This is a genomic window from Stenotrophomonas chelatiphaga, from assembly GCF_032054965.1.
GTDB lineage: Bacteria > Pseudomonadota > Gammaproteobacteria > Xanthomonadales > Xanthomonadaceae > Stenotrophomonas > Stenotrophomonas chelatiphaga.
Genome location: NZ_DAMBRS010000001.1, coordinates 805664 through 921006 on the forward strand (window position 1 = coordinate 805664; position 115343 = coordinate 921006).

At 67.2% G+C, this 115343-nt stretch carries 85 protein-coding genes and 1 pseudogene (1 of these 86 cut by a window edge); 39 read left to right on the forward strand and 47 right to left on the reverse strand.

Annotated features, from left to right (window positions below; translation table 11 throughout):
* Positions 1-58: 58 nt before the first annotated feature.
* From RTX79_RS03925 to RTX79_RS03960, 8 genes are all read left to right on the forward strand, one after another.
* On the forward strand, positions 59-838 hold the full coding sequence (locus RTX79_RS03925; RefSeq protein WP_057508006.1) for a flagellar brake protein: 780 nt from the start codon (positions 59-61) through the stop codon (positions 836-838).
* Between the two features lie 88 nt (positions 839-926).
* On the forward strand, positions 927-1418 hold the full coding sequence (locus RTX79_RS03930) for a chemotaxis protein CheW (RefSeq protein WP_042611989.1): 492 nt from the start codon (positions 927-929) through the stop codon (positions 1416-1418).
* A gap of 129 nt (positions 1419-1547) precedes the next feature.
* A complete protein-coding gene (locus RTX79_RS03935) occupies positions 1548-1928 on the forward strand; it encodes a hypothetical protein (protein WP_057508005.1) in 381 nt (126 codons plus the stop codon).
* A 96-nt stretch (positions 1929-2024) separates the two neighbouring features.
* Entirely contained in the window at positions 2025-4385 is a 2361-nt protein-coding gene (locus RTX79_RS03940) for a methyl-accepting chemotaxis protein (protein WP_312681986.1), read from the forward strand.
* Between the two features lie 250 nt (positions 4386-4635).
* The gene (locus tag RTX79_RS03945; RefSeq protein ID WP_312681988.1) at positions 4636-6906 is read left to right on the forward strand and encodes a methyl-accepting chemotaxis protein; all 2271 of its coding nucleotides are present in this window, start codon (positions 4636-4638) and stop codon (positions 6904-6906) included.
* Between the two features lie 55 nt (positions 6907-6961).
* Positions 6962-7834: a CheR family methyltransferase gene (locus tag RTX79_RS03950; protein WP_312681990.1), complete on the forward strand. Its 873-nt coding sequence runs from the start codon at positions 6962-6964 to the stop codon at positions 7832-7834.
* Positions 7831-8427, forward strand: a complete 597-nt coding sequence (gene cheD, locus RTX79_RS03955) for a chemoreceptor glutamine deamidase CheD (RefSeq protein WP_312681992.1) — start codon at positions 7831-7833, stop codon at positions 8425-8427. Before RTX79_RS03950 ends, cheD begins: the two co-directional genes overlap by 4 nt.
* On the forward strand, positions 8424-9497 hold the full coding sequence (locus RTX79_RS03960) for a protein-glutamate methylesterase/protein-glutamine glutaminase (protein ID WP_057508001.1): 1074 nt from the start codon (positions 8424-8426) through the stop codon (positions 9495-9497). The genes cheD and RTX79_RS03960 overlap by 4 nt, the downstream gene beginning before the upstream one ends.
* Before the next feature lie 320 nt (positions 9498-9817).
* Here the strand turns inward: RTX79_RS03960 and RTX79_RS03965 are convergent, their stop codons facing one another.
* The 4 genes from RTX79_RS03965 to RTX79_RS03980 form a co-directional block, all read right to left on the reverse strand.
* Positions 9818-10093 carry a hypothetical protein gene (locus RTX79_RS03965; RefSeq protein WP_312681995.1) on the reverse strand — a complete coding sequence of 92 codons (276 nt, stop codon included), beginning with the start codon at positions 10091-10093 and terminating at the stop codon, positions 9818-9820.
* 478 nt (positions 10094-10571) lie between these two features.
* Positions 10572-13163, reverse strand: coding sequence for a bifunctional aconitate hydratase 2/2-methylisocitrate dehydratase (gene acnB, locus RTX79_RS03970; RefSeq protein ID WP_057687520.1), 2592 nt, complete (start codon positions 13161-13163; stop codon positions 10572-10574).
* Positions 13164-13243: 80 nt separating this feature from the next.
* Positions 13244-13642, reverse strand: coding sequence for a type II toxin-antitoxin system VapC family toxin (locus RTX79_RS03975; RefSeq protein WP_309685290.1), 399 nt, complete (start codon positions 13640-13642; stop codon positions 13244-13246).
* Between the two features lie 7 nt (positions 13643-13649).
* Complete coding sequence (locus tag RTX79_RS03980) at positions 13650-13874, reverse strand: AbrB/MazE/SpoVT family DNA-binding domain-containing protein (RefSeq protein ID WP_057687522.1); 225 nt, start codon at positions 13872-13874, stop codon at positions 13650-13652.
* Between the two features lie 231 nt (positions 13875-14105).
* Between RTX79_RS03980 and acnA the strand changes: the two genes are divergently transcribed.
* From acnA to RTX79_RS03995, 3 genes are all read left to right on the forward strand, one after another.
* Positions 14106-16859 (forward strand): aconitate hydratase AcnA, encoded by a 2754-nt coding sequence (gene acnA, locus RTX79_RS03985; protein WP_312682001.1) that lies wholly within the window; start codon positions 14106-14108, stop codon positions 16857-16859.
* Positions 16860-17379: 520 nt separating this feature from the next.
* Positions 17380-17754 carry a type II toxin-antitoxin system Phd/YefM family antitoxin gene (locus tag RTX79_RS03990; RefSeq protein WP_312682002.1) on the forward strand — a complete coding sequence of 125 codons (375 nt, stop codon included), beginning with the start codon at positions 17380-17382 and terminating at the stop codon, positions 17752-17754.
* Positions 17754-18392: an AAA family ATPase gene (locus tag RTX79_RS03995; protein WP_312682003.1), complete on the forward strand. Its 639-nt coding sequence runs from the start codon at positions 17754-17756 to the stop codon at positions 18390-18392. The genes RTX79_RS03990 and RTX79_RS03995 overlap by 1 nt, the downstream gene beginning before the upstream one ends.
* 94 nt (positions 18393-18486) lie before the next feature.
* Here RTX79_RS03995 and RTX79_RS04000 read toward each other — a convergent pair whose 3' ends face one another.
* Positions 18487-20040, reverse strand: coding sequence for a BCCT family transporter (locus RTX79_RS04000; protein WP_312682005.1), 1554 nt, complete (start codon positions 20038-20040; stop codon positions 18487-18489).
* Between the two features lie 172 nt (positions 20041-20212).
* Between RTX79_RS04000 and betI the strand changes: the two genes are divergently transcribed.
* The 5 genes from betI (at position 20213) to RTX79_RS04025 (ending at position 27176) form a co-directional block, all read left to right on the forward strand.
* On the forward strand, positions 20213-20803 hold the full coding sequence (gene betI, locus RTX79_RS04005; protein ID WP_057687531.1) for a transcriptional regulator BetI: 591 nt from the start codon (positions 20213-20215) through the stop codon (positions 20801-20803).
* Positions 20804-20851: 48 nt separating this feature from the next.
* A complete protein-coding gene (gene betB, locus RTX79_RS04010) occupies positions 20852-22324 on the forward strand; it encodes a betaine-aldehyde dehydrogenase (RefSeq protein ID WP_312682007.1) in 1473 nt (490 codons plus the stop codon).
* Positions 22325-22447: 123 nt separating this feature from the next.
* Positions 22448-24127, forward strand: coding sequence for a choline dehydrogenase (gene betA / locus RTX79_RS04015; protein ID WP_312682009.1), 1680 nt, complete (start codon positions 22448-22450; stop codon positions 24125-24127).
* 228 nt (positions 24128-24355) lie between these two features.
* Complete coding sequence (locus tag RTX79_RS04020) at positions 24356-26032, forward strand: long-chain fatty acid--CoA ligase (RefSeq protein WP_309685273.1); 1677 nt, start codon at positions 24356-24358, stop codon at positions 26030-26032.
* A 274-nt stretch (positions 26033-26306) separates the two neighbouring features.
* Complete coding sequence (locus RTX79_RS04025) at positions 26307-27176, forward strand: crotonase/enoyl-CoA hydratase family protein (protein WP_057687527.1); 870 nt, start codon at positions 26307-26309, stop codon at positions 27174-27176.
* Positions 27177-27272: 96 nt separating this feature from the next.
* Here RTX79_RS04025 and RTX79_RS04030 read toward each other — a convergent pair whose 3' ends face one another.
* The 6 genes and pseudogenes from RTX79_RS04030 to RTX79_RS04055 form a co-directional block, all read right to left on the reverse strand.
* Positions 27273-29447: an ATP-binding protein gene (locus tag RTX79_RS04030; protein WP_312682012.1), complete on the reverse strand. Its 2175-nt coding sequence runs from the start codon at positions 29445-29447 to the stop codon at positions 27273-27275.
* A 2-nt stretch (positions 29448-29449) separates the two neighbouring features.
* Entirely contained in the window at positions 29450-30589 is a 1140-nt protein-coding gene (locus RTX79_RS04035) for a two-component system response regulator (protein ID WP_312682216.1), read from the reverse strand.
* A 196-nt stretch (positions 30590-30785) separates the two neighbouring features.
* On the reverse strand, positions 30786-32303 hold the full coding sequence (lysS, locus tag RTX79_RS04040) for a lysine--tRNA ligase (protein ID WP_312682013.1): 1518 nt from the start codon (positions 32301-32303) through the stop codon (positions 30786-30788).
* 126 nt (positions 32304-32429) lie between these two features.
* Positions 32430-33555, reverse strand: a protein-coding gene (prfB, locus tag RTX79_RS04045) for a peptide chain release factor 2 (protein WP_312682014.1) whose coding sequence is annotated in 2 segments (ribosomal slippage) — positions 32430-33479 and positions 33481-33555 — 1125 coding nt in all. Because the reading frame shifts where the segments join, the coding sequence is not laid out codon by codon here.
* Between the two features lie 93 nt (positions 33556-33648).
* Positions 33649-33741, reverse strand: a pseudogene (locus tag RTX79_RS04050) (LytTR family transcriptional regulator); the annotation flags it as partial.
* 28 nt (positions 33742-33769) lie between these two features.
* Positions 33770-36724 (reverse strand): VIT domain-containing protein, encoded by a 2955-nt coding sequence (locus RTX79_RS04055; protein ID WP_312682015.1) that lies wholly within the window; start codon positions 36722-36724, stop codon positions 33770-33772.
* Between the two features lie 99 nt (positions 36725-36823).
* On the opposite strand from RTX79_RS04055, the gene RTX79_RS04060 reads away from it, so the two are divergent.
* On the forward strand, positions 36824-37918 hold the full coding sequence (locus RTX79_RS04060; RefSeq protein ID WP_428695942.1) for a DUF1176 domain-containing protein: 1095 nt from the start codon (positions 36824-36826) through the stop codon (positions 37916-37918).
* Between the two features lie 65 nt (positions 37919-37983).
* Here the strand turns inward: RTX79_RS04060 and recJ are convergent, their stop codons facing one another.
* The 7 genes from recJ to dapB all read right to left on the reverse strand — a co-directional run bounded on the left by recJ (position 37984) and on the right by dapB (position 47164).
* Positions 37984-39723 (reverse strand): single-stranded-DNA-specific exonuclease RecJ, encoded by a 1740-nt coding sequence (gene recJ, locus RTX79_RS04065; protein WP_312682018.1) that lies wholly within the window; start codon positions 39721-39723, stop codon positions 37984-37986.
* Between the two features lie 44 nt (positions 39724-39767).
* Positions 39768-40715: a phosphoglycerate mutase gene (locus RTX79_RS04070; protein ID WP_312682020.1), complete on the reverse strand. Its 948-nt coding sequence runs from the start codon at positions 40713-40715 to the stop codon at positions 39768-39770.
* 3 nt (positions 40716-40718) lie between these two features.
* A complete protein-coding gene (gene greA, locus RTX79_RS04075) occupies positions 40719-41183 on the reverse strand; it encodes a transcription elongation factor GreA (RefSeq protein WP_185000279.1) in 465 nt (154 codons plus the stop codon).
* Between the two features lie 8 nt (positions 41184-41191).
* Positions 41192-44434: a carbamoyl-phosphate synthase large subunit gene (carB, locus tag RTX79_RS04080; RefSeq protein WP_312682023.1), complete on the reverse strand. Its 3243-nt coding sequence runs from the start codon at positions 44432-44434 to the stop codon at positions 41192-41194.
* Positions 44435-44488: 54 nt separating this feature from the next.
* Positions 44489-45043: a hypothetical protein gene (locus RTX79_RS04085; RefSeq protein ID WP_312682025.1), complete on the reverse strand. Its 555-nt coding sequence runs from the start codon at positions 45041-45043 to the stop codon at positions 44489-44491.
* Positions 45043-46173, reverse strand: coding sequence for a glutamine-hydrolyzing carbamoyl-phosphate synthase small subunit (carA, locus tag RTX79_RS04090; RefSeq protein WP_057509127.1), 1131 nt, complete (start codon positions 46171-46173; stop codon positions 45043-45045). Before carA ends, RTX79_RS04085 begins: the two co-directional genes overlap by 1 nt.
* A gap of 268 nt (positions 46174-46441) precedes the next feature.
* Positions 46442-47164 carry a 4-hydroxy-tetrahydrodipicolinate reductase gene (gene dapB / locus RTX79_RS04095; RefSeq protein ID WP_312682030.1) on the reverse strand — a complete coding sequence of 241 codons (723 nt, stop codon included), beginning with the start codon at positions 47162-47164 and terminating at the stop codon, positions 46442-46444.
* A gap of 120 nt (positions 47165-47284) precedes the next feature.
* On the opposite strand from dapB, the gene RTX79_RS04100 reads away from it, so the two are divergent.
* Entirely contained in the window at positions 47285-48046 is a 762-nt protein-coding gene (locus tag RTX79_RS04100) for a 3-oxoacyl-ACP reductase (protein WP_057509129.1), read from the forward strand.
* Positions 48047-48158: 112 nt separating this feature from the next.
* On the opposite strand, the gene RTX79_RS04105 is transcribed toward RTX79_RS04100, so the two are convergent.
* The 3 genes from RTX79_RS04105 to RTX79_RS04115 are packed head-to-tail and all read right to left on the reverse strand — an operon-like array spanning position 48159 to position 50523.
* Positions 48159-48413, reverse strand: a complete 255-nt coding sequence (locus RTX79_RS04105) for a DUF6587 family protein (RefSeq protein ID WP_312682033.1) — start codon at positions 48411-48413, stop codon at positions 48159-48161.
* Positions 48413-50275: a ferrous iron transporter B gene (gene feoB, locus RTX79_RS04110; protein ID WP_312682034.1), complete on the reverse strand. Its 1863-nt coding sequence runs from the start codon at positions 50273-50275 to the stop codon at positions 48413-48415. The genes RTX79_RS04105 and feoB overlap by 1 nt, the downstream gene beginning before the upstream one ends.
* Positions 50272-50523: a FeoA family protein gene (locus tag RTX79_RS04115; protein WP_057509132.1), complete on the reverse strand. Its 252-nt coding sequence runs from the start codon at positions 50521-50523 to the stop codon at positions 50272-50274. The genes feoB and RTX79_RS04115 overlap by 4 nt, the downstream gene beginning before the upstream one ends.
* A 116-nt stretch (positions 50524-50639) precedes the next feature.
* Here RTX79_RS04115 and RTX79_RS04120 point away from each other — a divergent pair, with 116 nt between their 5' ends.
* The 5 genes from RTX79_RS04120 (at position 50640) to yeiP (ending at position 57366) form a co-directional block, all read left to right on the forward strand.
* Positions 50640-51428 (forward strand): enoyl-CoA hydratase-related protein, encoded by a 789-nt coding sequence (locus RTX79_RS04120; RefSeq protein ID WP_309685245.1) that lies wholly within the window; start codon positions 50640-50642, stop codon positions 51426-51428.
* A gap of 237 nt (positions 51429-51665) precedes the next feature.
* A complete protein-coding gene (locus RTX79_RS04125; RefSeq protein WP_312682036.1) occupies positions 51666-52559 on the forward strand; it encodes a hydroxymethylglutaryl-CoA lyase in 894 nt (297 codons plus the stop codon).
* Positions 52556-55111: a sensor domain-containing protein gene (locus RTX79_RS04130; protein WP_312682037.1), complete on the forward strand. Its 2556-nt coding sequence runs from the start codon at positions 52556-52558 to the stop codon at positions 55109-55111. The genes RTX79_RS04125 and RTX79_RS04130 overlap by 4 nt, the downstream gene beginning before the upstream one ends.
* Positions 55112-55979: 868 nt before the next feature.
* On the forward strand, positions 55980-56750 hold the full coding sequence (locus RTX79_RS04135) for an SDR family oxidoreductase (RefSeq protein WP_312682038.1): 771 nt from the start codon (positions 55980-55982) through the stop codon (positions 56748-56750).
* A gap of 49 nt (positions 56751-56799) precedes the next feature.
* Positions 56800-57366: an elongation factor P-like protein YeiP gene (yeiP, locus tag RTX79_RS04140; protein ID WP_057508927.1), complete on the forward strand. Its 567-nt coding sequence runs from the start codon at positions 56800-56802 to the stop codon at positions 57364-57366.
* A 366-nt stretch (positions 57367-57732) separates the two neighbouring features.
* Here yeiP and RTX79_RS04145 read toward each other — a convergent pair whose 3' ends face one another.
* The 4 genes from RTX79_RS04145 to RTX79_RS04160 all read right to left on the reverse strand — a co-directional run bounded on the left by RTX79_RS04145 (position 57733) and on the right by RTX79_RS04160 (position 61818).
* Positions 57733-58194, reverse strand: coding sequence for a hypothetical protein (locus RTX79_RS04145; protein WP_312682040.1), 462 nt, complete (start codon positions 58192-58194; stop codon positions 57733-57735).
* A gap of 81 nt (positions 58195-58275) precedes the next feature.
* Positions 58276-60048, reverse strand: coding sequence for a DUF4105 domain-containing protein (locus RTX79_RS04150; protein WP_428695953.1), 1773 nt, complete (start codon positions 60046-60048; stop codon positions 58276-58278).
* 5 nt (positions 60049-60053) lie between these two features.
* Positions 60054-60368, reverse strand: coding sequence for a DUF2388 domain-containing protein (locus RTX79_RS04155; protein WP_312682042.1), 315 nt, complete (start codon positions 60366-60368; stop codon positions 60054-60056).
* A 61-nt stretch (positions 60369-60429) separates the two neighbouring features.
* Positions 60430-61818: an FAD-binding oxidoreductase gene (locus RTX79_RS04160; protein WP_312682043.1), complete on the reverse strand. Its 1389-nt coding sequence runs from the start codon at positions 61816-61818 to the stop codon at positions 60430-60432.
* A 172-nt stretch (positions 61819-61990) separates the two neighbouring features.
* On the opposite strand from RTX79_RS04160, the gene serA reads away from it, so the two are divergent.
* Positions 61991-63235, forward strand: a complete 1245-nt coding sequence (serA, locus tag RTX79_RS04165; protein ID WP_057508923.1) for a phosphoglycerate dehydrogenase — start codon at positions 61991-61993, stop codon at positions 63233-63235.
* Between the two features lie 69 nt (positions 63236-63304).
* Here serA and RTX79_RS04170 read toward each other — a convergent pair whose 3' ends face one another.
* A complete protein-coding gene (locus RTX79_RS04170) occupies positions 63305-63901 on the reverse strand; it encodes an NUDIX hydrolase (protein WP_312682221.1) in 597 nt (198 codons plus the stop codon).
* Between the two features lie 181 nt (positions 63902-64082).
* On the opposite strand from RTX79_RS04170, the gene RTX79_RS04175 reads away from it, so the two are divergent.
* The 5 genes from RTX79_RS04175 (at position 64083) to mtnC (ending at position 69306) form a co-directional block, all read left to right on the forward strand.
* Positions 64083-65558: an amino acid permease gene (locus RTX79_RS04175; protein WP_312682046.1), complete on the forward strand. Its 1476-nt coding sequence runs from the start codon at positions 64083-64085 to the stop codon at positions 65556-65558.
* A gap of 96 nt (positions 65559-65654) precedes the next feature.
* Complete coding sequence (locus RTX79_RS04180) at positions 65655-67079, forward strand: amino acid permease (RefSeq protein WP_123698756.1); 1425 nt, start codon at positions 65655-65657, stop codon at positions 67077-67079.
* Positions 67080-67319: 240 nt separating this feature from the next.
* Positions 67320-67961: a methylthioribulose 1-phosphate dehydratase gene (locus RTX79_RS04185; protein WP_057508920.1), complete on the forward strand. Its 642-nt coding sequence runs from the start codon at positions 67320-67322 to the stop codon at positions 67959-67961.
* Positions 67962-68049: 88 nt separating this feature from the next.
* Positions 68050-68604: a 1,2-dihydroxy-3-keto-5-methylthiopentene dioxygenase gene (locus RTX79_RS04190; protein WP_312682047.1), complete on the forward strand. Its 555-nt coding sequence runs from the start codon at positions 68050-68052 to the stop codon at positions 68602-68604.
* Between the two features lie 6 nt (positions 68605-68610).
* A complete protein-coding gene (gene mtnC / locus RTX79_RS04195) occupies positions 68611-69306 on the forward strand; it encodes an acireductone synthase (RefSeq protein ID WP_312682048.1) in 696 nt (231 codons plus the stop codon).
* 175 nt (positions 69307-69481) lie between these two features.
* Here the strand turns inward: mtnC and RTX79_RS04200 are convergent, their stop codons facing one another.
* From RTX79_RS04200 to RTX79_RS04225, 6 genes are all read right to left on the reverse strand, one after another.
* Positions 69482-72061: a beta-mannosidase gene (locus RTX79_RS04200; RefSeq protein ID WP_428695954.1), complete on the reverse strand. Its 2580-nt coding sequence runs from the start codon at positions 72059-72061 to the stop codon at positions 69482-69484.
* Between the two features lie 172 nt (positions 72062-72233).
* Entirely contained in the window at positions 72234-73421 is a 1188-nt protein-coding gene (locus RTX79_RS04205; protein ID WP_312682050.1) for an AGE family epimerase/isomerase, read from the reverse strand.
* A complete protein-coding gene (locus RTX79_RS04210) occupies positions 73421-74416 on the reverse strand; it encodes a carbohydrate kinase family protein (protein ID WP_312682051.1) in 996 nt (331 codons plus the stop codon). The genes RTX79_RS04205 and RTX79_RS04210 overlap by 1 nt, the downstream gene beginning before the upstream one ends.
* 5 nt (positions 74417-74421) lie before the next feature.
* Positions 74422-75738, reverse strand: coding sequence for a sugar MFS transporter (locus RTX79_RS04215; protein WP_057508914.1), 1317 nt, complete (start codon positions 75736-75738; stop codon positions 74422-74424).
* Between the two features lie 43 nt (positions 75739-75781).
* On the reverse strand, positions 75782-76837 hold the full coding sequence (locus tag RTX79_RS04220; RefSeq protein ID WP_057508913.1) for a LacI family DNA-binding transcriptional regulator: 1056 nt from the start codon (positions 76835-76837) through the stop codon (positions 75782-75784).
* Positions 76838-76931: 94 nt separating this feature from the next.
* Positions 76932-79328, reverse strand: coding sequence for a GH92 family glycosyl hydrolase (locus RTX79_RS04225; protein ID WP_312682223.1), 2397 nt, complete (start codon positions 79326-79328; stop codon positions 76932-76934).
* A gap of 479 nt (positions 79329-79807) precedes the next feature.
* On the opposite strand from RTX79_RS04225, the gene RTX79_RS04230 reads away from it, so the two are divergent.
* A complete protein-coding gene (locus RTX79_RS04230) occupies positions 79808-82873 on the forward strand; it encodes a TonB-dependent receptor (RefSeq protein ID WP_312682052.1) in 3066 nt (1021 codons plus the stop codon).
* A 163-nt stretch (positions 82874-83036) separates the two neighbouring features.
* Here RTX79_RS04230 and RTX79_RS04235 read toward each other — a convergent pair whose 3' ends face one another.
* On the reverse strand, positions 83037-84629 hold the full coding sequence (locus RTX79_RS04235; RefSeq protein ID WP_312682054.1) for a calcineurin-like phosphoesterase family protein: 1593 nt from the start codon (positions 84627-84629) through the stop codon (positions 83037-83039).
* A gap of 108 nt (positions 84630-84737) precedes the next feature.
* Complete coding sequence (locus tag RTX79_RS04240) at positions 84738-87581, reverse strand: TonB-dependent receptor (protein WP_312682056.1); 2844 nt, start codon at positions 87579-87581, stop codon at positions 84738-84740.
* Between the two features lie 158 nt (positions 87582-87739).
* Here RTX79_RS04240 and RTX79_RS04245 point away from each other — a divergent pair, with 158 nt between their 5' ends.
* Positions 87740-88522: a DeoR/GlpR family DNA-binding transcription regulator gene (locus RTX79_RS04245; protein ID WP_057508909.1), complete on the forward strand. Its 783-nt coding sequence runs from the start codon at positions 87740-87742 to the stop codon at positions 88520-88522.
* Between the two features lie 105 nt (positions 88523-88627).
* Here RTX79_RS04245 and RTX79_RS04250 read toward each other — a convergent pair whose 3' ends face one another.
* Positions 88628-89713, reverse strand: a complete 1086-nt coding sequence (locus RTX79_RS04250; RefSeq protein ID WP_312682058.1) for an amidohydrolase family protein — start codon at positions 89711-89713, stop codon at positions 88628-88630.
* A gap of 158 nt (positions 89714-89871) precedes the next feature.
* Between RTX79_RS04250 and RTX79_RS04255 the strand changes: the two genes are divergently transcribed.
* The 6 genes from RTX79_RS04255 (at position 89872) to RTX79_RS04280 (ending at position 97688) form a co-directional block, all read left to right on the forward strand.
* Positions 89872-91971, forward strand: a complete 2100-nt coding sequence (locus tag RTX79_RS04255) for a glycoside hydrolase family 36 protein (protein WP_312682059.1) — start codon at positions 89872-89874, stop codon at positions 91969-91971.
* Positions 91968-92894, forward strand: a complete 927-nt coding sequence (locus tag RTX79_RS04260) for a DMT family transporter (protein ID WP_312682060.1) — start codon at positions 91968-91970, stop codon at positions 92892-92894. The genes RTX79_RS04255 and RTX79_RS04260 overlap by 4 nt, the downstream gene beginning before the upstream one ends.
* A gap of 10 nt (positions 92895-92904) precedes the next feature.
* On the forward strand, positions 92905-94194 hold the full coding sequence (locus tag RTX79_RS04265; RefSeq protein WP_057508585.1) for a D-tagatose-bisphosphate aldolase, class II, non-catalytic subunit: 1290 nt from the start codon (positions 92905-92907) through the stop codon (positions 94192-94194).
* Positions 94181-95341 carry an SIS domain-containing protein gene (locus RTX79_RS04270; RefSeq protein ID WP_312682063.1) on the forward strand — a complete coding sequence of 387 codons (1161 nt, stop codon included), beginning with the start codon at positions 94181-94183 and terminating at the stop codon, positions 95339-95341. The genes RTX79_RS04265 and RTX79_RS04270 overlap by 14 nt, the downstream gene beginning before the upstream one ends.
* Entirely contained in the window at positions 95338-96273 is a 936-nt protein-coding gene (locus RTX79_RS04275; protein WP_309685194.1) for an N-acetylglucosamine kinase, read from the forward strand. Before RTX79_RS04270 ends, RTX79_RS04275 begins: the two co-directional genes overlap by 4 nt.
* Positions 96274-96539: 266 nt before the next feature.
* Complete coding sequence (locus tag RTX79_RS04280) at positions 96540-97688, forward strand: aldo/keto reductase (protein WP_312682065.1); 1149 nt, start codon at positions 96540-96542, stop codon at positions 97686-97688.
* A 12-nt stretch (positions 97689-97700) separates the two neighbouring features.
* Here the strand turns inward: RTX79_RS04280 and RTX79_RS04285 are convergent, their stop codons facing one another.
* Positions 97701-98435, reverse strand: a complete 735-nt coding sequence (locus tag RTX79_RS04285) for an SDR family oxidoreductase (protein ID WP_312682067.1) — start codon at positions 98433-98435, stop codon at positions 97701-97703.
* A gap of 107 nt (positions 98436-98542) precedes the next feature.
* Here RTX79_RS04285 and RTX79_RS04290 point away from each other — a divergent pair, with 107 nt between their 5' ends.
* Positions 98543-99451, forward strand: a complete 909-nt coding sequence (locus RTX79_RS04290; RefSeq protein ID WP_312682069.1) for a LysR family transcriptional regulator — start codon at positions 98543-98545, stop codon at positions 99449-99451.
* A gap of 14 nt (positions 99452-99465) precedes the next feature.
* Here the strand turns inward: RTX79_RS04290 and RTX79_RS04295 are convergent, their stop codons facing one another.
* From RTX79_RS04295 to ligA, 9 genes are all read right to left on the reverse strand, one after another.
* Positions 99466-99861: a DUF3037 domain-containing protein gene (locus RTX79_RS04295; protein WP_057508592.1), complete on the reverse strand. Its 396-nt coding sequence runs from the start codon at positions 99859-99861 to the stop codon at positions 99466-99468.
* Positions 99839-100615: a HipA family kinase gene (locus tag RTX79_RS04300; protein WP_312682071.1), complete on the reverse strand. Its 777-nt coding sequence runs from the start codon at positions 100613-100615 to the stop codon at positions 99839-99841. Before RTX79_RS04300 ends, RTX79_RS04295 begins: the two co-directional genes overlap by 23 nt.
* A 109-nt stretch (positions 100616-100724) precedes the next feature.
* Positions 100725-103133, reverse strand: coding sequence for a PQQ-binding-like beta-propeller repeat protein (locus tag RTX79_RS04305; RefSeq protein WP_312682073.1), 2409 nt, complete (start codon positions 103131-103133; stop codon positions 100725-100727).
* A 139-nt stretch (positions 103134-103272) separates the two neighbouring features.
* A complete protein-coding gene (gene gyrA / locus RTX79_RS04310; RefSeq protein ID WP_312682075.1) occupies positions 103273-105996 on the reverse strand; it encodes a DNA gyrase subunit A in 2724 nt (907 codons plus the stop codon).
* Positions 105997-106222: 226 nt separating this feature from the next.
* Positions 106223-107284 carry an S-methyl-5-thioribose-1-phosphate isomerase gene (mtnA, locus tag RTX79_RS04315; protein ID WP_312682077.1) on the reverse strand — a complete coding sequence of 354 codons (1062 nt, stop codon included), beginning with the start codon at positions 107282-107284 and terminating at the stop codon, positions 106223-106225.
* 20 nt (positions 107285-107304) lie between these two features.
* A complete protein-coding gene (locus RTX79_RS04320) occupies positions 107305-108000 on the reverse strand; it encodes a DUF3011 domain-containing protein (protein ID WP_428695955.1) in 696 nt (231 codons plus the stop codon).
* Between the two features lie 133 nt (positions 108001-108133).
* Positions 108134-109087 carry an EF-P lysine aminoacylase EpmA gene (gene epmA / locus RTX79_RS04325; protein WP_312682078.1) on the reverse strand — a complete coding sequence of 318 codons (954 nt, stop codon included), beginning with the start codon at positions 109085-109087 and terminating at the stop codon, positions 108134-108136.
* Positions 109084-109566 (reverse strand): GNAT family N-acetyltransferase, encoded by a 483-nt coding sequence (locus RTX79_RS04330; protein ID WP_312682080.1) that lies wholly within the window; start codon positions 109564-109566, stop codon positions 109084-109086. Before RTX79_RS04330 ends, epmA begins: the two co-directional genes overlap by 4 nt.
* A 52-nt stretch (positions 109567-109618) precedes the next feature.
* Positions 109619-112084: an NAD-dependent DNA ligase LigA gene (ligA, locus tag RTX79_RS04335; protein WP_312682082.1), complete on the reverse strand. Its 2466-nt coding sequence runs from the start codon at positions 112082-112084 to the stop codon at positions 109619-109621.
* 130 nt (positions 112085-112214) lie between these two features.
* Here ligA and RTX79_RS04340 point away from each other — a divergent pair, with 130 nt between their 5' ends.
* Positions 112215-113336, forward strand: a complete 1122-nt coding sequence (locus tag RTX79_RS04340) for a pyridoxal phosphate-dependent aminotransferase (RefSeq protein WP_312682084.1) — start codon at positions 112215-112217, stop codon at positions 113334-113336.
* Positions 113337-113390: 54 nt separating this feature from the next.
* On the opposite strand, the gene zipA is transcribed toward RTX79_RS04340, so the two are convergent.
* Both zipA and smc read right to left on the reverse strand, forming a co-directional pair.
* Positions 113391-114128 carry a cell division protein ZipA gene (zipA, locus tag RTX79_RS04345; RefSeq protein ID WP_312682086.1) on the reverse strand — a complete coding sequence of 246 codons (738 nt, stop codon included), beginning with the start codon at positions 114126-114128 and terminating at the stop codon, positions 113391-113393.
* 108 nt (positions 114129-114236) lie between these two features.
* Positions 114237-115343 carry the final stretch of a chromosome segregation protein SMC gene (smc, locus tag RTX79_RS04350; RefSeq protein ID WP_312682087.1) on the reverse strand. The gene runs 2397 nt beyond the window's last position, so the window shows 1107 of its 3504 coding nt (coding positions 2398-3504); its start codon lies off the right edge, out of view — the gene reads right to left on this strand; the stop codon is at positions 114237-114239.

A 115343-nucleotide genomic window follows, 5' to 3' on the forward strand; every position in this document is an offset into this window, starting at 1 on the left:
TGCTGGAATACCACCGTGTCCTACGTCACGGTTTTTCCCGCACTCGAACGCAGAACCGATGTCCGCAGGCAGCCACGATGCAGCACAGGATCACCCCACCGCGCACGACGACAGCGCCGATGAACGCTTCCTGGTGCGAAATCCGCTGCAGATCCGCCAACTGCTCAGGCAGCTGATCGACCAGCGGTCACTGATCAACGCCCACATCGGCGGTCGCGACCAGAGCTTCCCCACCGCGGTGCTGGAACTGGACGAGGACCTGGACCAGCTGCTGCTCGACGGCAGCCCGCAGGAGGCCTCCAACCGTGCCGCCGAAGCGGCCGGCCACCTGCTGTGCTTTGCCCAGCTCGACCGGGTGCTGGTGCGCTTCCGCGTGGACCATATCGAGCGCCTGGACAACGGCCGCCACGTCGCGTTCCGGACCACCCTGCCGGACGAGATGGTGCACCTGCAGCGCCGCGAGATGTACCGCCTGGAGACCCCGATCACCGATTCCCCACAGCTGGTGCTGCCGGCCGCCGACGGTCGCCCGGAACGGCTGGCGATGCGCGTGGTGGACATCAGCGGCGGCGGACTGGCGGTCACCCTGCCCGCGGAGTACGCCGTGTTCGGACTGCAGAAACGCTACGACGCCGAACTGAGCCTGCCCGATGGGCCGGACCTGCAGGTCAGCCTGATCGCCTGCAACGAGCGCCTGCAGAAGCTGCCCAACGGCAGCGAAGTGACGCGCGTGGGACTGCGCTTCGACCGCCTGCCGCGCGGCGGCGACAGCGCCATCCAGCGCTACATCTTCCGCATCGACCGCCAGCGCAGCGCCCGCAAGAACGGCGAGCTGTAACCAGCAGGACAGCGGGATCCTAAAGTCCCGCCCGGATCCGCCGATATCGAGCCTGAGACCGGCAATCACGGCACCCAGGACACCCTCGATGAACGACAAGAACCAGGCCCACGCCGATACCGGCGGCGAGTTCCTCAGCTTCACCCTCGGCGATGAGCACTACGGCGTGGACATCCTCAAGGTGCAGGAGATCCGGGGCTATGACGCGGTCACCCGCGTGCCCGACGCACCCGATTACATCAAGGGCGTGATCAACCTGCGCGGCACCATCGTGCCGGTCATCGACCTGCGCCTGAAGCTGCGCCTGGAGAACGCGCGCTACGACGCCTTCACCGTGATGATCGTGCTGAACGTGGAAGACCGCGTGGTCGGCATCGTGGTGGACAGCGTGTCCGACGTGATCCCGCTGGCCGCCGAGCAGATCCGCCCGACGCCGGAGTTCGGCGCCGCGGTCGATACCCGCTTCATTTCCGGCATCGGCACCCAGGACGACCGGATGCTGATCCTGCTGGACATCGAAACCCTGCTCGACAGCGCCGACATGGGCCAGCCGGCAGTGGCCGAAGAAGCCGCTGCCTGATTGCAGCGGTTCGAAACAAAATCCTTCAGTTCCATCTGCAACGGCCGATAGGGGATTCAAGGACCGCCCGCGACGGAACGCACCAGGCCGGCCACCCGATCCCCATCCCCATTACTGGAGTACCTGTAGATGAAGTCCCTGTTCGCCTTTGCATCGGCCACCCTGCTGGCTGCCACCGCCCTGACCGCCTCCGCCCAGTCGGCCATGATTCCGCCGGAAATGGCCCCGCGCCAGGTCGGCAAGGAAGGCATGGTCTGCGGCAAGGTCGAAAAGGCCCGCTTCGCCGAAGGCTCGGAAGGTTCGCCGACCTTCCTGTACATGGGCGGCGCCTTCCCGCGCCACACCTTCTCGGCCCGCATCGCCGGCGCCAACCGCGGCAAGTTCAGCTTCCCGCTGGAATCGCTGGAAGGCAAGACCGTGTGCGTGATCGGCAAGATCGAGCGCGACGCCTCGCGTGCTGAAATCGAAGTCAGCTCGCCGGCTGGCCTGAAGCTGGCCGACATCAAGTAAGACCGGTTTGTCCTGCCACGCCGGCACGGCCGGCGTGGCTGCTGCACCCGGGCCATGGTGGCCCGGACGCGTCCGCCTTTGGAGAGTGCAACGCCCATGCCCTGGATCAACAACCTCAAACTGATGCCCAAGCTGCTGCTCACCTTCGGTGTGCTGCTGCTGGTGATGCTGCTTCAGGGCATCGTGGCCTACCGTGGCCTGCACTCGCTCAATGACGTGACCACCGACCTGGCCGGCAAGCGGATGGAAAGCATCCGCATGGCAGGCGAAATGCGCGGCATGCTGGGTGAATATCGCAACTCCGCCTACCAGCAGCTGATCCGCGCCAGCGATGACGTCAAGGCCGAAGCACACACCCGCGCCGAAGACCTGCGCAAGCAGCTGGATGCCTCGATCAAAGCCTACCCGGCAACGGTCGACAACCCCCAGCAGAAGGCCCTGTTCGATACCTTCGTCAAGGACTGGAACGGCGCACTCGCCTCCTACGATTCGGTCAGCGAAATGCTGGAACTGCAGCTGCCCGACGACGCCATCGATACGTTCGTCGGTGAGACGCGCACCAAGCACCGCGCTTCGGCCGCTGCACTGGAAACGCTGATCGCCGAAGACAACCGCCTGGCCCGCGCTGCGCGCGAGCAGGCAGAATCCACCTATGCCACCTCCGCCACGCTGATCATCATCGCCCTGCTCGGTGGCGCCGCGCTCGGCTTCGTGCTGGTGTGGCTGTTCGCCCGTGCCCTGGTCGGCAGCGTGCGCGGCGCGGTGAGCGTGGCCAACGAAGTGGCCAGCGGCAAGCTCGACGGCCACATCGACACCTCGCGTTCGGATGAAGTGGGCGACCTGATGCAGGCCATGCAGCGCATGCAGCGCGACCTGCGCGAACGCATCGAACGCGACCAGGCCATCGCCAGCGAGAACCTGCGCATCCGCACCGCGCTGGATTACAGCTCCACCGGTGTGTTCCTCAGCGATGCCAACCAGCAGATCGTCTACGCCAACCGTGCGCTGGCGCAGTCGCTGGTCGAGCATGCCGCCGAAGTGCGCAAGGACCTGCCGGACTTCGACGTCGAAGCGCCGCTGGTCGGCCGCCCGGTCGCCGAACTGGAAGTGGGCGGCAAGGCCGATGCGGCCGTGCTGTCCGAACTGGAGCGCAACGGCGTGGCCCGCCGCGAAGTGCAGTACGGCCAGGCACAGTTCGCCCAGGTCATCTCCACCATCCGCAACGAAGAAGGCGAAACGGTCGGCCACGTGACCGAATGGCGCGACCGCACCCCGGAAGCCGCCGTTGAAGCCGAAGTGGCCCGGGTCATCGCCCGCGCCGCCGCCGGCGACCTCACCGACCGCGTGGACAGCGAAGGCAAGGACGGCTTCTTCCTGCAGCTGGCCAACCAGATCAACGGCCTGCTGGATGCCAACGCATCGAGCATCGACCAGATCTCCCAGCTGCTCAACGCGCTGTCGCGCGGCGACCTGACCGCGCGCATGCACGGCGATTACCAGGGTGTCTTCGCGCAGATGCGAGACGACGCCAATGCGACCGCCGAACAGCTGAGCAGCATCGTCACCCGCATCAAGCATTCCAGCCGCGCCATCAACTCGGCCGCCGGTGAAATCGCCAGCGGCAACAGTGACCTGTCGCGCCGCACCGAGCAGCAGGCGGCGAACCTGGAAGAGACCGCGGCATCGATGGAGGAACTGACCTCCACCGTGCGCCAGAACGCCGAACATGCCCGCCAGGCCAACCAGCTGGCGATCGGCGCGGCCGGCGTGGCCAGCCAGGGTGGCGAGGTGGTCGGCCAGGTGGTCACCACCATGTCGGCCATCCAGACCTCGTCCAAGAAGATCGCCGAGATCATCTCGGTCATCGACGGCATCGCCTTCCAGACCAACATCCTGGCGCTGAACGCTGCGGTGGAAGCCGCACGTGCCGGTGAACAGGGCCGTGGTTTCGCCGTGGTCGCCAGCGAGGTGCGCACGCTGGCACAGCGTTCGGCTGCAGCGGCCAAGGAGATCAAGGGCCTGATCGACGACTCGGTCGGCAAGGTCGCCGATGGTTCGGCACTGGTGCACAAGGCCGGCGCGACCATGGGCGAAATCGTCGCCTCGGTGCAGCGCGTGACCGACATCATGGCCGAGATCTCCGCTGCCTCGCAGGAACAGTCGGCCGGCATCGAGCAGGTCAACCAGACCGTGGTGCAGATGGACGAAACCACCCAGCAGAACGCGGCGCTGGTGGAAGAAGCCACCGCCGCCGCACGCGCCATGGAAGAGCAGGCCGGCCACCTCAGCGAGGCGGTTTCGGTGTTCACCCTGGACGAGGCCGAGCTGCAGCACGACACCCCGGCACCGGCACGTGCGCGTACTGCTGCACCGATTGCCACCCCGTCCGTCCCGCGCCGCCCGGCCAGCCGCCAGCCGGCAACCGAGCTGGCCGATGGAGACTGGCAGGAGTTCTGATTCGTCTGCGTCTTCGGATACGGCCGGGCCTGGTGCCCGGCCTTTTTTTTTGCGCGGTGGCCTACCGCCATCCCGGTAGTGACGGCCGCTGGCCGTCATGCGGCGCACGCTGCCTCCCCCGCCGCTGCGCTCCCCAGGCACGACGTGGCGTTACCGCCTGCATCTTCGGCGCTCAATTGTCCGCCGTCGCGGCCGATAACACGGATGACGCGGCAGATCCGCGCCCCCTTCCCTGTTCTGGTCCCGCTCCATGACGCTCAAGCAACGCTGGCATCGCTACTTCGACAACCTCCCGGTTCGCCGCAAGCTCAACCTGCTCACCGTGCTGATCGCCATCGGCGTCATCGCACTGTCCATCGTCGCTGCGCGCATGCAGTACCTGGACCTGACCGAGACCCGCAAGGAATCGCTGGCGGTGCAGGTGGAACTGGCCGAAGGCGTACTCAGCCATTACCAGAAGCTGGCCGCCAGCGGCGAGCTGACCGAAGAGGCCGCCAAGGCCGCCGCCCTGCAGGCCATCGATGCCATGCGGGCGCAGGACAACGCCTATTACTACAACGTGCTGGACACGAACTATGTGCTGCTGATGCACCCGTTCAAGCCCGAGCGCGTGGGCAGCGTTCAGAAGGACTACACCTCCGTCGACGGCGTGCCGCTGTATTACCTGCAGGTCGGCATGGCGCGCATCGGCGGCGGCTACACCTACTACCAGACCAACAAGCCCGGCGCGGACAAGCCGATCGACAAGGTCACCTACGCGCACATGTTCGCGCCCTGGCAGTGGGTGGTCACCAGCGGTGTCTACATGGACGACGTGCAGGCGCAGGCGTGGACCTTCACCCTGATCATGGCGCTGACCGGCGGCATCGTCGTGCTGGTCGTGCTGGCCCTGAGCTGGGTGATCGGCAGCCGCATCGCCACCCCGCTGCGCAAGGCCACGCTGGTGGCCGAAGGCATCGCCGCCGGCAAGCTGGACAACGCCATCGGCGAACAGCCGCATGACGAACCCGGCCGCCTGCTGCACAGCATGGGCCGCATGCAGGACCAGCTGCACGCGGTGATCGGCGGCCAGCGCGAGATGGCGCGCCGCCACGAAGCCGGCGAGCTGGCCTACCGCATCGACGCAAGCAGCGTGCCCGGCGAATACGGGCAGATGGTGCGTGAAACCAACACGCTGGTCGGCAGCCACGTGCAGACCCTGCATGACGTGCTGGCGGTGGTGCAGCAGTACGCCATCGGCGACCTGCGCGCCGATATCGCCCGTTACCCCGGCGACAAGGCCGCCATCACCACCACCGTGGATGCGGTGAAGGCCAACCTGGGCCGCATCAACGCGGAGATCAAGCGCCTGGCGGCCTCGGCTGCGGCCGGCGACTTCAGCCAGCGCGGCGATGCGGCGTCGTTCGAACACGATTTCCGCGCAATGGTGGAAAACCTCAACGCGATGATGGCCGTCAGCGATGACAACCTCGGCAAGTTGTCCGCGCTGCTGTCGGCCATCGCCGAAGGCAACCTGACCGCGCGCATGCACGGCGAGTTCCAGGGCGTGTTCGCGCGCATGCGTGACGATGCCAACGCCACGGTCATCCAGCTGACCCGGATCGTCGGCCAGATCCAGGGCGCGACCAGCAGCATCACCCTGGCGGCCGGTGAAATCGCCAGCGGCAACAATGACCTGTCGCGTCGTACCGAACAGCAGGCGGCGAACCTGGAAGAAACCGCCGCCTCGATGGAGGAACTGACCTCCACCGTGCGCCAGAACGCCGAGCACGCGCGCCAGGCCAACCAGCTGGCGATCGGTGCGGCCGGCGTGGCCTCGCAGGGGGGCGAGGTGGTCGGCCAGGTGGTCACCACCATGACCTCCATCGAAGCGTCGTCGAAGAAGATCGCCGACATCATCTCGGTGATCGACGGCATCGCGTTCCAGACCAACATCCTGGCGCTGAACGCCGCGGTGGAAGCCGCGCGCGCGGGCGAACAGGGCCGCGGTTTCGCCGTGGTCGCCAGCGAAGTACGCACCCTCGCGCAGCGTTCGGCGGCGGCCGCCAAGGAGATCAAGGGACTGATCGACGCGTCGGTCGAAACGGTCGCCGATGGCTCGGCGCTGGTGCACCAGGCCGGGGCCACCATGGGCGAGATCGTCGCCTCGGTACAGCGCGTGACCGACATCATGGCCGAGATCTCGGCCGCGTCGCAGGAGCAGTCCGCCGGCATCGAACAGGTCAACCAGACCGTGGTGCAGATGGACGAAACCACCCAGCAGAACGCCGCACTGGTGGAAGAAGCCACCGCCGCGGCGCGTGCGATGGAAGAACAGGCAACCCAGCTTGCCGATGCCGTGGCGATCTTCCGCCTGGACAACCAGGTGGACGCCGCCGTACGTGCGGTCGCCGCCCGCGTCGAGCGTCCGGTGATCGTGGCGGCGAGCCCCGCGCGCACCCCGGCACGTGCAGCGGCGCGTCCAGCCCCCACCCCGCGCGTGCTGCAGACGCCGGACGACGGCAACTGGCAGGAATTCTGATCCGCAACGGCGCGGGCACCTCCCCGCGCCTTCGTACCCGCACTGGACACCCCCCGTGACCCTGCCTGCCTCCCCGATCATCCGCACCGACACCCGCGAGTTCGACTTCGCCGACCGCGACTTCCGCCGCGTCTGCGAACTTATCCACCAACGCGCCGGCATCGCTCTGGCACCGGCCAAGCGGGACATGGTGTACGGACGCCTGTCGCGGCGCCTGCGTGCGCTGGGCATGCGCAGTTTCCAGCAGTACCTGGACCACCTGGAAAACGGCGGCGATGACGAGTGGCAGGCCTTCACCAACGCGCTGACCACCAACCTCACCGCGTTCTTCCGCGAGCCGCACCACTTCGAAAAACTGCGCGAGGAGCTCAAGGCACGTGCCGCCACCGCCACCAGCGCCAACCCGCTGCTGTTGTGGTCATGCGCGGCGTCCACCGGTGAAGAGCCCTACTCCATCGCGATCACCGCCTGCGAAGCCTTCGGCACGCTGAAGCCGCCGGTGCGCATCGTTGCCACCGACGTGGATACCCAGGTGCTGGCCACCGCCGCACGCGGGGTCTACGCGATCGACCGCGTGGCGGGATTGGACCCGGACATGAAACGCCGCTACTTCCAGCGCGGCACCGGACCCAACGACGGCCAGTGCCGGGTGGTGCCCGCACTGCGTGAACTGATCGACTATCGCCCGCTCAACCTGCTCGCACCGCGCTTCGACATCGGCGGCCCGTTCACTGCCCTGTTCTGCCGCAACGTGATGATCTATTTCGACAAGCCGACCCAGCGCGACATCCTCGGCCGGCTCGTCCGCCACCTGGCCGACGACGGCATGCTCTACACCGGGCACTCCGAGAACTACCTGCATGCCGCCGACCTGATCCAGCCGTGCGGCCGGACCCTGTACCGTCGCGCACCGGGAGCACCGACGTGAGTGCCGCCCTGCGCGAAGACGATGTCATGCGCTACTACGACAGCCGCTTCAAGGTCACCGCCGCCAAGCTGCTGCCCACCCAGTACCTGGTGGTGCACGATGACACCGCGCTGACCACCATCCTCGGTTCCTGCGTGGCGGCCTGCCTGCGCGACCCGGTGCTGCGCATCGGCGGCATGAACCACTTCCTGCTGCCGGAAGGCAATGTCGGCGACGGCGCGCCCGCGCGCTACGGCAGCTACGCGATGGAACTGCTGATCAACGACCTGCTCAAGCGCGGCGCCAACCGCAAGCGCCTGGAAGCCAAGGTGTTCGGCGGCGCCAACGTGCTGAAGGGCTTCACCAGCAACCCGGTGGGTACGCGCAACGCCGAATTCGTGCGCCAGTACCTGCAGGCCGAGCACATTCCCATCGTCGCCGAGGATCTGTGCGGGATCCATCCGCGCAAGATCTGGTTCTTCGCCGACAGCGGCCGCGTGGTGGTCAACCGCCTGCCGCATGCACACGAAGCCGAAGTGGCCGCGACCGAATCGGCCGTGCGTGCCCGCCTGTCCAAAGCCCCGGTCACCGGCGGCGTGGAGCTGTTCGAATGAGCCTGGAACAACCCTGTCGCGTACTGATCGTGGACGATTCGGCCGTGGTGCGGCAGATCCTCAGCGAGATCCTGGCCAGCGATCCCGGCATCGAAGTGGTCGGCACCGCCGCCGACCCGCTGCTGGCCCGCGAGAAGATCAAACGGCTGGCACCGGACGTGATCACGCTGGACGTGGAAATGCCGCGGATGGATGGCCTGGCCTTCCTGGAAAACCTGATGCGCCTGCATCCGCTGCCGGTGGTGATGATTTCATCGCTGACCGAGCGCGGCGCCGACACCACGCTGCAGGCGCTGGCACTGGGCGCGGTGGATTTCGTGTCGAAGCCGAAACTGGATGTGACGCGCGGCCTGCAGGGCTATGCCGATGAAATCATCGAGAAGGTGAAGACCGCCGCGCGCTCACGCGTGCGCGCACTGGTGCGCGCGCCGGTGGCAGCCAAGGTCACGCTGGCATCGCCGGCCGCACCGATCGCGCCGCGGCCCTCGCAGTTCCGCACCACCGACCGCCTGATCGCCATCGGCGCTTCGGCTGGCGGTACCGAAGCGCTGCGCGTGGTCCTGGAAGGCCTGCCCGCCGATGCGCCCGCCGTGGTGATGACCCAGCACCTGCCAGCGACCTTCAGCACGGCATTCGCCGAGCGCCTGGACCGTCATTCGGCGATGGCCGTGCGCGAAGCCAGCGATGGCGAAGCGGTGCTGCCGGGCCACGCCTACCTGCCACCGGGTGGCAAGCACCTGCGGGTGATCCGCGATGGTGCGCGCTGGCGCTGCCGGATCGACGACGGCCCGCCGGTGAACCGGCACAAGCCGGCGGTGGACGTGCTGTTCCAGTCGGTGGCGCAGAGTGCCGGCGCCAATGCGATCGGGGTGATCCTGACCGGCATGGGCGATGACGGTGCGCGCGGGCTGCTGCAGCTGCGCCAGGCCGGCGCCCCGACGCTGGTGCAGGACGAGGCCACGTCGGTGGTATGGGGCATGCCCGGCGCCGCGTTCAAGCTCGGCGCGGCCGAAGAGCAGCTGCCGCTGGAGAAGATCGCCGAGCGCCTGCTGGCACTGTCGCGCGCATGACCGGGTAGTGACGGCCGCTGGCCGTCAACGTCAACGTCAACGTCAACGTCAAACGCTGCAGGATCGAGGGCGGGGCGGGACGGCAGTGCAGGACACGCCGTGAACCCGTCCGTGGGGGCTCGCTGTTCGCATCCATGCGAACAGACGGTCCTGCACTGCCATCCCGCCCCGCCTTGGACAGGTCCATGGTCACGACCGGGTAGCGGAATGGTAGTGACGGCCGCTGGCCGTCAAACGCGGGCCATCGTCGCTCTGGTGGGTGACGACCGTTGGTCGTCACGCTCCTGCCTTCCGCTGCGCTCGCCGAGCACGGCTCGGCGCTACCGGGTCTCCACGCGCAGTTGCATTCCAAACGCCTGCAGCACGCGCACCAGGGTGGACAACGGCAGGTCGCGCGCGTTGCGGAACTGCCGGCGGAAGGTGGCGTTGCTCATGCCACAACTACGCGCGACACCGCTGATCCCGCGCTGCTCGACCAGCAGCAACAGCGCCGCCACCAGGCAATCGGCATCCACCGGCGTGGCACGCAATCGTGCATTGAGCGCATCCATGACGACCGCATCGTTGCACGGCGGAGCTGCGGATTCGATATCCATCGGTAGACCTCCCATTGCATGAAAGCCGCCCGCGCTTGAGCGCAAGGCGGCGGGCGATGCGGGTTGCCGTACCGGATTACGCTCTCAAAACCGGCGGATCCAAGGATCCCCACACATCACCCGCCATAGGATTGGCAGGGCAATGCATTGTCCGCCACGCCAGAGGGCGCAACAGAGCTGTTTGAGAGCGTTTTCCAGGACGGCAATCCCGGCTGGTGCGATTTCGCCCCAGCACGTCCAGCGTGGACAGTCGACGACGCACCGTACATGGGCCAAGTTGTAATTGAAGTGCGCAATGCACGTCAGCCTCGCGCGAGCCAGCGTAAAGCGTGACGACCCATGGTCATCACCCGCCCGGCCCCACCCAGTTGCCGCTCCCAAGCCCCACCCCAGACAGAAAAACCCCCCTGGCTCACACCAGAGGGGTTTCGGATCTCACGAGCTGCCGACCAAGGTCGGCACTACAAGAACAGAGAGATCAGGCGGCGACCGGCTTGCCGGCTTCCTGATACTCCTCGATCTGATCGAAGTTCATGTAACGGTAGATCTCCGCACCGCTGGCTTCCAGCACGCCCACGTCCGCCATGTACTCTTCCTTGGTCGGAATACGGCCCAGGCGCGAGCAGATCGCCGCCAGCTCCGCCGAACCCAGGTACACGTTCGAGTTGCGGCCCAGGCGGTTCGGGAAGTTGCGGGTCGAGGTCGAGAACACCGTCGCGCCCTCGCGCACCTGCGCCTGGTTGCCCATGCACAGCGAGCAGCCCGGCATTTCCATGCGTGCACCGGCGCTGCCGAAGGTGCCGTAGTGGCCCTCGCGGGTCAGCTCGGAGGCATCCATCTTGGTCGGCGGAGCGACCCACAGCTTGGTCGGGATGTCACGCTTGCCTTCCAGCAGCTTGGCCGCCGCACGGAAGTGACCGATGTTGGTCATGCACGAACCGATGAACACTTCATCGATCTTGGCACCGGCCACCTCGGACAGCATCTTGACGTCATCCGGATCGTTCGGGCACGCCACGATCGGCTCGTGGATGTCGGCCAGGTCGATCTCGATCACCGCCGCGTACTCGGCATCGGCATCCGGTGCCAGCAGCTGCGGATCGGCCAGCCATTCCTTCATCTTGTCGATGCGACGCTGCAGCGAACGCGGATCCTGGTACCCCTCGGCAATCATCCACTGCAGCAGGGTGATGTTGCTGGTCAGGTATTCAATGATCGGCGCCTTGTCCAGGTGCACCGAGCAACCGGCAGCGGAACGCTCGGCCGAGGCATCGGACAGCTCGAACGCCTGTTCCACCTTCAGGTCCGGCAGGCCTTCGATTTCCAGGATGCGACCGGAGAAGATGTTCTTCTTGCCGGCCTTGGCCACGGTCAGCAGGCCGGCCTTGATCGCGTACAGCGGGATCGCGTTGACCAGGTCGCGCAGGGTCACGCCGGGCTGCATCTTGCCCTTGAAGCGCACCAGCACCGATTCCGGCATGTCCAGCGGCATCACGCCGGTGGCAGCAGCGAAGGCCACCAGGCCCGAGCCGGCCGGGAACGAAATACCCACCGGGAAGCGGGTGTGCGAGTCACCGCCGGTGCCGACCGTGTCCGGCAGCAGCATGCGGTTGAGCCAGCTGTGGATCACGCCGTCGCCCGGGCGCAGCGAGATGCCGCCACGGGTGGAGATGAACTCCGGCAGTGTGTGATGGGTCTTGACGTCGACCGGCTTCGGGTAGGCCGCGGTGTGGCAGAACGACTGCATCACCAGGTCGGCCGAGAAGCCCAGGCAGGCCAGGTCCTTCAGTTCGTCACGGGTCATCGGACCGGTGGTGTCCTGCGAACCGACCGAGGTCATCTTCGGTTCGCAGTAGGTCCCCGGGCGCATGCCCTGGCCTTCCGGCAGGCCACAGGCGCGGCCGACCATCTTCTGCGCCAGCGAGAAGCCCTTGCCGGTGTCGGCCGGCTGCACCGGCAGGCGGAACAGGTCGGTGACCGGCATGCCCAACGCTTCGCGCGCCTTGGCGGTCAGGCCACGGCCAACGATCAGCGGAATGCGGCCACCGGCGCGCACTTCGTCGAACAGCACGTCCGACTTGACCTGGAATTCGGCGATCACTTCGCCGTTCTTCAGCGCCTTGCCGTCGTACGGACGCAGCTCGATGACATCGCCGTGCTCCATCTGGGTGACGTCCAGCTCGATCGGCAGCGCGCCGGCATCTTCCATGGTGTTGTAGAAGATCGGGGCGATCTTCGAACCCAGGCAGACACCACCGAAACGCTTGTTCGGGATGAACGGAATGTCTTCGCCGGTGAACCACAGCACGCTGTTGGTGGCCGACTTGCGCGAGGAACCGGTACCGACCACGTCGCCCACGTACGCGACCAGGTGGCCCTTGTCCTTCAGCGACAGGATTTCCTGGATCGGGCCGCGCTTGCCATCTTCTTCCGGCACGAACGCCGCGTCGGGACGCTTGTTCTTCAGCATCGCCAGGGCGTGCAGCGGGATGTCCGGGCGGGTGGTGGCATCCGGTGCCGGCGACAGGTCGTCGGTGTTGGTTTCGCCCGGCACCTTGAACACGGTCAGGGTCATGCTCTGGGCCACTTCCGGACGGCTGGTGAACCATTCGGCGTCGGCCCAGCTCTGCAGCACGGACTGGGCGTTGGCGTTGCCGGCCTTGGCCTTTTCCTGCACATCGTGGAAGGCATCGAACACCAGCAGGGTGTTCTTCAGCGCGGCCGCGGCGATGCTGCCAACGGTGGCGTCATCCAGCAGCTGGACCAGCGGGGCGACGTTGTAACCGCCGAGCATGGTGCCCAGCAGTTCGGTGGCGCGCTCGCGGCTGATCAGCGGGTTCTGCTCGCTGCCGAAGGCGATGGCGGCCAGGTAGGAGGCCTTGACCTTGGCGGCGTCATCGACGCCGGCCGGCACGCGGTGGGTCAGCAGGTCGAGCAGGAACTCGGCTTCGCCGGCGGGCGGGTTCTTCAGCAGTTCAATGACATCGGCCGTCTGCTGCGCGGTCAGCGGCAGGGGCGGGATGCCAAGCGCAGCGCGCTCGGCGACGTGGTGGCGGTAGGCTTCCAACATGACAACTCCCGGGTAATGCGGTGAATAAAACGGTTGGATGAAGCAATGAAAACAGGGCTACGTCGGGGTCACTTCGCGGTTCAGGCCTGCGGCACGATCAGCTTCAGGCCTTTGAAGTAATCCCGGTAAAACGTGTCGTTCCAGGTGATCAGGCCATCGCACTGCAGCAGCGCGTGGGCACCGACCATGAAGCCGTCCAGGCTGCGGCGCTGGTTGCCGCGCTGGCGGTGGCGGCGTTGCATCTCACCGGCGCGCAGGGCCGATTTGGCTTCCAGTGCGTTGAAATGCACGCCCATTTCTTCCAGCGCCTCCAGCACCTCGGCCCCGCCGCGCAGCGCGGCGCAGACTTCGGCCAGGGTCGCCCCGCAGACCACCACGCGGCCGCCCACCAGGCTCTGCCGCAGGCAGGCCTCCACGGCATCGGCCTGCGGGCCGTTGCTGAGCAGTTCGATCAGGACCGGGGAATCAACGGCGATCATGGCCGGCTTACTGCTCGTCACGGACGGCCTTCACAGCCGCATCGGTGGAGTCGAAGCCATCCAGTGCGAACTTGCCGCGGGCGCGCGAGATGGCGTCGTCCACGCTCTTGCGCAGGATGATCCGGCCGCCTTCCAGTTCCACGGTCAGCTGGGTGCCCTTGGTCAGGCCCAGCGCATCGCGGACCGCCTTGGGCAAGGTGATCTGGCCGCGTTCAGCTACGGTGGCTTCCATGGGTAGGCCCTCTTCGGTATGTACGAATTATACATACTTTTCAAAAAGGGGACGGAGGGAATTAAGGCGTTGTGAGCCCGGCGGGGGTCGAAAACGACTTAATTCCCTCCGTCCCCTTTTTGGGAAGTGCTGACATGGGCGCTACATCTGAATGTGTAAGATTTCCAGCTGAGCAAGCAGGCGCGCCCGGTGCGCGGCCGTTGCAAGCCATCAGCAAAGGAGCCATCCGCAATGAGTGATTCGTTCTCCACGCGCAGCCAGCTGGACGTAGGCGGCAAGCGCTACGATTACTTCAGCCTGCCCAAGCTGGGCCAGCGCTTCGATATTTCCCACCTGCCCTATTCGATGAAGATCCTGCTGGAGAACCTGCTCCGGCATGAGGATGGCGGGGTCACCGTGGGCAAGGACCACATCGAAGCGGTAGCGACCTGGGACCCGAAGGCCGAACCGGAAATCGAGATCGCCTTCATGCCCGCGCGCGTGGTGCTGCAGGACTTCACCGGCGTGCCCTGCGTGGTCGACCTGGCGGCGATGCGCGATGCGGTGGTCAAGCTCGGCGGCAGCCCGGAGCAGATCAACCCGCAGATCCCCTCCGAGCTGGTCATCGACCATTCGGTGCAGGTGGACGTGTTCGGCAAGCCCGAAGCGCTGGATCTCAACGGCAAGATCGAATTCCAGCGCAACCAGGAACGCTACGGCTTCCTGCGCTGGGGCCAGAAGGCGTTCGACAACTTCAAGGTGGTGCCGCCCAATACCGGCATCGTCCACCAGGTGAACCTGGAAAACCTGGCCCGCGTGGTGATGGCCGTTGACAAGGACGGTACCCAGGTCGCCTACCCGGATACGGTGTTCGGCACCGACAGCCACACCACCATGATCAACGGTATCGGCGTGCTGGGCTGGGGCGTGGGCGGCATCGAGGCCGAAGCGGCGATGCTCGGCCAGCCCTCGTCGATGCTGATCCCGCAGGTCGTCGGCTTCAAGCTGACCGGCCAGATGCCCGAAGGGGCCACCGCCACCGACCTGGTGCTGACCGTCACCCAGATGCTGCGCAGGCACGGCGTGGTCGGCAAGTTCGTCGAGTTCTTCGGCGAAGGCCTGCAGCACCTGCCGCTGGCCGACCGCGCGACGATCGGCAACATGGCGCCCGAGTATGGCGCGACCTGCGGCATCTTCCCGATCGATCACGAATCGCTGAACTACCTGCGCCTGTCCGGTCGCCCGGAAGAGCAGATCGCGCTGGTGGAAGCCTATGCCAAGGCGCAGGGCCTGTGGCACGACGCCGATACCGCGCACGCCCAGTACAGCGCCACGCTGGAACTGGACATGGGCACGGTCAAGCCGTCGCTGGCCGGCCCCAAGCGACCGCAGGACCGCGTGCTGCTGGAAGACGTGCAGGCCAACTACCGCGAAGCGCTGGTCGGGCTGACCACCAACCGCGACAAGAAGGACGTGGACGTCTCCACCTTCGTCAACGAAGGCGGCGGCACGGCGGTCGGCAACGAACAGCTGGCCAAGGGCCAGGCCGACGTGGAACTGGACGGCAAGGCGTTCCGGCTGAAGGATGGCGCGGTGGTGATCGCGGCCATCACCTCCTGTACCAACACCTCCAATCCGGCGGTGATGATCGGTGCCGGCCTGCTGGCCCGCAATGCCGCCGCGCGCGGTCTCAACCGCCAGCCGTGGGTGAAGACCTCGCTCGGCCCGGGTTCGCGGGTGGTCACCGATTACCTGTCCAAGGCCGGCGTGCTGACCGAACTGGAGAAGCTCGGCTTCTACGTGGTGGGCTATGGCTGCACCACCTGCATCGGCAACTCCGGCCCGCTGCCGGCTGAAGTCAGCGCCGGCATCGCGCTGGGTGACCTGGTGGTGACCTCGGTGTTGTCGGGCAACCGCAACTTCGAAGGCCGGGTGCACCCGGAAGTGAAGATGAACTACCTGGCCAGCCCGCCGCTGGTGGTGGCCTATGCGATCGCCGGCACCACCGACATCGACCTGACGACCGAACCGCTGGGCACCGGCAGCGATGGCCAGCCGGTGTACCTGCGTGACATCTGGCCGAGCAACAAGGAAATCGGCGATGTCATCGCCGCGACCCTGGGGCCGGAGATGTTCAAGCAGAACTACGCCGACGTGTTCAAGGGCGATTCGCGCTGGAACACCATCGCCTCGCCCGATGGCGACCTGTACGAATGGGACGACGGCTCCACCTACATCAAGAATCCGCCCTACTTCGATGGCATGACGATGCAGGTCGGCAGCATCGACGATGTGCACGGGGCACGGGTGATGGGCCTGTTCGGTGATTCGATCACCACCGACCATATCTCCCCGGCCGGCAACATCAAGAAGGAATCGCCTGCGGGCCGCTTCCTGCAGGAGCGCGGCGTGCAGCCGGCGGATTTCAACAGCTACGGCAGCCGTCGTGGCAATGATGACGTGATGGTCCGCGGCACCTTCGCCAACATCCGCATCAAGAACCTGATGTTCGGCGGCGAAGAAGGCGGCAACACGCTGTATTACCCGGCCAGCGGTGGCGAGCCGGAGAAGCTGGCGATCTACGACGCGGCGATCAAGTACAAGGCCGACGGCGTGCCGCTGGTGGTGCTGGCCGGCAAGGAATACGGCACCGGTTCGTCGCGCGACTGGGCCGCCAAGGGCACCTTGCTGCTGGGGGTCAAGGCGGTCATCGCCGAAAGCTTCGAGCGCATCCACCGCTCCAACCTGGTCGGCATGGGCGTGCTGCCGCTGCAGTTCCGCAACGGCGAGAACGCCCAGTCGCTGGGCCTGGACGGATCAGAAGTGTTCGACATCACCGGGCTGAAGGATGGCGCGAGCAAGCGCGCGACGGTGGCGGCGAAGAAAGCCGATGGCACGGTTGTCACGTTCGAGGCGTCGGTGATGCTGCTGACGCCGAAGGAAGTGGAGTATTTCCGCCACGGTGGGTTGCTGCAGTACGTGCTGCGGCAGTTGGCGGGACGCTGAGGGTTCGGGGCCTGCTCGAACGGGCTGGGCCCCCTCGCGGCTGGTGGGCTGGTTTCCGGGGTTGGCGCCGGGTGGGTGGAGGCTGCGGGGGACGGCAAATGCCGCTCCTGCGGGCCTCGTTTCGCGCCATCCATGGCGCTCAACGCCCCCGCAGCCTCCACCCACCCGTCGCCCTGACGGTTTCCGGTGGCCATCAGCCGCGTATGAAAAAGAAAAAAGGCGGTGACGGGCGATGCCCGTCACCGCCTTTGCTTTAGCTCCCGCCCCCACCCTCCGCTGGCGCAGCGATGCCGGCCGGGAGGGCGGTTGAGGCCCTTGCGCAGGACGCTTGGAGCCCCGGATGGGCGGAAAGCAGGCCCCATGGATGGGTTTACGACGTGTCCTGCGCAAGGGCCTCAACCGCCCTCCCTCACAACAAAAAGGCGCCAGCCGGAAAAAGATTAATTCCTATTTTAGACAATTCATATAAATTGGACGAAACAGGAGTAATCTCGGTCCCAGGCACCCTGTGGAGTCCCCCATGCTGCACGCCCCGATCACCTTCGAACCGATCACCGAGCTCACCCGCACCACCGCGTCCTCGGTGAAGGAACACTGGCGCAAGGTCATGCAGGAAGTCCGTGAACAGCGCATGGTCGTGGTCACCAACCACAACGAACCGCAGGCGGTGATCATCTCCGCCGACCAGTACCGCGCCCTGCAGGCCAAGGTCGAAGCGCTGGAACAATCGCTGGATGAACTGCGCAACCAGACCCCCGCCCTGACCGAGCTGCGCAGAGGCTTCGATGAACGCCTGGCCGTGCTGCAGCAGGTCGAGGCCGGCCCACGCGCCCGCGATCTGCTGCGTCGCCCTGCCCGCCTTGGCGGCAAGGTCAAGGCCGGTTCCGGCTACTGATGGCGCGTCCGTTCCTGTACGTGCTCGCCGGGGTCAACGGCGCCGGCAAGAGCTCCATCGGCGGCCACCTGCTGCGAGAGGCAGGACTGGACTGGTTCAATCCGGACACCTACGCCCGTGCACTGGTGCGCCAGCTGGGCGTTGGCCAGGCAGAGGCCAACGGACAGGCCTGGCAGGAAGGCGTCAGTCGCCTGCAGGCCGCCCTGGCAGACGGCAGCAACCACGCCTTCGAAACCACCCTGGGCGGCAATTCCATCACCGCGATGCTGCACGAGGCCGCGCGCAGCCATGACGTGCTGATGTGGTTCTGCGGCCTGTCCAGCCCGGAGCAGCACATCGCGCGGGTGAAGGCGCGGGTGCAGGCCGGTGGCCACCCGATCAACGAAGCCGACATCCGTCGCCGCTGGCCGTTGGCGCAGCAGAACCTGATCGGCCTGATGCCGGTGCTGGCCGCCCTGCAGGTCTATGACAACAGCGCCGAGGCCGCGCCCGGCGAAGCGGTGCCCGACCCGCGCCTTGTGCTGCAGATGGAAGATGGCCGACTGCAATGGCCGTCGGCCGAGGACCTGCAGCAACTACGCCAGACCCCGGACTGGGCCGTGCCGCTGGTGGAAGCCGCGTTGCGATCGGCCTCCTGAAAAAGGGGTCAGAGTCGGGACTCTGAGCCCTGACTCCAGGCGCCGCCGAGCGTGGCTCGGCGCTACCAAAGCAGCACCCCGCCGGTTGCCGGTTTCAGTGCCGGTGCGGTGCGTCCGGGTCGGTGCGCAGGGCGCGCAGCAGGCCCACCATGTAGAACGCCAGGGTGAACGAGAACGGCAGGCCACACAGCACCACCGCGGTCTGCATCGCGCCGAAGTTGCCAGCCAGCAGCAGGCCGATGCTGACCACGGTGATCACCACCGCCCAGAACACCCGCAGCCAGATCGGCGCGTCATGGCCATCTTCGACGCCACCGTCCACGCGCCGCGTGCACAGGTTGGCGATCATCAGCGTGCCCGAGTCCACCGGCGTGAGGAACAGCACGAAGCCGATCAGCACCGCCGCACCGGCCACGTACGGGGCCCACGGCAGGTATTCCAGCAGCTTGAACAGGGTCATCGCCGCGTCGGCCTTGGCGACCTCGCCCAGCACCGCCTGGCCATGGTTGAGCACCAGGTCGATGGCGGTGTTGCCGAAGATCGACAGCCACGCCAGGGTGAAGCCCAGCGGGATCAGCAGCACGCCCAGGATCACCTCGCGGATGGTGCGCCCGCGCGAAATGCGCGCCACGAACAGCCCCACGAACGGCGCCCAGGCGATCCACCAGGCCCAGTAGAACAGCGTCCAGCTGCCCAGCCAGTCGCGGCCGTCCGGCTGGTTGAGGTAGATGTCGAAACTCTTGCGCACGAACGAGGCCAGGTAATCGCCGGTGTTCTGCACCAGCCCATCCAGCAGGTGCAGGGTCGGCCCGGTCACCAGCACGAACAACAGCAGCAGGCACAGCAGGCGCACGTTGAGGTTGGACAACCAGGCGATGCCCTTTTCCACCCCGGCCACCACGCCGATGGTGGCCACCACCATCATCACCAGCACGATCACCACCAGCGTCTGCGGCGTGTCCGGCACCTTGAACAGATAGGTCAGGCCCGACTGCACCACCAGCGCGCCGATGCCCAGGTTGGTCACCATCGACACCAGCGTCGCGAGGATGCCGAACCCGTCAACCATGTCGCCGATCCGGCCATGGATGCGTTCACCAAAGATCGGATACAAGGCCGAACGCAGCGCCAAAGGCAGGTTCCTGCGGTACGCGAAGTAGCCTAAAGCGACCCCCACCAGCGCGTACAGCGCCCAGCCGTGCAGGCCCCAGTGCAGGAAGGTCAGCACCATCGCCTCGCGACTGGCCGCGACAGTGCCGCTCTGCTGTCCCGGCGGGGTCAGGAAATGGTCCAGCGGCTCATAGGCGCCGTAATACAACAGCGCGATGCCGATGCCGGCCGAGAACAGCATCGACACCCAGGGCACGTAGGCGAAGGCCGGGGACTCTTCGTTGTGGCCCAGCCGGATGCTGCCGTAGCGGGAGAACGCCAGCCACAGCACGAAGCCCAGGCAGGCCACGATCAGCAGCATGTACCACCAGCCGAACGCAGCGGACACCTGCGCCTGCGCGACCTGCAACCAGTGCTCGCTGGCCTGCGGGTTGAGCACGGTGAGCAGGCCCAGCACGCCGATGGACAGGGCCGAGCTGAAGAAGACGAAACCGTTCAGTCGCAGCGGCGACGCCGCGGAGGAAGCCTTGGAAGACATTGCGTTGTCTCATTGATCCTGGGGGCGCAGGGTCCGGCCGGATCGAAGGGACCGGGACCAGGGCGTGGGGGACGCGAGCGCATCCTACGCCTTTATTGATTGAACGTTCAATCAATAAAAAGTATAGTGGTCCGCATCACTGGACCTCCCGGTCGCAGTGCATGGAGAGACAATGCCCAAGAAAGGCATCGAACCGGTCCGCCGCGAGCAGCTGATCCGGGCCACCTTCCAGACCATCGACGAGATCGGCCTGGCCGATGCGACGGTGGCCACCATCGCGCGCAAGGCCGGACTGTCCACGGGCATCGTGGCGCACTACTTCGGCGACAAGGACGGCCTGCTCAACGCCGCCATGCGCCAGATCCTGCGTGAACTGAAAACCGCGGTGGCCCGCTTCCGCGACACCTGCGCTGACGATCCGCGCGCGCAGCTGCGGGCCATCGTCGACGGCAACTTCGACGACAGCCAGACCAACGGAACCGCGATGCGCGTGTGGCTGACCTTCTGGGCGGCGAGCATGCACCAGCCGGAACTGGCCCGCCTGCAGCGCGCCAACGACCAGCGCCTGTACTCGAACCTGTGCCACCAGTTCAAACGCGTGCTGCCGGCCGAACAGGCCACCCTGGCCGCGCGGGGGCTGGCCGCCATGGTCGATGGCCTGTGGCTGCGCGGCAGCCTGGTCGGCGGTGACTTCAACGCCGACAACGCGCGCCGCATCGCCTACGCCTACATCGACTTCCAGTTACAGGCAAACGCGCTATAAGCGCTTGAACGCCTGCCTCCCTTCCCCCTTCCCCTTCCAGGAGTTCCCATGTCCACCCTGCCCCTGCAGCAGCTCTACATCCACGGCAAGCTGGTCGACGCCACCAGCGGCAAGACCTTCCAGAGCATCAACCCGGCCACCGGCGAGGTGATCGCCGAGGTGCAGATCGCCAACCAGGCCGACGTCGAACGCGCCGTGGCCAGCGCCGCGGAAGGCCAGAAGGTGTGGGCGGCGATGACCGCGATGGAGCGTTCGCGCATCCTGCGCCGCGCCGTGGACCTCCTGCGCGAACGCAACGATGCGCTGGCGCAGCTGGAAACCCTGGACACCGGCAAGGCGCTCAGCGAGACCACCACGGTGGACATCGTCACCGGTGCGGACGTGCTGGAATACTACGCCGGGCTGGCCACTGCCATCGAAGGCAACCAAGTGCCGCTGCGCGAGTCCAGCTTCTTCTACACCCGCCGTGAACCGCTGGGCGTGGTCGCCGGTATCGGCGCGTGGAACTACCCGGTGCAGATCGCGCTGTGGAAGTCGGCTCCGGCGCTGGCGGCCGGCAATGCGATGGTGTTCAAGCCGTCCGAAGTGACCCCGCTGACCGTGATCGAGCTGGCGAAGATCTACACCGAAGCCGGCGTGCCCGATGGTGTGTTCAACGTGGTGCAGGGCCCGGGCCGTGAAGTGGGCCAATGGCTGACCGAACATCCGGTGATCGAGAAGATCTCCTTCACCGGCGGCGTGGAAACCGGCAAGAAGGTGATGGCATCGGCCGCCTCGTCCTCGCTGAAGGAAGTCACCATGGAACTGGGCGGCAAGTCGCCGCTGGTGATCTGTGACGACGCCCAGCTGGAACGCGCCGCCGACATCGCGGTGATGGCCAACTTCTTCAGCTCCGGCCAGGTGTGCACCAACGGCACCCGCGTGTTCGTGCCGCGCCCCATGCTGGCCGCCTTCGAAGCGGCCGTCGTGGAGCGCGTAAAGCGCATCCGCATCGGCGATCCGCAGGATGCGCAGACCAACTTCGGCCCGATGACCAGCTTCGCCCACATGGACAACGTGCTGCGCCTGATAGAGACCGGCAAGCGCGAAGGTGCCCGCCTGCTGACCGGCGGCGGGCGTGCCACCGACGGTGCGCTGGCCAAGGGCGCCTACGTGCTGCCGACCGTGTTCTCCGACTGCCGCGATGACATGACCATCGTGCGCGAGGAGATCTTCGGGCCGGTGATGAGCATCCTTGCCTACGACGACGAGGAAGAAGTCATCGCCCGCGCCAACGACACCCACTTCGGCCTCGCCGCCGGCGTGGTCAGCAATGACATCGCCCGTGCGCACCGCATCATCCACCGCCTGGAAGCCGGCATCTGCTGGATCAACACCTGGGGTGAATCGCCGGCGGAAATGCCGGTGGGCGGTTACAAGCAGTCCGGCGTGGGTCGCGAGAACGGTATTTCCACCCTCGCCCACTACACCCGCATCAAGTCGGTGCAGGTCGAACTGGGCGACTACGCCAGCATTTTCTGATCCGAGCGCACCGGCCTTGCGGCCGTCGTTCCGGCCGGGCGTGTACCTCCCCCCACGCCCGGCCACCCTACACACCGCCAGCTGGCGCGACCGCGCGCCGCCCGGCCTGCAGGAGCAAAGACCATGAGCACCCTCAACGAATACGACTACATCATCATCGGCGCCGGTTCGGCCGGCAACGTGCTGGCGACCCGCCTCACCGAAGATGCCGACGTCAGCGTGCTGCTGCTGGAGGCCGGCGGACCGGATTACCGCCTGGACTTCCGCACCCAGATGCCGGCCGCGCTGGCCTTCCCGCTGCAGGGCAAGCGCTACAACTGGGCGTACAAGACCGATCCCGAGCCGCATATGAACAACCGGCGGATGGACTGCGGGCGCGGCAAGGGACTGGGCGGGTCCTCGCTGATCAACGGCATGTGCTACATCCGCGGCAACGCGATGGACTATGACAACTGGGCCAGCATGCCGGGCCTGGAAGACTGGACCTACGCCGACTGCCTGCCCTACTTCCGCAAGGCCGAAACCCGCGATATCGGGGGCAACGACTACCACGGCAGCGACGGCCCGCTGCAGGTCACCACGCCCAAGAACGGCAACAACGAACTGTTCGCGGCGATGATCGAAGCCGGCGTGCAGGCCGGCTACCCGCGCACCGACGACCTCAACGGCTACCAGCAGGAAGGCTTCGGCCCGATGGACCGCACCGTGACCCCGCGCGGGCGTCGCTCCAGCACCGCGCGGGGTTACCTGGACCAGGCCCGCGAACGGCCGAACCTGACCATCGTCACCCATGCGCTGACCGACCGGATCCTGTTCGCCGGCAAGCGTGCGGTGGGCGTGGCGTGGCTGCGCAACGATGAACCGCAGAAGGCGCGTGCGCGTCGCGAAGTGCTGCTGTGCGGCGGCGCGATCGCCTCCCCGCAGGTGCTGCAGCGTGCCGGCGTGGGCCCGGCCGACCTGCTGCGCGGGCTCGGCATCGAGGTGGTGCACGACCTGCCCGGCGTCGGCGCCAACCTGCAGGACCATCTGGAAATGTACCTGCAGTACGAATGCAGGAAGCCGGTCTCGCTGGCACCGGCGCTGAAGCTGTACAACCAGCCGGCGATCGGCGCGGAGTGGCTGTTCAACGGCACCGGCATCGGCGCCAGCAACCAGTTCGAAGGCGGCGGTTTCATCCGCAGCAACGAAGAATTCGAGTGGCCGAACCTGCAGTACCACTTCCTGCCGGTGGCGATCAATTACAACGGCTCCAACCCGATCAAGGAACACAGCTTCCAGATGCACGTGGGGTCGATGCGCTCGCCCAGCCGTGGCCGCATCCATGTGCGTTCGACCGATCCGCGCGTGCACCCGAGCATCCTGTTCAACTACATGTCGCACGAACAGGACTGGCGCGAGTTCCGCGATGGCATCCGCATCACCCGTGAGATCTTCGGCCAGCCGGCGCTGTCGCCGTACACCGGCCGCGAGATTTCCCCGGGCAGCCAGTTGCGTACGGATGCGGAGATTGACGCGTTTGTCCGCGAACATGCCGAAACCGCCTACCATCCTTCGTGCTCGAACAAGATGGGCAGTGCCGCCGATCCGATGGCGGTGGTCGACGGCCACGGCCGCGTGCACGGGATGGAAGGCCTGCGCATCATCGATGCGTCGATCATGCCGCAGGTGGTGACCGGCAACCTCAACGCGCCGACCATCATGATGGCCGAGAAGCTGGCCGACGTGCTGCGCGGGCGCGCTCCGCTGCCGCGCAGCACCGCCCCGTACTTCCAGGCCAACGGCGCCCCGGCCCGCAGGAAATAAGGTAGTGACGGCCGCTGGCCGTCATTCCCTGGCCGCCATCCCCTCGGCCGCGACCGTTGATATCACACGCATGACGGCCAGCGGCCGCCACTACCGTGCAGGACACAGGCCCGCCATCGGCGGGCCTCTTCGCGTTTTCCATCCGGGACGGTATGCTGCCAAGGCTGGATCTGACCGATACTGGCTACAGAACCAACTCAAACATCACAGTTTCCTGGAGGGGGAAATATGAGCCTGGAACGTCCCTGGTTGCAGAGTTACCCGCAAGGCGTGCCCGCCGAGATCGACATCAACGAGTTCCACTCGGTCTCCTCCGTCTTCGACGCCTCGGTGGCCAAGTACCGGGATCGCCCCGCCTACTCCAGCTTCGGCAAGGTGCTCACCTATGGCGAGACCGATGCGCTGGTCGAACAGTTCGCAGCGTATCTGCTGGGCGAGCTGCAGCTGAAGAAGGGTGACCGCGTCGCCCTGATGATGCCCAACTGCCTGCAGTACCCGATCGCCACCTTCGGCGTGCTGCGCGCCGGCCTGACCGTGGTCAACGTCAACCCGCTGTACACCGCGCGCGAGCTGAAGCACCAGCTGGTCGATGCCGGGGTCACCGCGCTGGTGGTGGTCGACAACTTCGGCGACACCGTGCAGGCGGTCATCGCCGATACGCAGGTCAAGCACGTCATCACCACCGGGCTGGGCGACCTGCTCGGCGCCAAGGGCGTGGTGGTGAACTTCGTGCTGAAGTACATCAAGAAGATGGTCCCCAACTACACCCTGAAGGGCGCGGTGCGCTTCACCCAGGCGTTGAAGCTGGGCCGCCGCCACGACCTGCCGAAGGTGGAGATCGACCACGACGACATCGCCTTCCTGCAGTACACCGGCGGCACCACCGGGGTGGCCAAGGGCGCGATGCTGACCAACCGCAACCTGGTTGCCAACATGCAGCAGGCCTCGGCCTGGATCGGCGCGTCCGGCATCGAACCGGGCAAAGAGTGGATCATCACCGCGCTGCCGCTGTACCACATCTTCGCATTGACCGCGAACGGCCTGGTCTTCATGAAGTTCGGCGGCTGCAACCACCTGATCACCAATCCGCGCGACATGAAGGGCTTCGTCAAGGAGCTCAAGGGCGTGCGCTTCACCGCCATCACCGGCGTCAACACGCTGTTCAACGGCCTGCTCAACACGCCCGGCTTCGATGAAGTGGATTTCTCCACGTTGAAGGTCACCCTGGGCGGCGGCATGGCGGTACAGCGCTCGGTCGCCGAGCGTTGGAAGAAGACCACCGGCGTCACCCTGGTAGAGGCGTACGGCCTGACCGAAACCTCGCCGGCGGCCTGCATCAACCCGCTGACCCTGGCCGAGTACAACGGCTCGATCGGCCTGCCGATTCCGTCCACCGATGCCTGCATCAAGGACGACAACGGCAAGGTACTGGGCCTGGATGAAGTCGGCGAGCTGTGCATCAAGGGCCCGCAGGTCATGAAGGGCTACTGGCAGCGCCCGGAAGATACCGCCGCGGCGATCGATGCCGATGGCTGGCTGCACACCGGCGACATGGCGAAGATGGATGCGCAGGGGTTCTGCTACATCGTCGACCGCAAGAAGGACATGATCCTGGTGTCGGGCTTCAACGTGTACCCGAACGAAGTGGAAGACGTGATCGCGATGATGCCCGGCGTGCTGGAAGTGGCGGCAGTCGGCGTGCCGGATGAGAAGTCCGGCGAGATCGTGAAGGTGGTGATCGTCAAGAAGGACCCGAACCTCACCGCCGAGCAGGTGAAGGAACACGCGCGGGCCAACCTGACCGGATACAAGCACCCCAAGATCGTCGAGTTCCGCAAGGAACTGCCGAAGACCAACGTGGGCAAGATCCTGCGTCGCGAGCTGCGCGACGCGCCGCCGGCCTGAGGCAGATCCGCGGCCGACGCCGGTAGCGCCGCGCCATGCTGGGCGAGCGCAGCGGCAAAGGCGGCCGATGCGGGGATGACGGCCAGCGGCCGTCACTACCGCCGGGCAGCCCCGTCACACATCACGATGAGCGAAAAGTGAAAAGCCCGGGGCGCAAACGTCCCGGGCTTTTGCAATTGGGGCGACTGGCCCGGTGTAGCATCCCGGCGAGTGGACCCGTTCGGCCCGCCGACCACCGATTTTCCAGCGGGCCCGCCATGCCGAGGAACCTGCCATGAGCACCATTGAAAAGCTGCCCGTCAACCGCCCCTACACCACCATCCGCACCGAGGACAGCGCCGATGGCGCCGCCCATTGGCTGTTCATGCACGCCGATGCCTCCACCGGCATCCGCCCGTGCTGCCGCAAGGACATGCTCGACGAGATGTGGAGCTACATGAGCGCCGTCACGCGGGGGCCTGCCAGCCGCCACGATGGTCGCCTGCGCCACTTCGTGCTGGCCTCCGACGCCACCGCCTACAACCTGGGCGGCGACCTGGACCTGTTCACCCGGCTGATCCGCGAAGGCAACCGCGACCGCCTGCTGGCCTACGCACAGCGCTGCGTGGAGGGGGTGCACCACCTGCATACCGGGTTTGGCGGGGACGTGCGGTCGATCGCGCTGATCCAGGGTGACGCGCTGGGCGGCGGCCTGGAAATGGCCCTGGCCTGCCACACCATCGTCGCCGAAGAAGGGGCGGGCATGGGCCTTCCCGAAGTGCTGTTCGGGCTGTTCCCGGGCATGGGCGCCTACTCGTTCCTGTGCCGCCGCGTGGCGCCGCAGCTGGCCGAAAAGATCATCCTGGATGGACGCATCTACAGCGCCGAAGAAATGCATGCGATGGGCGTGGTCGACGTGCTGGTCCGGAAGGGCGAAGGGCGCCAGGCGGTGGAGGACCTGATCCGCCAGCACCAGCGCATCCCGCAGTCCTACCTGGCGATGAACGCCGCGCGCAACCTGGCCCAGGCGGTCAGCTATGACGAACTGCTGGAAATCACCAAGGTCTGGGTGGATTCGGCCTTGGCACTGGGGGATCGCTCGCTGCGCACGATGGACCGGCTGATCAAGGCACAGACCCGTCGTGCCGGCCTTGACGCGGCCTGAGCATCACCCTCCCCCACGGATCGACCCGAGCGTGCCGGCTGACCGCCGGCACCATCCTGAACGGGCAGCGCCCTGCCCGGCCCCGCCACGCCCACTTCAGCGCGGGTCCGCCTCGTCCACGCCGGGCTGGTTGCGGTGGACGGCGCGTGCATCCAGCGCCAGCCGGCCTTCCTTCAAGGCGCCCGCCAGCACCGACAGGCGCTGGCGCCATTCTGCCTTGAGCTGCCAGTCGGCCATCCGCATCAGCTCACCGGCACGGTTGGCCGCTCGCACCAGCCCCAGGTTGCTGGCCACGCCCTTGATCGCGTGGGCCTGATCGCGGAACTGCACCCAGTTCATCGCCTCGCCTTCGGCGTGGATCCTGCGCATGCAGCTTTCGGCATCGCCCAGGCACTGGCGGATGAATTCCTTCTCGAAGCCCTCGCCCATGCCAAGTGAGGCCAGTTCGTCCAGCACGCCCGAATCCAGCACGCCGTCGGTGCCGCCGGTCAGCGTGCGCACGATCGGCGCGGAGGGTTTGAGATCGCGGTTGGAGGCGATTTCGGCCAGCGTATCGAGCAGCCGCACCGCGACCACCGGCTTGGCCAGGAAGGTGTGCGCACCGGCCTGCTGGCAGCGCTGGATGGCGTCCGGGGTGACATCGGCGCTGAGCACCAGCACCGGCGTGCGCGGCGCGCCACCGGCCTGCATCACCCGCAGCTCCTTCAGCATGTCCAGCCCGCTCATGCCGGGCATGTGCAGGTCGACGATGGCGGCATCGAAATCGCTTTCGGCCATGGCGTCCAGCACCGCTTCGCCACCGTTGACGCATAGCACACGGTGCCCGGCCTTCTGCAGCAGGCGCTGCAGCACCATGCGGTTGGCCTCGTGGTCATCGGCCACCAGGATGCTCATGCTGCGCACCCGCGCGCGATGCCGCAGGAACGGATCGGCGAAGGCGATGACATTGCCGTTGCTGCTGTCCAGCGGGTTGCCGACCAGCGCCGGGGTCATGCCCACGCGCTCCGGCAACGGCGGGGCGAACGGCACTTCGAACCAGAACCGGCTGCCCTGCGGCAGGTTCTCCTGGTAGCCGATCTCACCGCCCATCGCTTCCACCAGGCCCTTGGCGATGGTGGTGCCCAGGCCGGTGCCTTCGTGTCGCCGCGCCATGCTGACATCGGCCTGTTCAAACGCTTCGAACAGCCGCGGACGCATCGGGACAGCCACGCCGATACCGGTGTCGATGATTTCAAAGCGCAGGCGGACGCCACCATCGGCGGCGGCGCTGACCACGTCGATGCGGATCTCCACCTTGCCGTGGTCGGTGAACTTCACCGCATTGCCGGCCAGGTTGAGCAGCACCTGGCGCAGGTGGCCGGTATCGCCGCGCAGCCGGGGCGGCACGGTTTCATCCACGCGCACGCGGTAGTCCAGCCGCTTGGCCTTGGCCTGCGGCAGCAGGATCAGGCCGATGGCCTGCACCACGTCACCCAGCGCGAAGTCCTCGGCGACCACGCGCAGCTTGCCGGCCTCGATCGCCGAAATGTCCAGCACTTCCTCCACCAGCGCCAGCAGGCTGCGCGAGGAGGCCTGGATGGTGTTGAGGCACTCGCGCTGCTCTTCATCCAGCTCGGTGGTGGCCAGTACTTCGGTCATGCCAGCCAACCCGTTCAAGGGCGTGCGGAATTCGTGGCTCATGTTGGCCAGGAAACGGCTCTTGGCCTCGCTGGCACGCCGCGCTTCGGCCATCGCTTCGGTGAGCTGGCGCAGCAGCGTGGAAAAGTACAGCGGCACCGCGGCCAGGCCCAGCCACAACCCGAATGCCAGCCGCGCGTTGTCGACCCAGTAGTCGGTATACAGCGCGGTGCAGCCGAAGCTGATCATCGCCATTGCAACGGCCAGGTACAGGTAGTTGTTGCCGAAGCGCATGCCGTTGCCCACCGTGACCCACATCACCACGATGTAGACCCACGACAGCGGCTCGCCCATCTGGATCATGCCGGCGGCAATCAGGCCATAGTCGGCCAGCATGCCCAGGATGCGCCGCGGATCGGAGCGCTGCGGACGCCACAGCAGCCAGCCGAAGGCCAGCAGGGACAGCCCCAACCCGCTCAGCACGATCGCCAGCACGCCCACGTACTGGTCATGCGGCAGGTCGTTGCGCACCCCCGGCATAAGCACATAGGCCAGGATCAGGCTGATCAGCACGATGCGTACGATCTGCTGCCCGTGCTCGGAATCCTGGCGCTGTGCCAAGCGCTGGCGCAGCCGGGGCAGCAGCGCGCGCATGGTCACAATCCGGGTCGCGCCGAGGCGGTGGAGTGCTCGGCGCAGATCTGCGCCAACTGCTCGCGGCCGCGCAGCAGCGCATCGACCACGCGCGGATCGAACAGCCGGCCACGCTGTGCGTACAGGTAGGCCAGGGTCGCATCGAAGGTCCACGCTTCCTTGTACGGACGCGGCGAAATCAGCGCATCGAAGACGTCGGCCACCGCCACGATGCGGGCCTCCAGCGGGATCGCATCGCCGACCAGCCCATCCGGGTAGCCGCTGCCGTCGTAGCGCTCGTGGTGGCGCAACGCGATCAGTGCACCGATCTGGATGAAACGGTTCTGGCTGCCGCTCAACAGCTCGTGGCCGATGCGCGGGTGGCGACGCATGATCACCAGTTCTTCGTCGGTCAGCTTGCCCGGCTTCAGCAGTACGGCATCGGGAATGGCGATCTTGCCCATGTCATGCAGCGGCGCCGCCATCTCGATCAGCTTGACCTCCTCTTCCGGAAGCCCCAACTGCTCGGCGATCAGCCCGGCCACGCGTGACATGCGCTCCAGGTACGCGCTGGTGCCGGCATCACGGTATTCGATGGCACGTGCGAGCCGTGACAGGGTTTCGCGTTCGCGCTCTTCCACTTCATGCATGCTGGCAAGCAGCCGCTGCTCCAGCGACAACGCCCGCTGTTTCACGTTTTCCGATTGCTGGCGCAGCTGCAGCAGGTTGTAGCAGCGCGCGCGCAGTTCACGCGGGCGGATCGGCTTGACCAGGAAATCGATCACCCCCGCTTCCAGTGCCGCCTGCCGGATCGGCTCGTCGCCGACCACGGTGATCAGGATGACCGGGATGTCGCGGTGCTTGGGCAGGCGGCGGAAACGCCGGGCGAACTCCAGCCCGTCCATCTCCGGCATGCGGTAATCCAGCAGCAGCAGGTCCACCGGCTGCGATTCGCACCAGTTGAGCGCGGCCAGCGGGTCGCCGAAGTCGTGCACGCTCAGTTCCGGCGCGATGTCTTCGATGACATGGCGCAGCATCGTCCGTGCGGACGTCTGGTCGTCGACGATCACAATATTCAACGCTGCTTCTGCCTGCTTGTTCGACCACCCCGGGATCAGGGTTGGCGAGGATAACCTGCCATTCTGTACACCCGCACCCTGCATCTGTCCGATACCTGCCATGCGCTCCCCGGATCTTGATCGCCGTCACATTGTGATGGCGTAAAGGACGAGACCCATCGCCTCCCCCCCGGCAATCGGGTCATTCCGGCCACTCATCGGCCTCGCCGATACCATACTCCAGCACCCGCCCCGGGGGTAGCGGCGGGCCGCCAGCAGAGGCAGCCCGCGCCGCTCCGGATCAGGCTTCCGGACGCATGTACGGGAACAGCAGCACGTCACGGATCGAGCTGCTGCCGGTCAGCAGCATCACCAGGCGGTCGATGCCGATCCCCAGCCCGCCGGTCGGCGCCATGCCGTACTCCAGCGCGCGGATGTAGTCGGCATCGAAATGCATCGCCTCGTCATCGCCCCCGTCCTTGGCTTCGACCTGGGCCTGGAAGCGGGCCGCTTGGTCTTCGGGATCATTCAGCTCGGAGAAGCCGTTGGCCAGTTCCTTGCCGTTGATGAACAGCTCGAAGCGGTCGGTGTAACCGGGGGCATCGTCGTTGGCACGTGCCAGAGGCGACACTTCCACCGGGTGATCGGTGATGAAGGTCGGCTGGATCAGGGTGTGCTCGACGGTGGCTTCGAAGATCTCCAGCAGCAGCTTGCCCCAGCCGTAGGACGGCTTGATGCGGATCTTCAGGCGCTCGCAATGGACAGCCAGCGCATCGCGGTCGGTGCAGTCGGCCAGGCTGATCTCCGGATTGTGGTGGCGCACGGCTTCATCCATGCGCCAGCGACGGAAGGCCGGGGCCAGGTCGATGCGGGCGCCGTCCCATTCCACTTCGGTAGTGCCCAGCACCTGGCGAGCGACATCGCGGATCACCCCTTCGGTCAGGTCCATCACTTCGGTGTACGTGGCATAGGCCTCGTACAGCTCCATCATGGTGAATTCGGGATTGTGGCGGGTGCTGACGCCTTCGTTGCGGAAGTTGCGGTTGATCTCGTAGACGCGCTCCAGGCCGCCCACGACCAGGCGCTTCAGGTACAGCTCCGGCGCCACGCGCAGGTACAGATCCAGGTCCAGCGCGTTGTGGTGGGTGGTGAACGGCTTGGCCGTGGCGCCGCCGGGGATGTAATGCATCATCGGCGTTTCGACTTCCAGGAAGTCGCGGTTGTCCAGCCAGGCGCGCATGGCGCGGATGATCTTGGAGCGCTTGATGAACACCTCGCGCGATTCCGGCGTCACGATCAGGTCGACGTAGCGCTGGCGGTAGCGCTGCTCCACGTCGGCCAGGCCATGCCACTTGTCCGGCAGCGGACGCAGCGACTTGGTCAGCAGGCGGATGCTCTCGGCCTTGACCGACAGTTCGCCGGTGCGGGTACGGGTCAGCCCGCCTTCCACGGCGATGATGTCACCCACGTCCCAGCCCTTGAAGGCGGTGTAGGCATCGCCCAGCACGTTGCCCTGCAGGAACACCTGGATACGGCCGGATTCGTCCTGGATCTGCGCGAAGCTGGCCTTGCCCATGACCCGCTTGGCCATCAGCCGGCCGGCCATCTTCACCCGGCGCTCGTTGGCCTCCAGGGCTTCGGCCGTCCAGCGTTCGGCGTCGGCGAAGTCTGCCTGCAGGCTGCCGGCGAAGTCTTCGCGGCGGAAATCGTTCGGGTAGGCGATGCCCTGGGCCCGCAGCGCGGTCAGTTTGGCGCGACGCTCGGCGATCAGGCTGTTTTCATCGACGGGGGGCTGCGGCGCGGCGGTCTGCTCGTTCATGGGCTTGGTCGGTCGTTGTCTGTGGGGGTGGGTCTTCAGGGAATCGCGCCCGCCGAGGATACGACGGACCGTGGGTGGCTGCGGCTGCAGCCACCAGGCGGGTCACCGTGCAGGCGACCCGCAGGCTCAGGCGTCGCTGCGTTTGGCGCCCGCTTCCAGGCCGGATTTCAGGCTGGCCTCGATGAACTCATCCAGGTCGCCGTCCAGCACTTTCTGCGTATCGGTACGCTCGATGCCAGTGCGCAGGTCCTTGATACGGCTCTGGTCGAGCACGTAGTTGCGGATCTGGCTGCCCCAGCCGATATCGGACTTGGTGGCTTCCAGCGCGTCACGTTCGGTGTTGCGCTTCTGCACTTCCAGCTCGTACAGCTTGGCGGCCAGCATCTTCATCGCGGTGTCGCGGTTCTGGTGCTGGCTGCGGCCGGTCTGGCAGGCAACCACGGTGTTGGTCGGGATGTGGGTGATGCGCACCGCCGACTCGGTCTTGTTGACGTGCTGGCCACCGGCACCGGAGGAACGGTACACGTCGGTGCGCAGGTCGGCCGGGTTGATGTCGATTTCAATGTTGTCATCGACTTCCGGAGACACGAACACCGAGGTGAAGCTGGTGTGGCGGCGGTTGTCCGAATCGAACGGCGACTTGCGCACCAGGCGATGCACGCCGATCTCGGTCTTCAGCCAGCCGTAGGCGAAATCACCTTCCACGCGGAACGTGGCCGATTTGATGCCGGCCACATCGCCGCCGGACACTTCCATCAGTTCGGTCTTCCAGCCGCGTGCTTCGCACCAGCGAAGGTACATGCGCAGCATCATTTCGGCCCAGTCCTGGGCCTCGGTGCCGCCGGCGCCGGCCTGGATGTCGACGAAGGCGTTGCAGCTGTCCATCTCGCCGGAGAACATGCGCTGGAATTCCAGCTGTTCCACGTGCTTGAGGTACTTGTCCAGGTCGGCAACCACCGCATCGGCGGTCTCCTGGTCCTGTTCGCTCTCGGCCAGTTCCAGCAGGTCGGTGGATTCCACCAGGCCATCGAGGATGCTGGCGATGCCGCCCACGGTCTTTTCCAGCAGCGAGCGTTCACGCCCCAGGTTCTGGGCGTACTCCGGCTTGTTCCAGATATCCGGGTTTTCCAGCTCCCGGGTTACTTCTTCCAGGCGTTCTTTCTTGACGTCGTAGTCAAAGATACCCCCTGAGCGAGACCACGCGATCGGTGAGATCGGTGATTCGCTGGCGGACAGGATTCAGCTCGAGCATGTCGGCGGTTTCGTGTTCGAAATATGACCTGCAATGATACCAGCACAGCCGCCGCTGCTGCCTACCCCGGCCGCCCGGGGGCCTGCCCCGCCCTCACCCGCCGCCCAGCGCCTGGCGCAGCAGCGGCAGCTGGCGCCGGCTGCAGGGCACCGTTGCCCCGTCGGCCATGTGCAGCAGGGCCTCGCCGTCCGCGCCAGCAGCGCAGGGCATCGCACTACTTCACCTCGAACTCCCCGACCAGCACGGTTTCGGCCTGGTCCTTCAGGCGCAGGGTGACCGTCTGGTCGCGCTGCTGGCGCGTGCCCCAGTGGGTGCTCAGGCGCAGGCTCAAGGTGGTCGCGCCGGTGACCAGCTGCTCGCGGCTGCCGAAGAAATTGGCCTCCACCCTGTAGGTGCCCGGCTTGGCATCCCGCAACGAGAACTGTTCCGGCCCATAGCCGCCGGTGAAGTCCTGGGACATCTGCCCGCCCTGGTAGGTCAGCCGGTTGCCGTAGTACGCGCGCTCACCGTTGGGGTCGGTCACCCACAGGTCCATGTCGCTGTTGTCGCTGTCCCAGCCCAGCACCACGCGCAGGTCCAGCGGCATCGGCCGGCGCAGGCGCGGGTCGATCGCGCCGGCATCCAGGCCTTGGCGTGCCATGAGGGTGGTGGCTTCATCCAGTGCGATCAGCGAGATGCCATCGAAGCGGCTGTCCCACGGCCGCAGCACCACTTCGTACAGCGCCTTGAGTGCCTGCGGGTACTGGCCGCTGGCCTCCAGCGCCAGGCCGAGGTCGCGGAAGCTCTGCGGCTCCTCCTCGCCCATCGCCAGCACGTCACGGAACACCGGCACCGCCAGTGCAGGCGCATCGGCCTGCATCAGGCGATACCCGAGCACGCGCAGTACGTGGCGGTTTTCGATCTGCATTTCAGCCAGGTTGGACAGCACCCGCAGCGCCAACGCACGCTGGCCCTTGGCCAGCAGCAGGTCGGCCACGTCTAGGTAAAACGCGCTGCTGTCCGCATGCTGCGCGCGCTCGGACAGGTACAGCGGATACAGCGCGTCGGCTGGAGCCGCGCGCAGGCGCTTGGCGTACGGTGCATCGGCGGCCCATGGCGCGAGCGCGATGGTGATCTCGCCGCTATTGGCAGCGCCTGGCGCGGACGCAGCGTGCTCGGCGCGCGGGCCCGGGGCCTGGCGCGCCAGCATGGCCTGCGGCGCTGCGGCTGCGGGTGCGAGTGAAGGCGACGGCGGCGGCGGCGCAGCGACGCTGTCGTTCGGTCGGGCCTCGAAGGCCTCCCCCGCCGCTACCGGCGCTGCCATCGCGACCGCAGCCGGGCTGGCCGTTTCCTGCTTCGCCTGCGGCGGGGTGCCTTTGGGCCAGCGGGTTTCCCACCAGCGCTGACGATCAGCGACCTGCCGTGCGATGTCATCGAGCCGCTGGCTGCGCTCACGTGCCACGTCGACGGCGGCCAGCGCGTGCCGACGGTCGTACTCGGCGCGCAGCGGCGACGGCGGACGGATGCCATGCTGCAGATAGTCTTCGATCGATTCGAGCACCAGCAGCGAAGTGTCTGCACTGACCAGCCCGAACGCCTGCGACAGCGTGCGTTGCGCGGCGGCGTGGGCCGCCGGATCACCCGCCCAGTCGGCCAGCTGGCCGTTCGCCCAGGCATGTGCCACCAGGCCGCCAGGCTGCAGCCGCGCTTCGCCGGCGCCCACCCGCTGGGTATCGATGCGCCCATCCGGCAGGCGCACGCGCAGCTGCACGCTGCCGTCCGGCCTGTCGATCCTGCCCAGCACCCGCAACCAGCCCTGCGCTGCCGCACCGGCATCGGCGACCACCGCGCTGATCCCATCGCCTTCCAGCGACAGCACCGCTGCGCCCTGCTGCAGCAAACGCGCTGCCGCCGAAGCCACATCCGCCGGCGTGGACAGCACCAGCAGCTCGCCCTGGTGGGCAGCGGTCCAGGCACGCAGGCGCGCCGTGTCGGTGCGCGCGCCGGCACCACTCAAGGCATACAGGCGCTGGCCTGCAGCGAGTGCCGGCTGGCTGCGCTTGCCATAGTTGGACAGCCCATCACTGACCAGCAGGTATTCCTGCACCGCCGGCTGTGGTGTCCACGCACCCAGCGCACTGGCCCCGTCCAGCGGCAGCGCCTGCAGGTAAGCACGCAGTGCGGACCAGTCGCCAGCGCGCAGGCGGAAATCGCGCGCGGGCTCGGACTGGTCGCGCAACACCGTCAGTTGGACTTGGCCATCGCCGACGGCCTTGAAATAGCGGTCAAGCACGGCAAACTCGGCCTCACGGTCGCGCTGGGACGCCGATCCGGACGCATCCCAGAGCAGCCCGATGCGGGTGGGCAGCGCCCGTGGCACGGCCTGCAGCGGCACCGGGATCTGCGCCATCAGGTAGCGCTGGCCATCGTGCAGGCCGGCCACCACGTCGCGTTGGCGCACCTGCGGCAGCCACCACTGCGCCTGCGCCGGCAGCGCCGCACCGCGGCCCTGCCATTGCAGCTGATAGCGGCCATCGCGCAGCTGGAACTGTTCTGACAGTCCAGTCGAGGCACGCGGTGCGCCGACGCCACTGGCATCGAGTTGCACGCTTGCCTGCTGCGCGCCACGCGCGAACTGCAGCGGCAGCGTCCAGCGCAGGCCCTGCGCGTCCACCGGCAGGGTCTGGCGGACGGTCAATACCACGCGGCGGCTGCCGTGCGCGGGGATCGGATAGATGCGCAGGCGGAACTGGTTCCCGGCGGTCTGTTCCAGCAGACCCGGGTCGACCCGACGCCGTTCAATGGCTTCGAACACCTGACGGCCCTGGGCCTTGGGCACCGGCACCGCGTCGCGCAGCTGGCCATCGATATCCAGCGCAAAGCCCGCCACCTGCTGGCCATCAGCCAACGGGAACTCCAGCTGCCCTTCCAGCATGCGGCCGTTGGGGTTGTGGAACTCCATTTCGATGCGGGTTTCGGCCAGGCCGGCGGCCACCGTGCCGCGCAGGCTGGCATGGCGCAGCTGCACCGGCACTTCGGCGCCTTTCACCTGCAACACCGGCGCGGTAACGGCAGCCGGCGCGCTGACCGCAGGCGGGGTTGGCGTCGGACGCTGTGCCTCCACCTTGTAGGCCGCGATACCCAGCCCCGCAATGCCGAGCATGACCAGACCGCGAGACAGACCTTGCATGTGATGCTCCTGCGTGGGGGACAGTCCATTGAACGCATGATGGCGCCCATCGGGGTTTGCCGTGTTGCCATCTTGGCCTGCGCCTTCGCATCGGCCACCATGCACGGGCCTCTTTCATACCCCGGGATCTCCGTGCGCCTGCCCTCGTTGCTGCTTCTGCTGTCGGCCCCACTGCCCGCCTTGTGTGCTTCGCCAACCGAGCTGGTGGGCATCGACTTCAGTCACCACGACTGGACGCTGGCCTGCGACAACACCCGGACCTGCCGCGCGGCGGGCTACCAGAACGACGAAGGCGCGGACCCGCTGCCGGTATCGGTGCTGCTGACGCGCCACGGTGGCCCCGACCAGCCGATCACCGCCAGCCTGATGCTCGGCCAGTACGAGGAAAGCGTGCTGCCCGCCACGCTGCAGATGCAGGTCGACGGGCGTGACCAGGGTCGCGTGGATTACGCGACCGGCACGGGCACGGCGACGTTGAGCCCGGCCCAGGTGGCCGCCTTGCTGGCCTCGGTGAGCGGTGCCGGCGCAGGCCGCGTCGTCTTCACCGGTGATGACCAGCGGCGATGGACGCTGTCGGCGCGTGGCGCATCGGCGGTGCTGCTGAAAATGGATGAGTTCCAGGGCCGGCTGGGCACGCCCGGGGCGGTGATGCGCAAGGGCAAGCGCGCGGAATCGTCGGTGCCCGCGGCGTTGCCGATGCCGGTCGTGGTGCTGGCGAAATTGGCCGCAGCGCGCCCATCCGACGCCGCACTGGCGACCTCCGGTGCGCTGCGCGCCGCCCTGGTAGCCGCCACGCCGCCCGATGACTGCGCGGCACTGCAGCCCGACCAGACCGTGTCGATGGATGAGCCTGTCGTGCCGTTGAAGGTCCAGCGCCTGAGCGCGGACAAGCTGCTGGTATCTGCCCTGTGCTGGCGTGGCGCCTACAACGAAGGCAGCGGCTACTGGGTGGTCAACGGGACGGCACCCTACCAGCCTCAGCTGGTCACCCACTTCGGTAATGATGACGACGGCCGCAGCATCAGTGGATCGCACAAGGGGCGAGGCCTGGGCGACTGCTGGTCGATGAACAGCTGGGGCTGGGACGGGCGCCGCTTCGTGGCTACCTCGGCTACCACCACGGGCCTGTGCCGGCTGGTCGCCGCAGGCGGCGCGTGGGACCTGCCGACGCGGGTCGCCACGGTCAAGGAGTGAGGCGGCACCGGGTGCGGGGCCGCGAACGTTGAGGGATTCCGCCGGGCCATGCTCGGCGGGAGCGGTCAGGCCGCGCTGCAGTGCTCGACGATCAACTGGATCGCCGTGCCGCCGCGGTAATCGTCGCAGGCCAACCGATACGCCAGGTGCACGTTGCGTGCCGGCGCGTTGCCGGTCCAGCCCCCGAACTGGATCGCGTTGATCAGCCCGGCCATCCCGGGACGGCGCAGTTCCAGCTTGAGGTGCCGCTCCTTCAACACCCGCCAGTTGGTCACCTCGAAATGTCCATCGAACAGCGGCTCCGGGAAGCCCTGTCCCCACGGGCCGGCAAGCCGCAGCGCATCGGCGTGGCGATGGTCCAGCTCGTCGCTGCCGAGCTCGCCATCGCTGAGGATCTGCTGCTGCAGCATCACCGGGTCCAGCAACTGATGCACGGCTGCGGCGAAGGCGGCTTCGAACGCCGTCAGGTGGGCGTGCGGCAGGCTCATGCCGGCGGCCATCGCATGGCCACCGAAGCGCTCGATCAGGCCCGGCTGCTGCGCATCGACCAGCGCCAGCGCATCGCGGATGTGCAGGCCGGGAATCGAACGCGCGGACCCTCGCAACGCATCGGCGCCCGGTTCAGCCGGCGCGAAGGCGACCACCGGCCGGTGCAGGCGGTCTTTCATCTTCGAGGCCACCAGGCCGATCACACCCGGATGCCACTCGGCATCGAACAGCACCGCGGCGATCGGGCGCTGTCCATCGTCATCCAGCACCACCCTGGCCACCGCCTTCTCTGCGTCGTCGGTCATGGTCTGCTGCACGGCGCGGCGCTCGGCGTTGATCTGCTCCAGCGTCTGCGCGATGTCGCGCGCCTGCGCTGGATCCTCGGTCAACAGCAGCGCGATGCCCAGCGCCATGTCCTCCAGCCGGCCGGCCGCGTTCAAGCGCGGGCCCAGCGCAAAGCCGATATCGGTGGCGGTCAGCCGCGCCGCATCGCGGCCACTGGCTTCGATCAGAGCTTTCAACCCGACGCAGCCCTGCCCGGCGCGCAGGCGCCGCAGCCCGGCACTGACCAGCGCGCGGTTGTTGGCATCCAGCGCCACCAGGTCGGCGACCGTGCCCACCGCGACCAGATCCAGCAGCGTGGCCAGGTCCGGCCCCTTGCCGTCGGCGAACACCGCGGCCTCGCGCAGGTGCCGGCGCAAGGCCAGCAGTACATAGAAGATCACGCCGACGCCGGCCAATGATTTACTGGGGAAGGCATCGTCGTGCAGGTTCGGATCAACGATGACATCGGCCGGCGGAAGCTGCGGTCCAGGCAGATGGTGGTCGGTGACCAGCACCTGCCAGCCCTTGGCCTTGGCTGCCGCCACCCCGGCATGGCACGCGATGCCGTGGTCCACGGTGACCAGCAGGTCCGGCTGCAGCAGGGCCAGTTCCTCCACCAGCGCCGGCGACAGCCCGTAGCCGTGCACCATGCGATTGGGCACCGCATGGGCGACGTGGCGCGCGCCGAGCATGCGCAGTCCGCGCACGCCGACCGCACAGGCGGTGGCGCCATCGCAGTCAAAGTCACCCACCACCACGATGCGCTTGTCAGCGGCGATGGCCGCCGCCAGCAGACGCACCGCGCCATCGATGCCGGTCAACAGCTCAGGTGCATGCAGGTTGCCCAGCCTGGGCAGCGCCAGTTCGGGCGTGTGCGCCCCGCGCGCGGTGTACAGGCGGGCCAGCAGCGGCAGGGTGCCGTCAGCCCAAGGGGCTACGTCGACACGGTCGCGGCGGCAGATGACGGGGTTGGAATCGGCGGCAGGGGACATCGGCTACGCCGGTTGCAGGAAGACGTTGCATGATACCGCGCGGGTCAATCGTGCAACTGCCGCGGTTTCTTCCAGATCTGCCAGCGCTGCGAACGCTGGAAGGCGAACTGCACGCCGTCCTCGAAATCCAGCACCAGCCGCTTCAGCTCGCCGCGGCGCAACGCCAGCAGCAGCGGCGCGATCGCCTGGCTGGCCAGCTGCTCCAGCGAACGCAGCGGACGCAGGTCGACCAGCGCATCCACCGACTGTTCGCCATCCACCTGTACGCCTGCCGCGGTGGCCAAGGCACGCAACAGCGCATCGCGGCTGCGCACCTGTGCATGTGGCGTGGCCACGCTCTGCGGCAGCCGCCCTGCACCCCAGAACCACAGAGAATTGATCGGGCTCAGCCCCTGCGCGATGCGCTGCGCGTTCCACGGGTGCGAATGCAGTACCACCTGGGTTTCGGTCAACAGCGCGCGCCAGCGCCGACCTTCTACGCCGCTGGGCAGATGGCTGAAAAGATCATCGCCGAGCACGTCATCCGGACTCGCAAACACCGGCAACGGCATGTCATCCGGGACGCGCAGGTACCAGCGCGAGGCGACCGGCGCATCCAGATGCAGGCCATGTTCGGCGAACACCGGCTGCAGGTCCGGCAGCAGCGCGACGGCATCCTCGTGGGAGGGGCGCAGCGTGTCGCCGTGCCCCATCATCCGCGCACCGTGCATGTCCGGCACCATGTGCGCCGGATCGGCGCGCAGCCAGACGTGGCCGGCCGCATCGCCGGCATCCAGCTGGCGGGTCAGTGCCGCGGCAGGCATCGCGGCGGCATCGGCGGCATCAAGCGTGGTCGATGCCCCCTGCACGCGGAAGTGGCGCTGCAGCTGCGCGCCCTCCCCCGCTGCGTGCTCGCTGCGCTCGGCACGACCGAGCGCACGTGCCACCTCATCGGGCAACGCGGCCACCGCGAATCGACTGCGTGCAGCCAGCAGCAGCGTTGCCGTTGCCATCGATCAGCCCGCGTAGCTGACGCTGACGATCTCGTACTCGCGCTGGCCGGCCGGGGCATCGATGGTGATGCTGTCGCCTTCCAGCTTGCCGATCATCGCGCGGGCCACCGGCGAGGAAATGGCGATCAGGCCGAGCTTGATGTCCGCTTCCAGGTCACCGACGATCTGGTACTTCTTCTCTTCGTCGGTTTCCACGTCGGCCAGCGTCACCGACGCGCCGAACACCACCTTGGAGCCGGCATTGAGCTTGGACACGTCGATGATCTCGGCGTGCGACAACTCGCCTTCCAGCTGCTTGATGCGGCCTTCGATGAAGCCCTGCTCTTCGCGCGCGGCGTGGTACTCGGCATTTTCCTTCAGGTCACCGTGCTCGCGCGCCTCGGCGATCGCGGCGATCACCTTCGGGCGCTTGACCGACTTCAGCTGGTCCAGCTCTTCGCGCAGACGCTGCGCGCCCTTCATCGTGATGGGAGCTCTCATGCGTTCAGTTCCTTGTGCAGTTCCTGCAGCGACCAGACCGGGCCGGTACCGCGGAATTCCAGCGAATGCACCAGTGCCTTGGCACCGGCGATGGTGGTCGAATAGGTCACGCGGTGCTGCAGCGCTTCGCGACGGATGGAGAACGAATCGTTGATCGCCGCACGGCCTTCGGTCGTGTTGACGATGTAGACGATCTCACCGTTCTTGATGCGGTCCACGATGTGCGGACGACCCTCGACCACCTTGTTGACGATCTCGCATTCCATGCCGTGCTGCTGCAGCCACGCGGCGGTGCCACGGGTGGCGACCAGGCTGTAGCCCTTGGCCAGCAGCGCCTCGGCGACCGGCAGCACGCGCTGCTTGTCCGGGTCACGCACCGACACGAAGGCCTTGCCGACCGGCGGCGCCTTGATGCCACCGGCTTCCTGCGCACGCGCGAAGGCGGCGCTGAAGCTGCGGCCCACGCCCATCACCTCACCGGTGGAGCGCATCTCCGGCCCGAGGATCGGATCGACGCCCTGGAACTTGGCGAACGGGAAGATCGCCTCCTTCACCGAGTAGTAGTCCGGCACGATTTCCTTGGTGGCGCCCTGCTCGGCCAGCGTCTTGCCGGCCATGCAGCGTGCGGCGATCTTGGCCAGCGGCATGCCGGTGGCCTTCGACACGAACGGCACGGTGCGCGAGGCACGCGGGTTCACTTCCAGCAGGTAGACGATGTCTTCACCGTTCTCACCGGCCTGGATGGCGAACTGGGTGTTCATCAGGCCGACCACGTTCAGGGCCTTGGCCAGCTCCACCACCTGGCGGCGCAGCTCGGCCTGGGTTTCGGCAGACAGCGAATACGGCGGCAGCGAGCAGGACGAATCGCCCGAATGCACGCCGGCTTCTTCGATGTGCTCCATCACGCCGCCGATCAGCACGTTGCCCTGGCTGTCGGCGATGATGTCCACGTCCACTTCGACGGCATTGTCGAGGAAGCGGTCCAGCAGCACCGGCGAATCGTTGGAGACCTTGACCGCATCACGCACGTAGCGTGCGAGGTCGGACTCACCGTAGACGATTTCCATCGCACGGCCGCCCAGCACGTAGCTCGGGCGCACCACCAGCGGGTAGCCGATCTCGCGCGCCAGCAGCAGCGCTTCCTGGTCGTTGCGGGCGATGCGGTTCGGCGGCTGCTTCAGGCCCAGGTTGTCCACCAGCTGCTGGAAGCGCTCGCGGTCTTCGGCCAGGTCGATGGAATCCGGGCTGGTGCCGATCACCGGCACGCCATTGGCTTCCAGCGCGCGTGCCAGCTTCAGCGGGGTCTGGCCGCCGTACTGCACGATCACGCCCTTCGGCTGTTCCAGCTCGACGATCTCCAGCACGTCTTCCAGCGTCAGCGGCTCGAAGTACAGGCGGTCGGAGGTGTCGTAGTCGGTGGAGACGGTTTCCGGGTTGCAGTTGACCATGATGGTTTCATAGCCATCCTCGCGCAGCGCCAGTGCCGCGTGCACGCAGCAGTAGTCGAACTCGATGCCCTGGCCGATGCGGTTCGGGCCACCGCCGAGGATCATGATCTTGTCGCGGTTGCTCGGCGTGGCTTCGCACTCGTCCTCGTAGGTCGAATACAGGTAGGCGGTACCGGTGGCGAACTCACCGGCGCAGGAGTCCACGCGCTTGTACACCGGACGCACCTTGTGGGCGCGACGCAGCGCACGCACGGCCGCTTCGTTGGTGCCGGTCAGCTGGGCCAGGCGGGCATCGGAGAAACCGGCGCGCTTGAGCTTGCGCAGGCGCGCGGCGTCGAGCGAATCAATGCCACCGGCGGCGACCTCACCTTCGGCAGTGATGATCTCTTCGATCTGGTCCAGGAACCACGGATCGATGAAGGACAGCGCATGGATCTCTTCCACGCTCATGCCGGCGCGGAAGCCGTCGGCCACGTAGAACAGGCGCTCCGGGCCGGGGGCCTTCAGCTCGCGGCGCAGGGTCTGCATGTCGTCTTCGTTGCCCAGGTCCAGCTCGGTCGGGTCGAAGCCCACCTTGCCGGTTTCCAGGCCACGCAGCGCTTTCTGCATCGATTCCTGGAAGGTGCGGCCCATCGCCATCACCTCGCCCACCGACTTCATCTGGGTGGTCAGGCGGGCATCGGCGGCCGGGAACTTCTCGAAGGCGAAGCGCGGGATCTTGGTGACGACGTAGTCGATCGACGGCTCGAACGAGGCCGGGGTCAGGCCACCGGTGATCTCGTTCTTCAGCTCGTCCAGGGTGTAGCCCACGGCCAGCTTGGCGGCGACCTTGGCGATCGGGAAGCCGGTGGCCTTGGACGCCAGTGCCGAGGAGCGCGACACGCGCGGGTTCATCTCGATCACCACCACGCGGCCGGTGTGCGGATTGATGCCGAACTGCACGTTCGAGCCACCGGTATCCACGCCGATCTTGCGCAGCACGGCGATGGAGGCATCGCGCAGGCGCTGGTATTCCTTGTCGGTCAGGGTCTGCGCCGGGGCCACGGTGATCGAGTCACCGGTGTGCACGCCCATCGGGTCCAGGTTCTCGATGGAGCACACGATGATGCAGTTGTCCGCGGTATCGCGGACCACTTCCATCTCGAACTCCTTCCAGCCCAGCACCGATTCTTCCACCAGCACTTCGGTGGTCGGCGACAGTTCCAGGCCGCGGGTGACGATGTCGATCAGCTCTTCGCGGTTGTAGGCGATGCCGCCGCCGCTGCCGCCGAGGGTGAAGCTCGGACGGATGATGGTCGGGTAGCCGACGCGGGTCTGGATCTCCAGCGCTTCTTCCAGCGTATGGGCGACCGCGGCCGACGGGCATTCCAGGCCGATCTCGCCCATCGCCACGCGGAACAGCTCGCGGTCTTCGGCCATGCGGATCGCTTCGCGCTTGGCGCCGATCAGCTCGACGTTGTACTTCTCCAGCACGCCGTTGTCGGCCAGGTCCAGCGCGCAGTTCAGCGCGGTCTGGCCGCCCATGGTCGGCAGCAGCGCATCGGGCTTCTCCTTGGCGATGATCTTCTCGACCGTCTGCCAGTTGATCGGCTCGATGTAGACGGCGTCGGCCATCTCCGGGTCGGTCATGATGGTGGCCGGATTGCTGTTGACCAGCACCACGCGGTACCCCTCGTCGCGCAGTGCCTTGCAGGCCTGCGCGCCAGAGTAGTCGAACTCACAGGCCTGGCCGATGACGATCGGGCCAGCACCGATGATGAGGATGGTTTTCAGGTCAGTGCGCTTTGCCATTTTCTTCTCTAGGTCGGTACAGCGTGACAAGGGGGAGTGATCGCACGCTGACGATCAGGAAATCTGTTCCGGGTCGAAGTCGATGCGGCATTCGCGCTTGAGCGCGGCGGACATCGTCTCGCCAATGTTTTCCGGCATCCCGCCGTCGGCACCCAGGCCGTCGATGAAGCGCTGGAAGGCGGGGGTGCCCATGAAACGGGCGATCTCCACCTTGTTCGCTTCGCTCACTTCCGGGCCTTCGCTGGCCATGCCCTGCTGGGCGGCCGCGCTGGCCTGGAAGGTGCGGCCCATGTCCACACCGGCCGGCGTGGCCATGAACTGCTTCCATTCACCCACCAGCAGCGCGCCGTCGTCGCCCAGGTTGCCGGCGATCTGCTGCTGGAAGTGGGCGTCGAGCAGCGTGCCGATCTGGGTGGACGCGCAATCGCGCCCGCCCTGGTCCAGCGCCTTCAGCGTCGGGGAGACACTGAACAGCACTTCGGCGCTGTTCTTGCCCAGGCCCTGCATGCCCAGCTGGTGCATGATCACCGCCACCTCGGCCGGCGTGGCCGGCTGGGCGCTTGCGGTGCCGGCCAACAGCAGGCCGGCCAGCAGTGCGGTGAGGCGCATCAGGCCTTGGCCTCGGCCATCAGGGTCACGAAACGATCGAACAGCGGGCCGACGTCGGTCGGTCCCGGCGACGCTTCGGGGTGGCCCTGGAAGGAGAATGCCGGCACGTCGGTGCGCGCGATGCCCTGGTTGGTGCCGTCGAACAGCGAACGGTGGGTCACCCGCAGGGTCGTCGGCAGGGTCGCCTCGTCCACCGCGAAACCGTGGTTCTGCGAGGTGATCATCACCCGGCCGCTGTCCAGGTCCTGCACCGGATGGTTGGCGCCGTGGTGGCCGTGGCCCATCTTCAGGGTCTTCGCACCGGAGGCCAGCGCCAGCAGCTGGTGGCCCAGGCAGATGCCGAAGGTCGGCACGCGGGCGTCCAGCACGGTCTTGATCGCGCTGATCGCGTAGTCGCACGGCTCCGGGTCACCCGGGCCGTTGGACAGGAACACACCGTCCGGCTTCAGCGCCAGCACATCGGCCGCCGGGGTCTGCGCAGGAACGACGGTCACATCGCAGCCGCGCTCGGCCAGCATGCGCAGGATGTTGGTCTTCACGCCGTAGTCGTAGGCCACGACCTTGTACTGCGACGGCACGCTGACGAATGCGTTGGCGTCCAGGTCGAGCTGGCCTTCGTTCCACTGGTAAGTGGTTTCGGTCGACACGACCTTGGCCAGGTCCATGCCCTTCAGGCCGGGGAAGCTGCGCGCAGCCTCCAGCGCCTTCTCCACGCTGATGCCCTCGCCTGCCATCAGGGCACCGTTCTGGGCGCCCTTCTCGCGCAGGATGCGCGTCAGCTTGCGGGTATCGATGCCGGAGATGGCGACCACGCCACGCTGCAGCAGCCAGTCCTGCAGCGAAACCTGGCTGCGCCAGCTGCTCGGGCGGCGCGGCACGTCGCGCACGATCAGGCCGGCCGACCACACCTTGGACGCTTCGTTGTCCTGGTCGGTCATGCCGGTGTTGCCGATATGCGGGTAGGTCAGCGTGACCATCTGCCGGGCGTAGGACGGATCAGTCAGCACTTCCTGGTAACCGGTCATGGCGGTGTTGAACACCACTTCACCGACGGACAGGCCGGGCGCGCCTACGGATTCGCCCTCGAATACGGTGCCGTCTTCGAGGACGAGGATTGCGGCTTGGGTCACGGAAATCTCACTTTGGCTACCGATGGGGTACCGAAGGTCACGCCTGCGCTCACGGTAAAAACCGGTTGCAAAAAAGCGCGGACGTACGGTTCAGGACCGGTCCGGCTGTCGTGTTTCGGCGAGTGCGAATTGTAGACGCATGCGGGGTCCGGCGCCAGCGCCACGTTGCAGGTAGCGCGCCACGAGATCCTGAACGGTAGCGCCGACCCATGGTCGGCGAGCGCAGCGGGCCCTTAGCGGGATGCCGCCGCCCACTCCGTTCAGCCGTTCAGCCGTTCAGCAGGTCCCGCACCCGGTAGCTCCCCGGGGCGCGTTGAGCCAGCTGACGCGCGGCAAACAGCGCGCCACGGGCAAAGATGTCGCGGTTGGTCGCCCGGTGCACCAGCTCGATCCGCTCGCCCAGACCGGTGAACTGAACAAGATGTTCACCGACGATGTCCCCGGCACGCAGGCTGGCGTACTGGGGGGTGGCCCCGCCGCGGCCGGCCGCCGCGCCCAGTGTCAGTGCAGTGCCCGACGGCGCATCCAGCTTGCGGGTGTGGTGCGATTCGACGATGTCGCAGTCCCAGCCGGCCAACGCCTGCGCGGCGCGCTCGACCAGTTCATCCAGCACCGCCACGCCCAGGCTGAAATTGGATGCCCACACCAGTGGGATCGCCTTGGCCGCCGCGTCCAGCGCCTCGCGCTGCGCCTGGCTGATGCCGGTGGTCCCCGAAACCAGCCCCGCGCCGCGTTCCACGCACAGGGCCAGGATCGCATCAAAGCCTTCGGGCAGGCTGAAATCGATGGCCACGTCGAACGGCGGAGCGCCGTGCAGTTCCTTGGCAGCGAAGTGCGGGATGCCGTCCACCACCCGCTGCGCGGGCGCGCGGCCGGTGTAGGCCCCCACCACGTTCAGCGTATCGGTACGTTCGGCGGCCAGCCGCAGCAGGGCCTGGCCCATGCGCCCGGAGGCACCGTGGATGAGCAATCGCAGGGGAGTCTGGTTCATCCGGGAAGGCTAGCGGCTGGCTGCGCATTTGCACAGGGGGCGTCGCGCACCAGGCCGCGACGCGGCCTCACGCCACCGCTTGCTAGCCTGCTGGTTTTCCAAGCGGCGATGCCCTCCTCCATGAAGATCGAACAACAGCTGGTGCTGGTGACCGGCGCCGGACGCGGCCTGGGCCAGCACATCGCCCGCGCCTTTGCCTCGCAGGGCGCCAAGGTGATCATCAATTACCACCGCAGCAGCGAGGCAGCGCGCGCCCTGGCCCAGGAGCTCGGCGAACACGCCCTGGCGGTGCAGGCCGATGTCACCGACCGGCACCAGGTGGACACCCTGCTGACCCTGGCGCAGGCGCACTTCGGCCAGCCGGTCAGCACCGTGGTCAACAATGCGCTGGCCACCTTCAGTTTCAATGGCGATGCCCGCGAGAAAGCCGACAGCATCGGCTGGGCCAGCTTCCAGTCCCAGTTCGACGGCAGCGTGCGCGGCGCGCTGAACACCGTGCAGGCCGCCCTGCCCGGCATGCGCGCGCAGCACTTCGGCCGCATCATCAACATCGGCAGCAACCTGTTCCAGAACCCGGTGGTGCCCTATCACGACTACACCGCCGCCAAGGCGGCGCTGCTGTCGTTGACCCGCACGCTGGCCGGCGACCTGGGGCCGGAGGGAATCACCGTCAACATGCTGTCCGGTGGCCTGCTGCGCAGCACCGATGCCAGTGCCGCCACCCCGGAAGCGCTGTTTGATTACATCGCCGAGGCCACGCCGCTGCGCAGCGTGACGACCCCGGCCGAGTTCGCCGATGCGGCGCTGTTCTTCGCTTCGCCGTGGTCGCGCGCGGTCACCGGGCAGAACCTGGTGGTGGATGGCGGACTGGTGCGCGATTGATGCCTGCGGCGGTGGTCCGCTGGACGCGGTAGTGACGGCCGCTGGCCGTCCTGCCCTTGCCGCTGCGCTCGCCGAGCATGGCTCGGCGCCACCCAGGCGGCGCGCCAGCCGCTCAGTGCGCCTTCGGCGGCGTCGGCCCACAGCTGTCACACCCACCGCAGGACCCGGCACCGCCACTTGCCGGCGGCGCGATGCGCCGGCCCAGCGACTGCCGCCAGCCCGGCTGGCCGGAGCGCAGCAGGCTCAGCGCCAACGCACCGCGTGCCTTGCGCACCGTGCCCGGGAACTGCTTCTTCAGCACCACCCACGCACTGGCCAGCACGGCCAGCGCGACGATCAGGTACTGCAGCAGCAGGCCGGCCTCCATCAACCGCCTCCCAGCGCCACGGTCACCTGGTAGGTGACCAGGGCTGCAATGTAGGCCGCGGCGAACAGGTACACGGTGGCAAAGCCCATCTGCTTCCACGAATTGGTTTCGCGCTTGATCGTGGCCAGCGTGGAGATGCACATCGGCGCGTAGATGAACCACACCAGCAGTGACAGGCCGGTGGCCAGCGACCAGCCGTCACTGACGATCGGGGTCAGCGCGGAGATCGCCGCGTCATCGTCCGGCGCCGACAGCGCGTAGATGGTCGCCAGCGAGGACACCGCCACTTCGCGTGCGCCCATGCCCGGGATCAGCGCAATGCAGATCTGCCAGTTGAAGCCCAGCGGGGCGAAGATCGCGGTCATCGCATGGCCGAGCTGGCCGGCGTAGCTGTAATCGATGGCCGGCATCGTCGCATCGGCCGGTGCACCGGGGAAGGACAGCAGGAACCACAGCAGGATGGTCAGCGCCAGGATGATGCCGCCCACGCGCTTGAGGAAGATCATGCCGCGTTCGTACAGGCCCACGGCCAGGTCGCGCGGGTGCGGGATGCGGTACGACGGAAGCTCCAGCATCAGCGGATGCTCGCTCTTGTCGCGGCGCCACTTCTTCATCACCCAGGACATCAGCAGCGCGCTGAAGATGCCGGCCACGTACAGGCCGAACAGCACCAGCCCCTGCTGGTTGAAGATGCCGACCTTGCCATCCGGAATGAACGCGCCGATCAGCAGCGCGTACACCGGCAGCCTTGCCGAGCAGGTCATCAGCGGCGCCACCAGGATGGTCGCAAGGCGGTCACGCGGGTCCTGGATGCTGCGGGTCGCCATGATGCCGGGCACCGCGCAGGCGAAGCTGGACAGCAGCGGGATGAACGAACGCCCGGACAGCCCGGCCGAGGCCATCATGCGGTCCAGCAGGAACGCCGCGCGCGGCAGGTAGCCGGATTCTTCCAGCGCCAGGATGAAGGCGAACAGGATCAGGATCTGCGGCAGGAACACCACCACCCCGCCGAGGCCGGCGATGATGCCATCGGTGATCAGGCTGGCCAGCGGGCCTTCCGGCAGCACCGCGCCGGCCTGCTCGCCGAGCCAGCCGAACAGGGCCTCGATCCCGTCCATCATCGGCGTGGCCCAGGCAAACACCGCCTGGAAGATCAGGAACATCACCACCACCAGGGTGGCCAGGCCGAACACCGGATGCAGCAGCCAGCGGTCCAGCGTGTCATCGATCTTCGAGGTGCGGGTAGGCATGCTGACGGCGGCATCGAGGATCCCGCGCACCTGCGCGTGGAAATCGACGTCCTGCCCGTCCACCGCCGTCACCGGTGCGCCGAGGTGCGGCACCATCGCGTCCAGCCGCGCCACCAGCGCCTGCGCGCCATGCTTGCGCACCGCCACGGTTTCCACCACGGGCACGCCGAGTGCACGTTCCAGCGCCGGCACGTCGATCCTGATGCCGCGTCGTTCGGCCGCATCGACCATGTTCAGTGCCACCACCATCGGCTTGCCGAGCTGGCGCAGTTCCAGCGCGAAGCGCAGGTGCAGGCGCAGGTTGGTCGCATCGATCACGCACAGCAGCACGTCCGGTGCTGCCTCCCCCGGGTAGAAGCCGCGGCACAGGTCGCGGGTGATCGCCTCGTCCAGGCTGGCCGGCTGCAGGCTGTAGGCGCCGGGCAGGTCGAGGATGGCGAACTCGCGGCCGGATGGCGCGCGCATGCGGCCTTCCTTGCGTTCCACGGTGACGCCGGTGTAATTGGCGACCTTCTGCCGGCTGCCGGTCAGCTGGTTGAACAGCGCGGTCTTGCCGCTGTTGGGATTGCCGACCAACGCCACGCGCAGCGGCAGGCTCGCAGCGTTGCTCATGCCGACGCCCCCTGTTCAGCGGTGATCTGGATGCGCGCGGCCTCACTGCGGCGCAGCGCAAACCGGGTGAAACCGACCTGCACCAGCAGCGGTTCGCCGCCAATCGGGCCGCGCGCGACCAATCGCACGGACTCGCCCTTGACGAAACCGAGCTCCCTCAGGCGACGGGAAATCGCGTCATTGGCGTGCGTGTCATGGACGGTTTCGACCACGGCGTTGGCTTGCAAAGGCAGATCGGACAGCGTCACTCGCGCACTTTCCAGTGATAAGAATGGTTATCAATTCTAACATCGCCGCGCCGCGTCATGGCCCATGACCTTTGGGCCGCTATGATCTGTACAGGTATCGAGTAACTGCGGATTTTATGACGGATTCCCTGCTGGTCGAGCGCTCCGGCGCCCTGCTCACCCTGCGCCTGCACCGCCCGGCGCTGCACAATGCCTTTGACGACGGCCTGATCGCCGAACTCACCCATGCGCTGGACCAGGCCGGACGCGACCCGTCGGTGCGCGCGGTGGTGCTCGCCGGTGAGGGCGCCTCGTTCTCCGCCGGCGCGGACCTGCAGTGGATGCGCGGCATGGCCGCCGCCAGCGAATCCGAAAACCGCCAGGATGCGCTGGCCTTGGCCCGCCTGATGCGCACGCTGGACGAACTGCCGAAACCAACGCTGGCGCGGGTACACGGGGCGGCGTTCGGTGGCGGCGTGGGCCTGGTGGCCTGCTGCGACATCGCCATCGCCGCCGACAGTGCGCGCTTCGGCCTGACCGAAAGCCGGCTGGGCCTGCTGCCCGCGGTTATTTCCCCGTATGTCATCGCCGCCATCGGGCCGCGCCAGGCACGGCGCTGGTTTGCCACCGGCGAGCAGTTCGACGCCGCCACGGCGCTGCGCATCGGCCTGGTGCACGCGGTGGTGGCAGGCGACCAGCTGGATGCCGCCGTCGAACAGCAGCTGGCGCTGCTGATGGCCGCCGGACCGGTGGCTGCAGCCAGTGCCAAAGCGCTGGTGCGGCAGGTGGTGGCCAGCCACGATGCCGATGCACGGGACCAGGCCAACGCCGAACTGATCGCCCGCCTGCGGGTATCGGCGGAGGGCCAGGAAGGCCTGGGTGCGTTTCTTGGCAAGCGCCGCCCGGGCTGGATCGACGCCGGCTGACTGCACGCGTCTTCACGCCACAGCCGCCCGGCGGCGTCGATGCTGCGCGCACCGGCCCGCCCCCGGTAAAGCGCTTCATGCAGCGGGCTGGCCGGTTGCTCCGACGGCCTGCGTATATCTCTCTCGTGGCCGTCATTGCGCGCGCCACTTCATCTACAGGATGTTCCGTGATCGTTGCCTCCCGCCCTGCCAGCCCTGCCTGTCCTGCCGCCCGCCCGTCATCGCGGAGGCGCCGGAATGTCTGATTTCGTCCGTATCGTCGAAGTGGGCCCGCGTGACGGCCTGCAGAACGAAAAGCAGCCGGTCAGCACGGCCGACAAGATCGCGCTGATCGACCGGCTGTCCGCCACCGGCCTGCGCAGCATCGAAGCCACCAGCTTCGTCAGTCCGCGCTGGGTCCCGCAACTGGCCGACGCCGCCGATGTCTATGCCGGCATCCACCGCCGTCCCGGCGTGGCCTACCCGGTGCTGGTCCCCAATGAGCAGGGGTACGCGCGCGCGCTGGCAGCCGGGGTGCAGGAGGTCGCAGTGTTCACCGCTGCCTCGGAAACCTTCAACCGCACCAACACCAATGCCGGCATCGATGAGTCCCTGGCCCGGTTCGAGCCGATCCTGCGCCGGGCCGCCGACGATGGCGTGCGCGTGCGCGGCTATGTGTCCACCGTGCTCGGCTGCCCCTACCAGGGCGAGGTTGCCGTGAGCGAGGTGGTCCGCGTGGCCCGCGCCCTGCATGGCATGGGCTGTTACGAAATATCGCTGGGCGACACCATCGGCGTAGGCACCCCGCGCAAGGCACGGGCGATGCTGGAGGCGGTCGCCGCCGACGTCCCGATGCAGGCCTTGGCGGTGCATTTCCATGACACCTACGGCCAGGCCGTGGCCAACATCGCCAGCTGCGTGGAGGCCGGGGTGCGCGTGGTCGACAGCGCGGTCTCCGGCGCCGGCGGCTGCCCCTACGCGAAGGGCGCCAGCGGCAACGTGGCCAGCGAAGATGCGGTCTACCTGCTGCATGGAATGGGGCTGCAGACCGGCGTGGAGCTGGAGTCGCTGGCCGAGATCGGCCGCTGGCTGTCGGCGTTGCTCGGCCGGCCCACCGGCAGCCGCGTCGGCAAGGCGATGGCAGCGACATGAGCCGCCGCGGCCCCTGCGACGAGCTGGCCGCTGGCGGACACCCCGCCACGCAGAGCGACGCACGGGCTGCACTGGACCACGCGCTGTCCCAGCCACACCGGGCCGAACAGCACGCGCTGCTGCAGCAGGCCCGGCAGGCGCTGGATGAGGCGATGCAGCAGCGCCAGGACGCCGAGCAGCGCTACGCCGCCCTGTTCGACGCCGTGCCCGACCCGGTCAGCATCCTCAGTTCGGCCGGGGTGGTGATGGACCTCAACCGCGCCGGCGTACGCGCCTACGGCCGCCCCCGCGAAGCGATCATCGGCCAGCCGATCGAACTGTTGAACCCGGACCTGCCGAGCGACCACCTGGAGCCGGTCTGGGCAGCGCTGCAGCGCGGGGACACCTACGTCATCGAAGTCACCAACATGCGTGGTGACGGCAGCCGCTTTCCGGTAGAGGTGCACTCGGCCGGCTTCGAACTGCAGGGCGAGCCGTGCATCGTGGCGGTGGCGCGTGACCTGAGCGGGCGCTGGCAGGCCGAGTCACGCTACCGCCTGCTGATGGAATCCATCGACAAAGGCGTGATCCTGTTCGACCGCGAACTGCGCGTGGTATCGGCCAATCCGGCCGCGCACCGCATCCTGGGCACGGCCGGAACCGGCTCCAGCCTGCAGACCCTGCTCGATCCGCGCGACTGGATCATGGTGGACGAACATGGCCACCTGCTGGGCCACGACCAATGGCCGGCCAACCGCTGCTTCCAGGCCGGCCGGGTCATCCGCAGCACCATCATCGGCCTGTACCACCGTCCGCGCGGGCGCATGCTGTGGCTGTCGATCACCAACGTGCCGGTGTTCGGCAACGGGCGCGACCATGCCGACCATGTCTTCGCGATGTTCAGCGACATCACCGAACTGAAGCGCAACAACGCGCTGTTCGACCGCGCGCAGTCGTTGGCCCACATCGGCGGTTGGGAGTGGGACCGCGGGCTGGCCCGCCTGTACCTGACCGATGAAGCACGCCGGATCCTGGGCCAGGAGCTGCCGCTGGATGACATGCCCGACCTGATGGAGTGCCTGCGCAGCGATGACCGCCTGGCGCTGCAGCAGGCACTGGCAGCCAGCGTCGACGCGCGCAGCAGCTTCGCACTGGAACTGCGTGGTCAACGCGCCGATGGCCACTCGTTCTGGGTGCGCATGATCGGCGAGGCATCCGAAGGCGACGTGGACGCCGCGCGCATCGCTGGCACCGTGCAGGACATCACCGAGCGCAAGCAGGCCGAGGAAACCCTGCGCATCCAGGCGCGTACCGACCCGCTCACCGGCATCATGAACCGCGATGCGGTACTCAGCGACCTGGGGGTGCGGCTGTCCAACCCGACCCACTGCAGGGCGGCGGTGCTGTACATCGACCTGGACCGTTTCAAGACCGTCAATGACCTGCTGGGGCACAGCGCCGGCGACGAACTGCTGATCGAGGCGACCCGCCGGATCGGCCGTGCGATCGGCACCGAAGGGCTGCTGGCACGCTTTGGTGGCGATGAATTCCTGGTCGTCTGTGATACCCGTGACCAGTCCGACCAGCCCGAACTGCTGGCCCAGCGCATCACCGCCGCCTTCGAGCCCCCGTTCGTGTTCGGCAATGACGAGTTCGTGGTGACGGCCAGCATCGGCATCGCCTGCGCGCCGCGCGATGGCGTGCGCCCGCAGCAGCTGATCCAGAATGCCGATACCGCGATGTATGACTGCAAGCGCCGCAGCCGCAACGGCTGGCAGGTGTTCTCACCGGAACTGGCACAGGCCCAGCACGACCGCCTGCAGATCGAAAGCCGCTTGCATCGCGCCCTGGAAGCCGACGAATTCCGCCTGGTCTACCAGCCGCAGGTGAACCTGCGCACCGGCGAGGTGATCGCCGCCGAAGCGCTGATCCGCTGGCAGAACGAGCAGCTGGGCGAGATGCGGCCGGACCTGTTCATCGCCCACGCCGAAAGCACCGGCGACATCGTGCGGATCGGCCAGTGGGCGCTGCGCGAGGCCTGCCGCCAGGTCCGGCAATGGCAGGACGAAGGCCTCGGCCTAGTGCGCGTCGCGGTCAACGTGTCCTACCGCCAGTTCACCGGCGACGACCTGGCGCTGAAGGTGCGCCAGGCGCTGGACGAGTTCCATCTGCCCGGCACCGCGCTGGAACTGGAGTTCACCGAGCGCGTGCTGATCGAGGATGCGCCGGACACCCTGCGCACCTTCGCCCGGCTGCGCGAGATGGGCGTGATGCTGGCCATCGATGATTTCGGCGAAGGCTACAGCGCGTTGAACTACCTGCGCCGGCTGCCGATCCACGGCCTCAAGCTCAGCCAGCTGTTCGTGGAAGGGGTACCAGGTGACCGCTCGGACATGGCCGTGTGCGAGGCGATCTGCGGGATTGCCCGCAGCCTGGGACTGGGGGTGGTCGCCGAAGGCATCGAATCGGAGGCCCAGCGCCGCTACCTGATGGGGTTGGGGGTCAACGTCGGCCAGGGTTTCCTGTTCGCCCCTGGCCTGACGCCGGAAGAATTCGTCAGGAAGTTGAAGTAGGTTTTTTTGCGGTGTTGGAGTGGAGCCTGGTTTCTGGGGTGGGTCGGGCGGGTGGGACATGCGGGGCACGCGCAAGTACATCCATGTAGCTCTTCGCGGCTCCTGCCGCTCAAGGCCCCGCATCCCCCACCCGCCCGACCCCGGACAGTTTCCGTGCGCCGCCACCGCAGGGGAGAGGTAGCGCCGACCCATGGTCGGCGGAAACCATCGGACCCCGTTCCCCACCATCTGCCGACCATCGGTCGGCGCCGGAAGAATTCGTCAGGAAGTTGAAGTAGGTTTTTCTGCGGTGGTGGAGCGGAGGCTGGTTTCTGGGGTGGGCCGGGCGGGTGGGCTGCAGGGGACACGCCGCAAGTACGTCCCTGTAGGCTCGCCATCCGCTCCTGCCGCCCGACGGGCCACCGCTGCCCACCCGCCCGACCCCGGACAGTTTCCGTGCGCCGTCACCGCAGGGGGAAAGAAGAAAAGCAGAAGCGGTAGCGCCGACCCATGGTCGGCGGAAACCATCAGAACCCGTTCCCCCAGACCCCACTCCCCACAATCCGCCGACCATGGGTCGGCGCTACCCAGGCCGCCGTGAATCCGTCGAAGGTGGGGCGGGGTGGGTTGGCGGGGGCGTTGAGTGCCATGGATGGCACGAAACGAGGCCCGCAGGATGCGGTTGTTGCTGTCCCCCGCCAACCCACCCCGCCCCGCCACCCAGCAGCCCTACGGCTTTTGACGTTGACGTTGACGTAGCCGTTGCTCCAGAAAGCAGGCGCCGGGCTGCAAGCCCGGCCATCCACACCCCCCAAGCAACGCACTGCACAACGGCCCAGCCCGCGCCATCCGTTAGAATCGCGGGCTCTTGAACCAGCAGGACCGTGCAATGCAGTTGTCCAACGTACGTGCCGTCATCACCGGTGGTGTCTCCGGCCTCGGCCTTGCCGTGGCCGAACATCTCGTCGCCCAGGGCGGCAAGGTCGCGCTGTTCGACCTCAATGATGAGAAAGGCGCCGCCGCCGTCGCCGCGCTGGGACAGGCGAACGCCTCCTACCAGCAGGTCAACGTCAGTGATGAAGCCGCCGTGGCCGAAGCCATCGAACAGGCCCACGCCTTCCTCGGCGGCCTCAACGTGGCAGTGAACTGCGCCGGCATTCTCGGCGCCGGCCGCGTGCTCGGCAAGGAAGGCCCGATGCCGCTGTCCGGCTTCCAGAGCACGGTGATGGTCAACCTGGTCGGCAGCTTCAACGTCGCCAAGGCCGCGGCCAACCGCATCCAGCACAACGAGGCCGGCCCGGACGGCGAGCGCGGCGTGATCATCAACACCGCCAGCATCGCCGCCTACGAAGGGCAGATCGGACAGGCCGCCTATGCCGCCTCCAAGGGCGGCGTGGTCTCGATGACGCTGCCGATGGCGCGCGAACTCTCGCGCTTCGGCATCCGTGTCAACACCATCGCACCCGGCGTGTTCTGGACGCCGATGGTCGATGGCATGCCGCCGGCCGTGCAGGAGTCACTGGCCGCCTCCATCCCGTTCCCGTCGCGGCTGGGCAAGCCGGAAGACTTCGCCAGCCTGGTCGCTTACATTCTGGGCAACACCTACCTCAACGGCGAGACCATCCGCCTGGACGGCGCCACCCGGCTCGCTCCGAAGTGATTCCCCCGGGCGCCGGGACGGCGCCCTCCCCCAACCGACCTACACCACCATGAAAGCCAGCGATATCAAGAAGGGCAACGTCGTCGAATACAACAACGGCGTGTACCAGATCCGCGACATCGAGCGCAGCTCGCCGCAGGGCCGCGGCGGCAACGTCCGCTTCCGTTTCATCATGTACAGCGTACCGGGCGGCAACAAGCTCGACGCCAGTTTCGATTCCGATGACAACCTGCCGGAAGTGGAACTGCTGCGCCGCCTGTCGACCTATTCGTACAAGGATGGCGAGGCGTTCGTGTTCATGGACGACGAGGATTACACCCCCTACACCCTGGATGCGGACGTGATCGGCGATGACGCCGGCTACATCACCGACGGCCTGGCCGGCATCTACGTGCAGGTGATCGACGACCAGCCGGTCGCCATCCAGCTGCCCACCAGCGTGGTGCTGGAAGTGGTGGAAACACCACCGGAAATGAAGGGCGGAACCGCCACCAAGCGTCCGAAGCCGGCCAAGCTGAGCACCGGCCTGGAAATCATGGTGCCCGAGTACATCGCCAACGGCGAACGCGTGCTGGTCAACACCACGACCGGCGAGTTCGGCGGTCGCGCCGACTGATTATCCAGGTCGTTGTTTTCGCGGTGGCCACACATGGACTGGGCCGGGCGGCTGGGCTGCAGTGGACACGCCGCAAGTACGTCCCTGTAGGCTCGTGTTCGGCTCCTGCCTTACGACGGTCCCCTGCAGCCCAGCCCCCCGGCCCCGGACCGTTTCCGGTGGCCCCAGCCGCGGATAGGGGAGAAAGAAGCGGTCGCGGGTTGCATGGCCACCGTGGACCTGTCGAAGGTGGGACGGGGTGGTTGTGCAGGACCGTCTGTTGCCATGGATGGCAACAGCGAGCCTCCGCGGACGGATTCACGGCGTGTCCTGCACAGCCAGCCCGTCCCGCCAACCACCCGCCCTGCCGCTGCTGTGGCTCTCGGATCACTGCGCCGCGCTGAAGCTCCCGCAGCCGTGCAGCTGGCGCGTGCCCACGGTCAGCATGGCCTTCGCATCGGCCATCTCCCCACTGCCGTCATGCTGGCACGGCACGCGCTGCACACTCAGCTTGATCGGGGTGCCATCGGCGGCCGCACCGGCCCAGCCATCCGGCCCGTGCGTGGGGGCCGCCACCTCGTAATGCGTCTGGCCGTAATCCACCTCGACCCGCAGCGCAGCGTCGCCGCCCGCACCGACCTCGGCCATCCAGACCGGCTCGGTGCCCACTGCGCGGAAGGCATCATTTGCGGTCGGCGCCGCAACAGCAGGCTCCGCCTCGGTCACCGGCGCGGCAGCCGGCCCAGCGGCGGTGCCCTCGCCGTCGGCTTTCGGATCCGCCGCAGGCTGGCAGGCGACGGCAAGTGCAACCACCAGCACGGTGGGCAACAGGAAAAGAGATGGACGCATGTGCGCTCCTCGACTTCATTCAACAGCACATGACGCTACCATCTGCACCGTCAACGCCACGGGAACCGCAGCGCGCCGTGTTCAGCTGCCTGCCGCAGCGGGTGCCGCCGCCTGCGCACGCAGATGCGCGCCGAGTGCCTGCAGGTTGGCATCCAGCACATCCAGTTCTGCGCGCTGCGCCGATGGCAAGCCTGCGCGCATCTGCAATCGCAACTGCTTCCAGGCCTGCGGTGCCTGCGTCGATGCCAGCAGGCGGGGCTGCAGCATGGCCAGTTCATCGGCCTGCGGCAGGCCATATCCCGGCCCACCCAGCAGTGCGCCGGGCTGCAGCCATTGCCCTGCCTGTTCCAGCAGCGCCTGCAACTGGCGTGCACCATCGCTGTCACGCTGCGCCAGCACGGCGCGCTTGAGTGTGTCGCGCGCGCGCAGCTCGGCACGTCCAAAGGCAGCCTGTTCAAGCAGCAACAGGCCGGCGGTGGCACGCAGGCCGCCGCGTTGCAGCCACGGCGCGCGCGTTGTGGCATCCAGCTTCAGCCACGCCTGCGCATCGCCAACCGGCAGCCGCAACTCGTCGCGTGCGGCGGCGAACAGCAGGTCGTAGTGCGCGTCGCTGGATTCGAAATAGTAGCCATCTCGTAGCGCCGCGGCGCGGTCCTCCAGCACGCTTTCATCCAGCCTGCCCAGCCGCGCCAGCCTGCGCCGCAGCCCACGCGGGCTGATGCGCTCGATGCCGGCCTCCTGCAGCGCAGGCACGCCCGCCTGCAGCAGCTTGGCGGTCTCCACCGCGCAGTTGTTGCCGACAAAGTAGTAACGACCGTCGTAACTCCAGTGCACCTGCGCGGTGCGCTCGAGCAGGCTGGCGATCTCCTGCGCGGAAAGCTTCAACGGCAGCGAGGCAAGACCGCGCAGTTCCACCTTGGTGTATTCGTCCACCACCTGCTGCAGCGGCAGCACGAACAACCGCGACGGGTAGCCACCGGTCAGCCCGCGCCAGCTGGACAGTTCGACATCGCCCACGAACGCGCGGAACGACAACACCCGGTGCTGGTCCAGGTCCAGCCGGCAGGCCGGTCCAGGCGCCCTGCCCTCGCGGCAGATCACCAGCCGCAGCATGCTGTGGCCCCAGCGGCTCATCGGAACGTCACCGCTCTCGGCGAACAGGTAATCCACCGCGTAGACGCGTGCCGGATCCAGTCGCATCAGTTCAACCAGGCCTTCCTCGGCACCGGCCTGCAGCAGCGGCACGCCGGCATTGCAGTCCGCCTGCCGTGGGGTCGGGCCCAGGGTCGCGGAAAGCCAGCCCGCCAGCGCTGGACGGCGGCAGGCGAAGTCCGCATCCAGCAGCCAGTGCTCCGCATTGACCGCCAGGTATTCGGCGGCGCTGTGGCGCTCGTAATCGTCGGGGCTGCGGTCAGTGAAACGATTCGGGCTGCGCCCGAGCTTCCACGGGCGGCGCTGCCATCCGGCCAGTTCGCGGAAGCGCGCCTGGCCTGACCAGCCACCGGCCTGCCCGCGATCGGCCACGTGCACCAGTTCATGGACCAGCGCGGCCTGCAGTGCGCGGCCGGCCGCGTCCTCATCGTCATCAAGCAGAGCGCGCTGCAACTGGATGTCGCCGGAAAACGCGCGGCCGGCAACATGCGCCGGCAGCGTGTCCACCCAGCGCACCGGCACCTGCGGTGGCAACGCCGCGCGCAGCGCATCAGGCAGGCGCTGGATCACGGCATCCACGGCGCGCTGGGCGCGGACGCGTTCGCCGGCGTCCAGCCCGTGCAGGTCCGGCGCCAGCTCGAACGCCTGCGTGGCTGGCGCCAGGCACAGCAGCCACCACGCCAACCACGCGTGGCGGCACATCGGCATCAGCGCGCCAGCAAGGCCTGCGCAAGCGCCAGGTCGCTGCTTTCGCGTGCGGCCTCATCCTGTTCGCGCAGGTGCACCAGAGCCGCCTGCAGGCGTGCGCCACGGATCTGGCCCTCGCTGGCAACGAAGGCCGCCGCATCATCGCGCGCGGCCAGGATCACCTTGTCATCGCCGGAGCTGCTGCCGGAGGAATTGGACGAAGCGCCCGACGCCGAACCTGCCGAGGTACCGGCAAAGCTGGATGCACCTGCGGCCAGTGGCAGCACCAGCAGGGCCAGGGCGAAAGGAACCAGCAGCGAAGGCAGTCGGGTCATCGTCGGTTTACTCGTGAAGGGGTCGTGCAGAGCGTACCCGACCCGTCACCGGAACGGCAGCTCAGAGATCGAAGACCTTGCCGGGATTCAGCCGCGCTTGCGGATCGAACGCGCGCTTGACCGCCTTCATCAAGGCGATTTCGGTGGGCCCGCGGGTGCTGTCCAGGTAGGCCTTCTTGACCAGGCCGATGCCATGTTCGGCGGAAATGCTGCCATCGAAGCGTGCCAGCACCTGCGCCAGCAGCTTGGTCACCTGCTCGCACTGCTGCAGGAATTCCGCATCACCGGTGTCATCGGGCTTGAGCACGTTGATGTGCAGGTTGCCATCGCCGATGTGGCCGAACCACACCACCTCGAACTGGGGGTACGCCTGGGTGATCAGCGCCTGGGTTTCGGCGAGGAACGCGGGCATCGCCGAGATCCGCACCGACACGTCGTTCTTGTACGGCTTGTAGCGTGCGACCGCCTCGGTGATGCCTTCGCGCAGGCGCCACAGCTGCGCGGCCTGGGCGTCACTGGCGCTGATCACGCCGTCGCTGACCCAGCCATTGCCCATGCAGTCTTCGAAGGCCGCCATCGCCGCGGCCTCCTGCGCCTCGTCACCGGCGGCGAACTCGGTCACCACGTAATACGGATGCACCTCGTCGAACGGCGCCTGCGCACCATGGGCCAGCACGTGCGTGAGCGCCTGCGCGGTGAAGAATTCGAAGGCCTGCAGCTGCAGCCGCGCACGGAACGCGGCGAACACCTGCATCAGCACCTCGAAGCTGGGCACGGCAAGCAGCATCACGTTGCTGGCCGGTGGCGGATCGGTCAGCTTCACCGTGGCTTCCACGATCACCCCCAGCGTGCCTTCCGAGCCGATCAGCAGCTGGCGGAAGTCGTAGCCGCTGGAATTCTTGATCAGGCCCTTGTTGAGCTCGAGCAGCTCACCGTCAGCGGTGACGACTTTCAGCCCGGCGATCCACTCGCGGGTATTGCCGTAGCGGATCACCCGGATCCCCCCGGCATTGGTGGCGATGTTGCCGCCGATCGAACAGGACCCGCGTGCGGCGAAGTCCACCGGGTAGATCAGCCCGTGCTCCAGCGCCGCGTTGTGCAGCGCCTCCAGCGGCATGCCGGCCTGCACGACCAGGGTCCGGTCCACCGCGTCGTAGCCCAGCACCTTGTTCATGCGCTCAAGGCTCAGCACCAGTTCGCCGTTGGCCGCCACTGCGCCGCCGGACAGGCCGGTGCGTCCGCCCGACGGCACCACCGCCACGCCTTCGGCGGCACTCCAGCGCATCACCGCCTGCACTTCATCCACGCTGGCCGGCAGCGCGATCGCCAGCGGCGCCGGGGTCCAGCGCCGGGTCCAGTCGCGCCCGTAATGTTCCAGATCGGCCGCATCGGTCTTCAGGCGCACGTCGGGTACGGCCTGCTGGAGGGCGGCAACGCGGGGATCGGTCATGGCAGTCCAGGCAAATGCAGGCGGAACGGGAAAGCGTGCCAGTGCGGCCCGCCAGCGTCCAGCCCCCTGCGCGCGGCGGCAATGGCTACGTTTGCAACCAATTCCGCAGTGCACCATGGGCGGCCGCATCTGGCATAGTGATCAGCCCTTGTCCCACTGGCCGTGCCGTCCCATGTCGCCGAAGAAGACCTCCTACCCCAAGCAGGATATCCGCGTGCTGTTGCTGGAGGGGGTCAGCCAGACCGCCGTGGACGTGTTCACCGCGGCCGGCTACAGCCAGATCGAACTGCATTCCAAGGCGCTGCCCGAAGACGAGCTGAAGGCGCGCATCGCCGACGCCCACATCGTCGGCATCCGCTCGCGCAGCCAGCTGTCGGCCGAGGTGCTGGCCGAGGCCAAGCGCGTGATCGCGGTGGGCTGCTTCTGCATCGGCACCAACCAGGTCGACCTGGATGCGGCTGAACTGGCCGGCATCCCGGTGTTCAACGCGCCCTACTCCAACACGCGCAGCGTGGCCGAGCTGGTGATCGCCGAAGCGATCATGCTGACCCGTGGCATTCCGCAGAAGAACGCCGAATGCCACCGCGGCGGCTGGTCCAAGTCGGCTGCCGGCAGCCATGAAGTGCGCGGCAAGACGCTGGGCATCATCGGCTACGGCCACATCGGCACCCAGGTGGGCGTGCTGGCTGAATCGCTGGGCCTGCAGGTGATCTTCCACGACGTGGAGGCCAAGCTGGCGCTGGGCAACGCGCGCGCCGCGGTCAGCCTGGACGACCTGCTGGAGCGCTCGGACATCATCACCCTGCACGTGCCGGAAACACCGGCCACGCAGTGGATGATCGGCGCGACCGAACTGGCGAAGATGCGCCGCGGCGCGCATGTGATCAACGCCGCGCGCGGCACCATCGTCGACATCGCGGCCCTGGATGCGGCACTGGGCTCGGGCCACATCGGCGGCGCGGCGCTGGATGTGTTCCCGGTGGAACCCAAGGGCAACGGCGATGTCTTCGAATCGCCACTGACCGCGCACGACAACGTGATCCTGACCCCGCACGTGGGCGGCAGCACGCTGGAAGCACAGGACAACATCGGCATCGAAGTGGCGGCCAAGCTGGTCCGCTACAGCGACAACGGCAGCACCCTGACTGCGGTCAACTTCCCCGAAGTCACCCTGCCCGAGCACGACGGCAGCCTGCGCCTGCTGCACATCCACCGCAACGTGCCGGGCGTGCTGTCCAAGGTCAACGAAATCTTCTCGCGCCACAACGTCAACATCGACGGCCAGTTCCTTCGCACCGACGCGAAGGTGGGCTACGTGGTGATCGACATCACCGCCAGCGTGGAGCAGGCCGCCGCCGTTCGCGATGAACTGGCCGCGATCCCCGGCACCCTGCGCACCCGCGTGCTGTACAGCTGAGGGCCGTCAGGCCCGGTACCGGTAGTGACGGCCGCTGGCCGTCAACAAACACGTAACGGCCGATGACCGTCAGCGTCTGGTTGACGGCCAGCGGCCGTCACTGCCCAGCCAGCGCCGGGCCATGCGCTGCAGCGATGCATCCGCCTGCGGATCGGCGGCCAGCTGGGCGATGTCGCGCCAGGCCAGGGCGAGCGATTCTTCGCTGATCGCAAAGGCCTCCGACGCCCCTGCCCGGATCACGAAACGGACGTCGTAGTGCCAGTGCCCGGGCACCTCATGACGCTCGGGGATCCAGTGCTTGTCCAGGTCGAAGATCGCCGGATCGTCCAGCGACAGTCCGGAGAGCCCGGATTCCTCCTCGGCTTCGTTCAACGCCACGCGGGCCAGGTCGCGATCGCCATCGGCATGGCCACCGAGCTGCAGCCAGCGATCCAGCTTGCGGTGGTGGGTCAGCAGAATCCGCTGCCCGTCTGCGCTGACCAGCCATGCACTGCCGGTGAAATGCCCTTCCAGCCGTTCGCGCAGGAAAGGATTCAGGGGATCATCAAGAAGTGTGCTGAATTCGTCAGCCAAGGCGCCTTGCACAGGCACTTCGAGGGCATGTTGGCGAAGCATTTCACGCAACGGATCGTCAAGCAGGGCAAGGGTTGCGACAGTTTCCAGCATATCCGGTACGCGTTCAGCAAAGGTATCGGCCATTATCGCCAGAAAATGTTGCACGTGCGGCTTGTACATCACCTTCAGCTTTGGCTAAGGTACAGCGAGCCATTCGCATGGCCTTCACCGATCACACGCGCTGGCGACAATGTATCGCCGGCCACCCAACGACCACTTAGGGAAGTACCGCATGCTGAAAGCTCTGTTGAGGGTCAAGCCGGTTGAGCCAGCCGGACACGTTGACGCTGGCGAACCCATCGAAGGCAGCCTGGACGGCGAAGCCACCCTGAAACGGACGCTCACGGCGAAACACCTGATCCTACTCGGCATCGGTGCGGTGATCGGTGCGGGCATCTTCGTCATGACCGGCCAGGCCGCGGCGTTCCATGCGGGCCCGGCCGTGACCCTGTCCTTCGTCGCCGCCGGTCTTGCCTGCGCACTGGCTGGCCTGTGCTACGCAGAGTTCGCCGCGATGATGCCGGTGTCCGGCAGTGCCTATTCGTACTCCTATGCCACGCTGGGTGAAGGCATGGCCTGGTTCATCGGCTGGTGCCTGGTGCTGGAGTATCTGTTTGCCTCCGCGTCGGTCGCCGTTGCCTGGTCCGCGTACCTGCTGAGCTTCGTCACCACCACGCTGCACCTGCCCTTCCCGGCAGCGCTCAGTGCGGCTCCCATCGCATGGGAAGGCGGCCAGTTCGTCTCGTCGGGGCAGCTGTTCAACCTGCCGGCGGTGTTGATCGTCGCGGTGTTGACCGGCCTGCTGTATGTCGGCATTTCCCAGTCGTCCTTCGTCAACGGCATCATCGTCGCGATCAAGGTCAGCGTGATCTGCCTGTTCATCGGCTTCGGCGCCTCGCACATCGACACCGCCAACTGGCAACCGTTCATCCCTGAGAACACCGGCACCTTCGGTGAGTTCGGCTGGAGCGGCGTGCTGCGCGCCGGCTCCATCGTGTTCTTTGCCTTCATCGGCTTCGATGCGGTATCCACCGCCGCCGGTGAAACCAAGGATCCGCAACGCAACATGCCGATCGGCCTGCTCGGCTCGCTGGCCATCTGCACCCTCATCTATGTGATCGTGTGCCTGGTGCTGACCGGCCTGCTGCCCTACCAGCAGCTGGGAACCGCCAAGCCGGTCGCCACCGCGCTGGAAGCCTATCCGCAGCTGGCCTGGCTGAAAACCGCAGTGGAAATCGGCGCCATCGCCGGCCTGTCCTCGGTGATCCTGGTGATGATGATGGGCCAGACCCGCATCGCCTACACGATCTCCCGCGACGGCCTGCTGCCACGCTTCCTGGGCAAGGTGCATGCGCGCTTCAAGACGCCCTACGTGGCCACCATCATCGTCGGTGTGATCGCCGCGGCGCTGGCCGGCATGATGCCGCTGAACGTGCTCGGTGAACTGGTGTCGATGGGTACGCTGCTGGCCTTCGCCACGGTCTGCGTGGGCGTGCTGGTACTGCGCTACACACGCCCGGAACTGGTGCGTCCGTTCCGCGTGCCGATGGCCTGGCTGATCTGCCCGCTGGGCGCGCTGGCCTGCCTGACGCTGTTCGCGATGGCCTTCCGCGAACACTGGCACCTGTTCGTCGGCTGGACCGTACTGGGCCTGCTGATCTACTTCGGCTACGGCATGCGCAACAGCAAGCTCGCCAAGTCCTCCTGATGCATCACGGGCCGGCTGCACAGCCGGCCCGTCTTCTTTCACGCTCCAACCCCGCAGCCACCCCGTGCCTGCACGCACCGACAAGAACACACACCCATGCTCAAGCAACTGTGGGCCACCAAGCACCCGCACGCCGCCCACGAAGATGCCAACGGCCTCAGCCTCACCCGTACGCTGGGGCCGTGGGGCCTGACCGCACTGGGCATCGGCGCGGTGATCGGCGGCGGCATCTTCGTCATCACCGGCCAGGCCGCCGCCAACCATGCGGGCCCGGCGATCATGCTGTCCTTTGTCCTGGCCGCCATCTGCTGCGGTTTCTGCGCGCTGGCCTACGCCGAATTCGCCGCGATGGTGCCGGTGTCCGGCAGCGCCTACAGCTACACTTATGCCACCTTCGGTGAGCTGGCGGCGTGGTTCATCGGCTGGATGCTGGTGCTGGAATACGGCGTCTCCGCTTCGGCGGTGGCGGTCAGCTGGACCGGCTACTTCCTCAGCCTGCTCAGTCATTTCGACATCCACCTGCCCGCCGCGCTGGTCAGCGCGCCACTGGACGGCCAGCTGCGCCCCACCGGCGCGATCGCCAACGTGCCCGCTGCGATCCTGGTACTGCTGCTGACCTGGCTGTGCTACGTCGGCATCCGCAAGTCGTCGGCGATGAACATGGCGATGGTGATCCTGAAAACCGGCCTGATCGTGCTGGTCATCGCGGTGGGCTGGAAGTACGTGGACCCGGCCAACTGGCAGCCGTTCATCCCCGAAAACACCGGGCCGGGCCAGTTCGGCATGGAAGGCGTGCTGCGCGGTGCGGCGATGGTGTTCTTCGCCTACATCGGCTTCGAGGCCGTATCCGTGGCGGCACAGGAATCACACCGTCCGCAGCGCGACATGCCGATCGGCATGATGCTATCGCTGGTGATCTGCACCCTGCTCTACATCGCCATGGCCGCGGTCATGACCGGCCTGGTGCCGTACACGCTGCTGGGCACCGACGAACCGGTGGTGACCGCCGTGGCCGCGCACCCGTCGCTGGGGTGGCTGCGCGTGGTGGTGGAAATCGGCGCGCTGGTCGGCCTGTCCTCGGTGGTGCTGGTGATGATCATCGGGCAGCCGCGCATCTTCATGATCATGGGCCGTGATGGCCTGCTGCCGCCGCTGTTCACCAAGATCCATCCGAAGTACCGCACGCCGCACATCAACACGGTGATCACCGGCATCGGCATCGCCCTGCTGGCCGCGCTGTTCCCGTTGGACGTTCTCGGCGAACTGACCTCGATGGGCACGCTGATCGCCTTCGCCGCGGTGTGTGCCGGCGTGCTGGTCCTGCGCCGGACCCAGCCGGACCTGCCGCGGCCGTTCCGCATCCGCGGTGCCTGGCTGGTCTGCAGCCTGGGCGTACTGAGCTGCATGGCGCTGCTGTCGGCCATGACGTTCCATAACTGGATGCTGATGGGCGTGTGGACGGCGGTCGGTTTCGCGATCTACTTCGGCTACGGCTTCCGCCACAGCCGCCTGCGCCGGTAACAGCCGGCCGGTAGCGGCTGGCGCCGACGGCAGCGGCAGCAGCCGCCGCCAACGTCGCGTGCGACGGCCCGGAGGGTGCCGGTCAGGACGGCCGGCATCGCCCTGCCCGGCGAGCGCAGCGGCGGGTCGTGACGACCCACGATCGTCACCCAGCACACGTTGACGGCCAGCGGCCGTCACTACCAACGCAGACCGTCCCCGCCGTCACGTCCACCGGCGGGACCGGATAGAATGGGGCACATGAACGCGCCCACTTTTCCGTATGACAGCCAGCGCCTGAGCGAACTGGCGCAGCTGCTGATCGACAACATCCGCGAGCTGGCCCAGGCCGGCTGGACGCCGGCGACCAGCAGCAACTTCTCGCATCGGCTGGACGACCAGCATGCGGCGATCACCGTGTCCGGCCGTGACAAGGGCCGGCTGATCGAGGATGACATCATGGTCGTCGATTTCGACGGCAAGGCCGTCGGCCGCCCGCTGCGCCCGTCCGCCGAAACCCTGCTGCATACCCAGCTGTATCGTCGCTTCCCCGAAGTCGGCTGCGTGCTGCACACCCATTCCCCGGTGCAGACCATCGCCTCGCGCCTGTACGCACCGCAGGGCCACATCCGGCTGGAAGGCTACGAGCTGCTGAAGGCCTTCGCCGGCAACAGCACGCATGAGATGGCCATCGACGTACCGGTGTTCGCCAACACCCAGGACATGGACGTGCTGGCCGCCCAGGTCGACGCGCTGCTGGATACCCAGTGCCTGTGGGGCTACCTGATCGACGGCCACGGCCTGTACGCCTGGGGCCGCGACATGGCCGAAGCACGCCGCCACCTGGAAGCATTCGAGTTCCTGTTCCACTGCGAACTGGAACTGCGCCGCCTGCGCAGCTGAATCGGTGGGGTCATATTCCGGATCGGCATCTGACCCCGCCGCGCCACGCTGCTACCCTACCCGTCCCCCCGACGTTCAAGCTGCCGCCATGAGCCGACTGCGCATCTACAACGACACCGCCCCCGACGCCCCGCTGCTGGACTCCCAGGACGGCGCGCTGATCGCTGCCGAACTGCAGAAGATCGGCGTCACCTTCGAGCGCTGGCAGGCCAGCCAGCCGGTCGCGCCGGGCGCCAGCCAGGAAGAAGTGTTTGCCGCCTACCGCACCGACATCGATCGCCTGGTCGCCGAACGCGGGTTCAACAGCGTTGACGTCGCGTCCATCGCACCGGACAACCCCAATCGCGCCGAGCTGCGGAAGAAGTTCCTCGACGAACACTTCCACAAGGAAGACGAGGTGCGTTTCTTCGTCGCAGGCTCCGGCCTGTTCACCCTGCACGTGGACGACAAGGTCTATGAGATCGAGTGCGTCAAGGACGACCTGATCGCCGTGCCGGACAGCGTCAACCACTGGTTCGACATGGGCGATGCACCGAGCTTCGTGGCGATCCGGTTCTTCACTGAAGCCGATGGCTGGGTTGGTCATTTCACCGGCACCGACATCGCGCAGAAGTTCCCCCGTTACGTCCCTACCCAGGCCTGAAGATCCATGCAGCCGCGCGTCATCCTCACCGACATCGAAGGCACCACCAGCAGCATCTCGTTCGTCAAGAACGTGCTGTTCCCGTACGCGCGCCAGGCGCTGCCCGGCTTCATCGCCGCCCATGGCGAACAACCGCAGGTGCGGCGCTGGCTGGATGCGGTGGCCACCGAAATCGGCGGCGCCTGCCAGGACAGCGTGGTGGCCGAAACGCTGCAGGGCTGGATCGACCAGGACCGCAAGCACACCGCGTTGAAAGCACTGCAGGGGATGATCTGGGAGACCGGCTACCGCAACGGTGACTACAAGGCGCACTTCTATCCGGAAGTGGCTGCCGTGCTGAAGGGCTGGCACGCGGCCGGGCTGGCGCTGTATGTGTATTCGTCCGGCTCGGTGCCGGCGCAGAAGCAGTTCTTCGGCTTCAGCGAGGCCGGCGACCTGACCGCGCTGGTGTCAGGCTGGTTCGACACCGAAATCGGCGGCAAGCGCGAGGCCGACAGCTACCGCCGCATCGTGGCGGCCATCGGCGTGCCGGCTGCTGAGATCGTGTTCCTGTCCGACGTGGTGGAAGAGCTCGACGCCGCCCGCGAGGCAGGCCTGCAGACCCGCCTGGTGGACCGCCTGGACGACTACCCGCTGCCGCGCAGCGGAGAAGCCACGCACGGCCACGACCGGGTAGAGAACTTCCAGCAGATCACGCTCTGAGCCAACCGCGCGGGCCATGCCCGGGTAGCGCCGAAGGCAGCGGCATGAGCCGCTGCCAACGTCGCTTGCGACGGCCCGCAGGGTGCCGGTCAGGACGACCGGCATAGCCGTGCTCGGCGAGCACAGCGGCAGCGGCAGCGGCAGCTGGCCAAAGCATGACGGCCAGCGGCCGTCACTACCGCGTCCCAGCCAGCACGTCGCCCAGGGTCTGCACGCGCATGGCCGCGCGCAGCGTTTCGGCATCCGTGCCGGAGCGCACGCGCAGCACCCGTCGCTCGCCGGGCAACAGGTCCAGCAGGTTGTCTTCCAGCAGCACCTCGTTTGCCCCGAAATCGATCCACGCCGCACGCACCAAGCCCTGCGCCTGCAGCACCACTTCGCGTGCGTCGCCCTCGCCCTGCAGGCTTGCCTGCAGCTGTCCGGACTGCAGTGCCTGCGCGCGGGCTTCGACGAAGCCAACCACCTGCCGCGACAGCTCCCGATCGCCCTGCAGCATGTCGACCACGGCAATGGTGCGCGCCGGATCCGCCGCGCCCAGCAGGCGGGCATCGCTGAAATGCCCGACCTCGGTCGCTGAGCCCGGCGCCAGCACCAGCGCTTGTTCCTGCGTACCCAGCAGGCGCCCCTGCAGGTCCATGACCCGGAGCCGCCAACGCACCGACTGCGCCTGCGGGGTGTCGTTGAGCAGGCTGACGCGGGTCACGCCCTCCTCGCGCAGCGCCGCCACGGCGAGATCGGCGAAGAAGCGACGCGCCTGGAAATGCAGTCCCTTCCAGTTGCCGTCGTGATCCATGCCCGACCAGGACGCGCCCGGCCAGACATCGTTGAGCTGCCAGTACAGCGACCCCATGGTGTACGGACGCGACGCCCGGTGGTGCAGCGCGGCCAGCTGGATACCTTCGGCCTGCATCACCTGGGACAGGTACAGGAAGCCGGGAAAATCAGCTGGCTCGCCATAGCCCAGGCGGATGTAATGCAGCAGCCGTTCGTTGCCCAGCCCGGCCATGAATTTCTGGTGCGCCTGGATCACCGGGCTGTCGATGCGCTGCTCGGCACGCGTGGCGAAACGGTCGACCATCGCCTGGGACGGCCAGGACTGCAGTCCATACTCGGACATGAAGCGCGGCGTTTCTTTCAGGTATGCGCTGACCGGCAGCGCCGGATTGCCCCATACCTGCCAATAGTGCTTGTCACCGCGGGTGGAGTCGTTGGCCTTGTCATCCAGATCATTGCTGGGCGAGCTGGACCAGTACGGAACCCCCAGGCCGTGTTCGGCTACCACCGCGCGCAGGTCATGCCCGAACAGGTCCACGTAGCCCTGCCACACCCGGGCAGCGAATGCAGGATCCGCCTTTTCCAGATCGCGACCGTGGCCCCAGTCCTTCCATGCGGTTTCTTCTTCGTTGTTGCCACACCACAGCACGATGCTGGGGTGGTGGCGCAGCCGACGCAGGTTGTCGCGGGCCTCGGCGACCACGTTCTGGCGGAACGCCGGATCGAACCCGGGCTGCATGCCGCCGCCGAACATGAAGTCCTGCCAGACCATCAGGCCCAGTTCGTCGGCCAGCTCGAAGTACGCCTCGTCTTCGTAGTACCCGCCGCCCCAGTTGCGCAGCATGTTCATGTTGGCATCGCGCGCGGCGGTCAGGATGGTGCGCAGGCGCGCGGTATCCACGCGTGCGGGGAACGCATCGAAGGGGATCACGTTGGCGCCCTTGGCGAACACCTGGCGACCATTGATGACGAAGGCGAAGCCCTGGCCCCCTTGCGCATCCTTGTCGCGCCGCAGCTCCACGCTGCGCAGGCCGATCCGTCGGCCGGCCTGCAGTGCCGGCTCATCGCCCGCGCCCAGCGCGACCTTCACGCTGTAACGGTCCTGCGCGCCCTGCCCGGCCGGCCACCAGCGACGCGGCTGTGGCACCTGCAACGGCACCTGCAGCGTCTGCGTTCCTGCCTGCAGCACCACATCACGGACCACCTGCAGCACCGGTTTGCCGTCCGGATCGCGCAGCTCCAGCCGCAGTGGCACGGTCGCATCGGCGCCGGCATGTTCGACTTCGACCAATGCGGTCAAGGCAGCGAGGTTCGCATCCAGCGCCTCGGTACGCACGGCCAGGTCGGTCACTCGCTGCGCGCCCCAGGTCTCCAGCCGCACGGGCCGCCACACGCCCGCGGTGACATAGCGCGGGCCCCAGTCCCAACCGAAATGGTAGGCCGGCTTGCGTACGAAGTTGCCGACCATCGCATCGCGCGGCTCATCGCCGTAAGGCGAGGGATAATTGCCCGCGATCTTGTGCGGCATCGCCTGCACGGCCGGCAGCAGCTGGGTGATCGGCGAACGGAAGACGATGCGCAGTACATTGCCCTGCGGCTGCAGGCGGCCGTCTACGCGCGCGGTCCAGGTCCGGTGCGCGTTGTCGGCGCGCAGCAGCGGCTGACCGTTGAGCTCCACCTCGGCGAAGGTATCCAGTCCCTCGAACACCAGCTCGGCATGCGGACGCGCCAGTGTCTCGGCATCCACGTCGAAGCCCGCGCGGTACTCCCAATCCGCCAGGCCGATCCATTGCAGCTGCGCTTCCGGCGCACCGACATACGGATCGCGGATCACGCCCGCGGCCAGCAGATCGGTATGTACGCTGCCCGGCACCTGCGCCGCGCCCCAGCCCGCCGCTTCCGGATGCGCCGCGACCTGCGCACCACCCGGCAGCAGTCGGAATTCCCAGCGCGCCTGCAGCACACCGGCCTGCGCCAGCATCGGCACCAGGCACGCCAGCACTACCGCACCGAACCGCACCCACGCATCACTGATCCGCATCCGAACACCCCGTCGCAACAATGAGCCCGAAGCGCACGGCAGGCCAATCCGCTTTACCGGCCGCACGCGCAGGGAATTTTCCGGAGGCGGCGTACAGGCGCCGCCCTTGTACTCAACCGCCCCGCAGCACGTTCAATACCTCGTAACACGCGCCCATGGTGTGGTAATCCACCTTGCCGGCCGGGCTCTTCTCGTCGCTGTACTTGCGGTTGTCCGCATCCAGGATGCGGAACCACGCACCGTACTGATGGTCGACGAAGTGTTCCCACGCATACGCCCACAGGCGCTCGTACCAGTCCCAGTACACCGCATCCCCGGTGCGCTGCGCCAACACCGCCGCGGTCGCCAGCGATTCGGCCTGCACCCAGAAATACTTGTCGTCGTCGCAGACGCTGCCATCGGGCGCGAAACCGTAATACAGTCCACCGCGCTGCGCATCCCAGCTGCGTTCCACCGCCACGTCGAACAGATGACGCGCCATCGGCAACAGCCACTCCGCCTGCACATGGCGGTCCAGGATCAACAGCAGCTTGGCCCATTCGGTCTGGTGGCCCGGCTGGAACCCCCACGGACGGAACAGGTGCTTGGGATCGTCCAGGTTGTACTTCCAGTCGATGTTCCACTCGCTGTCGTAGTGCTCCCACACCAGGCCGTCTGCCTTGGCCGCCTGGCGCCGGGTCATGATGTCGGCCAGCTGCAGCGCGCGATCCAGGTAGCGCTGGTCGCCACTGCTTTCGAACGCAGCCAGCATCGCCTCGCACATGTGCATGTTGGCGTTCTGCCCGCGGTAGCCGCTGAAGTTCCACTGCGCATCGGCTTCATCACGGTACAGACCGTGCGCCGGCTCGTAGAAGCGCGTTTCCAGCAGCTGCCAGGTCTCATCCATCCAGCCGCGTGCGTCCTCGATGCCGGCCTTCAGCGCGCAGCTGTACGCCAGCAGCACGAAGGCAACGCCGTAGCAGTGGTTGGTATCGTCTTCCACCACGCCATCGCGCAGTGTCCAGGCATAGCCGCCGGTGGCCGGGTTGCGATGTACCTCGCGCAGGTAGCGCACGCCATGCTGCACGCCATCCAGGTACGCCGCATCGCCGAATTCGCGGTAGGCCATGGCGTAGTCAAAGACGAAACGCGTGCTGCTCACCAAGTGGCGATGGGTCGCGTCATAGACGCTGCCGTCGTCACGGAAGTAATGGAAGAAGCCACCCTGCGGATCGATGCAGCGCGGATGGTAGAACGCCATCGTGTGGGCGATGTGGCCGCGCAGGAAGTCCTGCGAGCGGAAGTCCGGGCTCTGGGTCATCAGTGCGATTCCTCGGTTTGCAGCAGCAGTTCGTTGACTTCATCGCGCGTGGGCATGGCCGCGAAGGCGCCCTTGCGGGTCACCGCAAGCGCACCCACGGCAGCGCCGAAGCGCAGCACCTCGTGCATGGCCGCTTCATCGTTGCAGAACGCCGGCAGGCTCGCGGCGTCCACGCCGCGCTCGACCAGCGCGGTCAGCAGCCCGCCGACGAAGGCATCGCCTGCAGCCGTGCTGTCCACCGTCGTCACCCGGAAGCTGGTGGCCTGGCCCTGTGCGCTGCGCGTGTACCAGCGCAGTGCGGCGGCGCCATCGGTGACCACCACCCAGCGCGCCTGCGCGGCAAACAGCCGCTGCAGGACCTGCTCGGCACCGCCCTCGCCCAGCGGCGCGGCCAGGAAATCGAGCTCTTCGCGGGACAGCTTGACCACGTCGGCCAGCGCCAGTGCCTGCCACAGCGTCGGCAGTGGATCGGCATCGGCGGGCCACAGCGCCGGGCGCAGGTTGAGGTCCAGGCTGACCAGGGCACCGGCGTCGCGCGCACGCTGCATGCCCTCGAACGTCGCCTGGGCGATGGCTGCTTCGGTCAGGCTGTTGGAACACACGTGGAAGCAGCGGGCCTGCGCGAAGCAGGCCGCGTGGAAGTGCTCGGCGCGGAACAGCAGGTCCGCCGCCGGTGGCCGGTAGAAGCTGAAACTGCGCTCGCCATGCGGATCCAGCGCCACGAACGCCAGCGCCGTCTTGGCCGCTTCGGTACGTGCGATGTAGTCGATCCCCACGCCGTGCTGCTGCAGGCTGTCGGCCAGGAAATCACCAAACATGTCCCGGCCCAGCATGCCCACGAACTGGGTATCCACGCCCAGCCGCGCAGCGGCGACAGCGACGTTGGCGGGCGCCCCTCCGGCGTATTGCAGGAAGGCGCGCGGATCGGACGGAGAGGCCGGCGGCTGCGCTAGTAGATCGATCAAAATCTCGCCGAAGCAGACAATGGTGCCCATCTGGATCAGCCTCCGCGCGGTGCGATGGCCGGCAGGCGGGCGCCGACCAGGCCGAAGAAGATGACGTAGCCGTAGCACAGCAGCGGCAGGATGAAGCTCGGCTGCAGACCGATGTGGTCGGCCAGCACGCCCTGCAGGTACGGCACCAGCGCGCCACCGACGATGGCCATGATCAGCAGGCTGGAGGCCTTGTTGGTCAGCGGGCCAAGGCGTTCGATGCCGAGCGCGAAGATGGTCGGGAACATGATGGAGTTGAACAGGCCGATGGCCACCACCGAATACAGCGCGACCTGGCCCGAACTGGCCATCGTGGTGCCCAGCAGCAGCACGTTGATGCCGGCGAACAGGGCCAGCATGTGGCGCGGCGAATAGCGGGTCAGCAGCGCCGAACCGGCGAACCGGCCGATCATCGCCATCGTCCAGTACGCGGACACGTAATGCGTGGCCTGCTGTTCGGTGAAGCCGCCGATGGTCGGCATCGACAGGTAGTTGACCAGGAAGCTGCCGATGGACACTTCGGCACCCACGTAGAAGAAGATGCCCAGCACCGCGAACAGCAGGTGGCGATGGCGCAGGGCCGCGCCGTAGCTCTGCTGCGGACCGTCATCCACCTTCTCGGCACTTTCGCTCAGGGTGGGCAGGCGGAACAGGTAGACGAACAGGGCCAGCAGTACCAGTGCGATCGCCAGGCCTATGTAGGGGCCCTGCACCGACTGCGCTTCAGCGGCGCGGTAGGCTGCCTGTTCGGCCACCGACAGCGCATTGATCTCATCGGCGCTCTTGACCGTGTTGCCGAGGATCAGCAGTCCGCCGAAGATCGGCGCGATCGCCGTACCCAGCGAGTTCAGTGCCTGGGCGAGGGTCAACCGGCTGGAACTGGTTTCCACCGGACCCAGCAGCGCCACGTACGGGTTGGCGGCGACCTGCAGCACGGTGATGCCGGTGGCCAGCACGAACAGCGCACCGAGGAAGGCGCTGTACTCACGCAGCTCGGCGGCGGGCCAGAAGCCCAGCGCGCCGACACCGGCGATCAACAGGCCGGCCACGATGCCTTTCTTGTAACCCAGGTGGGCCACCAGCCGACCGGCCGGCAGGGACATCAGGAAGTACGCGCCGAAGAAGGTGAACTGCACGAGCATGGCGCGCGCGTAATTCAGTTCGAACACCGCCTTCAGGTGGGGAATGAGGATGTCATTGAGGCAGGTCAGGAAGCCCCACATGAAGAAGATGGTGGTGGCCACGCCCAGCGCCATGCGGGTGTTGACCGGGGGTGCGCCTTGCCCGGGCGTGGTGTTCAAACGGGGCGTTGATGAAATCGGCATGCGGGTTCGCGCCTCGGTGCGCGTAGGTTGAATGTGGAAGGGTTCAGATCGGGCGTGCCGCGCTGCTTTCGCGGATGCGCAGCTGCACGGGGGCGACGGTACGCACGGGGGGCGCATCGGGGGACTGTACGCGCTGCAGCAGCAGCTCGGCGGCTTGTCGGCCGCGCGCGCGCGGATCGACGGTCAGGGTGGTCAGCGGCGGCACCGCCACCGAGGCTTCGGGGATGTCATCGAACCCGGTCACGGCGAAATCGCCGCCCGGGCGGATGCCGCGCGAGGTCAGGCCCAGCATCAGGCCCAGCGCCACGGTGTCGTTGTAGCAGACCGCAGCACTCGGCCGCAGGCCATCGACGAACAGCTCGTCGACCCGCCGCGCCGCTTCAAGCCGGTTCGGCGCCGATTCGATCAGCCATTGCGGAGTCACCGGCAGGCCGGCCTCGGCCAGCGCCTGCTGGTAGCCGGCACGGCGCTGTTCGCAGGAACTGGAATCGGCATGGCCACCGAAGAAAGCGATCTCGCGGTGGCCCCGCTCGATCAGGTGCCGGGTGGCCAGATAGGCGCCCTGCTGGTTGTCCAGTGCGAGGAAATCCCAGTCCGCGCCAACCAGCGCGCGGTTGAACAGCAGCACGTTCGCGGTGGGGCCCAGCGCCTGGCGCACCTGCGCCGTATCGCTGCCCTCGGCCGGTGACAGGATCAGGCCGGCCGGGGTGTGTTCCATCAGCGTGCCCAGCACCGCCTGCTGCCGCTGCGGCGACTCACCGGTGCTGCCGAGCAGGGTCACGTACCCCTGCTCGCCCAGCGCTTCGTCCACGCCCGCGGCGAATTCCGCGAAGAACGGGTTGGACAGATCGTTGATCACCAGGGCCACGCTGGACGAAGTCCGACGCCGCAGGTTGGCCGCCGCCCGGTTGTAGACGTAGCGCTGCCGACGCAGCTCGGCTTCCACCTTGGCACGCGTATCCACGTTCACCAGCGGGCTGCCACGCAGCACCAGCGACACGGTCGCCCGTGACACGCCGATGGCCTGGGCGATGTCGGTCACGGTGACGGCACGCTCGCCGCCTTTGCGCGGGGGCTTTGTGCTGCTGGAGTCATTCATCCTGGAATCGACCCTGGGATCGGATAGGTACCTGAATCATAGCGGGCGCGGCGCACCCTGCCACGGGCGAGCGCAGCGAAGGGCGCGCAACGCTTCATTCCAGCACGCTGCCCGGGGCGGCGCAGTACGACACCGGCAGGTCGCTGGTGGCCGTGCCCCAGCCCTGCTGTGGCGCCTGCGTGCCCAGCGTCCAGTGGATGTCGGCGCCGCCCTGCAGGGTTTCCCAGTCCAGCCATACCGCCGACTGCGCCCTGCCATCCACGTCCACGCCCTGCACGTACTGCAGGCTGCGCCCGTCCGCGCCGGGGGCACGCAGGGTCAGCTGGCGGCCATTGCCGAGTGCAACGTCCACCTTGGCGAAGCGCGGGGCGTGCAGCAGGAACTCGCCGCTGCCCGGCACCGCCGGATACAGGCCCAGCGCACTGAACAGGTACCACGCCGACATCGTGCCCAGGTCGTCGTTGCCGGTGACCCCGTTCGGTGCGTTGGTGAACAACTGCTGCGCGGCACGCACCACGGTGGCGGTCTTCCACGGCTGGCCGATCAGCGTGTACATCCACGGCGCATGCAGGTCCGGTTCGTTGTTGGGGTTGTAGCGGTACTGGTTGTAATAGCTGTACGGGCCCACCACCCATTCCTTGCGCGCAGCATTCAGGGGATCGGCCAGCAGCGCATCCATCGCGAAGAACGCATCCAGGCGCTTGCCGGCCTGCTCGCGACCGTGCATCGCCTCCACCAGGCCCGGCACGTCCTGCTGCGCCAACCACTGGTACTGCCAGGCAGTGCCTTCATGGAACCCATGGTGCGAGCGCGGGCTGTAGTGTCCATCGGACGGCGTATACCACTGCTCGCCTTCGGTGCGCGGACGCGGGAAGCCGGTGAAGCCGGTCTCGTCATCGCGGACCGACACGTCCCACACATTGCGCCAGTTGCGCCCACGCTGACGCAGGGTCGCCGCATCGGCGGCATGGCCCAGGCCATCGGCCATCCGGGCCAGCGCGCAGTCGGCCAGCGCGTATTCCAGCGTCGCCGAACCGCCATGGTGCGGATCGACATCCATGCCCTTCGACGGGAACGCGCGGTCATACACCACGTAGCCCTTGTCCAGATAGGACGGATTGCCCGAACGGCCGGCCGCGCGGGAGTTCAGCGGCGGCACGTCGAAGGCATTGCGGCGCAGTGCCGACCACGCTTCCTGCTCGCGCCCCTGCAGTGCGCCGAAGCGCCACAGGTCGGCCATGAAGGGCGTCACCGGATCGCCGGTCATGATGTTGGTTTCGAAGTTGGCATAGCCCCAGCGTGGCAGCCAGCCGCCCTGGGCATCGATGGCGAGCAACGTCCGGCCGATATCACGCGCCACCTGCGGCCGCGTCAGTGCCAGCCACTGGTTCTGTGCGCGATAGGTATCCCACAGCGAGAAATACTCGTAGTACGTCCAGCCGTCGGCGCGATGGATCGCATCATCGTAGCCGCGGTAGCGTCCGTCGGCATCGCTGCCGGTCAAGGGTTGCAGCAGCGCGTGGTACAGCGCGGTGTACAGCACCGTGCGGTCGTCCTTGCTGCCCCCATCGAGCTTCACCGTCGACAGTTCTTCGCGCCAGGCGTCCTGCGCCAGCCGGCGCATCCGGTCGAAGCCGAGCAGCTTGCCGCCCTGCATGCCATCGCTGCGCAGGTTGGTACGGGCGCCTTCGGCGTCCACGTGCGAGATCGCACTGACCGCGGTGACCGCACGCCCCTGCGCCATGTCAAAGCTGAGCCAGGCCCCGTTCGGCTTGGCCTCGCCTTCCATGCTGTGGCGCGCGCCTGCCAGCCCCCGCTCTTCGCCCCAGACCCCGTGTGCCTTGAACGGGCGGTCGAACTCGATCCGGAACCACGTCGTGTACTGATGGCCGCCACAGAAGCTCTTGGTGACCAGCTTGCCTTCCACCACCCGGTCGCCGACCACGTCAATGACACTGCCGATCACCGAATGGCGCTCGTTGGCCTGGCCGACATTCACCAGTACGTGGCCTTCTTTCTGCCCGGCCGCGAACGTATAGCGTTCGGCTGCGGCGCGGGTACGCGCGGTGGCTTCGGCGTCGATGCCGCCGTAGCTGGTCAGGCGGACGCGGTAATAGCCGGCCTGGCCGACTTCACCGGCATGCTCGTACGTGGACGCATAGGCTTTGTGATCGAAGGCCTTGGGATTGGAGGTATCGAAATCGCCGCCTGCGCCGATGGTGCCGGTGACCGGCAGCACCGAAACCTGTCCGCCCTGTTCCCAGCATCCGGCGCCGGACAGGAACGAATGGCCGAAGCCACGGATTTTTTCATCGTCGTAGCGCCAGCCGGTGTAATGGCTGCCGATCGGGCTGACCTGGATCAGGCCGAACGGGGCCGAGGCGCCCGGGAAGGTGTTGCCATCATCCTTGCTGCCGATGAAGGTGTTTACTTCGCGCTCCAGCGCGGCCGGCGCGGCCTGCAGGGCGGGCGCGGCGGACAGCGCGATCACGCACGCCAGCGAGGCGATGGGCGTGAAGGCACGCAGTCGGAAACAACGTCGGAAGGTCACGTTCAAGGGCTCCTTGGCGGGCGTTGGCAGGTCAGGATCCGAGCAGGCACGCCCGCGTCGCGGGATGCCGACACGATGCCTGTCCAGTCGATTTAGATCGATTGAAGTAAACATGAACGTTCGCCGCCGCGCATCCTGCAGCGCAACATGGAAGACCGTCCGACGGAGCCGTGCCGGACTGCAAACGTTTTCATATTGCGCAGCAGCATGCCAGTTGAGTCAGGCCGTGTTAAAAAATGCGCGCCAATCGTTTAGATCGATCCAACTTCAAACGGTCACGATTGCCGGGTTCGGAATCCGACAGCAACGCCATCAGGTGCCCTGTCTCTCCTGCCCCACGCTTGCGGTCTCGCGTCAAAACATAAGATCGATTCAAGTATTTCGTATCAGCCAACGGTTCGATCCAGGAGAGGGAGAGAATGAATTACATGTCACACAAGCACGGTTGCCACGCCCTGTCGGCCGCCATCGCATTCGCCTTGGCGGCCACTGCGGCGCCGGCGTTTGCCCAGGACCCGGCACCGGCCACCCCCACCGCCTCGCCCAGCGCCACCACGCTGGACAGCGTCAATGTCACCGGCTACCGCTACGCCATCGAAAAGAGCCTGCAGCAGAAGCGTGACGCCAATGCCGTGGTCGAAGTCATCACCGCAGAAGACGTCGGCAAGTTCCCCGACAAGAATGTCGCCGATGCCCTGCAGCGCGTACCCGGCGTGGTCATCACCCGTGATGGCGGCGAAGGCAAGAATGTCAGCGTGCGCGGCCTGGATGCCGACCTGACCCTGACCCAGTTGAACGGCAACTACATTGCCACCTCGGAAACCAACAACGAGGCCTCGCGTTCGTTCAACTACACCCTGCTGCCGTCGAACATGCTGGAGAGCGCGGAGCTGTTCAAGTCGCCCGAAGCGCGCATCGACGAAGGCGGCATCGGCGGCACGGTGATCCTGCATACCCGCCGTCCGCTGGAGATGGAAGCCAATTCCGGTTTCGTCAACATCGAAGGCGTCACCTCCGATACCAGCGACAGCGTGGACCCGAACCTGTCGGCGATGTACGCCTGGCACAGCAAGGACGAGCGCTTCGGCGTTTTGATCGGGGCGACCAAGCAGAAGCGCACCAACCGCAGCATGGAAGTCACTGTCGATGACTACCAGTGGTACGGCGCCGGCACCCAGGCCAAGGATGCCTACGGCAATACGCTGCCGCAGGATGGCATCCACTACTGGTGGGGCGAGTCCGGCTTCAACAACCAGACCGGTGGCAACTACAGCGAATTCTTCATGCCGACCTCGGTCAACTTCGGCGTGCGCGAAGAAGAGCGCGAGCGCACCGGCGGCCAGTTCACCTTCCAGTTCAAGCCGGTCGACAACCTGACCGTCACCGCCAACTACTTCCGCTTCGAGCTGTCCGGCGATTACACGCTGAACCAGGCCAAGATCCCGGAGTGGAACATCGCCCGCTACAACGGCGACGGCAACTGGGCCGGCGGACGCCTGCTCAATGGCATGGACTTCGATTCCAGCGGCAGCATCGTCACCGGCGCGCAGTTCGAGAAGCTGCCGGGCAAGGCGTACTACTGCAGCGAAGCACAGGCCGCCGCCGCCGGCATGGCGCCGGGTGGCTGGGGTCCGGATGACTGCACCATCCCCACCCCGCAGCTGAGTGGTGCCTACAGCCGCGAAAAGGCGCTGTCGCAGACCGGCGACCTGACCGTGGACTGGGAAATCAGCCCACTGTCCAAGGTGACCTTCAAGGGCGGCCGCACCTGGTCCGAAGGCGGACCGTCGATCAACTTCCGCATGTCGGCCAAGCCGCGCCGCCAGGTCGATGGCGTGTGGCAGTCCGGCAACAGCTACAGCGCGTATGACCTGACCGGCACCCCGTCGGCCACGTTCTCGCCGGACCTGCAGGACCAGTTGATGGCCGGCATCGCCGAGATCGACACCGGCTCGACCGATTCGTCGTGGCGCGAAACCAGCATCGAACAGAACTACTTCCAGGCCGACTTCACCCGCCTGTTCGAAAGCGGCTTCATCGATTCATTCCAGTTCGGCGTGAAGTACCGCGACGGCAAGGTCCATCGCAACACCGGCAACACCTACTGGGCCTGCCAGGGCGCTGATCCGAACGACTACGAGGCCCGCTACCAGGCCGGCAACTGTGCCGACCCGGAAAAGAGCGTCGCACAGCCGGGCTTCTTCCTGTCCAACCCGATCGATGACATCGCCGGCGGCTTCAATGCCAACGTGATGCCGGGCATCAACTTCCCGGCTTACCTGGCCTACCTCAACGAACGCTACGGCGGCATGCAGAAGCGGATCGAACCGGACTTCGTCTACGACGTCAACGAGAAGATCTACTCGACCTATTTCCAGGCCAACTTCCGCACCGAACGCGTCCGCGGCAACCTGGGCGTGCGCCTGGTGCAGACCAGGCAGATGGCTTCGTCGAGTGATTCGGTCGAACGCTTCATGGATTACTTCGTCGACGGTGCCGATGGCAATCCGCTGGCCTGCCCGACCGGCACGCCGCCAGCCGGCACGGTCTGCGAATCCGGTTTCGTGCGCCGCGACGTGCGCGAGAAGACCTATGAACAGTCCAGCCTGAGCAAGACCTACACCGACGTCCTGCCCAGCTTCAACATCGCCTGGGACATCACCGAAAACCTGGTGCTGCGCGGTGCGGCGTCCAAGGTGATCGCACGTCCGGGTTACACCAGCATCGCCTACCCGGGCGGCCTGGAGTACATCAGCGAGGAATACAGCAACGACCGTCGCGTCGCCGGTGGCACCACCACCCCGGGCTGGTACGGTTCTGGCAGCAACAAGCAGCTGGAACCGTTCGAGGCGCTGCAGTACGACCTGGGCCTGGAGTACTACTTCAAGCCGGGCGCCGTGGCCGGCGTGGCCCTGTTCCGCAAGGATGTGGACAACTTCACCGTGCCGGTGGTGACCGACCAGCAGATGGACGTGGGCGGTGAGATGGTCACGGTGCAGAACTATTCCACCGAAGCCAACGGCCGCGATGGCGTGTCGCAGGGTGTGGAGCTGTATGGCCAGTACACCTTCGACATGGGCTTCGGCGTGCAGGCCAACTACACCTACAACGACACCAACCTGGCCTCGATCGTGCTGGATGGGGAAAACATCGGTGCCTCGCCGCTGGTCGGCAGTGCGAAGAACCAGGCCAACGTGACCCTGTTCTACGAGAACGACAAGTTCCTCGCGCGCGCTTCCTACAACCGTCGTGGCGAAGTGGTCGGCGGGCTCAACAACGGCATGACCGTGTTCACCGAGCCCTACGACCAGCTGGACCTCAATGCGGCCTACAACCTGACCGAGGCGCTGACCCTGACCGCTTCGGTGCTCAATGCGACCAAGTCCGAACAGCGCACGCACCTGGGTGGCGACACCAAGGCCCGCCTGATCTCCAACATCTACAGCGGCCGCCAGTTGTACTTCGGCCTGAACTACAAGTTCTGATCTGAAAAACCCCGCCTCGCGGCGGGGTCGGTTCTCTCCGCGGCAGCCGCGCCTTGATGGGTGGCTGCCGTTTTTTTTTCCGCTGTCCGCTGCGCTCGCCGGCCATGGGCCGGCGCTACCGGCCGGCGCCCCGGTAGCGCCGCGCCATGCGCGGCGGAATGCCTCAGGGCTGGGCCGCCTGCAACGCGTAGCGCGTGCTGGCGGTATGGACCGAACCATCCGGCTGGGTCGCGCGCACGTCCACCTTGTGCTCGCCCACGGCCAGGTCGGTGGCCAGCGCGCCGCGCCACAGGTGCGGCGACGGGGTGGCTTCCGGCGAACGGTCATACCCCCGCAGCGCCGGGGCCAGGTCGTCGGCCACGTTCTCCGCCAGCAGCCGCGGATCGCCCTGGCGTACCTGCTTCATCGGCCGCCAGGGGCCGCCGTCGATGCGGAACTCCACGCGCGTGGCCTCCTCGCCCATGTACACGTTGGCGAACACGCCCCACGCCGGGTAGGCGCCCTGGCGCAGCACCTTCGGTGCATGCAGTCCGATCTGCTCGCTGTCCGCTGCACCGGCCACGCGGTACTGCAGGCGGTAGGTCCCGTTGCCGGCCACGTCCAGCAGCGCATAGCCCTTGGGCGTGCCATCACTCATGGTGCTGTCCGGCACGCCATGGCGATCCTTGACCCCGGACCAGAACGCACCGCAGTTGGCGCCGACGTTGTACTCGTGCAGCGGCTTGTCGCCCTGCCAGCCTTCGGCCGCGCCATGGTAGTAGTGCTGCTGGGTATGGCTGTGGCCGCTCAGCACCAGCACGTTGCTGAAGGGCTTGAGCATCTCGAACAGGCGCTGGCGGTCGGCATGGCGGAAGGTTTCGCGACCCGGCGCGGCATCGAACAGCGGGATATGCATCCCGAGCACCAGCAGGCGGTCATGCGGCAGGCCCTTCAGGTACTGCGCCAGGAAAGCGAACTGGTCCTCGCGCAGGCCGCCGACATACGTCGGCCGCGCGGCCGGGTCGTACACCACGTCATCCAGGAACAGGAAGCTGGCCCCGCCCTCTTCGACCGCATAGGTGTCCGGTCCGTACACCGCACGCCAGCTGTCCAACGCGTGCGCGTCGCTGCCGGCATCGAAATCCAGGTCGTGGTTGCCCGGCACGTGGAACCACGGAACGCCGAGCTGGGTGGTCACCCTGTTGATGTCCGGATACAGCGACAGATCGTCATTGACGATGTCGCCCAGCGTGGTGCCCAGGCGCGCTTTGGTCTTTCCCACCAGGGGGCCGACGATGGACTGCTCGTAATAACCGATGTCGCCCCGCGTGGCCGTCTGCGGATCAGTGAACACCAGCATCTGGAAGCCGCGACGGTTATCGTGCTTTTCCGGCGCCAGCGCGAAATCGTAGGCCGTGGCCGGCGTGGTGGTCGGCGCGATCCCGTGATACTTCAACGCCGGGGAACCCTGCGGTGCGTAGTGGCGCCAGAATGCGGGCAATCCATCGGCGCCGGCCGGAATGCGGTAGCCGTCGGGCTTGACGATGAACACCGTATCCCCGGGCTGGACCGGCAGGCGATAGCTGCCGTCGGCACTGGTGCGCACGATGCTGCGGCCGTTGGACACCTGCACCCCGCCCATGCCGGGATCGGTGGGCCCGCGACCGGGCTTGCCGTCACGTTCCTGGTAGACCCGTCCGCTGACGGTGACCGCGTCGGCCCATGCGGGGGCGCTGGTGAGAAGCAGGCACAACAGCCCTGCGGCATGCAGTTTCATGATCGGGGGCCCCGTGGCAAAGACGGGATAGTGTAATGGCCGATGATGACCATCTGGCCAGCGCCGGGCCGCACACGTGCCGGCCAGCAGGCCGGCACGTGTGATGCATCAGAAGCGTGCGCTGAAGCCGAGCGTGAACGAACGGCCGTAGCGGTAATAGCCCTGCGACAGCAGCGGGTTGCCGTTGATGCTGTAGGTCTGCGCTTCGTCCAGCAGGTTCTGGCCCTGCAGGCTGACGCTGAACATGTCGTTGATCTCGTAGGAGATGCTGGCGGTGAGCCAGGTGATCTCATCGGCCTGTTCGTTGTAGCCGGCACCGAGCACATTGGTGGCGGTCACGAAACCATCGCTGTAGTCGGCGGTGGTGCTGATCGACCACGGGCCCTTTTCATACATCAGGCCCAGCGAATAGACCGACGGGGCGATGCCTTCCAGCGGGCGTTCTTCGCCCTCCACGAAGCTCTTGGACCAGTTGCGGGTGTACTGGGCGCGGAAGCCCAGTCCGTTCTCCCAGAAGTGCTGCAGGCCGGCTTCCAGGCCGTGCACCTTGGCGTAGTCGCCGTTGATCGGGCGCATCACGTTGAACAGGTAACCCGGCACGCCGATGTCCTGTCCCGGCTCCCAGCTGGTGGTGATCTGGTTGGAGATGCGCTTGTAGAACACCGCCATGTTGGCGATCGACTGGTCGGCGAAGTACCACTCCAGCGACACGTCGCCCTGCTTGGCGGTATACGGCTTGAGGTCGACGTTGCCACCGTAGATCTGGGTGAACTCACCCCAGGACACGCTGGCGGTGGTGTTGGTCGGGGCCAGCTTGTCCACCGGCGGGCGCGCCATGGTCTTGGCCGCGCCCAGCCGCAGCAGCAGCTCATCGGTGAAGCGCCAGGTGAAGTTGCCCGAGGGCAGGATGTAGCGGTAGCTGCCGTCCTGCTGCACCTGGGTCGGATCGGCATAGCGTGCGGTGTAGTTGAAGGCGCCGTTCTCGGTGATGCTGATGATCTTGGCATCCCAGGCTTCGGCGCGCGTCTGGGTGCTGACCACGCGCACGCCCACGTCCGCGCTCCAGCGATCGCCGGACAGGTCGGCCTGCACGTAGAACGCGTTGGTTTTCTCCTCCACCCGGTAGCTTTCCAGCGGATTCCACTGCGGGGCGGCGTTGGCGAAATCGTAGACCGTGCCATCCGGGCGCGGGTTGCCGTTGTAGGCCTCCAGGCTGCGCAGGTAATTCGGCACGTCAAAGCCCAGGAAGCTGCGCGGGAAACGGGAGCCGACCTTGTTCATGAAGTTCGGCAGCGACAGGGTGCGATCGAGCACGCCACCGCCGAGGTCGGCGACGTTGATCGCGTTGTCCACCGAGTAGTAGTCCGCACCGCCGTTGAGGGTGTTGTTGACCAGGTCGCGGCGCTTGCTGCGTTCGGTGCGGGTCATGCCGAAGTTCAGGCTGTCGATGCCCCACTCGCCCACGTACAGCTTGCCTGCGACGGTACCGCCGGTGATTTCATCCTTGATGTTGTCGCCGCGCAGTTCCATGTAGTGCGTGTTGAAGTCGCTGTCGTTGAACTGGCCGTTTGCCAGGCCGGCAGACAGGTCGCGACCGTCGTCGAAGGTGGTGGTCACGTTCGGCACCGCGTCGCGGGCCAGGTCGATGCGGGTCACGTTGGGCTGGTTCATGCGCAGCACCACGTAGGTGTCCTGGCCGCCGGACTTGCGCTCGGAGGTGGAGCGGTACACATCGCCGGTCATGGTCAGGCTGTCATTGACCTTCCAGCTGCCGTTGATGCCGAACAGGTCGGTGTCCACCACGCGGTGTTCGGTCTGGTTGAGCAGCTCCGGGTTCATCCGCTGCTCCGGATCCGGGTTGTCCATGGTGAAGCCGGTGACGATGCCGTTCTGCACGTTGATGTCCGACCAGCGGCCCGGCGCGAACAGCGGATAGAACGACTGCTGGTAGGACACCTGCGGCGAATCCAGCCGGGTCTTCAGGCCGTCCACCACGATCCGCACGTCATCGTTGGGCCGCCATTCGAACTTGCCGGAAAACGCCTTGCGCTTCTTGTCTTCCTGCACCGTACCGACCCGGAACTGGCCCGGTGCGATCAGCCCGTATTCTTCAGGGTCCAGTTCGCCGTTGCCGTTGGGATCGATGTTGCCGCCCCAGGCATTGCCGCCCCAGCTGGCGTCGTTCGGGTCCGGGTTGCGGGTCCAGCCGCCATCGTTGCCGGCGATATCGGTACGGTCCTTGCGCTCGGCGTACACCGCGCCGATCAGCAGGCCCATGGTGTCATCGGCGAAGGTGTTGCTGTAGGTCGCGGAGAACTTGCGGCCGTTCAACTCGGACATCTGGTTGTGGTCGCCCTCGGCACGCACGATGGCGTGCTGGCCCTTGTTGTCGAACGGGCTGGCCGAACGCAGGTTGATCAGGCCGCCGATCGCGCCTTCGGTCAACGCGGCCTGGGCCCCCTTGACCACGTCGGCACCGCTGATCACATCGGAAGGCAGCACGTCGTAGGCGAAATCGCGACCGGCGCCATCGGTGGCCAGGATGCGGTTGTTGAACGTGGTCAGGGTGTACTCCGGACCCAGCCCGCGCACGCTGACTTTCTGGCCTTCGCCGCCGGCGGTGCGGGTGATCGACACGCCGGTGATGTGGCTGAGTGAATCGGCCACGTTGTCATCCGGGAACCGGCCCAGCTCCAGCGCGCTGATCGAGTCCTGCACGGTGGACGCATCGCGCTTGAGCTCGGTGGAGCGCGCCAGTGCCGCGCGCACGCCGCTGACCTGGACGGTCTGCAGGTCGATCGGGTCGTCGTCGGCCGCAGCGGCAGCCTGCCCGACCGCGGTGCTGGCGGGGGCGGTTGCGGTGGCCTGCTGCGACCACGCGGTGGCGGGCAGCAGCAGGGCAAGGGCGATTCCATGGTAAAGACAGTGGCGGTGCGGACGGACGGCGTTCACGGGCTCTCTCTCCTGAGGCATGAAGCATAGGACGGCGGGCTGTGGGGGCCTGGCTGGTGAAGCAACGAAACCGAGCGTATATGATGTTTCGTTTTGCATCAATAGCGAAATGTAACGAAAACCGCCATACTCTGGAACGTTTGAAAGGAGCTTTGCGCATGGTCGCCACCCGGGACACCAGCCACCGCCGTCAACAGATCAGTGAACTGGTCCGCCAGCACGGCAGCGTGCAGGTGTCTTCGCTCGCCCAGCAGTTCGGGGTGAGCCTGCAGACCGTGCGCAAGGACCTGCGCTATCTCTCCGAGCGCGGGGTCATGGCGCGCGCTTACGGCGGCGGCATCGACAGTGGTGCGGTAGGTCCGGCCCCAGCGGCAGAACCCCATTACGAAGCCAAGCGCACTGCCTACCTGGATGAAAAGCGCCGCATCGGCGTGCGGGCGGCGGCGATGGTGCAGCCGGGCGACACCATCGCCATCGACTCGGGCACCACCTCGATGCAGCTGGCCGAGGCCCTTCCGGACATCGACCTGACGGTGGTCACCAACGATTTCGGCGTGCTGACCGTGCTCAGCCCGAAGACCCGGATCAACCTGGTGATGCTGGGCGGCGAGCTGCGCCGCAAGAACATGGCCTTCTACGGCGGGCTGACGGTGGAGGCGCTGGATGCGCTGCACGTGGACCTGCTGTTCCTGGGCGTGGATGGCTTCGACCTGGAGCGCGGCATCACCACGCACTACGAACCCGAAGCGATGCTCAACCGAAAGATGGTGGAAGCCGCGCGTGCGGTGGTGGCGATCACCGACAGCTCCAAGTTCGGCAAGGTCTGCCTGCACCGGATCATCCCGGTGTCCGGCCTGGACGCGCTGATCACCGACACCGGCGCGCCCGCTGAAGTGGCCGACGCCTGCCGCGCCCTGGGCGTGGACCTGCAGCTGGCCTGACGCCCCCGGGTAGTGACGGCCGCTGGCCGTCTGCCTGCGCTCCGGGTGGGTGACGACCGTTGGTCGTCACGCTTCCCGGAGCTAGCGGAATTTCCGCACCACGGCCTACAGCTTGAACTCGCGCGCTGCGTTGCCGTAATAGACCTTGTCGATCACCTCGCGCGGCAGCGACAACCCTGCCACGTCAGCCTCCAGCACCTCGATCCGCTGGCTCTCCCCGGTCGCCAGATAGCGCCAGTCCGACTGCCATACCGCGTGCGTTTCCGCCTTGAACTGCGCCGGATCCGCGCCGGGCGACTGGGTCAGGTCGGTCCCGTACAGCAGCCGGTCCTGGTAGCGGATGAAGAAATCACGCACCTTCCTGCGATCGGCATTGGACTGGTACTGCACCTGGCTCATGCGCGCAGCCAGGTCCACCGTGGCCTGCGGAAAACGATCCAGGAACGCAGCCAGCACGTCCACGTCGTACTCCAGGCTGGCCATGTGCGCACCCACCACGCGCAGCTGCGGATGGGCGGCGACGAAACGGTCGCGCACCGCCATCAGCTGGGCATGCGAGGGCTGCTCGGGGTGCAGGTACATGTGGTACTGCGGATGCTTTGCGAAGTACTCGCGATCGTTGTTGGTGGTCATCTTGTCCAGCGGCAGCCAGCAGTTGTACGGCTCGCCCTGGTGCGCGATCAGCGGCACCCCCAGCGCGCGCACGTGTTCGGCCACCGCGGACAGGCCGGGATCATCCAGCATGATCGCCCTGCCCTGCGCATCCTTTTCCACCATGCCGATGTTCTTCCACACCTTCACCGCACGCGCGCCGTCTGCCACGTCACGATCCAGCGCCGCAGTGACCTGGCCGGGCCAGCCTTCGCTGCCATAGCCCTTCATCGAGAACGTGGTGGCCCAGTAGAAGCGCCCGGGATCCTGCTGCGCCTGGGCCAGCGCGATCGCGTGCTGGTCCTGCAGGCTGGGGAAATCGGGGTAATCCACGTTGATGGAGAGCAGCCCGAAGTTGTCCGCGCGCGCCTGCTGCAGCAGCGCGGTGTCGCGGTCGTTGGCATGCACATGCGCGTCGAATTTACGCACCGTGGCGAAGTCCGCCATGGCATAGGAGGGCTCAGCCGGCGCTGCTGCCGTTGTCGCATCCGGCGGTTGCAGAGGCGTCTTTTCCGGCGTGCAGGCTGTCAGGATGACCATTCCCATCACAGCACTTCCGGCCCAGCTACGCAGGTTCCACCGCATGACGCCCTCGCTGTTAGATAACGAAACTTAATAGAACCATATCGCAACAAAACGCTTGCATCAATCCAGAGCGCATGCGCAGAATGCTAGCCATCTCCACCGGGTTGACGCTTATGCCACCGATCGGACGCCGTACCGCCCTGAAGCTGATTGCCGGAAGCGTGGCAGGCAGCATGGCCTGGAGTGCAGCCCCTTGGGTGCGCGCGGCCACTGCTGCACCCGCACCCGATGGCCGCGCAGGCGATGCCGTGCTCTCCATCGCCTTCGACAAGCGCATGCATACGCGCGTATGGCGCCACGGCAAGCCGCTCACCGGTTGGCAGCCCAGCGAAGCCCTGCTGCTGGCCAGCGGTGATGTCACCGACTTTGCGCTGGTCGAGCAGACCGCGCATGTGCTGGATGACCCCCGCCATGGGGCCGGCCGGCAGGTGGTGTTCACCGGTCGCTCGCGCGCGGCGGGCGTGGAAAAACAGGTCGCCATCAGCAGCTTCGACGCCCAGCCCGGACTGGCCCTGCTGCAGGTGCGTTACCGCAACCTCGGCGATGCGCCGCTCGAAGTGACCGGCTGGCGCAGCAGCGCGTACCAACTGGACGACGCGCCCGGTGGCTTCTGGAGCTTCTCCGGCGCCACCCACACGGATCGCCGAGACTGGGTGCAGCCACTGGCGCCGGACTTCGACCAGCGCAACACGCTGGCGATGGATTCATCCGATTATGGTGGTGGCACGCCGGTCGCCAATATCTGGCGTCGTGACGGCGGCCTGGCGGTAGGCCATGTCGAGCCAGTGCCGCGTCCGCTGGACATGCCGGTCAAGCGCACTGCAGAAGGCGCGGCCATCGCCATTGAATCGGCCACGGCGCAGACCCTCGCGCCGGGACAGGAACTGGTCACCGAACGCACCCTGCTGGCCGTGCATGAAGGCGATTTCTACGCGCCGCTGCAGCAGTACCAGGTGTTCATGCGCGGCGAAGGCATCGAAGGCCCGCGCCCGCCGGATTCGGCGTTCGCTCCCATCTGGTGCGCGTGGGGCTATGAACGTGATTTCCGCGTCGAGCAGATCTACGCCACCCTGCCCAAGGCCAAGGAACTGGGGTTTGAATGGGCCGTGCTGGACGATGGCTGGCAGACCAACGAAGGCGACTGGAAGATCGACCTGCGCAAATTCCCGCGCGGCGATGCGGACATGCGCGCGTTCACCGCCGAAGTCCGCCGGCACGGCATGCGCCCCCGCCTGTGGCTGGCACCGCTCGCAGCCGACCCCGGCAGCGACGTGCTGCACGACCACGTGGACATGCTGCTGCTGGACAAGGAAGGCGCCTTCCAGACCGTGACCTGGTGGAACGCGCTGACCCAGTGTCCGGCCTACCAGCCGACCATCGATTTCTACGTCGACCTGGTCAGGAAGGCGATCGGCGACTGGGGATTTGAGGGCATCAAACTGGATGGCCAGCACCTCAACGCCGTGGCGCCCTGCCACAACCCGGCGCACAAGCACGCTAGCCCGGACGACTCGGTCACCGGCCTGGCCACGTTCTGGAACGCGATCTACCGCGCCGCCCATGACGCCAATCCCGAGGCGGTGGTGGAGCTGTGCCCGTGCGGCACCGCCTTCGCCTTCCACAACCTGCCGGCCACCGACCAGTTCCCGTCGTCGGACCCGTTGTCATCGTGGCAGGTACGCAGCAAGGGCAAGTCGATCAAGGCGCTGATCGGCGAGCGCAGCAGCTACGCCGGCGACCACGTGGAGCTGTCCGACAACCGCGATGACTTCGCTTCGAGCGTGGGCATCGGCGCGGTGATTTCCAGCAAGTTCACCTGGCCCAAGGATACCGATCGTCCTTCGGTACCGCTGCCTCCTGGCGGCTTCGTGCTGACCGACGAACGCGAAGCCCTGTGGCGCCGCTGGGTAGGCCTGTACAACACGCACATGCTGCCCAAGGGCGAGTATCTCGGCACCCTGTATGACATCGGCTTCGACAAGCCCGAAGCCCATGCCATCCGCAAGGACGGCGCGCAGTACTACACCTTCTATGCCCCGCGCTGGGACGGCAAGGTGGAGCTGCGCGGCCTGCCCGCCGGCCGCTGGCAGGTCCGCGACCTGTTCAACGAAACCGATCTGGGCGTGGTGAATGGCGGCGCGGTCGCCAGCCTGCCCGCCCGCTTCGAACGCTTCCTGTTCCTGCAGGCCACCCGCGCCGGGAGCGCGGCATGAGCGCCGACGCGGTGTCCGTGCCGGTGGCACCGCGGCGGCGCCCATGGCTCGGCTATGCGCTGGCTACCGTCGCGTTGTGGGGCGTTTGGGGCGCGCTGTCACCACTGTCGGCCGCGCATGGCTTCCCGGACACGCTGGTGTACTGCGTCTGGGCGCTGACCATGCTGCCGCCGGCGCTGTACATCCTGTGGCGCGGCGGCTGGCAGCTGGAGCGTTCGCCACGTGCGATCGGCTATGGGCTGATCATCGGCCTGCTCGGCGCGGGCGGCCAGATGCTGCTGTTCCACACCCTGACCATCGGCCCGGCCTACTTCGTGTTCCCGGTGATCTCACTGTCGCCGGTGGTCACCATCGCCCTGTCCTTCCTGCTGCTGCGCGAACGCACCGGCTGGCAGGGCACGCTGGGCATCGTACTGGCGCTGGTCGCGCTGCCGCTGCTGGACTTCTCCTTCGGCAGCGGTGACGCCGGCCTGGGCTGGTTCCTGCAGTCGCTGCTGATCATGCTGGCCTGGGGCCTGCAGGCCTACTTCATGAAGCTGGCCAACGACAGCGTGCGGGCCGAAAGCATCTTCGCCTACATGACCGTCGGGGCCTTGCTGCTGGCGCCGGTCGCGCTGGCGATGACCGACTTCAGCCAGCCGATCAACTGGGGACTGGATGGCCCATGGATGACCGCCGGCATCCAGATCCTCAACGCGGTCGGCGCACTGACCCTGGTGTATGCGTTCCGCCACGGCAAGGCGATGGTGGTGGCACCGCTGAGCAATGCCGGCGCGCCGCTGGTCACCGCCGTACTGTCGCTGCTGTTCGCCAGCGTGGTGCCCGGTCCGCTGAAGACCGTCGGCCTGGTGCTGGCGCTGGTCGCCTCGCTGCTGCTGGTGCTGGAACCCGAGCGCGAACCCGCGCACCGCCCCCTTTCCTGAAGGACTCCCCATGCACGCACTGCTCGACCTGGTCGCGCGGCATCGGCAGGGCCACGCCATTGGCGTGACCTCGATCTGCTCGGCCCATCCCCTCGTCATCGAAGCCAGCCTGCGCCACGCGCAGCGCAGCGGGCAGGCGCTGCTGCTGTTCGAAGCGACCTGCAACCAGGTCAACCAGGACGGTGGTTACACCGGGATGCGCCCGGCTGACTTCGTGCGCTTCGTGCACGGCATCGCCGCGCGGGTGGGTTTCGATACCGGGCGGATCCTGCTTGGCGGCGACCACCTGGGCCCGAATCCGTGGACGTCACTGGATGCCGCCGCGGCGATGGACAAGGCCGAGGTGATGGTCGGCGCGTACGTGGCAGCCGGCTTCCGCAAGATCCACCTCGACTGTTCAATGGCCTGCAAGGGCGATCCGGAACCGTTGCCGGAAGCGGAGATCGTCCGCCGCGCCGTGCGCCTGTGCCGCGCCGCCGAAGCCGCATGGGCCAGCGCAGGCGGGGAGGCGCCGGTGTATGTGATCGGCACCGAGGTGCCGGTTCCGGGCGGTGCGACCGAAGCCATCGAAGGCCTCGCCCTGACCACCCCGGCAGCGGCGCTGACCACCATCGAGGCGCACCGCGTGGCCTTCGCCGAAGCCGGCCTGGACGCTGCCTGGCAGCGCGTGCTGGCCTCGGTCGTGCAGCCGGGCGTGGAGTTCGACCACCACGATGTCATCGACTATGACAGCGACAAGGCGCAGCCGCTCAGCCAGGCGGTCACCGGCGTGCCGCAGCTGGTGTTCGAAGCGCATTCGACCGACTACCAGACGCGCGACGCGCTGGCGGCGCTGGTGCGCGACCACTTCGCCATCCTCAAGGTCGGCCCGGGCCTGACCTTCGCCCTGCGCGAAGCGTTGTGGGCCCTGGATGCGATCGAAGCGGAGTGGATCGACGACGACCGCCGCGCGCGCCTGCGCGAGGTGACCCTGCGCCGCATGCAGGAGTCGCCGGGCTATTGGCAACGCTATTACCACGGCACCGGGCGGGCGCTGACCACCGACCTGCAGTACAGCCTGAGCGACCGCATCCGCTACTACTGGCCGGACCCTGCCATCGAAGCCGCGCGCGCCCGGTTGTTCGACAACCTGCGCGCCGATCCACCGCCGCTGCCGCTCGTCAGCCAATACCTTCCCCATGCCCTGCACGCAGTGCGCAACGGGACTGCCACGTTCGACCCGCAGTCCCTGGCCATGGCCCACATCAGCGCTGTCCTCGATGACTATCACCATGCATGCCAAGACCATGACCTCTCCTGACGTCCTCGGATTCCCCGAACCCCTGCTGGAGGCGAAGGGCGCGCTGTGGACGGCGCGCGAGATCGCCCAGCAGCCGGCCATGCTGCAGGCGACCCATGCGCTGGTGGCGTCGCTGGCCGAGCAGCTGCGCGCGTTCGTCGCGCCGCTGGTGGATGATCCCGATGCACGGGTGATCCTGACCGGCGCCGGCACGTCGGCCTATATCGGCCAATGCCTGGCACCGCTGCTGGACCGCCAGCTCGCCGCCCGCGTGGACGCGGTCCCCACCACCGACATCGTGTGTGCGCCGCAGCTTTACCTGGATCCGGGCCAGCCGCTGCTGCTGGTGTCCTTCGGGCGCTCCGGCAACAGCCCGGAAAGCCTGGCCGCGGTCGAACTGGCCGAAGCGCTGGTGGGCGACATCCGCCACCTGGTGGTGACCTGCAACCCGGCCGGTGCGCTGGCACGGATCCCGGTCGCGCAGGCGATGACCCTGCTGCTGCCCGAGCAGACCCACGACACCAGCTTTGCGATGACCTCCAGCTTCAGCTGCATGATGTACGCAACGCTCGCCGCACTGTCGCCTGCAGCGGCACTGGACGCCCGCATCGTGCCGATCGCGCGTGCGACCGAAGCGGTGATCGACGGTGCCCTGCCCCTGCTGCGCACCCTGGCCGCGGCGCGGAACGAACGGGTGGTGTACCTCGGCAGCGGGCTGTTGCAGGGACTGGCGCGCGAAGCCTCGCTGAAGCTGGGCGAGCTGACCAATGGCGCGGTGGTGACCTGCTTCGATTCGCCGCTGGGCTTCCGCCACGGGCCGAAGACCTTCGTCACCGACGACACGCTGGTGATCGTGTTCGTCTCCAACGATCCGTATACCCGCCGCTACGACCATGACCTGATCGACGAACTGCGCCGCGATGGCTGTGCGGCGCGGGTGGTCGAAATCAGCGCCCAGCCACGCGCCGGCGCGCTGGATGACACCTTGGCCGTGCCCGGACTGGAACGCGCCGAAGACGTGGACCTGCTGTGGCCGTACGTGGCCGCCGCACAGATCTACGCATTGCTGCATTCACTGGAGCGCGGGGTGACCCCGGACAATCCGAACCCGGCCGGCATCGTCAACCGCGTGGTACAGGGCGTGCAGCTGTACGCGCTGGACGCATGACCGCCGCGCTCTACCTGGGCGTGGACGGCGGTGGCACCAAGACCCGGTTCGCGCTGATCGATGCCCAGGCCGGACTGCTTGCCGAAGCGCAGCTGGGCACCACCTACCATCCCCAGGTCGGACTGGACGGGGTGCGCGAGATTCTGCGTGCAGGCATCGACACGGTGCTGGCGCAGGTGCAGGCGAGCGCGAGCGACATCCGCCAGGCCTTCTTCGGCCTGCCCGCGTACGGCGAAGACAGCCGCGCCACCGCCCTGCTGCAGGCGATTCCCGGGCAGGTACTGGGGCACGCGCGCTATGCCTGCGACAACGACATGGTGTGCGGCTGGGCCGGTTCGCTGGCCTGCGCCGATGGCATCAACATCATCGCCGGTACCGGTTCGATGGGCTACGGCCGACGCGGTGATGCGTCGGCGCGTGCGGGTGGCTGGGGCGAGGCGTTTTCCGATGAAGGGTCGGCGTACTGGATTGCCGTGCAGGGCTTGAACGCGTTCTCGCGGATGAGCGATGGACGGCTGCCGCGCGGTCCACTGCACGCGATCCTGCGCGAACACTTCACGCTGGGCGAGCACGACCTGGACATCTGCGCGCATGTGTATGGCGAAGGCCATGGCTCGCGCGGCGAACTGGCCCAGCTGTCTCCGCTGGTATCGCAGGCCGCGTTGGCAGGCGATACGGTGGCGGCGTCGATCTTCGAGCGTGCGGGGCAGGAACTGGCGGCCATCGGCGAGGCCTTGCGGGTCACGCTGGGCTTCCAGCCCGGTGAGCCGGTGCCGCTGTCATGGTCCGGCGGGGCATTCAGCGCAGGCGACGCGTTGATGCGCCCCTTCGCCGCCGCGCTGCACGCGGCGAGCCCGGACTTCGTGCTGCGCGCGCCCCTGCATGCGCCGCATTACGGCGCCGCGTTGTACGCGCGCCTGCTGGCGCGCTGACGCCGCAGACGAAAACCGGTCGTGCCGAGCCATGCCCGGCGAGCGCGGCGGAAGGCAACAGCGTGACGACCAACGGTCGTCACCTACCAACGGTTGGGCATCACCCACCAACGGCTGGGCATCACCCGTAAACGGCCTGAGCTGACGGCCAGCGGCCGTCACTACCCATCGCTGTGCGATCCCATTCCCACTGCGTTGACACGACCCCACGTTATGGTCGAACGGCTTGCGAGCGCCCTGAACGCCTTCCCCCACAGGAGACACCAGTGAACTCACGTCGTCAGTTTCTTTCCCTCGCCGCGGCCAGCGCCGCGATGATGGCCGCTTCCCCGCTGTTCGCCCAGTCGCCCGCACCGGGCAGCGTGCTGCCGACCCGCGGCACGCCGCGCACCGGCAAAAAACCGGCTACCCAGGCACCGCCCAAGGGCAGCCGCTACCGTCCGCCGACGCGGCTGGGACTGGGCGGCGCACCGCTCGGCGGCAGTCTGGCACCGACCACCCGCGAAGCGGCCGATGCCACCATGGCCGCAGCGTGGGCGGCAGGCGTGCGGCTGTTCGACACCTCACCCTGGTACGGGCTGGGCCTCAGCGAACGTCGGATGGGCCACGAACTGCACACTCATCCGGCCGATGCCTACACGCTGAGCACGAAGGTGGGTCGCCTGCTGACCGGTACCGCCGGTCCGCTGCAGAAAACCAATTGGCACGACCCCGCGCCGTTCCGCTATCGCTACGACTATTCCGCCGACGGGGCGCGGCGCTCGGTCGAAGACAGCCTGAACCGGCTGGGTGTCTCGCAGCTGGACATCGTCTACATCCACGACCTGTCCCCGGAAAACGAAAAAGACCTCGGCATGCCATGGGAGCAGCGTTTTGCCGAAGCCCTGCGTGGTGCCATGCCCGAACTGACCAGGATGCGTGAAGAAGGCCTGATCAAGGGCTGGGGATTTGGCGTGAACCGGCCGCAGCCGGCGCTGCGTGCAGTGGCCGAAGCCGATCCGGACATCATGCTGCTGGCCTGCCAGTACTCGCTGCTGGATCACGAAACCACCCTGCACGACACCTTCCCCAAGCTGGCGGGAAAAGGCGTCTCGGTGATGGTCGGCTCGCCGCTGCTGGCCGGTTACCTCACCGGCCGCGAGCGCTATCTGTATGGCAGTCCGATCCCGGAATGGGCGCCGGCCAAACGGGCGAAGATCGCCGAAGTCTGCCAGCGCCATGGCATCGATATCCGCACCGCCGCACTGCAGTTCGCCGATGCCCCGGACGTGGTGTCGTCGATCATCCCCGGCGCGCGTACACCAGAGCAGGTACGCGCCAACGTGGAGTCGATGGCCATCGCGATACCGGCCGACTTCTGGGCCGAACTGAAGCAGCTCAAGCTGATCGCGGCGGACGCCCCGGTACCGGCCTGAGCGGCGCTTCGTTCAGTGCGGGCTGGCCGTGGGCCGGATGACGATCTCGCTGGTGTCCACCTCGGCCGGCTGCGCGATGGCGAACGCAATCGCACGCGCCACCGCCTCCGCTGGAATGGCGGTGGCGCGGAAGCTGCGCATCGCTTCGCGCCCCTGCGTATCGGAAATGCTCTCGGCCAGTTCGGAGGTCGTGACGCCCGGGCTGATGGTGGTCACGCGGATCGATGGACTCTCCTGGCGCAGGCCCTCGGAGATCGCCCATACCGCGTACTTGGTGGCGCAGTAGACCGCCGCGGTAGGTGACACTGCATGCGCGCCGATCGAGGCGAGGTTGATCACCTGACCGTGGCCCTGCGCCTGCATCTGCGGCAGCACCGCGGCGATACCGTGCAGCACGCCACGGATATTGACGTCGATCATCCGGTCCCACTCGTCTACTTTCAACGCGGCCAGCGGCGACAGCGGCATCACGCCAGCATTGTTGATGATCACGTCGACCCGTCCGTACGCGGCCACGGTGCGGTCGATGAAGTCCTGGACCTGGTCGCGCACGCGGACATCCAGCGCGTGCGCGACGGCAGCGCCGCCGTCGGCCTGGATGTCGGCAACCAGCTGCTGCAGGCGGTCGATGCGGCGTGCGCCCAGCACCACGGTGGCGCCACTACGCGCGAGCAGGCGTGCGGTGGCTGCGCCGATGCCACTGCTGGCACCGGTGATGACGATGATCTTGTCCTGGATGAGGGTCATGGCAGGCTCCTGGAAGCGGTCTGTTCGAAGGAGCTGCCAGCCTACGAAGGTGCCGCTGTCCGCGGTATTACCCGCCCGCTGGACAGAATGGTTACCATCCCTGACCAATGGACACCGACCTAAACCTGCTGCGTCTGTTCCTGGCCGTGGCCGAAGGCCACAACTTCCGCGTGGCGGCCGATCGCCTGGGGGTGACCCGCTCTGCGGTAAGCCAGGGCATCCGACGCCTGGAAGACAGCCTGGGCATCGCGCTGGTGCAGCGCTCCACCCGCAGCGTGCGCTTGACCGAAGCCGGCGAACAGCTGCACCGCCAGATTGCCGGCCCGCTGCGCGTGGTCAGCGCGGCCATCGAAGACACCGCCAGCGACGGCCAGCCGCACGGCCTGCTGCGGGTCGCGGTGACCTCCATCGCCGAGCGCTTCCTGTCCGGCCCGTTGATCGCCGCCTTCATGCATCAGTACCCGGGCATCACCCTGGATGTCACCGTCACCGATGACGAGTCGGACATCGTGGCGGCCGGCTTCGATGCCGGCGTGCGGCTGGGACAGGTGATAGAACAGGACATGGTGGCGATTCCGCTGACCGGACCGCAGCGCGAAGTGGTGGTGGCCACGCCGGCCTACCTGGCCGAGCACGGCATTCCGGCCCATCCGCGTGAGCTTGCAGCGCACCGCTGCATCGGCTGGCGCCCCTCGCCGGAGGTGGCACCGTATCGCTGGGAATTCGTTGAAGACGGACGCGGGTTCGACGTGACCGTGGCACCGCAGCTGACCACCAATGACATGCTGCTGATGGTGCGCTCCGCGTTGGCCGGCGGCGGCATCACCTTCGGCATGCAGGAAACCTTCGCCCCCTACCTGGAACGGGGCGAACTGGTCACGATGCTGGACGCGTTCCTGCCGCCCTTCCCGGGCTTTTTCCTGTACTTCCCGAACCGGCACAACCAGCCGGCCAAGCTGCGCGCACTGATCGAGCACGTGCGCGCGCACGCTGCCACCGACCCGGCATCACGGTAGCGGTCCGCGTAAGCTCACCCCTGCGGTACGCGAACCATCTTCGTCAGCAGGTGCTCCACCACGCCCGCCGGGTCTGCCGTGCGACCAACATGCGTGCTCGACATCTGCACCACCGAACTGCGCTTGGCGGTGAGGAAATGGAAGCGCGCACGCGCCGGCAACTGTGCGATCGGGCCGGCGCCGGCGTCCCCGCGGCAGATCGCCACGATGGCATCCAGCCAGGGCCGCAATGCGTCCAGGTCCAGACTGGGGGCAAACGCGTGCAGGCGCGCCGGATCGATTTCGATCGCCGCTTCCAGGTGCCTGGCACCCGGGCAGGAAACGATGACCCCGACGTTGATGAACTCTTCGCGCTCGACCCGGGGAACGACCCGGATCACCGCGTAGTCATACGTATGCAGCGTGGGCACGGACGGCCTCCTGGACGAAGGCCGCGCGCACGCGCAGGCGATGGATGAAGTAGTCGACATAGGCCTGACGGTAGGCGGCCGGCGTTTCAAACGCAGCCTCGCCGACCAGCCAGGCGTCCGGCACCAGGCCGACGATGCGTTCGATTTCGTGATCCGGCAGGCGCGCTGCCAGTTCGGCATCGACCTCGGCGATCCGGCTGGCGAACGGCAGCAGCACGTGGTCGCGTATCAGCACGAACGGCTTCTCGCAGGCCTGCCCGGCCGTAGCCCAGTCGTGATGGAAGTACATCGCCGCACCGTGGTCGATCAGGTACAGCCTGCGGTGCCAGACCATCAGGTTGGGGTTGCGCGCGGTACGGTCCACGTTGCTGGTCAGCGCATCGAACCAGACGATGCGCGAGGCCAGCTCCGCATCCACCGGCATCGCGGCCGGGTCGTAGTTGATCGCGCCGGGCAGGTAATCACTGCCCAGGTTGAGGCCTTCGCTGGCGCGGATGAGTTCCTGGATTTCCGGATCAGGCTCGGTACGCGCGAACTCGGCATCCAGTTCGACGAACACGATATCCGGCAGCGGCAGCTGCAGCGTGCGCGCCATTTCCCCGGCGATCAGCTCGGCGATCAGGGCCTTCGGCCCCTGCCCCGCGCCCCGGAACTTGAGCACGACCATGCCGTCATCGTCGGTTTCGACGATGGCCGGCAACGACCCTCCTTCGCGGAGCGGAGTGACATAGCGCAGAGCGTGCACGGTACGCACAGGAATTCCTTCAACAGCGGATCGCAAGATTACCGCGTCACGCAGCGCGCTGCGCATGCACGGCCGTCCTGCCCGGGCCCGGCGCTGTCCGCGTCGAGCAAGCTCGACACTATCGCTCGCTCTTGTCGGGCAATGCGTACGCCAGCAGGTAATCGCCCTTCGGGGTCTGCAGGCGATGGTCGCCGCCGGCCATGACCACCAGGTAGTGGCGACCCTGGTGCGCATAGACCATCGGAGTGGCCTGTCCGCCGGCCGGCAGTTCCGCGCGCCACAGCTCCCTGCCGGTTTCCAGATCGATCGCGCGCAGCAGGTCGTCGGTGGCGGCAGCAATGAACACCAGTCCGCTGGCGGTGATGACGGCCCCGCCTTGGTTGGGCACACCGATTTCAACCGGCAGGCCGGCCCGCAACCCGAAGGGCGCGAGGCCGCGCGCGCGTCCAAACGGACGATCCCACAGGGTCGCGCCGGTGCGCAGATCGATTGCGCGGATACCGCCGTACGGGGGCTGCCTGCAGGGAAGGCGGGTCAGTGGCAGGCGCCAGCCGTCGGCCGGGTTGATCGGATGCAGCGAGGCCAACAGCCCCTCGCCACCGGCAGCGTAATCGGGCATGTCATTGTAGTTGGCCACGATCACCCCGCGCCGGGGGTCGACCGCCACCCCGCCCCAGTCCCAACCGCCGTTGTGGCCTGGATACTGGATGGACGCATGGCCACTGCCCGGCGGCGTGGACGCGCCATCCTGCTGGGCCAGGCGGAACTGGATCCGGCACGCCAGCTGGTCGATGGGCGTGATGCCCCACATGTCGCGCTCGGTGAGCGCCGCCCGACGCAGCGAATGCAACCGCGCGCGCAGGGCGCCGCCCTCTTCCGCGGCAACCAGCGGCGCGCCGCTGCGGCGGTCCAGCACATACAGATCGCCCTGCCGCGTGGGCAGCAGGATCGCCGGCACCTTGCCGGCCGGCGTGGGGTAATCCACCAGCGTGGGCTGCGCACGGAGGTCGTCGTCGGCCCCGTCGTTGCGCACGGGTTGAAAACTCCAGGCCGGGTTGCCGGTGGTCACGTCGATGGCCACCAATGCGTTGGCGTGACGTTGCCGGGCGGCGTCGTGCAGCCCGCTCCCCTGGCCCGGGGCCGCGCTGCCCAGCGGCACGTAGACCAGCCCCAGCGCATCGTCCGCGGTCGGGGTGGTCAACAGGGTCGGCGTGCCACGCGTGTACGCCTGTCCCAGTGGCGGCGCACCCGCGCGATCCGGCTGCTGCATGTCCCAGGCCCAGCGCAGCTTGCCGGTGATGACATCGAAGCCCTGGATCACCCCGGACGCTGCCTCCTGCCGTTGCGCGCTCCGCACCTGGTGCCCGGTCACGATGACGCCGCGCACGATCGCCGGGGGCGCGCCGATCGACACGTCGCCGGCCGCGACCGCGCCCATGCCGACCGTGATGTCGACCTGGCCGTTGTTGCCGAAGCCACGGCACGCCGCACCGCTCGTTGCATCCACCGCGATCAACCGTCCATCCAGGGTGCCTTCGATGATGCGTGCCGCACACGCAGCGCGCGCGGTCCGCGCCGGCAGCGGCAGGCCCGGCAGTGCCGAGGGCAAGGCAAGGTCGGCCGCTACATCGGCCAGCAGCGGATCCAGCGACGGCTCGTCCGGGGTCTCGTAATAAGCCACACCGCGACAGGCCGCGGTGTGCGTGATGGCGGCCTCCCTGACCTTCGGATCGAAGCGCCAGCGTGCAGTGCCGGTCGCTGCATCCAGGGCGATCAACTGGTTGCGCGCACTACACAGGTAAACGCTGTCGCCGATCTTCAACGGCGTGGTCTGCGCGCCCCAGCGCCGCCGCGGCAGGTCGCCGGTGCGGAACACCCAGGCCGGCTGCAGCGTTGCGACATTGTCTGCGGTGATTCCCCGCGACGGACTGAAGCGCGTGCCTGCATTGCTGCGCCCCCATGCCGGCCAGTCACCGTCGGCGGGGCGATCGGCGGCCTGCCGCGGCGTCTCTTCGGTCGGTGCCAGGCCGGCGGCGACCAGCGGCTGCGGGAAACCCGGCCGCGCGCGGGTCACCCCGTGCGGAACGAAGGCGAGGCTGAAAGCCGCAACGAAAAGCAGTGCCAGTGCCACCGCGGTGCTGCGTGCAATGCGCTTTGGCACGGGGCGCTGCAGGGTTGATGAAAGCAACGCGACCAGTACCGCCAGCGCGGTCACCAGCCCCAGCCGCGGCACCCAGCGCCAGTAGCTGCCGCCGGACTCCCACCAGGTCCACGCCACGGTGCCGATGAACACCAGCGCGAACAGCTGCGCGCCGCTGCGCAGGTTGCGCCACAGCAGTGCACCACTGGCCAGCAGGCCCACTCCGGTGATCACGTAATACCAGGAACCGCCGAGCTGCAGCAGCCAGCCGCCGCCTGCTGCCAGCACCGCGCCGAGCGCGATCAGCAGCAGGGCCAGCACGCTGACCAGCGGATGCCGCGCAGGCGCTGGCGCTGTTGCGACTTCGGAATCGGAAGATGCGGACATCGACGGCTCCCAGGCTGACGCGCGTCCCCCCCAGCCGCCTTATCCCATCGTTGACGTGAACGTCATGCGATCTTTGCACCCACCTAACGAAAAACGCCGGCACGGGGCCGGCGTCTTCCGTTGACCATGCAGCGCGCGATCAGTCCTGCGACGGCGTGTCGTCCGTTGCAGTCGGGGCAGCAGCGGCCGGCTCGATCGCGGCGGCGTCGACCACCACGTCCTGCTCCTCATCGGCTTCGATGAAGGCATCCATCCGTTCCACCGCCTGCAGCTTCTCTTCCTTGGACAGGCGGATCAGGGTAACGCCCTGGGTGTTGCGGCCGACCCGGCTGATTTCCGATCCACGGGTGCGCACCAGGGTGCCACCGTCGGAGATCAGCAGCACTTCGTCGGCCGGTCCCATCAGCACCGCAGCGACCAGCTTGCCGTTGCGCTCGGTGGTCTGGATGCCGATCACGCCCTGCGTGCCACGTCCCTTGCGCGGATACTCCGGCAGCGGGGTGCGCTTGCCGTAGCCGTTCTCGGTCGCGGTCAGGATGAACTTCATGCCCGCCTCGTCACCGACGTCGGCCACGGCATCGCCGTTCTCCACGCTGGTGTCGTCGACGCTCGCATCATCCTCGTTCTCGTCCTCGATCCCGCCGGCGCTTTCGGCGACGATCAGGCTGACCACTTCTTCGCCCTTGGCCATCTTGATGCCGCGCACGCCAGTGGCGGTACGGCCCATCGAACGGACCTTGTCTTCGCCGAAGCGCACGGTCTTGCCGTTGGAGGCGAACAGCAGGATGTCCTGCGCACCGTCGGTCAGGCCGACGCCCACCAGGGCATCGCCATCGTCCAGGTTGATGGCGATTTTGCCTCGCGCCAGGCGGAAGGCGAACTCACCCAGCGGGGTCTTCTTGACCGTGCCGTTGCGGGTGGCGAAGAACACGAACTGCCCTTCTGCATACTCGCGCACCGGCAGCACCGCCTGCACCCGCTCGCCCGGTTCCAGCGGAATCCAGTTGATGATCGGGCGCCCGCGCGCATTGGAACCGGCCTCGGGCAACTGGTGCACCGGCAGCCAGAACACCTTGCCGGCACTGGTGAAAGTCAGCAGCGTGTCATGCGTGTTGACCAGCCACAGCTGCTCGATGAAATCTTCTTCCTTGGTCGATGCCGCACTGCGGCCACGACCGCCACGACGCTGTGCGCGGTACGCGCTGACCGGCTGGCGCTTGGCATAGCCGGAATGCGAAAGGGTGACCACCACGTCTTCCGGCGCGATCAGGTCGAGGATGTCCAGGTCTTCTTCGCTGTGGCGGATTTCGGTGCGACGTGCATCGCCGAATTCCTCACGGACGTTGATCAGCTCCTCGCGGATCACTTCGAGCAGGCGGTCCGGGTTTTCCAGGATATGGATCAGCCCGGCGATGACTTCCAGCAGCTGCTTGTATTCGTCGGTCAGCCTGTCCTGCTCCAGCCCGGTCAGGCGGTGCAGGCGCATTTCCAGGATCTGCGTGGCCTGCACTTCGGTCAGCTGGTAGCCGCCTTCGATCAGGCCCACGCCCTTGGGCAGGTCTTCCGGACGCGACGCTTCGGCGCCGGCGGCACCGAGCAGCGAACCGACCAGGCCCGGATCCCACACGCGCGTCAGCATGCGCTCGCGGGCTTCGTTGGGGTTGGCCGAGCTCTTGATCAGCTCGATCATCTCATCGATGTTGGCCAGCGCGACGGTCAGGCCTTCCAGCACGTGGGCACGGGCGCGCGCCTTGCGCAGCTCGAACACGGTGCGGCGGGTGACCACTTCGCGACGGTGGCGGACGAAGGCCTCCAGCATCTGCTTGAGGTTCAACAACTGCGGGCGGCCATCGACCAGCGCCACCATGTTGATGCCGAACACCGACTCCATCTGGGTCTGCTGGTAGAGGTTGTTGAGCACAACTTCCGCCGACTCGCCGCGCTTGATTTCGATGTAGATGCGCATGCCGTCCTTGTCGGACTCATCGCGCAGTTCGCTGATGCCCTCGAGCTTCTTTTCCTTGACCAGCTCGGCGATCTTCTCGATCAGGCGCGCCTTGTTCACCTGGTACGGAATTTCGGTGACGATGATCGACTCGCGGCCGTTGTCGGCCACTTCGACGTCCGCCTTGGCACGGATGCGCACGCGGCCACGGCCGGTACGGTAACCGGCGATGATGCCGGCGGTGCCGTTGATGATGCCCGCAGTGGGGAAATCAGGGCCCGGGATGTACTCCATCAGGCCATCGACATCGATCTGCGGATTGTCGATCAGCGCGATGCAGGCGTTGATCGATTCGGTCAGGTTGTGCGGCGGGATGTTGGTCGCCATGCCCACCGCGATACCGGCCGAACCGTTGACCAGCAGGTTCGGGAACCGGGTCGGCATGACCGTCGGCTCGCTTTCCTTTTCGTCATAGTTCAGCTGGAAATCGACGGTTTCCTTGTCGATGTCGGCCATCAGCTCATGCGCGAGGCGCGACATGCGCGCTTCGGTGTAACGCATGGCCGCAGCGGAGTCGCCATCGACGGAACCGAAGTTACCCTGGCCATCGACCAGCATGTAGCGCAGCGCGAAGGGCTGCGCCAGACGGACCAGGGTGTCATACACCGACTGATCGCCATGCGGGTGGTACTTGCCGATGACGTCGCCGACGATACGCGCCGACTTGAAATAAGGCTTGTTGGCATGTGCATTGAGCTCGCTCATCGCGAACAGCACACGGCGATGCACAGGCTTGAGGCCGTCGCGCGCATCAGGCAACGCGCGTCCCACGATCACGCTCATCGCGTAATCGAGGTAACTCTTGCGCATCTCGTCTTCCAGGTTGACCTGGATGATTTCCTTGGCGGATTCTGCCATTCGGGTTCCGTTGTCTGGTAGCGGTCCAGTCCGTCGCGCCACTCCCCTTTCAGGGCGGCAGCGGCGGAATCTCGATTAACTGACCGAGTCTACCACAGCAGGGGAATTTTCTCCCCTGTTCAGCGGGTTTTTACCGGAAGAAATCAGCAACTTAGGGGCCCGTTACCGGCCTGTTGGCCGATTGCCCCGGCTGGCTGGCAGATCCGCTTCGCCGCCCGCTGCAGGATCAGCCGAAGGCGGCCCGCATGTTGGCCACGGTCGGCGCCAGGATCACCCCGCGCTCGGTCACGATGGCGTCGATCAGCTCGCCGGGGGTGACGTCGAACACCGGGTTCCAGGCGGCGATGCCGTCGGCCACGGTGCGGCTGCCGCCGACCCCGTACAACTCGCCGGGATCACGCTGTTCGATCTCGATCTCGCTGCCATCGGCGGTGTCCATGTCCACGGTCGAGGACGGCGCCACCACCATGAACTTCACCCCATGGTGGCGTGCGGCGATGGCCAGCTGGTAGGTGCCGATCTTGTTGGCGGTGTCCCCGTTGGCGCAGATCCGGTCGGCGCCGACGATCACCCACTGCACCGCACCGGTCTTCATCAGATGCGAAGCGGCCGAATCGGCGATCAGCGTGGCATCGATGCCGTCCTGCTGCAGCTCCCACACGGTCAGGCGTGCGCCCTGCAGCCACGGCCGGGTCTCCCCGGCGAACACCTTGGCGATGCGCTGCTGGGCCATGCCGGCGCGGATGACACCCAGTGCGGTGCCGAAGCCAGCGGTGGCCAGCGACCCGGTGTTGCAGTGGGTCAGCACGCCGCTGCCAGCGTCGATCAGGCCGGCACCCAGGGCGCCCATGTGGCGATTGGACGCCAGGTCTTCGGTGGCGATGGCTTCGGCTTCACGTTCCAGCACCGCGTGCCAGTCCGCGCCCGCCGCTGCCAGCACCCGGCGCATGCGCGCCAGCGCCCAGGCCAGGTTCACCGCCGTCGGCCGCGAGGCATTCAGGCGCTGCAGTGCCGGTTCCAGCTTCTGCAGGGCCTGCGGACCGTCTTCGGCCTGCACGTCGCGGGCGGCCAGCACCACGCCCCAGGCGGCGGCGATGCCGATGGCCGGCGCGCCGCGCACGGTCAGCGCGTGGATGGCGCTGGCCACCTCGTCACTGGTGGTGCAGGCCACGTGCTCCACCACGAAGGGCAGCTTGCGCTGGTCCAGCAGTTGCAGGGCATCGCCGGTCCACAGGATCGGGCGGATGTGGTCGTAGCGGGCGTAGTCGATTTCGGTGGGCGTGTTCATGCGCCCATTGTAATGCGCGCTCAGTTCACCGAGAACTCGGCGCGGCAACCGTCGTCCACCCAGATCCCACGCTTGTCCCAGCCCCAGCTGCGCCCTTCTTCGCAGGCACGTCCGGACAGCTGCTTGAGCAGGTTGACGCCGGTGGTGATGGAGGCCCCGCAGAAGCGTCGGCGTCGGTCCTTGGATTCACAGGTGACCCGGCGCGGCGCATCGACGAAGCCACTGCCGTCCACGGCGCCGATCTCGAAATCACCTTCGCAGCCGCGGGTGGTCCAGATTTCGTTGCGTCGGTAACCCCAGCTGTGGCCTTCGCGGCAGGGCATGCGCGAGTTCTGCCGCAGCAACCGCACTGGTGCTCCTTCCAGACGTACCGGACAGCTCTGCGGGCGTCCGTTGGACTCGCAACGCACCACGCGCCGGACAACCTTGGCCGGGGCACCCGGTGCTGCAGCGGCAGCGCCACCGCGTGCGCGGAATTCGCCACGGCAGCCCAGGGTGACCCACACGCCGGAACGGTCGGTACCCCACTCGCTGCCCCGCACGCAGGCGTTTTCCGACAGCTGGCGCACCAGCTCCACGCCGCCTTCGACGTCCATGGTGCAGTGCACCCATCCGAGATCGCGCGACTGGCAACGCACTACCTCGCCGGCATAGCCTCCCTGCCCCTGCGCAGCAGCCGATGGCAGCAGCGCGGTCCAGAGCAGCAGTGCGCCCAGCGAGGCCCCCGTGCTTGCCAACAACTTGTTCAACGACTCGTCCGCCCTGTCATCGTGATTCGCTTGCCACCATGCGGCAACCGGCGTGATAAGAGCATCATCGCCAACGGCCCGCAAGCGTCGGTTACGACGTTCAGGCCCGACTGAAATCAAAGGCGAGCACATCGGCGATCCGCGCCGTACGCCCCATGGCCATCAGCAGCCGGTCCACGCCCACCGCGACGCCGGCACAGGCCGGCATCGCCGGCAGCGCCGCCAGCAGCGCCTCGTCCAGCGGCGGCAGCACGTCACCGCGTGCCTGCCGGCGCCGGTGGTCGGCTTCAAAGCGCGCGCGCTGTTCCTGCGCATCGCCGAGCTCGTGGTAGCCGTTGGCCAGCTCGACCGGCCCCAAATACAGCTCGAAACGCTCCGCGCGCGGCGGTGTATCGTCGCGGATCCGCGCCAGCGCCGCCTGCGAGGCCGGCCAGTCATGCACCACGGTCATCACCGTGTCATCGAAGTGCGGCTGGATGCAGTGGGTCATCAGCAGGTCCAGCCAGTCGTCCCGGCCCAGGCCCGCCGCATCGATCTGGATGCCGGCCAGCGGCAGCCGCAGTTCGGCGATGCTCGCCTCGAACGGATCCACGCCGACGCGCTGCAGGTACAGCGTGCGGTAGTCGATCACCTGCAGGGTCGCCACCCGTCCTACCAGCGCCAGGGCCTGCTGCACCAAGGCGGCCGTTTCGTCGATCAGCCGGTGGTGGTCCCAGCCCACCCGGTACCACTCCAGCATGGTGAACTCCGGGTTGTGGCGCCCGCCGGCTTCGCCATTGCGGAACACCCGGCCAAGTTCGTAACAGTCGCCCACGCCGGCAGCCAGCAATCGCTTGAGCGGGAATTCCGGCGAGGTACGCAGCCAGCGACGGCGCGCACCGGCATCGCGATGGCCGCTGAAATCGGTATGGAAACTGTCGATGTTCGGCTCGGTATTGCCTGCCGCCGACAGGATCGGGGTCTCCACTTCCAGCACCTCGCGCTGGGCGAAGAAGCGCCGCACCATCGCGTTGAGCGCGGCGCGCTGGCGCAATGCCTGCAGCAGCGCGCTCACAGCAGGCCGTCGCGCGGACGGTCCAGCGGCAGGGTCATCAGGTCGCGGGTGTCGTCGATGTAGCCGGTGGCGGTGTAGAGCCGGCGCGCCAGTTCGTTGTGCCGGTTCACTTCAAGCCGCAGGCGCTCGACGCCGCGTGCGCGTGCACGCTGTTCGACGATCGCCAGCGCCTGCCGGCCGCGGCCCCGCCCGCGCACGCCCGGCGCCAGATACAGTTCGTCCAGCAGCGCGAAATGCCCGCCCTGCTCCAGGCTGAAGCCCATCGCGATCACCACGTAGCCGCCGACCGCGCCGTCTTCGTCCAGCAGCATCAGCACCTCGCCATTGCGCGGATCGGCCAGCAGCGCATCAACGCCGCGGCGCACGCGCGCCTCGTCGAACGCGATCTGGTCTTCAATGTAGAACTCGCGCATCAGGGCGATCAACTGCGCTTCATCGGCGCGGGTGGCCATGCGGAAATCCAGCGGGGCGGTCTGCATGCAACTCTCCTTCAAGGGGTACGGCCGGGCAGGCGCCCGGCTTTGATACGTTTCATTCGTGGGCGGCGAGGAAGGCCAGCAGCTGGTCTTCGTCCCACACCGGCACGCCCAGTGACTGGGCCTTGTCCAGTTTGGAACCGGCTTCGGTGCCGGCGACCACGAAACTGGTCTTCTTCGACACGCTGCCGGCAACCTTCGCGCCCAGCGCTTCCAGACGCTCCTTGGCCGCATCGCGGGTCAGCGCGGACAGCGTGCCGGTCAGCACCGCGGTCTGGCCGTCCAGCGGCCCGCCGGCTTGTTCGGCCTGCTGCGGCGCGCGCTGCAGGATCTCCTTCATCTTCGCCTCCGCCTGCAGCAGCAGCTCGCCATGGCCTTCGGTATCCAGCCACGCGGCCAGGCCGCGCGCGGTGTCGTCAGGCAGGCCGGCATTGACGAACTGGCCATGCTCGGCGTCCAGTATCGACGGCGCACTGCTCAATGCGGCGGCAAGCTTTTCCGCACGCAGGCGGGTGATGCCGGGGATCTCCGCTTCCACCAGCAGCTGCGCAAGATCCAGTCCCTCGCGCAGCCTGGCGCTGGGCGGATGCTCATCGGTGATGCGCACCTGGCCGACCTGCAGCAGATCATCGATGGCCTGCTGGTTGCCCTGCTGTTCGAAGAAGTGGCCCAGCGATCGCGCCACTTCCCCGCCAATGTCCGGCACCCGTTTGAACAGCGGCCACGGCAGGTGGCGGATCAGTTCCAGCTCGCCGAACCACTGCGCCAGCGCCTTGGCGGTGCTTTCGCCGACATGCTCGATGCCGAGCGCGAACAGCAGGCGCTCCAGCGTCGCGTCGCGGCTGGCCTCGAGGGCGGCCACCAGGTTGTCGGCCCAACGCGTGGCGATCTTCTTCGTGTTCCAGCTGAAGGTGATCGGCTGGGCCAGTGCCTGCGCACGCCATCGCGCATCGCCTGCGTCCAGTTTCAGCACGGCGGCGAGCACCGCACCGCTTCCCTCAGGCGGCAGGTGCGGGCTGAAACTGGCGGCCAGCGCCGAAGGGTCCTCGGCATCCAGCACCAGCTTCAACTGCAGCAGGGTGTCACGGCTCAGCCGGTACAGATCGGCCACGCCGCGCACGATGCCCGCATCCACCAAGGTCTCGATGTACTTCCCGCCCAGCCCGTCGATGTCCATCGCACGACGCGAAGCGAAATGGCTGATCGCCTCCTTGCGCTGTGCCGGGCAGCTCAGCTCGCCCGAACAGCGCCACGCGATCGCCCCCTCTTCCTGCACGATCTCCGCGCCGCATACCGGGCAATGGGTCGGCATCTTCCAGGGCGTGGTGCCGGCAGGACGGCGGTCGGCGATCACGCTGACCACCTCCGGGATCACATCGCCGGCGCGCCGCACGATCACGCTGTCGCCTACGCGCACGTCCAGCCGCGCGATCTGGTCGGCATTGTGCAGCGTGGCATTGGAGACGATCACCCCGGCCACCGCGACCGGCGCCAGGCGCGCCACCGGCGTGGCCGCCCCGGTGCGCCCGATCTGGATCTCGATGGCCTCCACCGTGGTGCTCTGTTCCTGCGCGGGGAACTTGTGCGCGATCGCCCAGCGCGGCGCCCGTGCGACGAAGCCCATCGCCTGCTGCCCGTCGCGGTCATCCAGCTTGTAGACCACGCCATCGATATCGAACGCCAGCCCGTCACGGCGCTCGCCGATGTCACGGTAATACGCGAGCAGGCCCTGCGTACCGGTGACCACCGCGCACAGCTCGCTTACCGGGAAGCCCCAGCCGCGCAGCTGCTGCAGCGTGCGGGAATGGGTATCGGGCAACTCGCCACCCTCCACCTGGCCGGTGCCATAGGCGAAGAAGCTGAGCCGGCGCTGCGCGCTGATCTTCGGGTCCAGCTGGCGCAGCGACCCGGCGGCCGCGTTGCGCGGATTGGCCAGCACCTTGCCGCCCTGCTGCCGTGCGCGTTCGTTGAACGCTTCGAAGTCGGCGCGTGCCATGTAGACCTCACCGCGCACTTCCAGCACAGCCGGCCAGCCGGCGCCCTGCAACTGGTGCGGGATGTCCCCGATCTGCCGCAGGTTGGCGGTCACATCTTCACCCTTGCTGCCATCGCCACGCGTGGCGCCCTGCACGAATCGGCCGCCTTCGTAGCGCAGGCTGATCGCCAGGCCATCCAGCTTCGGCTCGGCGGAGAAGGCCACGTCCGGCCGGCGCAGCCGCTCGCTGATGCGACGCACGAAGTCGGCGACTTCTTCGTCAATGAACGCGTTTCCCAGCGACAACATCGGCACCGCATGGGTGACTTCGGTGAACCGCGACGACGGACGCGCACCGACCTTCGTGGTGGGCGAGTCGACGGTCGACAGCTCCGGATGGGCCTGCTCCAGCGCCTCCAGCTCGCGCATCAGCGCGTCGTAGTCGGCATCGGGGATCAGCAGTTCATCGCGCTCGTTGTAGGCCGCGTTGGCGCTGGCAAGCTGGCGGCGGAGGGCGTCGATGCGCTGGGCGGGAGTAACGTTCATGCCGATCCGGTAATTCCTGTACAGGCCGCGATTCTACCGTCCACGGCGTATGCTGGACGCGCCGGGACGCGCTTGCAGCACGCAGCGCCCGGCGCTAGCGTGCGATGACCTCCCCTGCCGGATGACCTGCGTGCCCCTGCCCACTTCCCGACGGCGCTTCCTGCAGCTGGCCGGCACCGGCCTGGCCCTGGCCGGCAACCCGCTTGCCGCCGTCGCCGGCACGCCCCGGCCGCTCGCCGCATCGCCGACCCGCAGCGATCCTGCGCCGATCCTGCTCAATTTCAACGAATGCCCGTATGGCCCGTCACCCGCGGCGCAGCAGGCAGCCCGCGACAGCGTGACCGCCAGCGGCCGCTATCAGTTCGCCCTTGCCGGCGAACTGCGCGATGCCTTCGTCGACGGCGAGCAGCTGGATCCGAAGCAGGTGCGCCTGTTCCCCGGCTCCAGTGAACCGCTCAACCGGGCGGCGCTGCTGTGGACCGGCCCGGAGGCCGCGCTGGTGACCGCCGATCCGACCTTTGAAACCCTGGGCGAGATGGCCGCCGCGCGCGGCGCGCGCGTGCACCGCATCGCCCTGCGCGCGGATGGCGCGCATGACGTGCGGGCGATGGTCGACGCCGCCAGGCAGCAGCCAACCGGCCTGATCTACATCTGCAATCCGAACAACCCCACAGGCTCGATCACCCCGCGCGCGGACCTGGACTGGCTGCTGGCCAACAAGCCGGCGGCCACCCGCGTGCTGCTGGACGAGGCCTATCTGCAGTACAGCGAACAGGCTTCATTGGCCAGCGAAACCGGCAAGCGCGATGACCTGATCGTACTGCGTACGTTTTCCAAGCTGTATGGCATGGCCGGGCTGCGACTGGGCGTGGCGATCGCCGCACCGGCGCGGCTGGCGGAACTGGCGACGCTGGGCGACAACCCGTTGCCGGTGCCCGCGCTGGCAGCCGGACTGGCCAGCCTGCGTGACCCGCTGCTGGTGCCGCAGCGCCGACTGCAGAATGCGCAGGTACGCCAGGCGACGATCGCCTGGCTGGGAAAACGTGGTTTCGCCTGCATCCCGTCCGAAGCCAACTGCTTCATGGTCGACGTCGGCCGCAATGGCGCCGAGTGGGTTGCGGCGATGAAAGCGCAGGGCGTGGTGATCGGCCGCAGCTGGCCGATCTGGCCGCAGCGGGTGCGGGTCACCGTGGGTAGCGAAGCGGAGATGGAACGGTTCCGCGACGCCTTCGCCATCGTGGCCGGGCAGTAAACGCCGGCCAAGTTGCGGTACGGGCGCCGCCGTCATCCGGCGGCGCCGCGTGGTCTACCAGCGTGGCGTCTTGGTCAGCGGTGGCGCCTGGTGCTGGCGATCATAGGCACGCAGGTCGTCTCGGATATGCGCGATGCGCTGGCGTCCGAGCGCGTTGCGGCTGTCATCCAGCACCACCGCATCCAGCAGTTCGGCCATGCGCTGCACGGTCGGCAGCATCTTTTCCCAGGCGTCGAGCGCGGTCAGCGGCGCCGGCAGGGTCAGGAAGAAGGCGATTGCCGGGGTTTCCATCTCGCGGATCGTGCCCATGTCGAAGCTGCCCGGCTTCATGATGCTGGCCATCGAAAAGATCGGGCCCCGTTCGGGGTAGCCTTCGACAAGCCGGTGGAAGACATTCATGTGGCCGAACACCAGCCCGGTCTTTTCCGCCGCCACCACGATGTCTTCGCCTCGCAGCTGCTCGCCGGCACGGGCGGCCACGAACAGTGAAACGATCTTGTCGAAATCCTGGCTGGCGCGCTTGCCGAGGTCACTGTTGGCGTTCGCTTCCACCTCTGCCAACCCGGGTTCAGCGGGCTCGCCGTCAACGGCGGGGTTGCGCGGTTCCTCGCCGGGCACATCGACGCCACCGCCGAGTACGGGCTCGCGACGCTGGGCGCCGTCAGCGCCGGCATCGCCTTCGACGCGGCGTCCCTGGCTCTTCTTCCTGGGCCGGCCGAACAACAGGATCGCAGCGATCAGCAGCAGGCCGGCGGTAAGGATGCCGATGCGCAGCAGTGCGGTGTCGGACATTCGGTTGGGTCTCCGGCTAAATACGTTCAGACAAGAATGGCACGATGCAGGTCGTCTTGCACCGGGGGTGGCGCGAATAATGCACCAATCCCCCGTGCACGCGGTGTATCAGGCCGCCCCGGCCAGCCGCGCCGCCTCTTCCAGGTCGACGCTGACCAGGCGACTCACGCCGGGTTCGCGCATGGTGACGCCGGACAGCTGGTGCGCCGCCTCCATCGTCGCCTTGTTATGGCTGACGAACAGGAACTGCACCTTCTCGCTCATCTCCTTGACCATGTTGGCCAGGCGGCCGACATTGGCTTCGTCCAGCGGCGCGTCCACCTCGTCGAGCAGGCAGAACGGGGCCGGGTTGAGCTGGAAGATCGCGAACACCAACGCTACCGCGGTCATCGCCTTCTCACCGCCGGACAGCAGGGAAATGCTGGAAACGCGCTTGCCCGGGGGACGCGCCATGATGGTCACGCCGGTATCCAGCAGATCCTCGCCGGTCAGCTCCAGGTAGGCATGGCCACCGCCGAACAGACGCGGATACAGCGCTTGCACGCCGGCGTTGACCCGGTCGAAGGTGTCCTTGAAGCGGCCGCGGGTTTCGCGGTCGATCTTGCGGATCGCATCTTCCAGCGTCTCCAGCGCGGTATTCAGGTCCAGGTTCTGCGCATCCAGGTACTCCGAACGCTGCGAGGCCTCGCCGTATTCCTGGATGGCGGCCAGGTTGACCGGTTCCAGCCGGCGCATGCGGGTATCGATCTGCTGTACGGTCTGCTCCCAGTCGCCCAGGCGGGCGTCTTCGGGCAGGGTCTGGATGACCTCCTGCAGCACGAAACCGGCCTTCTCCACCGCCGCCTGCAGCTGCTCGGCGTTCAGCACCAGCGCCTGCTGGTCCAGCCGGCGCTGCGAAATGCGCTCGCGCTGCGCCAGCGCCTGTTCGTCACGCTTGTGCCGGGTCTGCTCCAGTTCGCGCAGTTCCACGTCGATGCCGTCCAGCAGCGAACGCGCTTGCGAGAGCATGCCATCGGCGCGGACGCGCTCTTCCAGCGCATGCTGGTGTTCAGCCTGCAGCGATTCCACCGGGGTATCGCCCTCGTCCAGCTGCGCGTGCAGCTCGCCGAGGCGCGAATCCAGCTGGCCGCGCTGGTTGCTCATGCGTTCCAGCGCCTGGCTCAGCGAGGCGACCTGGGCACGCTGCGATTCCAGCGTCAGCGCCAGCGAATGGGC

Excerpts from the sequence above, each read along its gene's own strand:
- RTX79_RS03925 (WP_057508006.1), top strand. The coding sequence starts at position 59 with ATGTCCGCAGGCAGCCACGATGCAGCACAGGATCACCCCACCGCGCAC.
- RTX79_RS03930 (WP_042611989.1), top strand. The coding sequence starts at position 927 with ATGAACGACAAGAACCAGGCCCACGCCGATACCGGCGGCGAGTTCCTC.
- RTX79_RS03935 (WP_057508005.1), top strand. The coding sequence starts at position 1,548 with ATGAAGTCCCTGTTCGCCTTTGCATCGGCCACCCTGCTGGCTGCCACC.
- RTX79_RS03940 (WP_312681986.1), top strand. The coding sequence starts at position 2,025 with ATGCCCTGGATCAACAACCTCAAACTGATGCCCAAGCTGCTGCTCACC.
- RTX79_RS03945 (WP_312681988.1), top strand. The coding sequence starts at position 4,636 with ATGACGCTCAAGCAACGCTGGCATCGCTACTTCGACAACCTCCCGGTT.
- RTX79_RS03960 (WP_057508001.1), top strand. The coding sequence starts at position 8,424 with ATGAGCCTGGAACAACCCTGTCGCGTACTGATCGTGGACGATTCGGCC.
- RTX79_RS03965 (WP_312681995.1), bottom strand. The coding sequence starts at position 10,093 with ATGGATATCGAATCCGCAGCTCCGCCGTGCAACGATGCGGTCGTCATG.
- acnB (WP_057687520.1), bottom strand. The coding sequence starts at position 13,163 with ATGTTGGAAGCCTACCGCCACCACGTCGCCGAGCGCGCTGCGCTTGGC.
- RTX79_RS03975 (WP_309685290.1), bottom strand. The coding sequence starts at position 13,642 with ATGATCGCCGTTGATTCCCCGGTCCTGATCGAACTGCTCAGCAACGGC.
- RTX79_RS03980 (WP_057687522.1), bottom strand. The coding sequence starts at position 13,874 with ATGGAAGCCACCGTAGCTGAACGCGGCCAGATCACCTTGCCCAAGGCG.
- acnA (WP_312682001.1), top strand. The coding sequence starts at position 14,106 with ATGAGTGATTCGTTCTCCACGCGCAGCCAGCTGGACGTAGGCGGCAAG.
- RTX79_RS03990 (WP_312682002.1), top strand. The coding sequence starts at position 17,380 with ATGCTGCACGCCCCGATCACCTTCGAACCGATCACCGAGCTCACCCGC.
- RTX79_RS03995 (WP_312682003.1), top strand. The coding sequence starts at position 17,754 with ATGGCGCGTCCGTTCCTGTACGTGCTCGCCGGGGTCAACGGCGCCGGC.
- RTX79_RS04000 (WP_312682005.1), bottom strand. The coding sequence starts at position 20,040 with ATGTCTTCCAAGGCTTCCTCCGCGGCGTCGCCGCTGCGACTGAACGGT.
- betI (WP_057687531.1), top strand. The coding sequence starts at position 20,213 with ATGCCCAAGAAAGGCATCGAACCGGTCCGCCGCGAGCAGCTGATCCGG.
- betB (WP_312682007.1), top strand. The coding sequence starts at position 20,852 with ATGTCCACCCTGCCCCTGCAGCAGCTCTACATCCACGGCAAGCTGGTC.
- betA (WP_312682009.1), top strand. The coding sequence starts at position 22,448 with ATGAGCACCCTCAACGAATACGACTACATCATCATCGGCGCCGGTTCG.
- RTX79_RS04020 (WP_309685273.1), top strand. The coding sequence starts at position 24,356 with ATGAGCCTGGAACGTCCCTGGTTGCAGAGTTACCCGCAAGGCGTGCCC.
- RTX79_RS04025 (WP_057687527.1), top strand. The coding sequence starts at position 26,307 with ATGAGCACCATTGAAAAGCTGCCCGTCAACCGCCCCTACACCACCATC.
- RTX79_RS04030 (WP_312682012.1), bottom strand. The coding sequence starts at position 29,447 with ATGCGCGCGCTGCTGCCCCGGCTGCGCCAGCGCTTGGCACAGCGCCAG.
- RTX79_RS04035 (WP_312682216.1), bottom strand. The coding sequence starts at position 30,589 with ATGCAGGGTGCGGGTGTACAGAATGGCAGGTTATCCTCGCCAACCCTG.
- lysS (WP_312682013.1), bottom strand. The coding sequence starts at position 32,303 with ATGAACGAGCAGACCGCCGCGCCGCAGCCCCCCGTCGATGAAAACAGC.
- RTX79_RS04055 (WP_312682015.1), bottom strand. The coding sequence starts at position 36,724 with ATGCAAGGTCTGTCTCGCGGTCTGGTCATGCTCGGCATTGCGGGGCTG.
- RTX79_RS04060 (WP_428695942.1), top strand. The coding sequence starts at position 36,824 with ATGCACGGGCCTCTTTCATACCCCGGGATCTCCGTGCGCCTGCCCTCG.
- recJ (WP_312682018.1), bottom strand. The coding sequence starts at position 39,723 with ATGTCCCCTGCCGCCGATTCCAACCCCGTCATCTGCCGCCGCGACCGT.
- RTX79_RS04070 (WP_312682020.1), bottom strand. The coding sequence starts at position 40,715 with ATGGCAACGGCAACGCTGCTGCTGGCTGCACGCAGTCGATTCGCGGTG.
- carB (WP_312682023.1), bottom strand. The coding sequence starts at position 44,434 with ATGGCAAAGCGCACTGACCTGAAAACCATCCTCATCATCGGTGCTGGC.
- RTX79_RS04085 (WP_312682025.1), bottom strand. The coding sequence starts at position 45,043 with ATGCGCCTCACCGCACTGCTGGCCGGCCTGCTGTTGGCCGGCACCGCA.
- dapB (WP_312682030.1), bottom strand. The coding sequence starts at position 47,164 with ATGAACCAGACTCCCCTGCGATTGCTCATCCACGGTGCCTCCGGGCGC.
- RTX79_RS04100 (WP_057509129.1), top strand. The coding sequence starts at position 47,285 with ATGAAGATCGAACAACAGCTGGTGCTGGTGACCGGCGCCGGACGCGGC.
- RTX79_RS04105 (WP_312682033.1), bottom strand. The coding sequence starts at position 48,413 with ATGGAGGCCGGCCTGCTGCTGCAGTACCTGATCGTCGCGCTGGCCGTG.
- feoB (WP_312682034.1), bottom strand. The coding sequence starts at position 50,275 with ATGAGCAACGCTGCGAGCCTGCCGCTGCGCGTGGCGTTGGTCGGCAAT.
- RTX79_RS04120 (WP_309685245.1), top strand. The coding sequence starts at position 50,640 with ATGACGGATTCCCTGCTGGTCGAGCGCTCCGGCGCCCTGCTCACCCTG.
- RTX79_RS04125 (WP_312682036.1), top strand. The coding sequence starts at position 51,666 with ATGTCTGATTTCGTCCGTATCGTCGAAGTGGGCCCGCGTGACGGCCTG.
- RTX79_RS04130 (WP_312682037.1), top strand. The coding sequence starts at position 52,556 with ATGAGCCGCCGCGGCCCCTGCGACGAGCTGGCCGCTGGCGGACACCCC.
- RTX79_RS04135 (WP_312682038.1), top strand. The coding sequence starts at position 55,980 with ATGCAGTTGTCCAACGTACGTGCCGTCATCACCGGTGGTGTCTCCGGC.
- yeiP (WP_057508927.1), top strand. The coding sequence starts at position 56,800 with ATGAAAGCCAGCGATATCAAGAAGGGCAACGTCGTCGAATACAACAAC.
- RTX79_RS04145 (WP_312682040.1), bottom strand. The coding sequence starts at position 58,194 with ATGCGTCCATCTCTTTTCCTGTTGCCCACCGTGCTGGTGGTTGCACTT.
- RTX79_RS04150 (WP_428695953.1), bottom strand. The coding sequence starts at position 60,048 with ATGTGCCGCCACGCGTGGTTGGCGTGGTGGCTGCTGTGCCTGGCGCCA.
- RTX79_RS04155 (WP_312682042.1), bottom strand. The coding sequence starts at position 60,368 with ATGACCCGACTGCCTTCGCTGCTGGTTCCTTTCGCCCTGGCCCTGCTG.
- RTX79_RS04160 (WP_312682043.1), bottom strand. The coding sequence starts at position 61,818 with ATGACCGATCCCCGCGTTGCCGCCCTCCAGCAGGCCGTACCCGACGTG.
- serA (WP_057508923.1), top strand. The coding sequence starts at position 61,991 with ATGTCGCCGAAGAAGACCTCCTACCCCAAGCAGGATATCCGCGTGCTG.
- RTX79_RS04170 (WP_312682221.1), bottom strand. The coding sequence starts at position 63,901 with ATGCTGGAAACTGTCGCAACCCTTGCCCTGCTTGACGATCCGTTGCGT.
- RTX79_RS04175 (WP_312682046.1), top strand. The coding sequence starts at position 64,083 with ATGCTGAAAGCTCTGTTGAGGGTCAAGCCGGTTGAGCCAGCCGGACAC.
- RTX79_RS04180 (WP_123698756.1), top strand. The coding sequence starts at position 65,655 with ATGCTCAAGCAACTGTGGGCCACCAAGCACCCGCACGCCGCCCACGAA.
- RTX79_RS04185 (WP_057508920.1), top strand. The coding sequence starts at position 67,320 with ATGAACGCGCCCACTTTTCCGTATGACAGCCAGCGCCTGAGCGAACTG.
- RTX79_RS04190 (WP_312682047.1), top strand. The coding sequence starts at position 68,050 with ATGAGCCGACTGCGCATCTACAACGACACCGCCCCCGACGCCCCGCTG.
- mtnC (WP_312682048.1), top strand. The coding sequence starts at position 68,611 with ATGCAGCCGCGCGTCATCCTCACCGACATCGAAGGCACCACCAGCAGC.
- RTX79_RS04200 (WP_428695954.1), bottom strand. The coding sequence starts at position 72,061 with ATGCTGGCGCAGGCCGGTGTGCTGCAGGCGCGCTGGGAATTCCGACTG.
- RTX79_RS04205 (WP_312682050.1), bottom strand. The coding sequence starts at position 73,421 with ATGACCCAGAGCCCGGACTTCCGCTCGCAGGACTTCCTGCGCGGCCAC.
- RTX79_RS04210 (WP_312682051.1), bottom strand. The coding sequence starts at position 74,416 with ATGGGCACCATTGTCTGCTTCGGCGAGATTTTGATCGATCTACTAGCG.
- RTX79_RS04215 (WP_057508914.1), bottom strand. The coding sequence starts at position 75,738 with ATGCCGATTTCATCAACGCCCCGTTTGAACACCACGCCCGGGCAAGGC.
- RTX79_RS04220 (WP_057508913.1), bottom strand. The coding sequence starts at position 76,837 with ATGAATGACTCCAGCAGCACAAAGCCCCCGCGCAAAGGCGGCGAGCGT.
- RTX79_RS04230 (WP_312682052.1), top strand. The coding sequence starts at position 79,808 with ATGAATTACATGTCACACAAGCACGGTTGCCACGCCCTGTCGGCCGCC.
- RTX79_RS04235 (WP_312682054.1), bottom strand. The coding sequence starts at position 84,629 with ATGAAACTGCATGCCGCAGGGCTGTTGTGCCTGCTTCTCACCAGCGCC.
- RTX79_RS04245 (WP_057508909.1), top strand. The coding sequence starts at position 87,740 with ATGGTCGCCACCCGGGACACCAGCCACCGCCGTCAACAGATCAGTGAA.
- RTX79_RS04250 (WP_312682058.1), bottom strand. The coding sequence starts at position 89,713 with ATGGTCATCCTGACAGCCTGCACGCCGGAAAAGACGCCTCTGCAACCG.
- RTX79_RS04255 (WP_312682059.1), top strand. The coding sequence starts at position 89,872 with ATGCCACCGATCGGACGCCGTACCGCCCTGAAGCTGATTGCCGGAAGC.
- RTX79_RS04260 (WP_312682060.1), top strand. The coding sequence starts at position 91,968 with ATGAGCGCCGACGCGGTGTCCGTGCCGGTGGCACCGCGGCGGCGCCCA.
- RTX79_RS04265 (WP_057508585.1), top strand. The coding sequence starts at position 92,905 with ATGCACGCACTGCTCGACCTGGTCGCGCGGCATCGGCAGGGCCACGCC.
- RTX79_RS04270 (WP_312682063.1), top strand. The coding sequence starts at position 94,181 with ATGACCTCTCCTGACGTCCTCGGATTCCCCGAACCCCTGCTGGAGGCG.
- RTX79_RS04275 (WP_309685194.1), top strand. The coding sequence starts at position 95,338 with ATGACCGCCGCGCTCTACCTGGGCGTGGACGGCGGTGGCACCAAGACC.
- RTX79_RS04285 (WP_312682067.1), bottom strand. The coding sequence starts at position 98,435 with ATGACCCTCATCCAGGACAAGATCATCGTCATCACCGGTGCCAGCAGT.
- RTX79_RS04290 (WP_312682069.1), top strand. The coding sequence starts at position 98,543 with ATGGACACCGACCTAAACCTGCTGCGTCTGTTCCTGGCCGTGGCCGAA.
- RTX79_RS04305 (WP_312682073.1), bottom strand. The coding sequence starts at position 103,133 with ATGTCCGCATCTTCCGATTCCGAAGTCGCAACAGCGCCAGCGCCTGCG.
- gyrA (WP_312682075.1), bottom strand. The coding sequence starts at position 105,996 with ATGGCAGAATCCGCCAAGGAAATCATCCAGGTCAACCTGGAAGACGAG.
- mtnA (WP_312682077.1), bottom strand. The coding sequence starts at position 107,284 with ATGAACACGCCCACCGAAATCGACTACGCCCGCTACGACCACATCCGC.
- RTX79_RS04330 (WP_312682080.1), bottom strand. The coding sequence starts at position 109,566 with ATGCAGACCGCCCCGCTGGATTTCCGCATGGCCACCCGCGCCGATGAA.
- ligA (WP_312682082.1), bottom strand. The coding sequence starts at position 112,084 with ATGAACGTTACTCCCGCCCAGCGCATCGACGCCCTCCGCCGCCAGCTT.
- zipA (WP_312682086.1), bottom strand. The coding sequence starts at position 114,128 with ATGTCCGACACCGCACTGCTGCGCATCGGCATCCTTACCGCCGGCCTG.